This window comes from Pseudomonas sp. GM102 (genome assembly GCF_000282555.1).
In the GTDB taxonomy this organism is placed as follows: domain Bacteria; phylum Pseudomonadota; class Gammaproteobacteria; order Pseudomonadales; family Pseudomonadaceae; genus Aquipseudomonas.
The window spans coordinates 1-94,626 of record NZ_AKJB01000116.1 but is presented as its reverse complement, the minus strand read 5'-3'; the positions used below and the strand labels follow the sequence as shown (position 1 = coordinate 94,626).

At 58.7% G+C, this 94,626-nt stretch carries 90 protein-coding genes and 10 tRNA genes; 72 read left to right on the top strand and 28 right to left on the bottom strand.

Annotated elements, in window-relative coordinates; translation table 11 throughout:
- On the bottom strand, positions 1–925 hold a 925-nt coding region (locus PMI18_RS31135), incomplete at its 3' end, for a hypothetical protein (RefSeq protein WP_007906074.1).
- A gap of 303 nt (positions 926–1,228) precedes the next feature.
- On the opposite strand from PMI18_RS31135, the gene PMI18_RS31130 reads away from it, so the two are divergent.
- From PMI18_RS31130 to PMI18_RS04260, 4 genes are all read left to right on the top strand, one after another.
- Positions 1,229–1,366: a hypothetical protein gene (locus PMI18_RS31130; RefSeq protein ID WP_157221689.1), complete on the top strand. Its 138-nt coding sequence runs from the start codon at positions 1,229–1,231 to the stop codon at positions 1,364–1,366.
- A 179-nt stretch (positions 1,367–1,545) separates the two neighbouring features.
- Positions 1,546–2,046, top strand: a complete 501-nt coding sequence (locus PMI18_RS04250; RefSeq protein WP_007906063.1) for a type VI secretion system amidase effector protein Tae4 — start codon at positions 1,546–1,548, stop codon at positions 2,044–2,046.
- Positions 2,046–2,501, top strand: coding sequence for a type VI secretion system amidase immunity protein Tai4 (locus tag PMI18_RS04255; RefSeq protein WP_007906061.1), 456 nt, complete (start codon positions 2,046–2,048; stop codon positions 2,499–2,501). Before PMI18_RS04250 ends, PMI18_RS04255 begins: the two co-directional genes overlap by 1 nt.
- Positions 2,502–2,656: 155 nt before the next feature.
- The gene (locus PMI18_RS04260; RefSeq protein WP_007906058.1) at positions 2,657–2,854 is read left to right on the top strand and encodes a hypothetical protein; all 198 of its coding nucleotides are present in this window, start codon (positions 2,657–2,659) and stop codon (positions 2,852–2,854) included.
- A 132-nt stretch (positions 2,855–2,986) separates the two neighbouring features.
- On the opposite strand, the gene PMI18_RS04265 is transcribed toward PMI18_RS04260, so the two are convergent.
- The 7 genes from PMI18_RS04265 to PMI18_RS04290 all read right to left on the bottom strand — a co-directional run bounded on the left by PMI18_RS04265 (position 2,987) and on the right by PMI18_RS04290 (position 9,333).
- The gene (locus PMI18_RS04265; RefSeq protein WP_007906056.1) at positions 2,987–3,778 is read right to left on the bottom strand and encodes a transporter substrate-binding domain-containing protein; all 792 of its coding nucleotides are present in this window, start codon (positions 3,776–3,778) and stop codon (positions 2,987–2,989) included.
- 157 nt (positions 3,779–3,935) lie between these two features.
- Entirely contained in the window at positions 3,936–4,274 is a 339-nt protein-coding gene (locus PMI18_RS0129825; protein WP_033036851.1) for a hypothetical protein, read from the bottom strand.
- A 148-nt stretch (positions 4,275–4,422) separates the two neighbouring features.
- Positions 4,423–5,346, bottom strand: coding sequence for a copper homeostasis membrane protein CopD (gene copD, locus PMI18_RS04270; protein ID WP_007906055.1), 924 nt, complete (start codon positions 5,344–5,346; stop codon positions 4,423–4,425).
- A 3-nt stretch (positions 5,347–5,349) separates the two neighbouring features.
- Positions 5,350–5,733: a copper homeostasis periplasmic binding protein CopC gene (gene copC / locus PMI18_RS04275; RefSeq protein ID WP_007906054.1), complete on the bottom strand. Its 384-nt coding sequence runs from the start codon at positions 5,731–5,733 to the stop codon at positions 5,350–5,352.
- A 55-nt stretch (positions 5,734–5,788) separates the two neighbouring features.
- Entirely contained in the window at positions 5,789–6,679 is an 891-nt protein-coding gene (locus tag PMI18_RS04280) for a copper resistance protein B (RefSeq protein ID WP_007906053.1), read from the bottom strand.
- 10 nt (positions 6,680–6,689) lie between these two features.
- On the bottom strand, positions 6,690–8,483 hold the full coding sequence (locus tag PMI18_RS04285; protein WP_007906048.1) for a copper resistance system multicopper oxidase: 1,794 nt from the start codon (positions 8,481–8,483) through the stop codon (positions 6,690–6,692).
- 145 nt (positions 8,484–8,628) lie between these two features.
- A complete protein-coding gene (locus PMI18_RS04290) occupies positions 8,629–9,333 on the bottom strand; it encodes a murein L,D-transpeptidase catalytic domain family protein (RefSeq protein WP_007906046.1) in 705 nt (234 codons plus the stop codon).
- 81 nt (positions 9,334–9,414) lie between these two features.
- Here PMI18_RS04290 and PMI18_RS04295 point away from each other — a divergent pair, with 81 nt between their 5' ends.
- The gene (locus PMI18_RS04295) at positions 9,415–11,166 is read left to right on the top strand and encodes a L,D-transpeptidase family protein (protein ID WP_007906044.1); all 1,752 of its coding nucleotides are present in this window, start codon (positions 9,415–9,417) and stop codon (positions 11,164–11,166) included.
- On the opposite strand, the gene PMI18_RS04300 is transcribed toward PMI18_RS04295, so the two are convergent.
- Complete coding sequence (locus tag PMI18_RS04300; RefSeq protein ID WP_007906042.1) at positions 11,163–11,645, bottom strand: hypothetical protein; 483 nt, start codon at positions 11,643–11,645, stop codon at positions 11,163–11,165. The two genes, PMI18_RS04295 and PMI18_RS04300, sit on opposite strands and share 4 nt — an antisense overlap.
- A gap of 144 nt (positions 11,646–11,789) precedes the next feature.
- Between PMI18_RS04300 and PMI18_RS04305 the strand changes: the two genes are divergently transcribed.
- Positions 11,790–12,455 (top strand): ribonuclease T2, encoded by a 666-nt coding sequence (locus tag PMI18_RS04305; protein ID WP_007906040.1) that lies wholly within the window; start codon positions 11,790–11,792, stop codon positions 12,453–12,455.
- A gap of 125 nt (positions 12,456–12,580) precedes the next feature.
- Here PMI18_RS04305 and PMI18_RS04310 read toward each other — a convergent pair whose 3' ends face one another.
- The gene (locus tag PMI18_RS04310; RefSeq protein ID WP_007906038.1) at positions 12,581–13,225 is read right to left on the bottom strand and encodes an HAD family hydrolase; all 645 of its coding nucleotides are present in this window, start codon (positions 13,223–13,225) and stop codon (positions 12,581–12,583) included.
- 230 nt (positions 13,226–13,455) lie between these two features.
- Here PMI18_RS04310 and PMI18_RS04315 point away from each other — a divergent pair, with 230 nt between their 5' ends.
- Positions 13,456–15,027, top strand: coding sequence for a sensor domain-containing diguanylate cyclase (locus PMI18_RS04315; protein ID WP_007906036.1), 1,572 nt, complete (start codon positions 13,456–13,458; stop codon positions 15,025–15,027).
- A gap of 109 nt (positions 15,028–15,136) precedes the next feature.
- Here PMI18_RS04315 and PMI18_RS04320 read toward each other — a convergent pair whose 3' ends face one another.
- The gene (locus tag PMI18_RS04320; RefSeq protein WP_007906023.1) at positions 15,137–15,730 is read right to left on the bottom strand and encodes a GNAT family N-acetyltransferase; all 594 of its coding nucleotides are present in this window, start codon (positions 15,728–15,730) and stop codon (positions 15,137–15,139) included.
- Between the two features lie 235 nt (positions 15,731–15,965).
- Between PMI18_RS04320 and PMI18_RS04325 the strand changes: the two genes are divergently transcribed.
- The 3 genes from PMI18_RS04325 to PMI18_RS04335 all read left to right on the top strand — a co-directional run bounded on the left by PMI18_RS04325 (position 15,966) and on the right by PMI18_RS04335 (position 20,383).
- Entirely contained in the window at positions 15,966–18,536 is a 2,571-nt protein-coding gene (locus PMI18_RS04325) for a bifunctional diguanylate cyclase/phosphodiesterase (RefSeq protein WP_007906013.1), read from the top strand.
- A 99-nt stretch (positions 18,537–18,635) separates the two neighbouring features.
- Positions 18,636–19,430: an exodeoxyribonuclease III gene (gene xth / locus PMI18_RS04330; protein ID WP_007906011.1), complete on the top strand. Its 795-nt coding sequence runs from the start codon at positions 18,636–18,638 to the stop codon at positions 19,428–19,430.
- A 113-nt stretch (positions 19,431–19,543) separates the two neighbouring features.
- The gene (locus PMI18_RS04335; protein WP_007906010.1) at positions 19,544–20,383 is read left to right on the top strand and encodes an arylamine N-acetyltransferase family protein; all 840 of its coding nucleotides are present in this window, start codon (positions 19,544–19,546) and stop codon (positions 20,381–20,383) included.
- Between the two features lie 80 nt (positions 20,384–20,463).
- Here the strand turns inward: PMI18_RS04335 and PMI18_RS04340 are convergent, their stop codons facing one another.
- Both PMI18_RS04340 and PMI18_RS04345 read right to left on the bottom strand, forming a co-directional pair.
- Positions 20,464–20,808 carry a BrnA antitoxin family protein gene (locus PMI18_RS04340; protein WP_007906007.1) on the bottom strand — a complete coding sequence of 115 codons (345 nt, stop codon included), beginning with the start codon at positions 20,806–20,808 and terminating at the stop codon, positions 20,464–20,466.
- A gap of 3 nt (positions 20,809–20,811) precedes the next feature.
- A complete protein-coding gene (locus PMI18_RS04345; RefSeq protein ID WP_007906004.1) occupies positions 20,812–21,093 on the bottom strand; it encodes a BrnT family toxin in 282 nt (93 codons plus the stop codon).
- A gap of 254 nt (positions 21,094–21,347) precedes the next feature.
- On the opposite strand from PMI18_RS04345, the gene PMI18_RS04350 reads away from it, so the two are divergent.
- A complete protein-coding gene (locus tag PMI18_RS04350) occupies positions 21,348–22,865 on the top strand; it encodes a nucleobase:cation symporter-2 family protein (protein ID WP_007906002.1) in 1,518 nt (505 codons plus the stop codon).
- A gap of 152 nt (positions 22,866–23,017) precedes the next feature.
- Here the strand turns inward: PMI18_RS04350 and PMI18_RS04355 are convergent, their stop codons facing one another.
- Complete coding sequence (locus PMI18_RS04355) at positions 23,018–24,535, bottom strand: efflux transporter outer membrane subunit (RefSeq protein ID WP_007906000.1); 1,518 nt, start codon at positions 24,533–24,535, stop codon at positions 23,018–23,020.
- Positions 24,536–24,622: 87 nt separating this feature from the next.
- On the opposite strand from PMI18_RS04355, the gene PMI18_RS04360 reads away from it, so the two are divergent.
- The 3 genes from PMI18_RS04360 (at position 24,623) to PMI18_RS04370 (ending at position 29,627) form a co-directional block, all read left to right on the top strand.
- Positions 24,623–25,243, top strand: coding sequence for a TetR/AcrR family transcriptional regulator (locus PMI18_RS04360; RefSeq protein WP_007905997.1), 621 nt, complete (start codon positions 24,623–24,625; stop codon positions 25,241–25,243).
- Between the two features lie 179 nt (positions 25,244–25,422).
- Complete coding sequence (locus PMI18_RS04365; protein WP_007905995.1) at positions 25,423–26,544, top strand: efflux RND transporter periplasmic adaptor subunit; 1,122 nt, start codon at positions 25,423–25,425, stop codon at positions 26,542–26,544.
- A complete protein-coding gene (locus PMI18_RS04370; protein ID WP_007905994.1) occupies positions 26,541–29,627 on the top strand; it encodes an efflux RND transporter permease subunit in 3,087 nt (1,028 codons plus the stop codon). Before PMI18_RS04365 ends, PMI18_RS04370 begins: the two co-directional genes overlap by 4 nt.
- Before the next feature lie 100 nt (positions 29,628–29,727).
- Here PMI18_RS04370 and PMI18_RS04375 read toward each other — a convergent pair.
- Positions 29,728–29,803: transfer RNA gene (locus PMI18_RS04375), tRNA-Asn, on the bottom strand.
- Between the two features lie 225 nt (positions 29,804–30,028).
- Between PMI18_RS04375 and PMI18_RS04380 the strand changes: the two genes are divergently transcribed.
- Positions 30,029–30,259, top strand: coding sequence for a hypothetical protein (locus tag PMI18_RS04380; RefSeq protein WP_007905993.1), 231 nt, complete (start codon positions 30,029–30,031; stop codon positions 30,257–30,259).
- On the opposite strand, the gene PMI18_RS04385 is transcribed toward PMI18_RS04380, so the two are convergent.
- Positions 30,256–30,456 (bottom strand): hypothetical protein, encoded by a 201-nt coding sequence (locus PMI18_RS04385; protein WP_007905992.1) that lies wholly within the window; start codon positions 30,454–30,456, stop codon positions 30,256–30,258. The genes PMI18_RS04380 and PMI18_RS04385 overlap by 4 nt on opposite strands.
- A gap of 233 nt (positions 30,457–30,689) precedes the next feature.
- Positions 30,690–31,886 (bottom strand): amino acid aminotransferase, encoded by a 1,197-nt coding sequence (locus tag PMI18_RS04390; protein ID WP_007905990.1) that lies wholly within the window; start codon positions 31,884–31,886, stop codon positions 30,690–30,692.
- A gap of 336 nt (positions 31,887–32,222) precedes the next feature.
- On the opposite strand from PMI18_RS04390, the gene uvrB reads away from it, so the two are divergent.
- The 11 genes from uvrB to PMI18_RS04445 all read left to right on the top strand — a co-directional run bounded on the left by uvrB (position 32,223) and on the right by PMI18_RS04445 (position 40,440).
- A complete protein-coding gene (gene uvrB / locus PMI18_RS04395) occupies positions 32,223–34,238 on the top strand; it encodes an excinuclease ABC subunit UvrB (RefSeq protein WP_007905988.1) in 2,016 nt (671 codons plus the stop codon).
- 248 nt (positions 34,239–34,486) lie between these two features.
- Complete coding sequence (gene gltX / locus PMI18_RS04400) at positions 34,487–35,968, top strand: glutamate--tRNA ligase (RefSeq protein ID WP_007905986.1); 1,482 nt, start codon at positions 34,487–34,489, stop codon at positions 35,966–35,968.
- A gap of 190 nt (positions 35,969–36,158) precedes the next feature.
- A tRNA-Ala gene (locus PMI18_RS04405) sits at positions 36,159–36,234 on the top strand.
- 79 nt (positions 36,235–36,313) lie between these two features.
- Positions 36,314–36,389 (top strand) — tRNA-Glu (locus tag PMI18_RS04410).
- Positions 36,390–36,442: 53 nt separating this feature from the next.
- Positions 36,443–36,518: transfer RNA gene (locus tag PMI18_RS04415), tRNA-Ala, on the top strand.
- Positions 36,519–36,598: 80 nt separating this feature from the next.
- Positions 36,599–36,674 (top strand) — tRNA-Glu (locus PMI18_RS04420).
- Between the two features lie 182 nt (positions 36,675–36,856).
- Positions 36,857–37,396, top strand: coding sequence for a TetR/AcrR family transcriptional regulator (locus tag PMI18_RS04425; RefSeq protein ID WP_007905983.1), 540 nt, complete (start codon positions 36,857–36,859; stop codon positions 37,394–37,396).
- Positions 37,397–37,426: 30 nt separating this feature from the next.
- Complete coding sequence (locus tag PMI18_RS04430; RefSeq protein WP_007905981.1) at positions 37,427–38,260, top strand: alpha/beta fold hydrolase; 834 nt, start codon at positions 37,427–37,429, stop codon at positions 38,258–38,260.
- Between the two features lie 48 nt (positions 38,261–38,308).
- The gene (locus tag PMI18_RS04435) at positions 38,309–38,746 is read left to right on the top strand and encodes an acyl-CoA thioesterase (RefSeq protein WP_007905979.1); all 438 of its coding nucleotides are present in this window, start codon (positions 38,309–38,311) and stop codon (positions 38,744–38,746) included.
- A 167-nt stretch (positions 38,747–38,913) separates the two neighbouring features.
- Complete coding sequence (locus PMI18_RS04440; protein WP_007905976.1) at positions 38,914–39,873, top strand: tRNA dihydrouridine synthase; 960 nt, start codon at positions 38,914–38,916, stop codon at positions 39,871–39,873.
- A 120-nt stretch (positions 39,874–39,993) separates the two neighbouring features.
- Positions 39,994–40,440, top strand: a complete 447-nt coding sequence (locus PMI18_RS04445; protein ID WP_007905974.1) for an Hsp20 family protein — start codon at positions 39,994–39,996, stop codon at positions 40,438–40,440.
- Between the two features lie 60 nt (positions 40,441–40,500).
- On the opposite strand, the gene PMI18_RS04450 is transcribed toward PMI18_RS04445, so the two are convergent.
- Both PMI18_RS04450 and PMI18_RS04455 read right to left on the bottom strand, forming a co-directional pair.
- The gene (locus PMI18_RS04450) at positions 40,501–43,779 is read right to left on the bottom strand and encodes a PAS domain S-box protein (protein ID WP_007905972.1); all 3,279 of its coding nucleotides are present in this window, start codon (positions 43,777–43,779) and stop codon (positions 40,501–40,503) included.
- An 84-nt stretch (positions 43,780–43,863) separates the two neighbouring features.
- Positions 43,864–44,754, bottom strand: coding sequence for a LysR family transcriptional regulator (locus PMI18_RS04455; protein ID WP_007905966.1), 891 nt, complete (start codon positions 44,752–44,754; stop codon positions 43,864–43,866).
- 160 nt (positions 44,755–44,914) lie between these two features.
- Between PMI18_RS04455 and leuC the strand changes: the two genes are divergently transcribed.
- The 22 genes from leuC to PMI18_RS04565 all read left to right on the top strand — a co-directional run bounded on the left by leuC (position 44,915) and on the right by PMI18_RS04565 (position 68,616).
- Entirely contained in the window at positions 44,915–46,333 is a 1,419-nt protein-coding gene (leuC, locus tag PMI18_RS04460; RefSeq protein WP_007905963.1) for a 3-isopropylmalate dehydratase large subunit, read from the top strand.
- An 11-nt stretch (positions 46,334–46,344) separates the two neighbouring features.
- Positions 46,345–46,989: a 3-isopropylmalate dehydratase small subunit gene (gene leuD / locus PMI18_RS04465; RefSeq protein ID WP_007905962.1), complete on the top strand. Its 645-nt coding sequence runs from the start codon at positions 46,345–46,347 to the stop codon at positions 46,987–46,989.
- 139 nt (positions 46,990–47,128) lie between these two features.
- Positions 47,129–47,896: a class I SAM-dependent methyltransferase gene (locus PMI18_RS04470; RefSeq protein WP_033036850.1), complete on the top strand. Its 768-nt coding sequence runs from the start codon at positions 47,129–47,131 to the stop codon at positions 47,894–47,896.
- A 59-nt stretch (positions 47,897–47,955) separates the two neighbouring features.
- Positions 47,956–49,038, top strand: a complete 1,083-nt coding sequence (gene leuB / locus PMI18_RS04475) for a 3-isopropylmalate dehydrogenase (RefSeq protein WP_007905958.1) — start codon at positions 47,956–47,958, stop codon at positions 49,036–49,038.
- A gap of 67 nt (positions 49,039–49,105) precedes the next feature.
- Positions 49,106–50,218, top strand: coding sequence for an aspartate-semialdehyde dehydrogenase (asd, locus tag PMI18_RS04480; RefSeq protein WP_007905957.1), 1,113 nt, complete (start codon positions 49,106–49,108; stop codon positions 50,216–50,218).
- A gap of 165 nt (positions 50,219–50,383) precedes the next feature.
- On the top strand, positions 50,384–51,394 hold the full coding sequence (locus PMI18_RS04485; protein ID WP_007905956.1) for an aspartate-semialdehyde dehydrogenase: 1,011 nt from the start codon (positions 50,384–50,386) through the stop codon (positions 51,392–51,394).
- Between the two features lie 209 nt (positions 51,395–51,603).
- Entirely contained in the window at positions 51,604–54,261 is a 2,658-nt protein-coding gene (locus tag PMI18_RS04490; protein WP_007905954.1) for a FimV/HubP family polar landmark protein, read from the top strand.
- 620 nt (positions 54,262–54,881) lie between these two features.
- The gene (gene truA / locus PMI18_RS04495) at positions 54,882–55,706 is read left to right on the top strand and encodes a tRNA pseudouridine(38-40) synthase TruA (RefSeq protein WP_033036848.1); all 825 of its coding nucleotides are present in this window, start codon (positions 54,882–54,884) and stop codon (positions 55,704–55,706) included.
- A gap of 63 nt (positions 55,707–55,769) precedes the next feature.
- Entirely contained in the window at positions 55,770–56,390 is a 621-nt protein-coding gene (locus tag PMI18_RS04500) for a phosphoribosylanthranilate isomerase (RefSeq protein ID WP_007905947.1), read from the top strand.
- A gap of 183 nt (positions 56,391–56,573) precedes the next feature.
- The gene (gene accD / locus PMI18_RS04505) at positions 56,574–57,494 is read left to right on the top strand and encodes an acetyl-CoA carboxylase, carboxyltransferase subunit beta (protein ID WP_007905946.1); all 921 of its coding nucleotides are present in this window, start codon (positions 56,574–56,576) and stop codon (positions 57,492–57,494) included.
- The gene (gene folC, locus PMI18_RS04510) at positions 57,491–58,798 is read left to right on the top strand and encodes a bifunctional tetrahydrofolate synthase/dihydrofolate synthase (protein ID WP_007905944.1); all 1,308 of its coding nucleotides are present in this window, start codon (positions 57,491–57,493) and stop codon (positions 58,796–58,798) included. The genes accD and folC overlap by 4 nt, the downstream gene beginning before the upstream one ends.
- Entirely contained in the window at positions 58,782–59,456 is a 675-nt protein-coding gene (locus PMI18_RS04515) for an SPOR domain-containing protein (RefSeq protein WP_007905941.1), read from the top strand. Before folC ends, PMI18_RS04515 begins: the two co-directional genes overlap by 17 nt.
- 98 nt (positions 59,457–59,554) lie before the next feature.
- Positions 59,555–60,115: a CvpA family protein gene (locus tag PMI18_RS04520; protein WP_007905940.1), complete on the top strand. Its 561-nt coding sequence runs from the start codon at positions 59,555–59,557 to the stop codon at positions 60,113–60,115.
- 41 nt (positions 60,116–60,156) lie between these two features.
- A complete protein-coding gene (gene purF / locus PMI18_RS04525) occupies positions 60,157–61,662 on the top strand; it encodes an amidophosphoribosyltransferase (RefSeq protein ID WP_007905939.1) in 1,506 nt (501 codons plus the stop codon).
- 148 nt (positions 61,663–61,810) lie between these two features.
- Complete coding sequence (locus tag PMI18_RS04530) at positions 61,811–63,022, top strand: O-succinylhomoserine sulfhydrylase (RefSeq protein ID WP_007905937.1); 1,212 nt, start codon at positions 61,811–61,813, stop codon at positions 63,020–63,022.
- Complete coding sequence (locus tag PMI18_RS04535) at positions 63,019–63,795, top strand: SDR family oxidoreductase (protein WP_007905933.1); 777 nt, start codon at positions 63,019–63,021, stop codon at positions 63,793–63,795. The genes PMI18_RS04530 and PMI18_RS04535 overlap by 4 nt, the downstream gene beginning before the upstream one ends.
- A gap of 246 nt (positions 63,796–64,041) precedes the next feature.
- A tRNA-Val gene (locus PMI18_RS04540) sits at positions 64,042–64,117 on the top strand.
- 54 nt (positions 64,118–64,171) lie between these two features.
- Positions 64,172–64,248 (top strand) — tRNA-Asp (locus tag PMI18_RS04545).
- 93 nt (positions 64,249–64,341) lie between these two features.
- Positions 64,342–64,418 (top strand) — tRNA-Asp (locus tag PMI18_RS04550).
- Positions 64,419–64,677: 259 nt separating this feature from the next.
- On the top strand, positions 64,678–65,187 hold the full coding sequence (locus tag PMI18_RS04555; protein ID WP_007905929.1) for a sigma-70 family RNA polymerase sigma factor: 510 nt from the start codon (positions 64,678–64,680) through the stop codon (positions 65,185–65,187).
- Positions 65,184–66,125 (top strand): FecR domain-containing protein, encoded by a 942-nt coding sequence (locus PMI18_RS04560; protein ID WP_033036847.1) that lies wholly within the window; start codon positions 65,184–65,186, stop codon positions 66,123–66,125. The genes PMI18_RS04555 and PMI18_RS04560 overlap by 4 nt, the downstream gene beginning before the upstream one ends.
- Positions 66,126–66,192: 67 nt before the next feature.
- Positions 66,193–68,616 (top strand): TonB-dependent receptor, encoded by a 2,424-nt coding sequence (locus PMI18_RS04565; RefSeq protein WP_007905925.1) that lies wholly within the window; start codon positions 66,193–66,195, stop codon positions 68,614–68,616.
- Between the two features lie 119 nt (positions 68,617–68,735).
- Here PMI18_RS04565 and PMI18_RS04570 read toward each other — a convergent pair whose 3' ends face one another.
- A complete protein-coding gene (locus PMI18_RS04570; protein WP_007905924.1) occupies positions 68,736–70,019 on the bottom strand; it encodes an NAD(P)/FAD-dependent oxidoreductase in 1,284 nt (427 codons plus the stop codon).
- Positions 70,020–70,202: 183 nt separating this feature from the next.
- On the opposite strand from PMI18_RS04570, the gene PMI18_RS04575 reads away from it, so the two are divergent.
- The 3 genes from PMI18_RS04575 to PMI18_RS31645 all read left to right on the top strand — a co-directional run bounded on the left by PMI18_RS04575 (position 70,203) and on the right by PMI18_RS31645 (position 71,587).
- Positions 70,203–70,279: transfer RNA gene (locus tag PMI18_RS04575), tRNA-Val, on the top strand.
- A gap of 176 nt (positions 70,280–70,455) precedes the next feature.
- The gene (locus PMI18_RS04580; protein WP_007905922.1) at positions 70,456–70,923 is read left to right on the top strand and encodes an anti-virulence regulator CigR family protein; all 468 of its coding nucleotides are present in this window, start codon (positions 70,456–70,458) and stop codon (positions 70,921–70,923) included.
- A 175-nt stretch (positions 70,924–71,098) separates the two neighbouring features.
- Complete coding sequence (locus PMI18_RS31645; protein WP_081499893.1) at positions 71,099–71,587, top strand: hypothetical protein; 489 nt, start codon at positions 71,099–71,101, stop codon at positions 71,585–71,587.
- A gap of 55 nt (positions 71,588–71,642) precedes the next feature.
- On the opposite strand, the gene PMI18_RS04590 is transcribed toward PMI18_RS31645, so the two are convergent.
- Positions 71,643–72,857, bottom strand: coding sequence for an MFS transporter (locus PMI18_RS04590; RefSeq protein ID WP_007905916.1), 1,215 nt, complete (start codon positions 72,855–72,857; stop codon positions 71,643–71,645).
- Positions 72,858–72,970: 113 nt separating this feature from the next.
- Between PMI18_RS04590 and PMI18_RS04595 the strand changes: the two genes are divergently transcribed.
- The gene (locus PMI18_RS04595) at positions 72,971–73,426 is read left to right on the top strand and encodes a DUF2214 family protein (RefSeq protein ID WP_007905914.1); all 456 of its coding nucleotides are present in this window, start codon (positions 72,971–72,973) and stop codon (positions 73,424–73,426) included.
- A 194-nt stretch (positions 73,427–73,620) separates the two neighbouring features.
- On the opposite strand, the gene csrA is transcribed toward PMI18_RS04595, so the two are convergent.
- The gene (gene csrA, locus PMI18_RS04600) at positions 73,621–73,815 is read right to left on the bottom strand and encodes a carbon storage regulator CsrA (protein ID WP_007905913.1); all 195 of its coding nucleotides are present in this window, start codon (positions 73,813–73,815) and stop codon (positions 73,621–73,623) included.
- 249 nt (positions 73,816–74,064) lie between these two features.
- On the opposite strand from csrA, the gene PMI18_RS04605 reads away from it, so the two are divergent.
- Complete coding sequence (locus PMI18_RS04605; RefSeq protein ID WP_007905910.1) at positions 74,065–74,430, top strand: SPOR domain-containing protein; 366 nt, start codon at positions 74,065–74,067, stop codon at positions 74,428–74,430.
- A 70-nt stretch (positions 74,431–74,500) separates the two neighbouring features.
- On the opposite strand, the gene PMI18_RS04610 is transcribed toward PMI18_RS04605, so the two are convergent.
- From PMI18_RS04610 to PMI18_RS04620, 3 genes are all read right to left on the bottom strand, one after another.
- Positions 74,501–75,190 carry an endonuclease gene (locus tag PMI18_RS04610; RefSeq protein WP_007905908.1) on the bottom strand — a complete coding sequence of 230 codons (690 nt, stop codon included), beginning with the start codon at positions 75,188–75,190 and terminating at the stop codon, positions 74,501–74,503.
- A gap of 4 nt (positions 75,191–75,194) precedes the next feature.
- The gene (locus PMI18_RS04615; protein ID WP_123720992.1) at positions 75,195–75,464 is read right to left on the bottom strand and encodes a DUF1654 domain-containing protein; all 270 of its coding nucleotides are present in this window, start codon (positions 75,462–75,464) and stop codon (positions 75,195–75,197) included.
- A 182-nt stretch (positions 75,465–75,646) separates the two neighbouring features.
- Positions 75,647–76,735 carry an asparaginase gene (locus tag PMI18_RS04620; RefSeq protein ID WP_007905904.1) on the bottom strand — a complete coding sequence of 363 codons (1,089 nt, stop codon included), beginning with the start codon at positions 76,733–76,735 and terminating at the stop codon, positions 75,647–75,649.
- Between the two features lie 336 nt (positions 76,736–77,071).
- Between PMI18_RS04620 and PMI18_RS04625 the strand changes: the two genes are divergently transcribed.
- The 8 genes from PMI18_RS04625 (at position 77,072) to PMI18_RS04660 (ending at position 84,689) form a co-directional block, all read left to right on the top strand.
- Positions 77,072–77,524: a hypothetical protein gene (locus tag PMI18_RS04625; RefSeq protein ID WP_007905903.1), complete on the top strand. Its 453-nt coding sequence runs from the start codon at positions 77,072–77,074 to the stop codon at positions 77,522–77,524.
- A 181-nt stretch (positions 77,525–77,705) separates the two neighbouring features.
- The gene (locus PMI18_RS04630) at positions 77,706–78,662 is read left to right on the top strand and encodes a sugar ABC transporter substrate-binding protein (protein ID WP_007905901.1); all 957 of its coding nucleotides are present in this window, start codon (positions 77,706–77,708) and stop codon (positions 78,660–78,662) included.
- Positions 78,663–78,718: 56 nt separating this feature from the next.
- Positions 78,719–80,272, top strand: coding sequence for a sugar ABC transporter ATP-binding protein (locus PMI18_RS04635; RefSeq protein WP_007905900.1), 1,554 nt, complete (start codon positions 78,719–78,721; stop codon positions 80,270–80,272).
- Entirely contained in the window at positions 80,269–81,246 is a 978-nt protein-coding gene (locus PMI18_RS04640; RefSeq protein ID WP_007905898.1) for an ABC transporter permease, read from the top strand. Before PMI18_RS04635 ends, PMI18_RS04640 begins: the two co-directional genes overlap by 4 nt.
- Before the next feature lie 3 nt (positions 81,247–81,249).
- A complete protein-coding gene (locus PMI18_RS04645) occupies positions 81,250–82,269 on the top strand; it encodes a LacI family DNA-binding transcriptional regulator (RefSeq protein WP_007905896.1) in 1,020 nt (339 codons plus the stop codon).
- A gap of 39 nt (positions 82,270–82,308) precedes the next feature.
- On the top strand, positions 82,309–83,226 hold the full coding sequence (rbsK, locus tag PMI18_RS04650; RefSeq protein ID WP_007905893.1) for a ribokinase: 918 nt from the start codon (positions 82,309–82,311) through the stop codon (positions 83,224–83,226).
- Positions 83,223–83,627, top strand: coding sequence for a D-ribose pyranase (gene rbsD / locus PMI18_RS04655; RefSeq protein ID WP_007905891.1), 405 nt, complete (start codon positions 83,223–83,225; stop codon positions 83,625–83,627). The genes rbsK and rbsD overlap by 4 nt, the downstream gene beginning before the upstream one ends.
- 33 nt (positions 83,628–83,660) lie before the next feature.
- Positions 83,661–84,689, top strand: coding sequence for a nucleoside hydrolase (locus PMI18_RS04660; RefSeq protein ID WP_007905890.1), 1,029 nt, complete (start codon positions 83,661–83,663; stop codon positions 84,687–84,689).
- Positions 84,690–84,728: 39 nt separating this feature from the next.
- On the opposite strand, the gene PMI18_RS04665 is transcribed toward PMI18_RS04660, so the two are convergent.
- On the bottom strand, positions 84,729–84,935 hold the full coding sequence (locus PMI18_RS04665; protein WP_007905889.1) for a hypothetical protein: 207 nt from the start codon (positions 84,933–84,935) through the stop codon (positions 84,729–84,731).
- A gap of 131 nt (positions 84,936–85,066) precedes the next feature.
- On the opposite strand from PMI18_RS04665, the gene PMI18_RS04670 reads away from it, so the two are divergent.
- Positions 85,067–85,372, top strand: coding sequence for a hypothetical protein (locus PMI18_RS04670; RefSeq protein WP_007905888.1), 306 nt, complete (start codon positions 85,067–85,069; stop codon positions 85,370–85,372).
- 165 nt (positions 85,373–85,537) lie between these two features.
- Positions 85,538–85,855 carry an I78 family peptidase inhibitor gene (locus tag PMI18_RS04675; protein ID WP_007905884.1) on the top strand — a complete coding sequence of 106 codons (318 nt, stop codon included), beginning with the start codon at positions 85,538–85,540 and terminating at the stop codon, positions 85,853–85,855.
- Between the two features lie 72 nt (positions 85,856–85,927).
- Here PMI18_RS04675 and PMI18_RS04680 read toward each other — a convergent pair whose 3' ends face one another.
- Both PMI18_RS04680 and PMI18_RS04685 read right to left on the bottom strand, forming a co-directional pair.
- A complete protein-coding gene (locus PMI18_RS04680) occupies positions 85,928–86,140 on the bottom strand; it encodes a cold-shock protein (RefSeq protein WP_007905882.1) in 213 nt (70 codons plus the stop codon).
- 290 nt (positions 86,141–86,430) lie between these two features.
- Positions 86,431–86,733, bottom strand: coding sequence for a hypothetical protein (locus tag PMI18_RS04685; protein WP_007905881.1), 303 nt, complete (start codon positions 86,731–86,733; stop codon positions 86,431–86,433).
- A gap of 374 nt (positions 86,734–87,107) precedes the next feature.
- Here PMI18_RS04685 and thrS point away from each other — a divergent pair, with 374 nt between their 5' ends.
- The 9 genes from thrS to PMI18_RS04725 all read left to right on the top strand — a co-directional run bounded on the left by thrS (position 87,108) and on the right by PMI18_RS04725 (position 94,564).
- Complete coding sequence (gene thrS / locus PMI18_RS04690) at positions 87,108–89,030, top strand: threonine--tRNA ligase (RefSeq protein WP_007905880.1); 1,923 nt, start codon at positions 87,108–87,110, stop codon at positions 89,028–89,030.
- Positions 89,030–89,581 (top strand): translation initiation factor IF-3, encoded by a 552-nt coding sequence (gene infC / locus PMI18_RS0129815; RefSeq protein WP_169857083.1) that lies wholly within the window; start codon positions 89,030–89,032, stop codon positions 89,579–89,581. Before thrS ends, infC begins: the two co-directional genes overlap by 1 nt.
- A gap of 60 nt (positions 89,582–89,641) precedes the next feature.
- Positions 89,642–89,836 (top strand): 50S ribosomal protein L35, encoded by a 195-nt coding sequence (gene rpmI, locus PMI18_RS04695; protein ID WP_002553160.1) that lies wholly within the window; start codon positions 89,642–89,644, stop codon positions 89,834–89,836.
- 28 nt (positions 89,837–89,864) lie between these two features.
- On the top strand, positions 89,865–90,221 hold the full coding sequence (gene rplT, locus PMI18_RS04700; RefSeq protein ID WP_007905879.1) for a 50S ribosomal protein L20: 357 nt from the start codon (positions 89,865–89,867) through the stop codon (positions 90,219–90,221).
- Between the two features lie 109 nt (positions 90,222–90,330).
- Positions 90,331–91,347: a phenylalanine--tRNA ligase subunit alpha gene (gene pheS / locus PMI18_RS04705; protein WP_007905876.1), complete on the top strand. Its 1,017-nt coding sequence runs from the start codon at positions 90,331–90,333 to the stop codon at positions 91,345–91,347.
- A 26-nt stretch (positions 91,348–91,373) separates the two neighbouring features.
- Positions 91,374–93,755 carry a phenylalanine--tRNA ligase subunit beta gene (pheT, locus tag PMI18_RS04710; RefSeq protein WP_007905875.1) on the top strand — a complete coding sequence of 794 codons (2,382 nt, stop codon included), beginning with the start codon at positions 91,374–91,376 and terminating at the stop codon, positions 93,753–93,755.
- 3 nt (positions 93,756–93,758) lie between these two features.
- Positions 93,759–94,061, top strand: a complete 303-nt coding sequence (gene ihfA, locus PMI18_RS04715; RefSeq protein ID WP_002553164.1) for an integration host factor subunit alpha — start codon at positions 93,759–93,761, stop codon at positions 94,059–94,061.
- Positions 94,042–94,398, top strand: a complete 357-nt coding sequence (locus tag PMI18_RS04720) for a MerR family transcriptional regulator (protein ID WP_003179985.1) — start codon at positions 94,042–94,044, stop codon at positions 94,396–94,398. The genes ihfA and PMI18_RS04720 overlap by 20 nt, the downstream gene beginning before the upstream one ends.
- A gap of 89 nt (positions 94,399–94,487) precedes the next feature.
- A tRNA-Pro gene (locus tag PMI18_RS04725) sits at positions 94,488–94,564 on the top strand.
- Positions 94,565–94,626 lie beyond the last annotated feature (62 nt).

The window sequence follows — 94,626 nt, the reverse complement described above, 5'->3', positions numbered from 1 at the left end:
CAGCTGCGCCACCGCCAGCTGCGCCACCGCCAGCTGCGCCACCGCCAGCTGCGCCACCGCCAGCTGCGCCACCGCCAGCTGCGCCACCACCAGTCACACCGCGACCGCCGCTCTGGTATGCCGGTAGTGCGTACATCTTCACAAGTTCAGACCGGCGTTGAGAGAGCTTAACCAACTCGGCTCTGAGGCTGTCTTTTTGATCTGTACTAAGGCCAAGGTCGCTGCTGAGTATGGAGTTCTGTATTCGCTGAATCTCTGAATCGATAGAGCCTAGCATCTCATCCTTTGTAATCAGTCTGCTTGCGTCTTGTTCGGATGCTTTGTTTACAAGTGCAGAGAGTGCGACTGTAATTGAACATAGATTATGGTAATAAATAGCGTCGGAAACGGCCATGTGGTATGTGTAGGTAGTTTCACTTTCTTGGAATTTAGTTGAAATTCTTGCACGCAGGGTTTCCCGAGATATTTTGATTTCCTTGACAATGTTGGGCATCAAAATACCAGAGAATAGTTCGTCATTTATTGATTGAGCTGTTGCAGATGTAACAGCAGAGACGCCGGCCAAGTTCTGTCCTGCTCGCCCTGCTACAATTGCCGCAGCTGTAGCAGTAGCGGTTGACCAAAATCCCAAAGCAATATTGGTGTTGGCCCTTTTACTGTCAACAGCCTCAATAAATTTATTGCAGTTGATGTCTGATTTTGCCATCAGGCGTGATAGCACCTTATTTCTATTACTCAGTCCCAAGTCTGTTTGGTTGAACAAATCCTCTAGGCTTTCTGGCTTCAAACTCCCCTCGTCTATAATGTCGTTGGACCTGCCGGACTGGACAAGCTTCAGTTCGTCTATCGCTGTTGAAAATTGCTTTGGGTTAGGGATCGAGCATCCAGAGAGTATTAAGGCGATTGGTATTATTATTTTCTTCACAGCGATCTCCATATCTGCGTGTGTGCTGGGAGCGATGGCTATCAGTGGCTAGGCGCTTAGCCCTCAAGCCTGGATGATGGCACAGTGCCAAGGGTAGTCCAGTGCCATGTCGTCGTCCATCGGATCGCCGAAGATCTCTCGGGTGATAACCGGAGCACAAGAATCATGGCACTATGTTCTGTGCGAAATCCTTTGAAATCGCCGTCAGCGCACTTGAACACCGATATTCGGTAGAGTTCGCGCCCATCGAAGGCAGGAGACCACGATGGCTAAGCGGTATGAAATCCCCAACGGGCCCGGGAGTTGGTTGCTGAGACACCCTTTCTGTGGGGCGAAGGCATCAGTCGTGATGCATTGCTCCTGCAGGACTTCGCGCGGGTGTTGGCGATTCCGCTGCGCGATGGCTGCGATTTGCTGGATGTGATGGGGCGGCGCTTGTAAGCGCAGGTGTAGTCGCCGCAATGAAGATGGGCGACCTGAAGAGGTCGCCCATTTGCTTCATCTTCTGGAGTCTTCCGCGCAACACACCTTCATGACCCCGTCATTCAGGTCTATGTCACCTCAAGCATGAAGGATTAAACTGCTGCAGATTTTCTGCTTCCTAAACTCAAGGATGAAACATGATTCCACCCTCATTTTCCAGCGCGTGGGCGGCATCTCAACGGATTTACGACACCGTCAATCCATCTGAAAAAGTTGCGACAGTCATTGGCGGCAATGTTGCAATGAACATTAACAGCCGTGATCCGGCCCTAAGGTGGGTCAACACGTGCGCGGTACGTATGAGTTATATCCTCAATTACTCCGGCTCACTCATACCGCGAATAGTTGGCGAAACCGTGTCTGGCGCTGACAAGCGCTGGTACTTTTATCGCGTCAAAAGCCTGATTGCCTATCTGGAACAGCAATGGGGAAGTGCCGAGACGGTCAAATACCCAGCCGCAGATGGCGGCACCCTGGCAGGCCGGAAAGGGCTTATTTTGTTTGAAGTTTCTGGCTGGTCGGACGCTCAGGGGCATGCCACATTGTTTGACGGGAGAATGTGTTATGACCACTGCTATTTCAATGAGCCGGGTATGAACTATCAAACCGACCGCGCAAACTTCTGGAGTTTGTCTTGATGAAATATTTGACTGCGGTCTTGGTACTGGCTTGGGCTACCGCGCCTTCCAACAGTTGGTCCAAGGATGATCCGACCAACTCCCCACAGGCAGGCGGGCGCACCTACGCGCAAAATTACAAGGATATGGTGCTGGCAGACTGCATCGCTACAGCCTACAAGAGCGAACCTAAAGCCGCCCAGGACGCCGGAAGCAGTGCCAGTGCGCTTATGGACTGGACCTATTTCGATCTGGAGCAAGCACCTCAAGCCGGTAGACCTCTGGTTGACCAGTTTCTGGCTCGTGTTTATCACAATCCACTGGTCGAATCAGAGCGTCAAGGCGTTCGCTTTGAGCTGCTCAAATGCCTGGACCTGTATCACAGCAAAGAGTTGGACAGCCAGGTCAGGCAATTGGTCATCAACCCCCAGCATACCTATCGTCAGGACAACCCGCCGCGCCCCCAAAAGGAGTGACCCTGCACTGCGATTGACGATGAGCAGCCGTAACGATGATGGCAGCTGAACCAACGCTGTCACTCAGCAATGTTTCATCAAGTTTGACGGGCTTGCGGCATAGGATGATGACCTAAGGTCGTGTTGCCATGCTTCTAGCCCAAGGGAACTGAAAAATGATCCTGAACCTCTTCAAAGTCGTGCTGATCGCCGGTGCTTTGCTCTTGAGCGCCTGTTCGGGTGTGAGCACCAGCACGTGCTTCTCAGCAGATTGCCAACAGTTTGATGGCCATAGCGCCAACAAGGTGAACTTTGGTGGGAGCGCTATCGGTAACAGCTTTAATGAATACAGCTCAGGGTTGCTGCACGACTAAGGAGTGACGCAACGGCTGGGGTGTTTTCGCCGTTGCGTGATTTACCTGATGCTTCGTGAGTTCTGGTTTTGCGACTGCTGCGCAGCCGGACGCAGGCTTCGCCAGCTGCTACATGGAATGGATAGCAGCGGGCTATTTACCCTCTGGCACCGCTATCCACTGACCCAGAATTTTCTGGTAATTCCCCGTCACCTTGGCCAAATGCAGCCACTGATCGACATACAACTTCCAGCTAATGTCATCGCGCGGCAGCAGGTAAGCCTTCTCCCCATACTGCATAAATTGCGTCGGGTTAACCGCGCACAGACCTGGTTTGAGTTTCTGCTGGTACAGCGCTTCCGAAGCATCGGTAATCATCACATCAGCTTTCTTATCCAGCAGCTCCTGGAAGATGGTCACGTTGTCGTGAAGCTTCAATTGCGCTTTGGGCAGGAAGGCGTGGACGAAGGCTTCGTTGGTGCCGCCGGCCGGTTCGACCAGGCGAACCGAAGGTTGGTTGATTTGTTCGATGCTTTGGTATTTCGCCTGATCTTCGCAGCGCACCAGCGGGATTTTGCCGTCGACATCCAGGGTGGTGCTGAAGAAGGCTTTTTTCTGGCGTTCCAGGGTGACGGAGATGCCGCCGACGCCGATGTCGCATTTGCCCGCGAGCATGTCGGGCATCAGGGTTTTCCAGGTGGTCTGGACCCACTCAACCTTCACGCCCAGGCTGTCGGCCAACGAGCGGGCCATGGCGATGTCGATCCCCGAGTATTCGCCGTCTTCACCTTTGAAGGTATAGGGTTTGTAGTCGCCTGTGGTGCAAACGCGCAGTTGGCCTTGTTGCAGGACGGTGTCGAGATGGGAAGGGCTTTGCTCTGCCTGAACGCCGCAGGCTAACGCGAGCAGGCCACAGAGCATCATGGTGCTTTTTATGGTTTTCATTGTTATCGGGCTTTTGTGATGGAGTGGGGTTCAAGCGGGAGTCAGTGTAGTGAAAGCGCTTCTCGGCTGTCATCCACTGTCCCAATACCCCATTCACTCCAGCGCGTGATACGTGTCAGGCAAGGCCCGACACGTATCTCTCCACATTAGTTGATTGTTAAAGCGACAAAGACCTTGAAGTCTCAAGATACGCTTCAATGCAGTTGGTAGCAGAGTGGATTCTTACTCCCTTGAGTATATTGAGTGGCGGGTTTTCCCAAAGTTCTGATGCAGCGATGGGAAGGACGGGCTGTATAACAATCCCTTTGGGCGGATCAGCAACAAAATCAAAGTCTTGAATGCCGTCTGGCGGAAACTGAATATAGAACCGTGGCTCCAATCTCGGGTTTGTCCATCCAGCAGAACCCACCAGACCAATTGCCGATATATGTAGCTGCGGTGGGTTTGATTTAAGTAGTTTTAAGTCGACATCCACCACTTTCAGTACGTCAGCCATTTTCGATCTCCTTTCGATAATTGCGCCGCATTTTCACCTTGGCGCTTGGGTGTTGAACCCCATGGCTTGAAATCTGGTGGTTAGACGCTAGTAAAGGACTCTCACCCTGTCCACTGACTGCCTGGCCGGTCATCGGATGCTTCATTCCCTACAGAGCGTCCATCTGCGGACTCAACGTCCCCAACCAGGCCACCAACCCCACAATCACCACCGCAGCCGCTAACTCCACCACCACGCTACGCCGCAACGCATTAGTGGCGACGGCGTATTGCCCGTCCCGCAACGATCGCTCCAGTAACGGCCCAAGGTGAAACCGGTTCAACGCGGCAAGTACAAGCATCCCGGCAAACAGCACCACTTTGATAAACAGCAAAACCCCGTAAGTACTGAGAAACACCTCATCCAGCTTCGGCCCAACGATGAACAGATAATTCACAACCCCCGTCACCGTGATGAGCACCACGATGACCGCGCCAATCACCTCAAATCGATTAACAGCGCGAGCCAACAACTTGATGCGCGCTTCGGTTTGCAGCGCATTAATCTTCGCCATCAACGCAAACGCCATCAATGCGCCAAGCCAGGCCCCTGCCGTCAGCAGGTGCAGAATGTCCACCGTGAAATGCCAGAAACGACGACTGCCTTCATCCATCGCCCCGTGCCCGCTCCAGGCCAGGCTGGCGAGGGCGACACCGCCAGCAAAAGCCGCGACCAGCAAACTGAAACCAGGCGCACGGAGCATCACCGCTAAACCAGCAATCACCAGCGCAACGATGCGAACCACACACGCCAACCCTACGTCCGTTTCAAGCACCATCATCTCGATGTGCGGACGCAGCTCGGCGAACTCCGATTCCCCGCTCATGGCACTCGCCATCATCACCATGCTGGCGACGGACAGCAGCGCACCCAGCACTGCCGTCCCCGCCAACATCGACCGAAACGGCAATACCGCTCCCGACAGCCGTTCCCGTCCTTTAAGGCTGTACAGCCCAAAGAGCGCCACCCCAAACAACAGCATCAAATCCACATACAACGCAAAGCGCAGGGCAATGCTGACCGAGTCGCTCATCAATCACTTCACTTTGAACGTAACGTTGCCGGTGATCGGGTGAGTGTCCGAAGACACGGCGCGCCATTCGACTTTGTAGCTGCCGGTGGGCAATGGCGAGAGCGGGGTGATGACCATGGTTTTCGGGTCGCTGCCGCCGGAAACTTTGGCCTTCATGGGCATGGGCGAGTGGGCCATGCCGGGCATTTCGGTCATGACCAGTTTGGCGCCGGAGAACTGGGTCACGAGGTTTTCGGAGAAGTGCAGTTCGATGTTGCTCGGCGCTGCGCCGTCCGCGCCTTCGGCCGGGGTGGAAGAGAGCAGTTTTGGGTGGGCTTGAGCCAGTGCGCTCATGAGCAGCCCGGTTGAAAGTGCGATGGCAACAGCGGTGGTTTTGATGGTGCGCATGCAAGGCCTCTTACCGCTTTAAGCGGTTGGTTGTTAGGTTTTTGAGTTAAAGCGTTTAGAACCACAACCGAACGCCGAGCACGAGGCGGGCTTCGCTGCGGTCCTCGCCTTCGTCCTTGGCGTAATCGGCGGTTTTGCCGTAGGTGCGGTTCCAGGTCACGCCAATGTAGGGCGCGAATTCCCGGCGGATTTCATAGCGCAGGCGCAGGCCGGCTTCGGTGTTGGACAGCCCGGAGCCGATGCCCCGTTGCGGGTCGTTTTTGCCGTAGACGTTGAGCTCGGCGGTCGGCTGCAAAATCAGTCGGTTGGTGAGCAGAATGTCGTAGTCGCCTTCCAGTCGTGCGGCGGTTTGGCCACCTTCACCGATGAAGGCCGTGGCCTCGGCTTCGAAGTTGTACAGCGCCATGCCTTGCACGCCTAGGGCGGCCCAGGTTTGTGGGGCGCCGGGTTTGAAATCCTGGCGCACGCCGGTCACCACGTCCCACCAGGGGGAGATGGCGTGACCCCAGAGGGCCTGGACTTCCGCGTCTTCGGTTTTGCCATTGACGCGTTCGCCTTCGGAGCGCAGCCACAGGCGATCGATGTCGCCGCCGATCCAGCCGGACAGATCCCAGGCCAACGCGCTGCCGTCGTCGGCGTCTTGCCATTCGAGTTTGTCGGCGAGGAAGTAATAGTTGAGCGCGGTGTCATGCACATTGTGGCCGGCGGGGCTGGCGTACACGGCGGCGCGGTCGGCGTCGGTCAATACCGGGATCGGTGTGCGGCTTTGGGTTGGCGCGGCGGGCTGCATCTGGCCGTCGTCCATGCTCTGCATTTGGCTGTGATCCATGCCCTGCATCTGGCTATGATCCATGCCCTGCATGTCGTCGGTGGCGGCCATGGCCGAAGAAGCCGTGAGGCCAGCGAGTGCCAAAGCGAGGCGGGTAGAGCGATTCAGTCTGGTCATGGGTAGCGCCTCATTCTTCCACGCGAACTTCACGGAACATGCCCATTTCCATGTGGTACAGGAGATGGCAGTGATAGGCCCAGCGACCGAGCGCGTCGGCGGTGACCCGATAGCTGCGTTTTGATCCCGGCGGCATGTCGATGGTGTGTTTGCGCACCATGAACTGGCCGTTCTCGTCTTCGAGGTCGCTCCACATGCCGTGCAGGTGAATGGGGTGAGTCATCATCGTGTCGTTGACCAGCACCACCCGGATTCGCTCGCCGTACTTGAGGCGCAGCGGTTCGGCGTCGGAGAACTTCACGCCGTTGAACGACCAGGCGAATTTCTCCATGTGGCCGGTGAGGTGCAACTCGATGGTGCGACCGGGCTCGCGGCCATCCGGGTCTTCGAAGGTGCTGCGCAGGTCGGAGTAAGTCAGTACGCGACGGCCGTTGTCGCGCAGGCCCAGGCCCGGGTCGTCGAGTTTCGGTGAGGTGCTCATGGCTTGCATGTCCACCAACGGGTTGTCTTTTTCCGTGTCGGGATGGGATTGCATGCCGGCCATGGCGCCCATGGCCATGCTGCTGTGATCCATTCCGGCCATGCTGTCCATGCCCTGCATGTCACCGCCGTCCATGCCCGACATGCCAGGCATGGCGCTGTGATCCATACCCGCCATATCGCCGCCCATGCTGCCGTGATCCATCCCACCCATGCCCATGTCATCCATGGTCACCAGCGGTCGCGGATCCAGCGGAGGAACCGGCGCCGATAACCCGGCCTTCGCCGCAAGGGTGCCTCGCGCATAACCCGTTCGGTCCATCGACAGCGCGAACAGGGTGTAGGCGTCCTGGGTCGGCTCGACGATCACATCGAACGTCTCCGCCACTGCGATGCGGAACTCGTCGACGCTCACCGGTTTGACGTGCAGGCCATCTGCGGCGACCACGGTCATTTTCAAACCCGGAATGCGCACGTCGAAGTAGGTCATCGACGAGCCATTGATGAAGCGCAGTCGCAGCTTTTCGCCGGGGCGGAATACCCCCGTCCAATTCATGTTCGGCGCCTGGCCGTTCATCAAGTAGGTGTAAGTGGCACCGCTGACGTCGGCCAGATCGGTGGGGTTCATCTTCATCTCGGCCCACATCTTGCGATCGGCAACTGTCGAGCCCCAGCCTTTCTCGCTGACGTCGTGGATGAAATCGCCCACGGTGCGCTTGTGGTAGTTGTAGTAATCGGATTGTTTCTTGAGTTTTTTCATCAGACCGACGGCGTCTTCGTCGGTCCAGTCGGTGAGCATCACCACGTAATCACGGTCGTACTGGAAAGGCTCCGGTTCCTTGGCGTCGATCACCAATGGCCCGTAAACCCCGGACTGTTCCTGAAAGCCGGAATGGCTGTGATACCAGTAAGTGCCGTTTTGCCGGACCTTGAATTGGTAGACGTACATCCCGTCCGGCTCGATGCCGTGAAAGCTCAGCCCTGGCACCCCGTCCATGTTGGCGGGCAGCAAGATGCCGTGCCAGTGGATCGAGGTGCTGTCCTTGAGTTTGTTCTTCACTCGCAGCGTGACCGTGTCGCCTTCACGCCAGCGCAGCAAGGGGCCGGGAATGCCGCCGTTGATGGTCATCGCTGTTCGAGGGTTGCCGGTGATGTTGACCGGGGTTTCGCCGATGAACAGGTCGAAGTCGGTACCGACCAGTACGCTCGGTTCGCCGGGGCTGGTGACCGCCCAGACCGGCGTGCGCCACAGCCCGAGGCCAGCAAGAACCCCGCCTGCGGCAAGGCCCTTCACGAAGGTGCGTCTTGAGGTGTTGGAATGCATGCCGTTTTTCCCATCCGTCAGCCTGATGAAGCCCTCAAATCCATCCTGAGCGGAGGGAGGAGAACTTAATGAGGTGAAGGCTAACGGGCGGCGCCTTTCAGCAGACTGAGGCCAAGATTACATTTCTGACAGTTTCACTCTGTGTTTAATGACTTCTGTTCGGCTTGGACGAGTCCGCCACGGTGGCGTTACCGCAATTGATATACGAGGAAGACTTCAACCAGCGCTGATCCGGATAATAAGAAAACAACAGCTGCCCATCCTTCATCGAGTCGATCAACTGATGTGCAATCGCAGGCCTCACCGCTGGGCAACCCAGGCTTCTGCCAATCCGGCCATTCGCTCGCGCCAGATCCGGACTGACATAGGGCGCGCCATGAATAACGATCGCCCGCTCGAAAGCATTGTCGTTGAAACCCGGCTCCAAACCTTCCATGCGCAACGAATAGCCGTTCTGCCCGATATAGCTGGACTGGGTTCGGTACAAACCCAAGCTGGTGGCGAAGCTGGCATTGCGGTTGGAGAACTGGCGGGCCATGTTCTCGCCACTGTTGCGACCGTGGGCGACCAGTTCGTGGAACAACAACTTGCGTTGTTTAAGGTCGAACACCCAAAGACGCTGCGCGGTCGAGGGCAGGGAATAATCGATCACTGCTAGTCTTTGAGCCGGGGCCGCACTCCGGGCCCGGCTGCATTGGGAAGCGCGTACGGCCAAGGCAATTACCTTGGCGTTGGCATTGGGGGCCGCTTTGATCAGCGCGGCTTCAAGCGAATCGGCGTAGGCTGCCGGTAAGGTAAAAGCGGTCAGCAACAGGGCCGTCATTAAAAAGCCGAAGCGGTCTAGGGCCATATGCAAGTCTCATCTGATTGTTTCGAGTCTAGCAGCGCGCACGACGCTAGCCGGTTGAAAATGGGAGATTAAGGATTATCCATGGGGCAGTTAACAAGGTTATTCGTCATAAGCCGCATATTTTTTATGGGCTTTCTGATAAGCGGCATGGCAATTGCGGAAACTTCGCCGATTGAGCCGCCATCTCCCGTTAGTGTCGGCGTGGATGCCGCGCCAGGCGATTATGTCGGTCAGGCTATTCAGGCGGCGCTGGCGCCATTGAGTTCGGCGTTTCCCCCGTTGCTCACGTCACCAGGTCATCAACGGGTCGACGTCAATCGAGCGGTGATGGACTTTTATAGCCATCGTGGCTATCGCGCCGCCTGGACGGACGATGACGATGTCGTCCAGTTATTGAAAAGCCTGAGCGACACCGTGGTCGATGGCCTGGACCCCGAGGATTTTCGAATTGCCGAACTGGTCACGGCCAGAAACTCGATGCAGACCACTGCACCAACACCCGGGCAACGGGCGGCTTTTGATATCTCGGCGACCCAGACGTTTATCACAGCGCTGCTGCAGTTGCGGCGCGGCAAGGTCGACCCTTCGCGGCTGGACATCCATTGGAATTTCGACCCGGTCGGCATCGACCCTCGGGAGGACGTCAATCTTTTCTTCGCTGCCCTCGACAGCCATGACGTCGCGCGCGCGTTCGCCCAAGCGCCGCCACAAGAAGCGGTTTATGGCACGTTGCGACAGGGCTTGGCGCAATTGCGCAGGGTTCGCGACAGTGGTGGTTGGCCAAAGGTCCCGGGAGGGCAGACCCTCAGGCCTGGCATGGACGACGCCTCGGTTGCGCAGTTGCGAGCCCGTTTGGTGGCGGGTGGTTACCTAAGCGCGAAAATGAACGCGCGCTCCGACTACGACGACTCCGTCATGGCGGCGGTGAAGAAGTATCAGGCCGAGCAATACCTTGGGGCGGATGGTGTGGCGGGGCCGGCGACACTCGCGGCGCTGAACGTGCCGGTCGAGTCGCGAATCGACCAGGTCCGCGTGAACATGGAGCGGGCGCGGTGGCTGCTGTACAAACTTCAGGGCACCTTTGTCATCGTCGACATCGCCGGGTACAAGGTTTCGTTCTATCGCGATGGCAAGTTGATATGGCGCTCCCGGGTGCAGGTCGGTAAACCGTATCGCAGCACACCGATTTTTCAATCCGAGATCACTTACATCACGTTCAACCCGACCTGGACCGTGCCGCCGACCATTCTGGTCAAGGATATGCTGCCGAAGATTCGCAACAATCCTGGCTATCTTGATGCAAACCGGATTCGTGTGATCGATCGAGAAGGCAACGTGCTCGATCCACTGACCGTTGATTGGGACAACCCGCGCGGCCTTACGCTGCGTCAGGATGCAGGGGCGGATAACTCGCTGGGGCAGGTGGTGATTCGCTTTCCCAATGACTATGCGATTTACCTGCACGACACCCCGCATCGCGAGTTGTTTGCGCAATCCAATCGCGCGACCAGTTCTGGCTGTATTCGGGTAGAAAACCCGCTGCAATTGGTGGAGTTGTTGTTCAACGACCCGGTTCGCTGGAACAGTGCAGGGATTCAAAAGCAGTTAGCCAACGGCAAGACAGAGAACATCAGGCTCCCCGTGAAAGTGCCGGTGCTGTTGGCCTACTGGACGGTGGACCTGAGTCTTGACGGGCGAGTGACGTTCAAGCCCGATGTGTATGGGTACGATAAGCCGGTGTTGCGGGCACTGAATCTGCCTTCGGAACGGCCAACACTGGACGGGAGGCGAGCGGCGCCTCCCTCGATGGCGGTGGGGCAGAACAAGCTTTAAAGCCCCAGCCCCTCTTGCACCGCCAGGAGCAGGTTGTGTTCCGTCAGTGCGATCGCATCCGGTTGTTGTCCGGACTGTTCGATCGCCTGAAGCCACCAATGCGTCTCGCCGTGTTCGTCCACGGTTCGCAACAGGGCGAGTTCCTTGTCTGTCGAGTGGATTTCGACTCGCCCGGCACCGTCGGTGGTGAAGCGGGCGACAGGGTCGAAGGTGATGCTGTGGTGGTTACCGTCGATCAGCAGTTGGTCGATGGCGTAATCGTAGGTTGCCCCGTCTGGGGCACTCTCGAACACGTGCGTGGAGTTGCGTCGCAGTTTCAGACCCACCTCGATCAGTGGCTGCAGCCAGGCTTCAATCTGGTGATACAGCTCATAGACCTGGGCGGGCCAGCTGTCGATGGCCTGATCGGCGATGGTCGCGTCGGCACTGGTTTGCCGGGATTGTTTCAGCTTCTCGGCGAGCTCGTCTGCTTTACTCATTTCGATATCCTGTCGTGATGTCAGTTAATCGTAGCTCCTTCAAGGTCATGCGGTTTTGCCTTGCGTCATGCGATTGAAACACACGCGTGACAAAACCATTCTTCGGCCCTTTACGGCCAAATCAATCATCCCAAGGAGTGGGTAATGAAGAAATTTTACGCAATCGTCGCGTTGATCGCGCTGACCTTCGGCAACGTCGGCCTGAGCAGCGCCCGCGAAACCCAGAGCAGTAAAGTCCAGGCGGAATCGGTCGCGGGGGTGTTCGATTACTACCTGCTGACGCTCTCCTGGTCGCCGACCTTCTGCCTGACCCACAAAGACGATGCGCAATGCTCCGGTAAAGGCTACGGCTTCGTGCTTCACGGTCTCTGGCCGCAATACGCCAAGGGCGGCTGGCCGGAGTCCTGCCCGCCGAGGGTGACCTTGTCACCGGCGGAAAATGCCAAGGGCCTGACCTTGTTCCCGACCCAGAAGCTGCTCGATCACGAATGGGCCAAGCACGGCACGTGCAGCGGCCTCGGCGCCATGGGTTACCTGGACGCGTCCGACAAGGCGCTCGGTGCGGTCAAGATCCCGCAGAAGCTGCAACCGTTCAGCAGCTCGTATTACTTCGAAGCCCAGGAAATCGCGCAGATGTTTCGCCAAAGCAACCCCGGGATTCCGGCCAATGGCATTGCCGTGATTTGCAATGGCCCTGAGCTGTCGGAAGTGCGGGTGTGCATGGACAAGGACCTGGGGTTTGGCGCGTGCGGGTCGGGTGTAAAGACACAGTGCCGGGCAGGGGATATTCGGGTTCCGCCTTCGCGGTGATGGATCGGTTGTTGCAGACCAGTAGGAGCCAGGCTTGCCGGCGAAGGCGTCCTTAAGGGCGCCCTCGCCGGCAAGCCTGGCTCCTACGAAAATCGGTTTACGCAATGGAATGTAGCCGTTCAGTGTCATCTCGCTGACTGTACGGGCAACCCAAGCGCCACCAGTTCCTCGCGCAATTGTTCCGGGCTGAAGAACTGAACCGCATGAAATCCCTCCCGGCGTGCTCCTGCAATATTCGGCGCATGATCATCGATGAACACTGCGCGGCGGCTATCAACGTCAAACCGCGATAGCAGCAACTGAAAAATCTCCGGCGAAGGCTTGATTATCCCCTCGGCACCCGACACCAGGATGCCTTCGAATCGCTGCAAGAACTCAAAGCGCTCAAGGGCAATCGGAAAGGTTTCGGCAGACCAGTTGGTCAGCGCCAATAACCGCACGCCTTTGGCATGCAGTTCATCGAGGATGTTCACCGTTTCTTCTATGGCACCATCGAGCATTTCTTCCCAGCGTTCGCGGTAGGCGCGAATCAATGCCTCTTGGGACGGATGTCGGGCGATGGCTTCCTCAATCGCCTCCTGCCAAGTTCTGCCTTGGTCCTGTTGTTCGTTCCAGGCGGTGTGGCAGACCTCAGACAGGAATGTTTCCATGGCCTCCAGGTCTTCACCGAACAGCTTTCGGTAAAGATTTCTGGGGTTCCAGCGGATAAGGACATTGCCGAGATCGAACACAACGGTGTCAATGGTGGCAGGGTAGTACGCAGCGCTCATGTTTTTCCTCCTTGGGTAAACGGCCGGGGCATGGACGGCAGCCGATATCGAAGCGTTCGACAGGCTCCTGAGGTTTTTCATCCTAGCAGAGACGGTTTTCGTATTTCACTCGTCGGGAAGTCGATCTCTGTAGGTCAGGCGCATTTACCCTGCACAACCCCGTAGACTAAGCTCACAAAAAATAAGGGTTTTGGGCCTCTGCCCATGCCTTACCCTTTCAGGACTCGCTTTTGCCTATCCCCATTCCCGATCCGCACCACGCGCCCGATGGTGCCTTGAAGCGGCTGCCCCTGCTCAAAGCCGCGGTGCTGTTTATTGCGGCGGTGTGCCTGTGCCTTTGTGGGCTGCTTTACCTGCAACTGGAGCAGTCGCGTCGGCACGACCTGGCGTTGGCCGAGGTGTCTTCGTCGAACCTGACCCGGGCCATGGCGCAGCAGGCTGAAGACACGTTCATGAAAGCCGATCTGGTGCTGACCAGTCTGGTGGACTGGATTCAGGCAGAGGGTTTCGACGCTGCCCAGACGCCACGCTTGCAGAAAACCTTCGCGCGGCGGGTGCAAACGTTGCATCAATTGCATGGGATATTTTTGTTCGACAAGCAGGGGCAATGGGTTGTGACGTCGTTCGAAAACCTGCCCCGTGGCCCAGATGTGGCGGACCGCGAATACTTCAGGTTTCACCAGCAAAACGCGTCGTCCCTGGCACACATCGGCCCGGCGATTCGCAGTCGGGAAAATGGCGAATGGATCATTCCGGTGTCCAGACGGGTAAACGACCAGGACGGAAATTTCCAGGGTGTGTTGCTGGCCGGGATCAAAATGTCGTACTTCGATCAGTTCTTCAAAAGCTTCAGCCTCGATAACAACGGTGCGATGTTTTTGGCGTTGACCGATGGAACGCTGCTGGCGCGACGGCCGTTTGTGGAGTCGCAGATCGGCACGTCATTGGCTCAGGGCGAGATTTTTCAAACACTCTTGCCCAGTGCGACATCGGGCAACGCCATGATCGGCTCGGTGGTGGATGGCATCGTCCGGTTGTATGGCTATCGTCAGCTCGATGCCTATCCAGTGGTGGTCGCGGCGGCATCTTCCGAAGACGCGATCTTCAAGGACTGGTACGACACGGCGATTCAATCCAGTGTGATCGTCGCTCTGGTCGTCCTCGGCGTGGGGTTGTTCGGTTGGGTGTTCATTCATCAGGTGCGCGCGGGCGAGCGCATCGAGGCGGATTTGCGCGAGGCGCAGAAAACCCTGGAATTGATCGCCACCCACGATAGCCTGACCGGGTTGGCCAACCGTCGATTGTTCGAGCGGGCGCTGGAGATCGAGTTCGGGCGCGGCGCCCGGCGGTCGAGTCCGCTGAGCCTGATCATGCTCGATATCGATTATTTCAAGCGCTATAACGACACCTACGGTCATGTGGCGGGGGACCATTGCCTGGCCGAAGTGGCGCGGGCACTGAAGAGTTGCTGTCACCGCAACGCCGATCTGGCGGTGCGTTACGGCGGTGAAGAGTTCGCGGTGTTGCTGCCGGACACCGATATTCATGGTGCACTGACGATCGCCGAGCAGATCCGCCGAAGCGTCATGGACAAAAACATCATCCACAGCGGCTCACCCACGGGCTACGTGACGGTCAGCCTTGGCTGTTATTCGTTTGTGCCGACAGGGCACGACAGTACCGAAATGTTGATCAAGCGCGCGGATGCGGCGTTGTACCAGGCCAAGCATTCGGGGCGAAATCGTTCGGCGGTATTGTCCATGGAAGGCGGCGTCGAAGCGCTGATGCGCTCGGATCGCTGAAATTTTCCTCCGAATAAACCGCTTTTCGTAGGAGCCAGGCTTGCCGGCGAAGGCGTTCTCAAGGACGCCTTCGCCGGCAAGCCTGGCTCCTACAGGTCCGATATTGGTGTCATGGATTGCATCGAAGACCATAACCCGTCAGCTTCTGTTCGAGACTCTCTCGCACCTTCGGCCATTCGTCATCAATGATGCTGAACCGTACCGAGTTACGCTTGCGTCCATCTGGCATGATCCGTTCGTGGCGCACGATGCCTTCCTGTTGCGCACCCAGCCTGAGAATCGCGTTGCGTGACTTCTGGTTGTTTTCGTCGGTGGTGAATTGCACCCGCACGCAGTCCAGCACGTCGAAGGCGTAGCGCAGCATCAGGTATTTGGTTTCTGTATTGACGAAGGTTTTCTGCCAACTGGCCGAGATCCAGGTGCTGCCGATTTCGAGTTTGCGGTTGAGCCGGTCGACTTTCCAGAAACGTGTCGAGCCGATGACTTCGCCGGTATCCTTGAGCACGATGACAAAGGGCAGGACGGTACCGGCAAAGCGGCCGTCGAGGGCTTTTTTGAGGTAGCTGTCGACGGTGGTCGAGGAGGGCACTACGGTGACCGTCAGGTTCCATAACTCGCCATCCCGCGCAGCATTGACCAGCGTGGCGGCATCGCTGAATTGCAAAGGGCGCAGGCTGACTCTTTGACCTTCCAGTGTGTCCATGACAGGCATTCTCTGCATGAAAAGAGGCGCGGGTGAGGCGTGCTATTACAGGCCAGCGTCCATCGATTGGCAATAGCGATGTGTTCTGTTTTTCAAGTGCGGCAATGACTTGCGTTATTCAGGGGCGGTGACCGGGCAGGGCTGCTATGGTCAGTGGAGAGCCTGGCTGTCATGACGACAGACCAGACCCCGCCGGCCTCACCCGATAAGGCGATCGATTGACAGGAACAAGTGCATGGATTTGACTGCCGTTACCACCGCTGCACCTGCGCGTCATACACCGATTACCCGCAACCTGATGTTCGTCATCGGCCTGCTGTTTCTGGTTGGGGTGCTGATTGCACTGATTGCCTTGTTCAGTATTGCCGGACGGCTCGATGCTCAGGATCTGAGCAAAACCACGTTCTACACGCAACGCGCACTTGAGAACCGCATTACCGCCTCGAAAAACTACATTGCCAGTTACGCCAACTGGACGACCGCCTACGACCACCTGAACGGTGAGGTCGATGTGCAGTGGGCCTACGTCGATCAGAACGTGGGTAAAACGCTGTTCACGATCGATCACTACGATGGCGTTTTCGTGATCGATGGTCAGCGAACCAAATACGCCATAGTGCGTGGGCTTCAGGTGCAGGGCGAAGCCACGGCCTATCTGTCGACCTCGATGGCGAGTCTCACAGAGGAGGTTCAGAGCCAAGAGAGCCTCATCGAGCCTGTCAGCCGGTACACCTTGTTCGAGGGCAAACCGGCGCTGCTGACGGCCGCCGCGATCGTGCCCAATGACGAACGCCCGGCAGTCGATCCCAAAAGCACCTCAGTGCTGATATATGTCGATCAATTGAACCCTGAAAAACTCAATACCTTGAGTGCCGATTACGGGTTGAGTGATTTGAGCCTGACGGCCGACGACGGCATTGTTCCCGGTCAGCCAGCTGTCGCTCTGACCGGCACCGGTTACAGCCTGGTCTCCCGGCTTGAGCGGCCGGGTCACCAATTGCTCTGGTCGCTGCTGCCGCCATTGGGCGGGGCGCTGTTGATTCTGGCGTTGTTGACCGCTTATTTCTTTCGATATGTCCTGCGCACGTCCGGGCATGTGGATGCCAGTTACACCAGCCTCGATTTGTCGAATCAGGCGCTGGAGGCCAGTGAAGAACGTTTTCGTGCGGTGGCCGAAGCGGCGTCCGACTGGATCTGGGAAATCGACGACCAGCATTGCCTCACGTATCTGTCGGGACGCTTCGGCACCGTCACCGGATTCTCCGATCAGCAATGGCTGGGGCAGAACATCGGGCAACTGCTCAGCTGCGATACAACGCCCTTGTCACTGTGGCTGAACAAACTTGATGAAGAGCAAGCCGTCAGCCACTTGCGCTGTTCCTACCGTGATCAATCGGGGCAACAACGGGTGTGTCGGGTGTCGGCACGACCGATTCAGCGCAAGGGCGCGCTATTGGGTTTTCGCGGGACGGCCAGCGACATCACTGATGAAGTCGCCGCCCATGCGCAGATCCAGCATCTGTCGATGCACGACGCGCTGACTGGCTTGCCGAACCGCAACAAACTGGCGCGCTACCTCGAAGACGCGCTGGCACTCAAAGAGCAATCGGCGGCGTTGACGCTGTTGATGATCGATCTGGATAACTTCAAGCCGATCAACGATTCCCTCGGCCATCCGGCCGGCGATGCGGTATTGCTGGAAGTGGCGATCCGTTTGCGCGAGTGCACGCGGGACATCGATCTGGTTGCTCGATTGGGTGGCGACGAGTTCGTGCTGGTGCTCCACGGCATGGACAGCCACGGGGAAATCGACCGTTTTTGCGAGCGCTTGCTCGACAGCCTGCATCAGCCGATTCATTACGACCATCACACGCTGCACATCGGCGCGAGCATCGGTATCGCCTTGAGTCGGCGCCAGGGGCACGTTCCGGAGGAGCTGATTCGCTGTGCCGATATCGCGTTGTATCAGGCCAAGTCCAATGGCAAGAAGACCTGGTGCTACTTTGCGCCGCACATGAACGATCAGATCCAGCACCGCCGACAACTGGAAAGCGACCTGCGTCAGGCGATCAAGAACAACGAATTCGTGATGCATTACCAGCCGCGTTATCACGTCGATGGCAAGCAGATCGTCTCGGTCGAAGCGCTGCTGCGCTGGCAACATCCGGTGCAAGGCTTGTTGAACCCCGACGCGTTTATTCCATTGGCCGAGCAGACCGATCTGATCGTGCCATTAGGGCGCTGGGTGTTGCGCGAGGCGTGCGAGACGGCCTTGACCTGGCCCGGTGCGATGATGGTCTCGGTCAACCTGTCGCCGGTGCAATTTGCCCGTAGCGATGTGATCGAGGACGTCCGGGAGGCGTTGATCCAGAGCCGCTTGCCTGCCAGTCGACTGGAACTGGAGATCACGGAAAACGTGATGCTCATCGACGTCGATGGCGCTCTGGCGACCATGAATGCGCTCAAGGAGTTGGGCGTACGGCTGAACATGGACGACTTCGGCACCGGTTATTCTTCGCTGGGTTATCTGCGTATGTATCCGTTTGACGGGATCAAGATCGACAAGCGCTTCATTGCGTCCATGAGCAACGGCAGCAATGACCGCGCCGTGGTGCAGGCGATCATCAACCTGGGCAAGGCCATGGGCCTGACTGTCACCGCAGAGGGCGTCGAGACGCTGGAACAACTGGACTTCCTGATCTCGGACCAATGCCATGAAGTGCAGGGGTTCTACCTCAGTCGGCCGGTGGACAGGCATGCGCTGCTGCCGTTGCTCAAGGCATCATGGGATGATCACCCGCTGTAAGCTCGCGCCTTTAGTCGCCTGTTTCGCTCGCCGCGGCAACTGCCGTGGCGCACCCCGGTCACAACTGGATACCGCCCCATCCGTTGAGCGCGTCGGATCATGAAGAACCTGAAAATCGCCACCTTCAACGTCAACGGCATGCGCGCCCGCTTGCCGAATCTACTGGCTTGGCTTGCGCGAGAGCAGCCTGACATCGCCTGTTTGCAAGAACTCAAATCGGTGGACGGCGCGTTCCCCGTCGCCGAACTGGAGGCGGCCGGGTATGGCGCCGTCTGGCACGGCCAGGTGTCGTGGAACGGGGTGGCGATTCTGGCGCGCGATGCGCAGCCGTTGGAGAGCCGGCGCGGTTTGCCGGGTGATGACAGCGATACCCATAGCCGCTACATCGAGGCTGCTGTGCACGGGGTTCTGGTGGGTTGTCTGTACCTGCCCAATGGCAACCCTCAGCCGGGGCCGAAGTTCGATTACAAACTGGCGTGGTTCGAGCGGCTGATCTCACACGCCAAGGACCTCCAGAGCAGCGACCATCCGGTGGTGCTGGCCGGTGACTACAACGTGGTGCCCACCGATCTGGATATTTACAACCCGCGTTCCTGGCTCAAGGATGCGCTGCTGCAACCCGAGAGTCGCGCGTGTTATCAGCGGTTGCTGGATCAGGGCTGGACCGACTCCCTGCGTCATCTGTATCCAGAGGAGCGGATCTACACCTTCTGGGATTATTTCCGGCAGCACTGGCAGAAAAACTCGGGGTTGCGCATCGATCATCTGCTGCTCAACCCGGCACTGAGCCCTTACCTGCAAGAGGCGGGCGTCGATGCCTGGGTTCGCAACGAACCTCATGCCAGCGATCATGCACCGACATGGATTCGATTGGGTTCGCGCAAGCGGCGATAGACTTGGTGTGTGCGGCGATTGTCTAAATCAATTGTCAGTCCGACCGCGTTATCCCTTATACATGGCGCCCATCGGCGGAGCGATCCGCGGACCTCTGCATAAAGGATTGAGCGATGAGCGAGACACGACTGACGAATTTTGCGCTGTACCTGCAACGCCTGGGCTTCGATGCGCCCCCGGCGCCAACCCTGGAAACCCTGCGCCAACTGCAGCTGCGCCACACCGGTGCCTTCCCGTTTGAAAACCTCACCACTTTAATGGGTGAACCTGTGCTCATCGATCTGCCGTCCATCGAGCAGAAAGTCCTGCACGACGGTCGCGGTGGTTACTGCTACGAACTCAACAACCTGTTCCTGGCCTTGCTTCAGACATTGGGTTTCGACGCACGTGGGATCACCGGTCGCGTGGTCATGGGCCAGCCCGAAGGCGCATGGACCGCCCGCACTCACCGCTTGAGCCTGGTGACCCTCGACGGCGTACGCTACATCACTGACGTCGGCTTCGGCGGCGTGGTGCCCACCGCACCGCTGATGCTGGATACCGAAGTTGAGCAGCTCACCCCCCACGAACCCTATCGCATTGAACCGCATGCCGACGGCTACACCCTGCGCGCCAACGTCGGTGGTGAATGGCGGGCGATATACATCTTCGACCTGCAACGTCAGGAAGACATCGATTACACCCTCGGCAACTGGTACGTCTCGACCCATCCCGAATCATCCTTCGTCAAACAACTGATGGTGGCGCGGACGGGGGAGGGATGGCGACGCACATTGAACAACGGCAGCTTTGCCATTCATCGCATGGGCAGCGACAGCGAACGGCGGCAGGTGGCGGATGTGGATGAGTTGATCGGGTTACTGGAAAGTGAATTCGGGATTCGAGTGCCAGCGCAGGAAGTGTTGAAGCGGGTGCTGGAGCGGTTGATTGAGCCTGTGTCGCAGGCAAATTGAGCTCCACGCAAAGGGGCGGATTTGATCAATTCGCCCCTTTTTCCTTTGCTCGACCAGGCGTGGGTGTTTTGGTTTTGTGCCTAGGAACGAACTTCAAGCTCCATCACGTGATGGATTTCGCTAAGGGCTTCTGACAATTTTTTCTCCAGGCTTTTCAGTTCGGAGGCGGTGATGCCTTTTTTCAAATGCCCGACATTTGCACCGGCAGTGTTCTGATCGGGCTTCGCCGCTTTGCCTTTATCGCTTAGCAATGCCTGGCGCAAGGTGTTGTTGATCACCGTCTGATAGCCATACCCCTCGCTTTCTGCCAGCTCGCGCGCGGTCTCTATGACGACATCATCGAGCATGATGGTGATTCGGGTCTTGCCCTTGCTGGAGGCAATCGCTCCACGCTTGGCGTTGCTGAAGTCGTATTCATCTTTCATCGGTCAAGCCTCCGTATAGTGGCGCCGCTCGTTTTTGGTGGCGATGCGCGCGGAAATGATTCGCACGAAATTCGGGTCGCGGTAGGTGTATGCAACGACCAGCAGTCGACCTTTGGCATCCAGCCCCATGATGATCCAGCGTTGCTCATCGTGGTGGTTGTCCTGAAGCGTCAGGGCTCGTTCGTCATAAAACACGGGTTCTGTCTCTGCGAGGCTGATGCCTTGATGCTTCAGTTTGTTGGCCGCGTTCTTTGCCTTGTGATACTGAATTTCGAATGGCTTCATTATGCATACTTTATATGTATAAGCGAGAGGCGGCCCTGCCGGCGGTCGCTTGGAAAGCAAAAGATTAGCGGTGAGATGGGAAAGGGGAGGTGGGATGTATTGCAAGAGTTTTAGGTAGGAGGCGCCATGGGCAAAAAGGGCGGCATGGACACATGTCCATAATCTGACTGGTTAGTTGTATACAACTCTATGGACATTTGTCCTTACTATTGCATACAGTGTGCGCACAACAAAAACCAGGGAACCCCCCAACCATGAAAACGCCCCATGTTTCACAACAACGGCCTGAGGATGAGAATCTCGGGATCGGCGCGAATATGGCTTACGGCCTGCAACACGTTCTGACCATGTATGGCGGTATCGTCGCGGTGCCTTTGATCATCGGCCAGGCGGCCGGGCTTTCGCCGGCGGACATCGGTTTGTTGATTGCTGCTTCATTGTTTGCAGGGGGGCTGGCGACGTTGCTGCAAACCCTGGGTTTGCCGTTTTTCGGTTGTCAGTTGCCGCTGGTACAGGGCGTGTCGTTCTCCGGTGTTGCGACCATGGTGGCGATTGTCAGCAGTGGTGGGGAGGGTGGCTTTCAGTCGATTCTCGGGGCGGTGATTGCCGCGTCGCTGATCGGCTTGCTGATCACGCCGGTGTTCTCGCGAATCACCAAGTTCTTTCCGCCGCTGGTGACGGGCATTGTGATCACAACTATCGGCCTGACGCTGATGCCGGTGGCCGCACGCTGGGCCATGGGCGGCAACAGCCATGCCCCGGACTTCGGCAGCATGGCAAACATCGGTCTGGCGGCGGTGACACTGGTGCTGGTGCTGCTACTGAGCAAGATCGGCAGTGCAACTATCTCCCGTTTGTCGATCCTCTTGGCCATGGTCATCGGCACAGTCATCGCCGTGTTCCTCGGCATGGCGGATTTCTCGTCCGTCACCCAAGGCCCGATGTTCGGTTTCCCGGCACCGTTCCATTTCGGCATGCCGACCTTCCACTTCGCCGCGATTCTGTCGATGTGCATCGTGATCATGGTGACCCTGGTGGAAACCTCAGCCGACATTCTGGCCGTCGGTGAAATCATCGACACCAAAGTCGACTCCAAACGCCTGGGCAACGGCCTGCGCGCCGACATGCTGTCGAGCATGATCGCGCCTATCTTCGGCTCCTTCACCCAGAGTGCTTTCGCCCAGAACGTCGGGCTGGTGGCGGTCACCGGGATCAAGAGCCGTTTCGTGGTGGCCACCGGCGGTGTGTTCCTGGTGGTGCTCGGTTTGCTGCCCTTCATGGGCCGGGTTATCGCCGCCGTGCCAACCTCCGTACTCGGCGGCGCCGGCATCGTGCTGTTCGGCACTGTGGCGGCCAGCGGCATTCGGACACTGTCCAAGGTCGACTACCGCAACAACGTCAACCTGATCATCGTCGCCACCTCCATCGGTTTCGGCATGATCCCCATCGCCGCACCGAATTTCTACGACCACTTCCCCAGCTGGTTCGCGACGATCTTCCACTCGGGCATCAGCTCCTCGGCGATCATGGCCATCGTGCTGAACCTGACCTTCAACCACCTCACTGCCGGCAACTCGGATCAACAATCGGTGTTTGCGGCCGGTACTGAGCGCGTGTTGCGTTATCAAGATCTGGCGGCATTGCGGGAAGGGGATTACTTCAGTGAAGGTAAGCTGCGTGACTGCGACGGGAACGAGATTCCGGTGGTGGAGGCAGAGCATGGGCATGCCGAGCCGCGGGCGACGCATGCGAAAAGCAGTGAGCATGTTTGACGGCGGTACCCGGTAAAAAGGCAGGTAGATCAAAAGATCGCAGCCTGCGGCAGCTCCTAAGGGAATTCGTGTGAGATGCGATCTCCGTAGGAGCTGCCGCAGGCTGCGATCTTTTGACTTTATGGCGAGCACAAAAAAGCCCCTGAATCTTTTTATTGGAGTTCTTTCGATATCCCTGGATCAGGAAAAAACATTCGAGTTCCCGCTCTTTTTGAGATAACGCGAGCATCTGAGTCGTCCCGCTGCCAACCGCCGCCCAATGCTTTGAACGTGGCCACTGCAGCGCGAGCCGATTCAGTTTGTGCCTGAGCTCTGCCATCAGATGCCGCTAAAAGGTGTTCATCGGCATCCAGCACTTCGATCAGGCTGACCACGCCTTTTTCATAAGCGACAAACGACGTCGCTCGGGCTTTCGCATACGCCGACTCACCCTGGGCGAGTTGTGTCGATTGTTGCTCGCGGTTGATCAGCGCTGAAAAAGCGCTTTCCACATCTTCGCAGGCCCGCAGAACGGACTGGCGGTAAGCGGCTAAGGCTTCGGCTTCCTGGCCTTTCGCCAAATCAATTTGAGCGTTGATGCGGCCAAAATCGAACAGCCTCCAACGTAATCCCAGTGCCGCCGAAGCCTGACTGGCGCCGTTGCTGAACAGGTTTGTGCTGGATACCGAGGTAGCACTGCCGAGCAGCGCCCCCACAGACAGTTTGGGGTAGTACTCGGACATGGCTTCGCCGATGCGTGCGTTGGATGCCGCAAGTCGGCGCTCAGCGACGATCAAGTCTGGACGCCGACGCAGCAGGTCGGCCGGAGCCCCCATGTCCGAGAGGCCTGGCACATCAGGGATGGGCGCCGGCTTAGTCAACTGCGCGCTATAAGTGCCGGGCGCCTTGCCCAACATGACATCCAGCGCATTCATTGCCGCATCAATACCTGCTTGCAGTACCGGAACGGTGGCCTGCGCTTGATTCAGCGCGCCTTGGGTCTGGTTCAACTGCAGTTCAGCCGCCAGGCCTTTTGCGTAGAGATGTTCGATGGTGGTGAGCAGTTGTTGTCGTGTGTCTACTTGCTGGCGGGCTATTTCCAGGCGTGCTTGAAGGCCACGGAGGCTGATGTAAAGATCGGCTGTCTGCGCGACCACTGCCAGGCGTGTGGCAATCGCCCCGGCTTGTGAGGCCTGATAATCGGCGAAGGCGGCTTCTTTACCTCGGCGCAGCCCGCCAAACACATCCAGCTCCCAACCGGCATTCAAATTCGCCTCATAGGCACTGCCGTAGCGATTGTAGGAAGGGTCTGAATTCAGCACTTGACCCAACGGAGTCTCCAATGACTGACGGGCTCGGGCCGCTTGACCGTTGACGGTAGCCGACGGCAGGAGAGCTGCGTTAGCTGCGCCCAAACCGGCGCGAGCCTGCTCGATCCTTGCGCTTGCCTGGGCTAAATCGAGGTTCTGTTCAAGTGCTCGATTTATCAGCTGATTGAGTATCGGGTCATTAAATGCGTTCCACCAAGCGGAGAGATCGGCATTTGCGGCGCCCACTTGTCGTGCCTTGGACGTTTGCGCCGAGAAATGCTCGGGCAATTCCACACTAGGTTCTGAGTAGTCGGGGCCCACTGCGCAACCTGCAACCATACCCAAACACAGTAAGACGGCGAAACGAGGAGGAGGGTGCATGCGATACCTGCGAAAGGGTTGTTTTGTGACGATATTACAATTTGGTCACAAGTTGTCAACCACCTTTGGGATGAGTAAGCTGCTCGCATGAATCAGCCATCAGTTTCTTCGCCCAGCGCCCGTGGCCCAGTCGATCATGACATTCGAGACCAGATTGTCGCGGCGGCTAACGAGCATTTCAGTCAGTACGGTTATGGCAAAACAACGGTTTCTGACCTAGCCAAGGCCATCGGCTTTTCCAAGGCTTACATCTACAAATTCTTTGAATCCAAGCAGGCGATTGGTGAAGCAATCTGTACAAATTGCCTGACTGAGATCGTTGCGGCAGTTGAGCAGGCCATCAATGTAGACGGCATCTCGCCGACTGAACGTTTTCGGCGCCTGGTCAAAACCTTAATCGCTACAGGTGTGAGCCTGTTCTTTAATGACCGTAAACTCTATGACATCGCAGCGTTCGCCGCATCGGAGCGCTGGCCCAGCTCACAAGTCTATGACGCTCAGATCAAGAGCTTCGTGTCGCAAATCGTGCGTGAGGGGCGAGAGCTCGGCGAGTTTGAACGCAAGACACCGCTGGACGAGACGGTAGAGGCGATTCATCTTGCTCTGCGGCCCTTTATCAATCCTTTGCTATTGCAGTACAACCTCGATTTTGTTGAAGAAGCCCCTTCTCTTATCTCCAATCTTGTTCTGCGCAGCCTGATGCCTTAAACCGTCCGCTGACGGATGCGCTGCGCATCCGTATCAGCGTGTGCGCCTGAAAAAACCAGATATCAAGCCTCTCTGCCTTGCTCTGATCAAGTTGGGGAATGTTCATTCGTCTCGGTGGTGACTATTGACAGAATTGGTCACATGAATAAGCATGGTGCATCCGCTACCGAGAGGTCTTTATGATCCAGCGCCATCGCATGTCACTCATTTTCATTGCCTTGTTGCCGTTTGCCCTGGCGGCCTGCAACGAGGCCACGCCTGCCGATCCTCGCCTTCAAGTGCCCTTGGTGCGCATCGGCGTGGTTCAACCCTCCGCGCCTGCGGCACGGGTATTCACCGGTATCGTCGCGGCTCGAGTTCAGAGCGATCTCGGTTTTCGGGTGCCTGGGAAAGTCTTGGAGCGCTTGGTGGACGCTGGGCAGAGTGTCAAACGTGGGCAGCCACTTATGCGCATCGATGCCAACGACCTGACGCTGACCGCCAGGGCGCAGCAGGAAGCGGTGCTGGCCGCTATGGCCCGAGCCCGGCAGGCCTCCGATGATGAACTTCGCTACCGTGATTTGGTGTCCGTCGGTGCGGTATCTGCCTCAGCTTACGCAGGGATCAAAGCGGCTGCCGACTCGGCGAAGGCTCAGCTAAACGCTGCCCGGGCTCAGGCTGATGTGGCGAAAAACGCGACCGGTTATTCGACGTTGCTGGCGGATGCTGATGGGGTTGTAGTGGATACCTTGGCGGAGCCGGGTCAGGTGGTTGGCGCAGGACAGATGGTGGTGCGCGTTGCCCATTCAGGGCAGCGCGAGGCCGTGATCCAGTTACCCGAGACGCTACGTCCTGCGCTGGGCTCGGCGGCGACGGTTGAGCTCTACGGGCAGAACCAGCGTGCAGGCAGCGCCCGTTTACGTCAGCTGTCCGACTCTGCAGACCGACAGACCCGAACGTTTGAAGCGCGTTATGTGCTGGAAGGGGCGCTCTCCAACGCCACCCTGGGTTCGACGATCTCAGTGGTTATCGCCGACACGGATGTTGCTGATGCCAAGGAATTCCAGGTGCCCATGGGGGCCCTCTACGACGGGGGTAAAGGCCCGGGTGTCTGGGTGGTTGGGGGAGAGCCGGAGCATGTGGTATGGCGCCCGATCAAGGTTCGCAGCCTGAATAACGAGGCCAGCGTGCGCGTGACGGGGGATCTGCAGGTGGGTGATCGTGTTGTCGCATTGGGTGCTCACTTGCTGAGCGAGGGAGAGAAGGTCAGGACTGAACTCGCCGATGCTCCGCAAAATTCAGTGGTTGAGGTAAGTCGATGAGCGGCTTCAATCTTTCGGCGCTGGCCGTACGCGAGCGCTCAATCACCCTGTTTTTGATCCTGCTGATTTCTGTGGGTGGGTTGTACGCCTTCTTCAAACTGGGGCGTGCGGAAGACCCCGCATTCACCATTAAACAAATGACGGTGGTCACCGCCTGGCCTGGGGCGACGGCCCAGGAGATGCAAGACCAGGTGGTAGAAAAGCTGGAAAAACGCATGCAGGAACTGCGTTGGTACGACCGGACCGAGACCTTTACCCGGCCCGGCTTGGCATTCACCACGGTTTATCTGCTTGATAGCACGCCGCCCTCAGCCGTCCAGGAGGAGTTTTACCAGGCGCGCAAGAAAATCCTGGATGAGCAGAAGGGGTTGCCGTCAGGGGTGATCGGCCCGATGGTCAATGATGAGTATTCCGATGTCACCTTCGCGCTCTATGCGCTCAAGGCCAAGGGCGAGCCGCAACGTCTGTTGGTGCGCGAAGCCGAGAGCTTGCGCCAGCGTCTGCTGCATGTGGCGGGTGTGAAGAAGGTCAACATCATCGGTGAACAGGCCGAGCGCATTTTTGTCGAGCTGTCCTACGAGCGTCTGGCGACATTGGGCATTTCCGCACGAGACATCTTCAGTGCGTTGAACACGCAGAACATGATAACGCCGGCCGGCTCGGTTGAAGCTAAGGGCCCACAGGTTTTCATCCGCCTGGATGGCGCGTTTGATGACCTGCAGAAGATTCGTAATACCCCACTGACGGTGCAGGGCAGAACCCTCAAGTTGTCCGATGTGGCTGAGGTCAAGCGCGGCTATGAGGACCCTGCGACGTTCCTGGTACGCAACAATGGCGAGCCCGCATTGTTGCTCGGCGTGGTTATGCGCGATGGCTGGAACGGTCTGGATCTGGGGAAGTCGCTGGAGGCCGAGGCAACAGCGATCAACGAGCAGATGCCTTTGGGCATGAGCCTGACCAAGGTCACGGATCAGGCGGTGAATATTGGCGCATCCGTCAACGAGTTCATGGTGAAGTTTTTTGCTGCCCTGGGCGTGGTGCTGCTGGTGTGTTTCCTCAGCATGGGCTGGCGTGTCGGCGTTGTGGTTGCCGCGGCGGTGCCGCTGACCCTGGCGGCCGTGTTCATTGTCATGGCGGCCACGGGCAAAGACTTCGATCGAATTACCCTGGGTTCGTTGATTCTGGCATTGGGGCTGCTGGTGGACGATGCAATCATTGCCATTGAAATGATGGTGGTGAAGATGGAGGAGGGCTACGACCGAATCAAGGCCTCCGCTTATGCCTGGAGCCACACGGCCGCGCCGATGTTGTCGGGGACATTGGTGACGGCGATCGGCTTTATGCCCAACGGTTTTGCCAAGTCGACCGCAGGTGAATACACCGCGAACATGTTCTGGATCGTTGGCATTGCGCTGATCACTTCCTGGGTGGTGGCCGTGGTGTTTACCCCTTACCTGGGCGTCAAACTGCTGCCGCAGATCAAGGTGCCTGAAGGCGGGCATACGGCGATTTACGGTACACCGAACTACCAGCGTTTCAGGCGCCTGCTGGGCAGTGTGATCCGCCGCAAAGGCCTGGTGGCTGCATCCGTCGTTGGCTTGTTTGTTGTTGCGATTCTGGGCATGGGCGTGGTCAAGAAGCAGTTCTTTCCAACGTCCGACCGACCTGAGGTGCTGGTTGAGGTGCAGATGCCTTACGGCACCTCTATAGAGCAGACTGATGTGGCCGCGGCCAAGGTCGAGGCGTGGTTGGCTCTGCAGTCGGAAGCCAGGATCGTCACCGCTTACATTGGCCAGGGCGCACCGCGCTTCTATTTGGCGATGGCCCCTGAGCTACCCGATCCATCCTTCGCAAAAATCGTCGTCCTGACCACGAGTCAGCAAGAGCGCGAGGCGCTCAAGCTCCGCCTCAGGCAAGCCGTAGCCGATGGCTTGGCGCCTGAAGCCCGGGTGCGGGTGACGCAGTTGGTATTTGGTCCTTATTCACCGTATCCGGTGGCCTTTCGGGTGATGGGCGCCGACCCCGCAGTGTTGCGGGATATCGCCGCGCAGGTGCGTGAGGTCATGACCGCCAGCCCCATGATGAGGACCGTCAACACCGATTTGGGCGAGCGCGCGCCGGCACTTCATCTCACGCAGGATCAGGATCGCCTGCAAGCATTCGGCTTGACCTCGACCGATGTCGCGCAACAGCTGCAATTTCTGCTCACGGGGGTGCCTGTCACCGAGGTGCGTGAGGACATTCGTTCGGTTCAGGTGGTCGCTCGCTCCGCTGGGGAGACGCGTCTGGATCCATCGAAAATTGCCGCCTTCACGCTGACCGGCGCCCAAGGCCAGCGCGTGTCGCTGTCCCAGGTAGGGGCGGTGGATGTGCGCATGGAGGAACCCATTCTGCGACGTCGTGATCGTACGCCGACGATAACTGTGCGTGGTGACGTGGCTGAAGGTCTTCAGCCTCCCGATGTCTCCAACGCCTTGATAACGCAGTTGCAGCCCATCATCGAAAAACTGCCGGCGGGCTACCGGATTGAGTTTGCCGGCTCGATCGAGGAGTCGGGTAAAGCGAACAAGGCATTGCTACCGTTGTTCCCGATCATGATCGCGCTGATGTTGCTGACCATTATTATTCAGGTGCGCTCGATGTCGGCAATGATGATGGTGTTCGCTACTGCGCCTTTGGGCCTGATTGGTGTGGTGCCAATTCTGCTGCTGTTCCAGCAACCCTTCGGGATCAACGCCTTGGTGGGACTGATTGCCTTGTCAGGGATTCTGATGCGCAACACGCTGATCCTCATCGGGCAGATTCACTCCAATGAGCAAGCCGGCCTGTCGCCTTACAACGCCGTGGTCGAAGCCACTGTGCAGCGCGCGAGGCCCGTGATTCTCACGGCGTTGGCGGCAATGCTGGCGTTCATTCCGCTGACCCATTCGGTGTTCTGGGGAACGCTGGCCTACACCCTGATTGGCGGTACGTTTGCCGGCACCGTGCTGACCCTGGTGTTCCTGCCAGCGATGTACGCCCTCTGGTTCAAGATCAAGCCCGAGCCCGCGTATGAGCTTGCAGCGAACACTCATGTTGCTTGATACCTGCGTGCTGACAAAACGCCAAAACGAAAAAAACCCGCCATAAGGCGGGTTTTTCGGGGGTTTCAGAGATTTTGGAAGCTTTCTCTGGAACCTTGTCTGGCTCCACGACCTGGACTCGAACCAGGGACCCAGTGATTAACAGTCACTTGCTCTACCAACTGAGCTATCGCGGAATGGCGCCTATGTTACTGATTCAAAAAGAGAAGTCAAGTCTCTGTTGGCAGTTTGATGTTTTCATCGGATCGGAGGGGGATATCGGCCATTGGCGGTTACCAGAATCGCGGTAGAGGTCTACCATGGTTGCCCGGAAGTGGTGACACGCGCTGCCGGCCCTCAGCCGAAAAGGTACGCGCCATGAATCATCCAGCCCTCACACTTCAAAACAGCGGGGTGTTCGCATGAGCATCGCTCAGATCAGCCTGCCCAAAGGCGTTGGTCCGCACGCCGAGAAACTGTTCGACGCAATCACTCAGGCCAGCACCGCTGACGAATTGAGCCGCGCGGGCGGCAAGGCCGAAGGTTTTGTTTTGGGCCTGGAAAGCACCAAGGCGATCAAAAGCCAGGTGGCCGAGTCACTTTATGTGGCCTATGACGACGCGGCCAGCCAGCGCGCGGGCGAACTGGCCTAACCGCCGAAGGTAATGGTGCCGAGCATCAGCTTGGCGTAAAGCATCGTGGCGGTCAGTTGTACCAGCCACAACGCCAGACCGCCAAGGAACACGCCCGCAGCCACTTGCAGCACCAGGTTATTACCGCGTTTGGCCGAAGAGCGGGGCACGAAGTGGTCCAGCTCGTCGCGGTCGGCGCGTAGGTCATCGTTTTTCATGTGGGTTCTCAAGAATTCTCGGGTGTACATAAAACCTGTGGGAGCGAGCCTGCTCGCGATGGCGGCGGCACAGCTTGTATCTATGTGACAGAAAGACCGCTATCGCGAGCAGGCTCGCTCCCACATTGGATTTGTGTGGAGTTTAAAGGGCGGAGCCGCTGCTTTGAGATTTATCAAAGACAAATAAAAAACGGGAAGCCCTGCGGCTTCCCGTTTTCGTATCACGTGAGGACTCAGATCACCTGAACGATGGCCTTGGTCACGGCGTCGATGTTGCTCTGGTTCAGCGCGGCAACGCAGATGCGGCCGGTGTCCAGGGCGTAGATGCCAAACTCGCTACGCAGACGGGTTACCTGCTCAACCGTCAGGCCGGAGTAGGAGAACATGCCGCGCTGGCGACCAACGAAGCTGAAATCGCGCTGTGGAGCGTTTTTCGCCAGCAGATCGACCATCTGGGTGCGCATGCCGCGAATCCGCAGGCGCATTTCTGCCAGTTCTTCTTCCCACTGGGCACGCAGTACCGGGCTGTTCAGCACAGCGGCGACGATGCTTGCACCGTGGGTCGGCGGATTGGAGTAGTTGGTGCGGATCACGCGTTTGACTTGCGACAGCACGCGCGCGCTTTCTTCTTTCGATTCGCTGACGATCGACAGGGCGCCAACGCGCTCGCCGTACAGCGAGAAGGATTTGGAGAACGAGCTCGAGACGAAGAAGGTCAGGTCCGATTCGGCGAACAGGCGCACGGCCGCGGCGTCTTCATCGATGCCGTCGCCGAAGCCCTGGTAGGCCATGTCGAGGAACGGTACGTGACCTTTGGCCTTGACCACTTCCAGTACGTTTTTCCAGTCTGCCGGGCTCAGGTCCACGCCGGTCGGGTTGTGGCAGCAAGCGTGCAGCACAACGATGGAGCCGGACGGCAAGGCGTTCAGGTCTTCGAGCAGGCCTGTACGGTTAACGTCGTGGGTGGCGGCATCGTAGTAGCGATAGTTCTGCACCGGGAAACCAGCGGTTTCGAACAGGGCGCGGTGGTTTTCCCAGCTCGGGTCGCTGATGGCCACGACGGCGTTCGGCAGCAGTTGCTTGAGGAAATCAGCACCGATTTTCAGCGCGCCAGTACCGCCGACGGCTTGGGTGGTGATAACCCGGCCAGCGGCGATCAGCGGCGAATCATTGCCGAACAGCAGTTTCTGCACGGCCTGGTCGTAGGCGGCGATGCCGTCGATCGGCAAGTAACCACGGGAAACGTGTTGAGCGGCGCGAATCGTCTCGGCTTCGACAACGGCGCGCAGGAGTGGAATTCGCCCCTCCTCGTCGCAGTAAACACCGACCCCCAGGTTGACCTTGTTGGTACGGGTATCGGCATTGAATGCTTCGTTGAGGCCCAGGATTGGATCGCGTGGTGCCATTTCGACAGCGGAGAACAGGCTCATTATTGCGGCGGCTCTGAATGGAGTGTGGAGGGACGTGTCGCGCTCCAGCCGAATGCACTAGAGCGGTGCACAAACGGGGAGCTAGTATAGAGGCCATCAGCGATTGATGGCGACAGGCGATTCGGCTTTTACCGTAAGTTTTTCGAATTATTTTTCGATCGTGGGTCGAGTGGTGTCGTCAAAGGTTCTACCCGATGTAGGACGTTTGCCTTGAAAGCGATGGCAATCGGCTCCACATTGAGCACAATCCAGTTTTTTCCTTGGGCGACATCGGTCGTTTGCGGTCTTTTTCGTTCGTGCCCGGTCAGCCGTGCAGATGCGAACCCAGAGGTAGTTATGTCTGAATTCCAGCTAGTCACCCGCTTCGAGCCCGCCGGCGATCAGCCGGAAGCCATCCGCCTGATGGTCGAGGGCATTGAGGCCGGGCTGGCGCACCAGACATTGCTCGGTGTGACCGGCTCAGGCAAGACCTTCAGCATCGCCAACGTGATCGCCCAGATACAGCGCCCGACGCTGGTGCTGGCGCCCAACAAGACCCTGGCCGCGCAGTTGTATGGTGAATTCAAGGCGTTCTTCCCCAACAACGCCGTTGAATACTTCGTGTCCTATTACGACTACTACCAGCCCGAAGCTTATGTGCCGTCGTCCGACACCTTCATCGAGAAGGATGCCTCGATCAATGACCACATCGAACAGATGCGCCTGTCCGCCACCAAAGCACTGCTGGAGCGCAAGGACGCGATCATCGTTACCACGGTGTCGTGCATCTACGGTCTGGGCAGTCCGGAAACCTATTTGAAGATGGTGTTGCACGTGGATCGCGGCGACAAGCTCGACCAGCGCGCGCTGCTACGTCGCCTGGCCGACCTGCAATACACCCGCAACGATATGGATTTCGCCCGGGCGACCTTTCGGGTACGCGGCGATGTGATTGATATCCATCCGGCGGAATCCGATTTCGAAGCGATCCGCATCGAGCTGTTCGATGACGAAGTGGAGAGCCTGTCCGCCTTCGATCCGCTGACCGGTGAGGTCATCCGCAAACTGCCGCGTTTCACCTTCTATCCGAAGAGCCACTACGTGACACCGCGCGAAACCCTGCTTGAAGCCACCGAAGGGATCAAGGTCGAATTGCAGGAGCGCCTGGAATACCTGCGCTCCAATAACAAACTGGTGGAAGCCCAGCGACTGGAGCAGCGCACTCGTTTCGACCTGGAGATGATCCTCGAGCTGGGCTACTGCAACGGCATCGAAAACTATTCGCGCTACCTATCGGGCCGTGAGTCCGGCCAGGCACCGCCTACTTTGTTCGACTACCTACCGGCGGATGCCTTGCTGGTGATCGACGAATCCCACGTCAGCGTGCCGCAAGTCGGCGCCATGTATAAAGGTGACCGTTCCCGGAAAGAGACGCTGGTGGAGTACGGTTTCCGTCTGCCGTCCGCGCTGGACAATCGGCCGATGCGTTTCGACGAGTTCGAAAGCATCAGCCCCCAAACGATTTTTGTCTCGGCCACGCCGGGCAATTATGAGGCGGAACATGCTGGCCGAGTGGTCGAGCAATTGGTACGACCGACCGGTCTGGTGGACCCGCAAATCGAAATTCGCCCGGCGTTGACTCAGGTTGACGACTTGCTCTCGGAAATCACCAAGCGTGTGGCCCTGGAAGAGCGGGTGCTGGTCACCACGCTGACCAAGCGCATGTCCGAAGATTTGACCGATTACCTGGCCGACCACGGCGTGCGCGTGCGTTATCTGCACTCGGACATCGACACCGTGGAGCGGGTCGAAATTATCCGTGACTTGCGCCTCGGCGTCTTCGATGTGCTGGTGGGGATCAACCTGCTGCGTGAAGGCCTGGACATGCCGGAAGTCTCGCTGGTGGCGATTCTCGACGCCGACAAGGAAGGTTTCCTGCGTTCCGAGCGCTCACTGATTCAGACCATCGGCCGGGCGGCGCGCAACCTCAATGGGCGGGCGATTCTGTATGCGGATCGCATCACCGGCTCCATGGAACGGGCGATCGGCGAGACCGAGCGTCGACGCGACAAGCAGATCGCCTTCAACCTGGCCAATGGCATCACGCCGAAGGGGGTGTTCAAGGACGTCGCCGACATCATGGAAGGCGCGGTCGTGCCGGGTTCGCGCAGCAAGAAGCGCAAAGGCATGGCCAAGGCTGCCGAGGAAAGTGCCAAGTACGAGGCCGAACTGCGCTCGCCGAGCGAGATCAGCAAACGCATTCGTCAGCTGGAAGAAAAGATGTACCAACTCGCCCGCGACCTGGAATTCGAAGCCGCGGCGCAACTGCGCGACGAAATCGGCAAGTTGCGGGAGCGGTTGTTGGTCGTTTGATTTTTGTGTTGTCTGTGAGGGCCTCTTCGCGGGCAAGCCTCGCTCCTACGGGATCGTGTCGTTCACCCATTTTGCGACCAGCACGTACCTGTAGGAGCGAGGCTTGCCCGCGAAAGGCGCGCCACCGTCCAAAGCGTTTCCCCGACATCAATCTTCTTAAATACCCCACTCACTGGAGCCGGGCGGCTATCGCCTGTTACCATTCGCCTCTTGTTTGATCTTCGCTTTTATTCTTTTCGAGACATGCCATGACCACCGTCCGCACTCGCATCGCGCCATCGCCTACCGGGGACCCCCACGTAGGTACCGCTTACATCGCTTTGTTCAACTACTGCTTTGCCAAGCAGCATGGCGGTGAGTTCATCCTGCGGATCGAAGACACCGACCAGTTGCGTTCGACCCGCGAGTCCGAGCAGCAGATTTTCGACGCCCTGCGCTGGTTGGGTATCGACTGGAGCGAAGGCCCGGACGTCGGCGGCCCGCACGGTCCTTACCGTCAAAGCGAGCGCGGCGATATCTATCAGAAGTACTGCCAGCAATTGGTCGACTTGGGTCATGCCTTCCCGTGCTTCTGCACGGCTGAAGAACTGGACCAGATGCGCGCCGAGCAAATGGCCCGCGGCGAAACCCCGCGTTACGACGGCCGTGCGCTGTTGCTCTCCAAGGAAGAAGTCGCGCGCCGCCTGGCTGCCGGCGAGCCACACGTGATCCGCATGAAAGTGCCGACCGAAGGCGTGTGCGTGGTGCCTGACATGCTGCGTGGCGACGTCGAGATCCCGTGGGATCGCATGGACATGCAAGTGCTGATGAAGACCGACGGCTTGCCGACGTACTTCCTGGCCAACGTTGTCGATGACCACTTGATGGGCATCACTCACGTTTTGCGCGGTGAAGAATGGCTGCCTTCGGCGCCGAAACTGATCCTTTTGTACGAATACTTCGGCTGGGAACAACCGCAGCTGTGCTACATGCCGCTGCTGCGTAACCCGGACAAGAGCAAACTGTCCAAGCGCAAGAACCCGACCTCGGTGACCTTCTACGAGCGCATGGGCTTCATGCCGGAAGCAATGCTCAACTACCTGGGCCGCATGGGCTGGTCGATGCCGGACGAGCGCGAGAAGTTCTCCCTGCAGGAAATGGTCGATAACTTCGACCTGAGCCGCGTCTCCCTCGGCGGGCCGATTTTCGACATCGAGAAGCTGTCGTGGCTCAACGGCCAATGGTTGCGTGACCTGCCGGTGGAAGAGTTCGCCGCTCGTCTGCAAAAGTGGGCACTGAACCCTGAATACATGATGAAGATCGCGCCGCACGTGCAGGGCCGGGTTGAAACCTTCAGCCAGGTCGCACCGCTGGCCGGCTTCTTCTTCGCCGGTGGCGTGAACCCGGACGCCAAGCTGTTTGAATCCAAGAAACTCTCGGGCGATCAGGTTCGTCAGTTGATGCAGTTGATTCTGTGGAAGCTGGAAAGTCTGCGTCAGTGGGAGAAGGACAGCATCACCGCAACGATCCAGGCGGTGGTCGAATCCCTGGAGTTGAAGCTGCGTGACGCCATGCCGCTGATGTTCGCCGCGATCACGGGGCAGGCCAGCTCGGTGTCGGTGCTCGACGCGATGGAAATCCTCGGTCCGGACCTGACCCGTTTCCGTCTGCGCCAGGCTATCGACCTGCTGGGCGGCGTGTCGAAGAAGGAAAACAAGGAGTGGGAAAAACTCCTGGGCGCTATCGCTTAAGGCTGTTTAACCTTGTGTAGGAGCTGCCGAAGGCTGCGATCTTTTGATCTTGCGCTTCGGCGCCACCCCCGTTTTTCGGGGGAAGGGCGGTAAGTGATTGTTATGTCGGCAAAAAATTTTGAAATATTTTAAAAATAAGTTTGACAGCCTTCCGATGCGCCATTAAGATTCGCCCCGTCCTCAGCGATGAGGGGCTATAGCTCAGCTGGGAGAGCGCTTGCATGGCATGCAAGAGGTCGACGGTTCGATCCCGTCTAGCTCCACCAATTTACACTTCAAGGTCTGGCCACACCGGCCTTGAAGCGATCAACACTCAGCGTTGATCTGTTGTATAGAAGGGTTTGCGTCCCCTTCGTCTAGTGGCCTAGGACACCGCCCTTTCACGGCGGTAACAGGGGTTCGAGTCCCCTAGGGGACGCCAGTTTTACAGAAGCGATGTCGCAAGATGTCGCTCCGCCGCGAGGCGAAAAATCCGGGGCTATAGCTCAGCTGGGAGAGCGCTTGCATGGCATGCAAGAGGTCGACGGTTCGATCCCGTCTAGCTCCACCAATTTTACAGTTCAAGGTCTGGCCACACCGGCCTTGAATCGATCAGCTCTCAGCACTGATCAGTTGTATAGAAGGGTTTGTGTCCCCTTCGTCTAGTGGCCTAGGACACCGCCCTTTCACGGCGGTAACAGGGGTTCGAGTCCCCTAGGGGACGCCACGATTACCCGCTCTGCGGGATTTTTAAGGGTCATTCAATTATTGAATGGCCCTTTTGTTTGTCTGGCGTTTGGCCAACTCTCCTTTTTCCTCAAAACTGTTCTTCAGACCAGCGGTCACATTCACGACTTGCGGAAAATTATTATGAGAATAATATTCTAGTCGTAATATTCGGAGGCAACGATGAACGATAAAAAAGCTCAAACCCGCGAACGCATCCTCAAGGCTGCCAGTGCCGCGCTGATCCAGCGCGGCCCGGCCGAGCCGAGCGTGGGCGAAGTGATGGGCGCGGCCGGCCTGACGGTCGGCGGGTTCTACGCGCACTTCGAAAGCAAGGACGCATTGATGCTGGAGGCGTTCAAGCTGCTGCTCAGCCATCGTCGTGGCTTGATTGCTGACATGGACGCCCAGTTGACCGGCGAAGAGCGTCGCGCGTTGGTCGCGGCGTTCTACCTGTCGCGCAAACACCGTGATTCCACTGAGCAGGCATGTCCGATTCCGGCGTCGGTCGGCGAGCTGGGCCGTCTGCCGGACGAGTTTCGTGTGGCGTTGAATGAACATGTTGAGTTGATGGTCGCGCAGTTGGCGGCCAGCCCGGAAGAGGCCGACAAAGCCTTGGCCGACATGGCCTTGATGGTCGGTGGTTTGGCTCTGGCTCGGGCGTTGGGGCCAGGAGAGTTGTCCGATCGATTGCTGCGCGCCGCCAAGTCGGCGGTGCTATGACCTAAAGGCGTCAGTCTGAGGAGATGGGCGATGAACACGTTGAGCTGGGTTCGTGGCGTTAATGGCACCTTGGGCTGGTTCGCGCCGAAGCTGGTGGCGAGCAAGATGCGTCTGGCATTCATGACCCCGCGGGAATTGCCTCCGCGTGATTGGGAGTTGCCGCTACTGGCGAAATCCGAACGAATCACTTTGCGCTTCGGCCTCTCGGCGCTGCGCTGGGGCCAGGGGCCGGCAGTGTTGTTGATGCACGGCTGGGAAGGCCGGCCAACGCAGTTTGCTGCGCTGATCACGGCGCTGGTCGATGCCGGTTACACCGTGGTTGCCCTGGACGGCCCGGCTCACGGTCGCTCGCCTGGTCGCGAAGCAAATGTGGTGCTGTTCGCTCGGGCCATGCTCGAGGCGGCCGCTGAGTTGCCGCCGCTGCAAGCGGTGATCGGTCACTCCATGGGCGGCGCCAGTGCCATGCTCGCAGTTCAGTTGGGCTTGCGTACCGAAACCCTGGTCTCGATCGCCGCCCCGGCGCGAATTCTCGGGGTACTGCGTGGGTTCGCACGCTATGTGCGCCTGCCGCCCAAAGCGCGTTCGGCGTTTATTCGCCAGGTCGAGAAAGACGTCGGTATGCGCGCCGCTGCACTGGATGTTGCGCGCTATCAGCTCGACATGCCGGGGCTGATCGTCCATGCCGAGGACGACAACTTTGTCCCGGTCAAGGAATCCCAGTTGATCCACGAAGCCTGGTTCGACAGCCGTCTGTTGCGCCTGGAAGAGGGCGGGCATCAGCGGGTGCTGGCGGATCCGCGGGTGATCGACGGCGTTCTCTCACTGCTGGCCGGTCGCAGCCTGCAATCGCGCCAATCAGCCTGAGCATCCGTTACACTGCCTCGGTCGAAATAATCTGACCGGGAGTGGGGCATGGGCTGGGATCGGGCAACGCCGTTTATCATTGATCTGGAAGTGGACGCCGAGGACATCGACGGGTTGGGCCATGCGAACAACGCCGTGTACGTGACCTGGCTCGAGCGTTGCGCCTGGCGCCACTCGCAACGGCTGGGCCTGGATCTGGTCGAGTACCGGCGGCTGGATCGGGCGATGGCGGTGGTACGGCACGAGATCGATTACCTGGCTGCGGCCTATGAGGGTGATGAGTTGCAGTTGGCGACCTGGATCGTCGATTGGGACCAGCGCCTGAAAATGACCCGACACTTCCAGTTGAAGCGCCCCAGCGACAACACGACGTTGCTGCGGGCGCAAACCACTTTCGTGTGCATCGAACTGTCGACCGGCAAGCCCAAGCGCATGCCGGCGGAGTTTATCGAGGGCTATGGCCCGGCGTTGCAAGTCGCGATCTAATTGAAGCTTTCGCGGGCAAGCCTCGCTCCTACGGATCGCCGAAATCTGTAGGAGCGAGGCTTGCCCGCGAAGGCGTCCGCACATTTGCCATCGCCCGGTCTGACGAAATACCTTCTGCACGCCGAAACCAGTAAACTGCCGCACGTTTTTCGTTGAGTGTGTTTTTCATGCAAATTGCTTTGGCGCCCATGGAGGGGTTGGTCGACAACATCCTGCGGGACGTGCTGACCCGTGTGGGCGGTATTGATTGGTGCGTGACCGAATTTATTCGGATCAACGATCAGCTACTAACGCCTGCTTATTACCATAAGTTCGGTCCGGAACTGCTGACCAACGCCCGAACCGCCTCCGGCGTGCCGCTGCGGGTGCAACTGCTCGGCTCCGATCCGGTGTGCCTGGCGGAAAACGCCGCCCTGGCCTGCGAGTTGGGTTCCGAGGTCATCGACCTGAACTTCGGCTGCCCGGCCAAGACCGTCAACAAATCCCGTGGCGGCGCGGTACTGCTCAAAGAGCCTGAACTGCTCAACCAAATCGTCGAACACGTCCGTCGTGCGGTGCCAGCGCACATTCCAGTGACCGCCAAGATGCGCCTCGGTTTCGACAGCCCGGACGGTGCGCTGGTTTGCGCCACGGCCCTGGCTGAAGGCGGGGCGGCGCACATCGTGGTCCACGCGCGGACCAAGACCGATGGCTACAAGCCGCCAGCCCACTGGGAATGGATCCCTCGGGTGCAGGACGTGGTCAAGGTCCCGGTGTTTGCCAATGGCGACATCTGGAGCGTCGAGGACTGGCGTCGTTGCCGCGAAATCAGCGGCGTCGAAGACATCATGCTCGGTCGTGGACTGGTATCGCGCCCGGATCTGGCCCGGCAAATCGCTGCCGCCCGTGCCGGTGAAGAGGTCGTCGAGATGACCTGGAACGAGCTGATGCCGCTGATTCAGGACTTCTGGCTGCAAGCCAAGGCGCAGATGACGCCACGCCAATCGCCGGGTCGCTTGAAGCAGTGGCTGGCGATGCTGACCCGCAATTATCCCGAAGCCGTAGAGCTGTTCACCGTCCTGCGTCGTGAGACCGAGCTGGATAATGTCTCGCGTTTACTGGGTTTGCAGGTGTCTGAAGCGGCCTGAAAAAATCTTCAAATAATCTCTTGAAAAGCAATCAGCGGTCCTTATCTAAGGATTACGCGATGCCGAATTCGGGTCGCGGAGACAAAAAAACTTGCTGATTATGTTCAGGAGATTTGAATCATGAGTACTGCATTTTCCCTGGCCCCACTGTTCCGTTCCTCGGTAGGTTTCGACCGTTTCAACGACCTGTTCGAAACCGCCCTGCGCAATGAGCCAGGCAGCACCTATCCACCCTACAACGTTGAAAAATACGGTGATGATCAATACCGCATTGTCGTAGCGGCCGCCGGTTTCCAGGAAGAAGACCTGGACCTGCAAGTGGAGAAAGGTGTGCTGACCATCAGTGGCGGCAAACGTGACGCGGACGAAAGCGTCACTTACCTGTACCAAGGCATCGCTCAGCGCGCCTTCAAACTGTCGTTCCGTCTGGCGGACCATATCGAAATCAAGGCCGCCGAACTGCGCAACGGTTTGTTGAGCATCGACCTGTTGCGCGTGATTCCGGAAGAAGCGAAAGCCAAACGCATCCCGATCAACGGGACGCAGAAGCCGGCTCTGCAACACTGAGTCAGAGCAACAAAAAAAGGGCGCCATCCACTGGCGCCCTTTTTTGTGCCTGTGTCCGACTCATTTGAGGAGTTTCTGAAACTCCTCAACCGGCAGCGGCCGACTGTGCAAATACCCTTGATACAAATGGCAGCCCAGCCCCTGCAAAAACTCCAGCTGCTCCAGGGTTTCCACCCCTTCGGCGATGACTTCCAGCTCCAGGCTGCGGGCCATGGCGACGATGGCGCGAATGATTTCGGCATCGTTGGGGTCGGTGGTGGCGTCGCGGATGAACGATTGATCGATTTTCAGGGTGTCCACCGGCAGGCGTTTGAGGTAGGTCAGTGAGGAATAACCGGTACCGAAATCGTCCATGGCAAAGCTCACGCCGAGTTTTTTCAGGCGCCGCATTTTGCTGATGGTGTCGTCCAGGTTCTGGATGACGATGCCTTCGGTGATTTCCAGTTTCAGCAACGAGCAGGGCAGGCCGTAGCTGCCGAGACTGTGTTCGATGCGTTCGACGAAATCGGTCTGGCGGAATTGCCGTGGGCTGATGTTCACGCACAGGCTGAAATCGAGCGGGTCGATCAGGCCTTTGGCAATCAGATGTTTGAAGGCCGCGCAGGCTTCATCGAGGATCCACGTACCGACTTCCAGAATCAGCCCGCTGTCTTCCAGCACCTTGATGAACTCGGTGGGCGATTGCGCACCCAGCTGCGGATGGTGCCAGCGCACCAAGGCTTCAGCGCCGGTAATGCGGTTATTGCGAGCGTCCACCTGCGGTTGGTATTGCACGCTGAACTCACCCCGGGAAAGGGCCAGGCGCAGATCGGTTTCCATGCGCAGGCGTTCGCTGGCGGCCTTTTGCATGGTGTTGTGATACATCTGCGTGGTGTTGCGGCCCGAGTCCTTGGCGCGGTAAAGGGCGATATCGGCGCGTTTGAGCAGGTCGGTCGGGGTTGAACCGTGGTCGGGGATCAGCGCGATGCCGATGCTCGGCGTCACTTGCAGGCGCTGTCCGTCGAGGAACATCGGTTCGGACAGCAGTTCGCGCAAGGTATCCGCCAACTCCCGGACCTGAGCGCTGACCTCGCTGCGCGAGCCTTCCAGACCGCTGAGCAATACCACGAATTCGTCACCGCCCAGGCGCGCGACGGTGTCCTCCATGCGCACGCTGGCTTCAAGGCGCGCGGTGATGATCTTCAGCACCGTATCGCCCACCGGGTGACCGAGGGAGTCGTTGATGTGCTTGAAGTGATCGAGGTCGAGGAACATCAGCGCGCCGCGAAGGTTGTGGCGTTTGAGCAGGGCGATCTGCTGGCTCAGGCGATCCATCAACAGGGCGCGGTTGGGCAGGTTGGTCAGCGGGTCGTGGTAGGCCAGGTGGCGGATCTGCGCTTCAGCGTTTTTCAGCAAGCTGACGTCCCGGGCGGTCAGCAGCAGGCACGCCGTTTCGTTGAGGGTGATCGGCTCCACCGAGACTTCGACGGTCAGCAACTCGCCGCGTTTGTTGCGCCCGAGCATTTCCTGATGGTGAACCCGGCCCTTGATCTGTAGTTCCGCCAGCAACGCCGAGCGTTGTTTTTCTTCGGCCCAGATGCCCACCTGATACACCGTGCGGCCGACCACTTCATCGGCGCGGTAGCCAGTCAGGCGACAGAAGCCATCGTTAACTTCCAGGTAGCGTCCGGTGTCGCGCTCGGTAATGGTGATGGCGTCGGGGCTTGAGTGGAAGGCCTTGGCAAACTTCTCCTCGCTGGCCTTGAGCGCCGCTTCCGAGCGTTGCTGCTGGGTGATGTCGCGCAGGGTGGTGACGATGCACGGTTGGTCGCCGACGCTGATCTGCCGGCTCGATATCACGCAGGTCAGGGACTGTCCGTCCTTGTGCTGGACGATGATCGCTACATTGTTCAGGCCCTGTTCGCGGATGACCCGCTCGATCCTTTGCAGGCTTTTCGCCGAAGCGTCCCACAGGCCGATTTCGTCGGCGTTGCGGCCAATCACGTCGACGGTGCTCCAGCCGAACGTTTGAGTGAAGCTGGAGTTGATCTCGATGAAGTGACCGGTGTCTTGGCGCGTGACGCAGATCGGGTCCGGGCTGACCTGGAACAAGGTGGCGAATTTCTCTTCCGACGCCACCAGTTGTTGTTCGCGCTCTACCTGATCAGTGATGTCCAGCAGTGTGCCGGCCATGCGCAACGGGTTGCCATGGTCGTCGCGATAGAGTCTGGCGCGGCTTTCCAGGTAGCGCGAGCTGCCATCCGTTAGCTGCACGCGGTAAGTCAGCTGGTAGTTGCCGGCCGGGCCTTCGCGCAGGCTGCGGTAGGCGTCGCGCATGGTGCCGCGTTCTTCGTCGGGCACGCCTTCGAAAAACGCGTCGAAGGATTCATGGAAGGGTTTGGGCTCTAGCCCATGCAACTGGGCGGCCCGTGCCGAGCCATAAAGCATGCCGCTGGGAATGTGCCAGTCCCAGGTGCCGAGTTGCGCCGAGTCCAGGGCCAGGTCGAGGCGTTCCTGGCTGTCTTTGAGGGCGTGCTCGGCGATTTTGCGTTCGGTGGTGTCGAGGAACGTGCTCAGCAGATAAGGCTGGCCTTCGAGTTCGACCTTTTGCGCGCTGAGGATGCCGTCGTGAACCTGCCCGTTGCTGGCGCGAAATTGCACCTCCATGTTGATCAGCTCGCCTTTGGCCTTGGTGGCCTTGACCAGCTGCACCCGTTGCTCCGGGTTGACCCAAAGGCCCAGTTCCAGCGTGGTTCGGCCGATGGCGTCTTGCACCGGCCAGCCGAACAGGCTTTCGAAATACTGGTTGGCTTCGCTGATCAGGCCGTCTTCCTGGCGGGTCAGCAGGACCATGTTCGGGCACAGGTGAAACAGTGTGGCGAAGCGCTTTTCCGAACTGCTCAGCGCCTGTTCGCGCTGGCGCTGATGGGTGATTTCACGAATGACCCCTATCATTCGTGGCCGGCCGTTTTTGTCCGGCAGCAGGCTGCCGTTGATCTCCAGCCAATGCAGGCTGCCGTCGGGCCAGCGGATGCGGTGGTGCATCGCCTGTTCCAACGGGGCGCCGGCGATCACGGCATTGAAGGCGCGGATGGCTTTCGCCCGATCCTCCTGAGGCAGCAGGTCGAGGTACTCCAGGTCCTCGGGCAACGGTTGCCGAGGATCGAAGCCGAACAACGCCTGAGTACCCCGTGACCAACTGATTTGACCCCGCTCGATGTCCCAATACCAGGCGCCGAGCCGAGCGCCGTTGAGGGCCGCCAGCAACTGCGGGGCGCTTTCCCAGCTCTGCTCGGACCGTTTGGGGTCAAGTGCCTGAATTCGCGGCATCGGCGGCATACGTTCAACAGATTTGGGCATGGATAACAGGCCTTGGGCTGAATTGGGCGTTAGGCACAGGGTTTTGGGGCTCTATAGGCGTAGCACAAAAAGCAGAAGCACAGCTTAGCCGCGAGTCCCTGGCTGATCGATTTGTGCATCCAGCAGAGCCATGAAGGCCCGTGCCGCGTTCGACAGCGTCCGTTCGGTGTGCAGGATATAGCCTAGCTGGCGAGTGAGCTGTATGCCCGGCAAAGGTATGCGCGCCACTTGATCGTCCAGCATGGTGCGCGGCAAAACGCTCCAGGCGAGGCCGATCGAGACCATCATTTTTATGGTTTCCAGATAATTCGTGCTCATGGCGATGTTCGGCGTCAGGCCCTGGGCCTCGAACAGGCGCTGCACGATGTGGTGGGTAAAGGTGTTGCCACCGGGGAAAACCGCGGGGTGCAGGGCAATATCCGCCAGGCTGACCGGACCGTTAGCGATCAGCGAATGCTCTGGGGCGACCACGAAATCCAGCGGGTCGTCCCACACCGGCGTGGCCTTGACCAGTGCATGGGGCTCCGGAGCAAGAGTGATTACCGCCAGTTCGGCGCGGCCATGGAGGATTTCTTCGTAAGCCACTTCCGAATCGAGGAACTGAATATCCAGCGCCACTTGTGGGTAACGTCGGGTGAACTCCCTTAATAAGGGCGGTAAACGGTGCAGGCCGATGTGATGACTGGTGGCCAATGTCAGACGACCGGAGACTTCGCCGGTCAGGTTGGTCAGGGCGCGGCGGGTGTCATCCAGTACATTGAGGATCTGATAGGCCCGTGGCAGCAGGGCGCGACCGGCTTCGGTCAGGCTGACTTCCCGGCCCAGACGATCGAACAGCCGTACCTTCAATTGCTGCTCCAGCCCGGCGATGCGCTTGCTGATGGCGGGTTGCGTCAGGTGTAGCCGTTCGCCAGCGCCGGAGAAGCTTCCGGTCTCGGCAATCGCGATAAAAGCATTGAGGTTGGCGAGGTCCATGATGATGTCTCGGTGGCATTCCAGTTGGTTATGCAAAGCATAAAAAATATGAATTTGAGTTATTTAATGTAACCCCCTAGGATCGACCTCACAAGCCAAAGGGTTATTGAGATTGCTCAAGATCCAGGGCATAGAAACAAGCTGATGAGGAAACCGTCTGATGGCCGGCAAAACGCTCTACGACAAGCTCTGGGATTCGCATTTGGTCAAGCAGCGCGACGATGGCTCGGCGCTGATCTACATCGATCGTCACATCATCCACGAAGTGACCTCGCCGCAAGCCTTCGAAGGCCTGCGTCTGGCCGGGCGCAAGCCTTGGCGCATCGATGCCAACATCGCGACCCCGGACCACAACGTTCCGACTACTGCGGAGCGCAAGGGCGGCATCGATGCGATTGTCGACCAGGTCTCGCGTTTGCAGGTTCAGACCCTCGACGATAACTGCGACGAATACGGCATCGTCGAATTCAAGATGAATGATGTCCGCCAAGGCATCGTCCACGTCATTGGCCCGGAGCAGGGCGCAACCTTGCCGGGTATGACCGTGGTTTGCGGCGACTCCCATACCTCGACCCACGGAGCGTTCGGTGCCTTGGCTCACGGTATCGGCACTTCCGAGGTCGAGCACGTGCTCGCCACGCAGTGCCTGGTCGCGAAAAAGATGAAGAACATGCTGGTCTCGGTCGAAGGCCAATTGCCGTTCGGCGTGACCGCCAAGGACATCGTCCTCGCCGTGATCGGCAAAATCGGCACCGCCGGCGGTAACGGCCATGCCATCGAGTTCGCCGGTAGCGCAATTCGCGATCTGTCGGTCGAAGGCCGCATGACTATCTGCAACATGTCCATCGAGGCCGGCGCTCGCGTAGGGCTGGTGGCCGCCGACGAAAAAACCGTGGCTTACGTGAAGGGCCGTCCATTTGCTCCGAAAGGCGCGGAATGGGACTTGGCTGTCGAAGCCTGGAAAGACCTGGTCTCTGACGCGGATGCCAAGTTCGACACCATCGTCGAGCTCGATGCCACTCAGATCAAACCGCAAGTCAGCTGGGGTACCTCGCCTGAGATGGTCTTGGCCGTCGATCAGAACGTTCCCGATCCTGCGAAGGAAATGGACCTGGTCAAGCGTGGCTCCATCGAACGCGCCTTGAAGTACATGGGTTTGACCGCCAATCAGGCGATCACCGACATTCAGCTGGACCGCGTATTCATTGGCTCCTGCACCAACTCGCGGATCGAAGACCTGCGCGCCGCTGCCGTGATCGCCAAGGGCCGCAAAGTGGCGTCGACCATCAAGCAGGCCATCGTGGTGCCGGGTTCGGGGCTGGTGAAGGCTCAGGCCGAATCCGAAGGCCTGGACAAGATTTTCCTCGAAGCCGGTTTTGAATGGCGCGAGCCGGGGTGCTCGATGTGCCTGGCGATGAACCCGGATCGTTTGGAGTCGGGCGAGCATTGCGCGTCGACCTCCAACCGTAACTTCGAAGGCCGTCAGGGCGCCGGTGGCCGTACGCACCTCGTCAGCCCGGCCATGGCCGCCGCCGCCGCTGTGAACGGTCGTTTCGTCGACGTCCGTGAATTGATCTAAAGGAGCGCAGCATGAAAGCTTTTACCCAGCACACTGGTCTTGTCGCGCCTCTGGATCGAGCCAACGTCGACACCGACCAGATCATTCCGAAGCAGTTTTTGAAGTCGATCAAGCGCACCGGTTTCGGCCCGAACCTGTTCGATGAGTGGCGTTACCTGGATGTCGGGCAGCCGTATCAGGACAACTCCAAGCGCCCATTGAACAAGGACTTCGTCCTCAACGCCGAACGTTATCAAGGCGCGAGCGTGTTGCTGGCCCGTGAGAACTTCGGTTGCGGCTCCAGCCGCGAACACGCGCCGTGGGCGCTGGAAGAGTACGGTTTCCGCAGCATCATCGCGCCGAGCTATGCCGACATCTTCTTCAACAACAGCTTCAAGAACGGCTTGCTGCCGATCATCCTGAGCGACGCTGAGGTTGATGAGCTGTTCCAGCAGGTTGAGGCGACTCCGGGCTATCAGTTGCAGGTTGATCTGCAAGCCCAGACCGTGACCCGTCCGGATGGCAAGGTGTTGAGCTTTGAGATTGATGCGTTCCGCAAGCACTGCTTGCTCAATGGCCTGGACGATATCGGCCTGACCTTGCAGGACCACGAGGCGATTGCCACGTTTGAAGCCAAACACCGCGCGAGCCAGCCGTGGTTGTTTCGCGACGCGTGATTTTGCGTAAGGCTTGATGACGCCTTCGCGGGCAAGCCTCGCTCCTACGGTTGAAATGCATTCCCCTGTAGGGGCGAGGCTTGCCCGCGAAGAGGTCCGCATGGACACCCCCAAGACTCATTCCCAAAAGGAAGTCCCCATGACCAGCACCGCCCCACACAGTCAGGTAGTACAAAAGCAATTCGGTGAACAGGCCTCGGCCTATCTGAGCAGCGCCGTACACGCTCAAGGCACTGAATTCGCGCTGCTACAGGCTGAACTGGCGGGGCAGAGCGATGCTCGTGTGCTCGACCTCGGTTGCGGGGCCGGTCATGTGAGTTTTCACGTGGCTTCGCTGGTCAAGGAAGTGGTGGCTTACGATTTGTCTCAGCAGATGCTCGACGTGGTGGCCGCGGCTGCCGTCGATCGCGGCTTGGGCAATGTGTCCACCGTGCTCGGTGCCGCTGAGCGCCTGCCGTTCGCCGATGGCGAGTTCGACTTCGTTTTCAGCCGCTATTCAGCGCACCATTGGAGCGACCTCGGGCTGGCCCTGCGCGAAGTTCGTCGGGTGCTGAAGCCGGGCGGGGTGGCGGCGTTCGTCGATGTGTTGTCGCCCGGCAGCCCGTTGTTCGACACTTACCTGCAAAGCGTCGAAGTGCTGCGCGACACCAGCCACGTACGCGATTATTCTGCTGGCGAGTGGCTGCGTCAGGTCAGCGAAGCGGGGTTGCATACCCGCAGCACCACGCGCCAACGGCTGCGCCTTGAATACGCCTCCTGGGTCGAGCGCATGCGCACGCCGCAGGTGATGCGCGCGGCAATCCGCGAGTTGCAGCAATCGATGGGCAATGAAGTTCGCGAATATTTTGAGATTGAGGCCGATGGCTCGTTCAGTACAGATGTGCTGGTGCTGATGGCTGAACGATAAACGCCAAGACTTTTTCCGGGTACGCCTGCGGGCGTGCCGACTGATGACATGAGGAAAGCATGAGCAAGCAGATTCTGATTCTCCCGGGTGACGGTATTGGCCCGGAAATCATGGCCGAAGCGGTCAAGGTGCTGGAGCTGGCGAACGACAAGTACAGCCTGGGCTTCGAGCTGAGTCATGACGTGATCGGTGGCGCCGCCATCGACAAGCACGGCGTGCCGCTGGCCGACGAAACCCTGGCCCGTGCCCGTGCCGCCGATGCGGTATTGTTGGGCGCCGTGGGCGGTCCGAAATGGGACACCATTGAACGTGATATCCGCCCTGAGCGCGGTCTGCTGAAAATCCGTGCGCAACTGGGCCTGTTCGGTAACCTGCGTCCGGCGATCCTGTACCCGCAATTGGCCGAGGCTTCCAGCCTGAAGGCGGAAATCGTGGCGGGCCTGGACATCCTGATCGTCCGCGAGCTGACCGGCGGCATCTACTTCGGCGCGCCACGCGGTGTGCGTGAACTGGAAAACGGCGAGCGTCAGGCCTACGACACCCTGCCATACAGCGAAACTGAAATCCGCCGTATTGCCCGTGTCGGTTTCGACATGGCCCGCGTACGCGGCAAGAAGCTGTGCTCGGTGGACAAGGCCAACGTGCTGGCGTCCAGCCAACTGTGGCGTGAAGTCGTCGAGCAAGTGGCCAAGGACTACCCGGACGTCGAACTGAGCCACATGTACGTCGATAACGCCGCCATGCAACTGGTGCGTGCACCGAAGCAATTCGACGTGATCGTCACCGACAACCTGTTCGGCGACATTCTTTCCGACGAAGCGTCGATGCTCACCGGCTCCATCGGTATGCTGCCGTCGGCGTCGCTGGATGCCAACAACAAAGGCATGTACGAGCCGTGCCATGGTTCGGCGCCAGACATCGCTGGCAAAGGCATTGCCAACCCGCTGGCGACCATTTTGTCGGTGTCGATGATGCTGCGTTACAGCTTCAATCTGCAGGATGCGGCCGATGCCATCGAGCAGGCCGTGAGCCTGGTATTGGATCAGGGCCTGCGCACGGGCGACATCTGGTCGGCCGGTTGCACCAAGGTCGGTACGCAGGAAATGGGCGATGCAGTAGTCGCCGCGCTGCGGAATCTGTAATCTCTTTGGCCCGCTGCAACTTTCAACCATGAAAGCAGCGGCCCACTTTTAAGAAGGTGTAGTTGCGATGAAACGTGTAGGTCTGATCGGTTGGCGCGGTATGGTCGGTTCCGTGCTCATGCAGCGGATGCTGGAAGAGCAGGATTTCGATCTTATTGAGCCGGTGTTTTTCACCACTTCCAATGTCGGTGGCCAAGGCCCGTCCGTGGGCAAGGACATTGCTCCGCTCAAGGACGCTTACAGCATTGAAGAGCTGAAAACCCTCGACGTGATTTTGACCTGCCAGGGTGGCGACTACACCAGCGAAGTCTTCCCGAAACTGCGCGAAGCCGGCTGGCAGGGTTACTGGATCGACGCCGCTTCCAGCCTGCGCATGCAGGATGACGCGGTGATCGTGCTGGACCCGGTGAACCGCAAGGTCATCGACCAGCAGCTCGACGCGGGCACCAAGAACTACATCGGCGGCAACTGCACCGTCAGCCTGATGCTGATGGGCCTGGGCGGCTTGTTTGAAGCCGGTCTGGTGGAGTGGATGAGCGCCATGACCTATCAGGCGGCCTCCGGTGGCGGCGCGCAGCACATGCGTGAACTGATCAAGCAAATGGGTGTGACCCACACCGCTGTCGCCGATCAACTGGCCGACCCGGCCAGCGCCATCCTCGACATCGACCGCCGTGTCGCCGAAGCCATGCGCAGCGACGCGTACCCGACCGAAAACTTCGGTGTACCGCTGGCCGGCAGCCTGATCCCGTGGATCGACAAGGAACTGCCGAACGGTCAGAGCCGCGAAGAGTGGAAGGCCCAGGCCGAGACCAACAAGATCCTCGGTCGCTTCAAGAGCCCGATCCCGGTGGACGGCATCTGCGTGCGCATCGGCGCCATGCGTTGCCACAGCCAGGCGCTGACCATCAAGCTGAACAAAGACGTGCCGATCGCCGACATCGAAGGGCTGATCAGCCAGCACAACCCTTGGGTCAAACTGGTGCCGAACAACCGTGAAATCAGCATGCAGGAGCTGAGCCCTACAAAGGTCACCGGCACCCTGAATGTACCGGTCGGCCGTCTGCGCAAGCTGAACATGGGTTCGCAGTTCGTCGGTGCCTTCACCGTCGGCGACCAACTGCTATGGGGCGCGGCCGAACCGCTGCGTCGCATGCTGCGGATTCTGCTTGAGCGTTGATCTGTTGAAGTAATGAAGAGCCCGCGCCTTGAAAGAGGTGCGGGTTTTTTGTTCCCGCCGATCGTTCCCACGCAGAGCGTGGGAACGATCAGGGTGGGCGTGAATTGCCTGCACGCCAACCACCCGGTAAAGTGCCGCTCCCCCCGTTTCGCCAGAGGTAGAACCATGAGCCAATCCTTCGATATTGCCGTGATCGGCGCCACCGGTGCTGTCGGCGAAACACTCGTCCAGATTCTCGAAGAGCGGGACTTTCCGGTCGGTAACCTGCACCTGCTGGCGAGCAGTGAATCGGCCGGTCATTCGGTGCCGTTTCGCGGCAAGAACGTGCGGGTGCGGGAAGTCGATGAGTTCGATTTCAGCAAAGTCCAGTTGGTGTTCTTTGCCGCCGGTCCGGCGGTGACCCTCAGTTTCGCTCCACGTGCCACGGCCGCCGGTTGCTCGCTGATCGACCTGTCCGGCGCCTTGCCGGCCGATCAGGCGCCGCAAGTGGTGCCTGAGGCCAACGCTGAAATTCTGGCCAGCCTGAAAAAGCCCTTCCAGGTCAGCAGCCCAAGCCCTTCGGCCGCGACACTGGCGGTGGTGCTGGCGCCGTTGCTCGGTTTGCTCGACCTGCAACGCATCAGCTTGACGGCATGTCTGGCGGTCTCTGCCCAAGGCCGCGAAGCAGTCACCGAGCTGGCCCGGCAAACCGCCGAGCTGCTCAATGTGCGCCCGCTGGAGCCAGCGTTTTTCGATCGGCAGATGGCTTTCAACCTGCTGGCCCAAGTCGGTACGCCTGATGCTCAAGGTCATACGCTGCTGGAAAAACGTCTGGTGCGCGAGCTACGTCAGGTCATGGCGCTACCTTCATTAAAGATTTCCGTCACTTGCATTCAAGCTCCGGTGTTTTTTGGCGATAGCTTTAGCGTGACCTTGCAGTCGTCGAGCGCTGTCGACCTGGCGAAAGTCAACGCAGCTCTGGAAGCGGCGCCCGGTATCGAACTGGTCGAGGCGGGTGATTACCCGACCCCGGTAGGCGATGCGGTAGGGCAGGACGTGGTTTACGTTGGTCGGGTTCGTAGCGGGATCGACGACCCGGCGGAACTTAATGTGTGGCTGACGTCAGATAACGTACGCAAAGGCGCCGCGCTCAATGCTGTGCAGGTGGCTGAATTGTTGATAAAAGACCTGCTGTAAAAGATACTTGGCAACAATTTATCGAATGATTCCCGTCGAGCGTCATGCTTGGCCGGAATGCTTTAAGGTGAGCCACCCCGCAGGGCTTCCCATGGCATGAATGAAATGATCGCGCGCGACGACCCTTCGCCGCCGCGCGCAATGCCTTACGGCAGCGGCAATCAACACCTTCTCGCTGGCCGAGGAATGTTCAAACAAAGGAAGAGGTTATGGTTCAAGTTCGCAAACTGGTGTTAGCAATAGCGGCCGCCTCGGCGCTGTCCTCCGGTATGGCGCATGCCCTCGGGCTCGGGGAATTGACCCTGAAATCGACGCTGAACCAGCCTCTGGTAGCAGAAATCGAGTTGCTCGACGTCAAGGACCTTACGGCTGCCGAAGTGGTGCCGAGCCTGGCCTCGCCCGAAGATTTCGCCAAGGCCGGTGTCGATCGTCAGGCGTTTCTCAATGACCTGACTTTCACCCCCGTGCTTAACGCCAGCGGCAAAAGCATCCTGCGCGTCACGTCCAGCAAACCGCTGTCCGAACCGATGGTGAAATTCCTGGTTCAGGTGATGTGGCCCAACGGTCGTCTGCTGCGCGATTACAGCGTGCTGCTCGATCCGTCCAAATTCTCGCCGCAAACCGCCGATGCGGCCGCGCAACCGGCGCCATCCCAAACAGTGACCGCGCCAGTCACCGGCGCCACCAAGCCGTCGCAACACACCACCACGCCGCGCGATACCCTGTGGGAAATAGCCGCGAAGGCGCGTAATGGCGGTTCGATTCAGCAGACCATGCTGGCCATCCAGGCGATGAATCCGGATGCGTTCATCGACGGCAACATTAACCGACTGAAAACCGGTCAGGTGCTGCGCCTGCCTGATCAGGTGCAGAGCACCAACCTGCCACAACCCAAGGCCATCGCTGAAGTCGCCGCGCAGAACACCGCTTGGCGTCAGGGTCGTCGCTACGTGGCGAAACCGGGAACCGGTCAGCAGCAACTCGACGCCACCAAACGTGCTCGCGGTGAAGGTGCTTCGTCGCAAGTCGCCACAGACAAACTGAGCCTGGTCTCTGCCGACACCGGCAAGGGTGGCAAAGGTGCCGCTGGTGATGCGAAAGCGTTGAGCGACAAGCTGGCCGTCACCCAGGAAAGCCTCGACGCGGCTCGTCGTGACAATGCTGAGCAGAAAAGCCGCATGAGCGATCTGCAAAGTCAGCTGGACAAGCTGCAACGCCTGATCGAACTGAAGAACAACCAATTGGCCAAGTTGCAGGCCGAAGGCGGCGCGGACGCACCGACGGCGGCTACGACCGCTCCGGTGATGTCGGCTGAGCTGGCGGCCAACCCTGCGGCAGCGCCTGCAGATGCGGTTCCGGCGCCTGCACCTGCACCAGAGGCTGCTGCACCGGAAGCCGTTCCGGCGCCAGCCGTCGAGCCAACACCTGCGACATCCGATGATCAGAAATTCAACGAGCTGCTGACCAACCCGATCCTGTTGGGTCTGGTGGGTGGTGGTGCGGTGGTTCTGTTGCTCTTGCTGCTGTTGCTGGCCCGTCGCCGCAAAGCCCAGCAAGAGGCCGAGAAGCATCTGCGGATGGCTCGTGCCTTGGCGGAGGAGCAAGAGTTTTCCGCCGACCAGGACCTGCCGGAAAGCAGCTTCGAAGGTCTGGAAGTTCCGCCGCCGAGCGTGAAGCTTGCAACCGCACCAACACCTGCGCCCGCGCCGGCCCCGGTGATTACCCCAGTTGTGGTAACGCCGCCGATCGCTGCGCCACTGGTATCGCGTGCCGCCGAGCGTTCCGAGCGTTCCGACGACGTACTGACTCAGGTGCAGTCGCACATTGCGGGCGGTCGTCTGAATCAGGCCGCTGCATTGCTGGAAGACGCCATCAAGCAAGAGCCGCAACGCAGTGACCTGCGCTTGAAGTTGATGGAAGTCTACGGTCAGCAGGGCGACCGCGATGCGTTCGTCGCTCAGGAGCGTCAACTGGTGGCCAACGGCGATAACTTCGCCCGGGTTGAAGAATTGAAAAGCCGCTTCCCGGCCATGGCTGTTGTGGCGGCTAGCGGTTTGGCCGCCGCCGCCATCGCCGCTGAGCTGGATGCGCAGTACGTCAAGGACCTGTTGCTGGACGAACCGCAAGCCCCGGAACCGGCATTGTCCGACTTCGACAGCGCCTTCGATCTGAGCCTGGACGATCTGGAGGCGGCTACTCCAATCTCGCCTGCCGTTGCGGCGGTGCCAGAGCCGGCACCAGAGCCAACACCAGAGCCAGAAGCTTTGGCTGAGCTGGACGAATTCCCGCTGGACGACGATCTGAGCTTTGAGTCGGTGTTGCAGCAACAGACTGAAATCAAGGAAAACCTCGACGATCTGTCGGACTTCGACCTGGACATGGATCTGGGCGGCGACGCCTCGCCGGCAACCCTGGTCGAAGACGACTTCCTGCTGAGTCTGGATGAAGACCTCAAGGACTTGCCTGCCGCCCAAGCACCAACCGTGACAGAGGTACCGCTTGACGATCTGGAGCTGCCGGCGGACTTCGATCTGTCGCTGGCCGATGAAATGGACGCCGCTACCCCGGATCAGCCTGATGCCTTCGAAAGTGAACTCAACGACGTCAACGCTGAGCTGGATCGTCTGTCCCAGAGTTTAGGTGAACCTAGCTTCACCGCCGAAGACGCTTTGGCCTCCGCGGCTGATGAGCCGGACTTCGATTTCCTCTCCGGCACCGACGAAGTCGCCACCAAACTCGACCTGGCCCAGGCCTACATCGACATGGGCGACAACGACGGCGCTCGGGACATCCTCAATGAGGTGGTGACCGAGGGTGATGCCGGTCAGAAGAGCGAAGCCAAGGAAATGCTGTCGCGTCTGGCGTGAGTCATCGGTAAGGCATAAACAAAACGGCAGCCCATCGAGGCTGCCGTTTTTGTTTGGGCGGGGATGCGATGGCGCCTGTTGGATCGCCTTCGCGGGCAAGCCTCGCTCCTACATTGATCGGGGTTGTTCGCATCATTTGCGCCTGGCACCCATTCCCCCTGTAGGAGCGAGGCTTGCCCGCGAAGAGGCCAACACATTCAACCTGACTATCGGCGCTTATACCGCCATCGCGAGCAGGCTCGCTCCCACATTTGATCGGGGATGTCTGCATCATTTGCGCCTGCCACCCATTCCCCCTGTAGGAGCGAGGCTTGCCCGCGAAGAGGCCAGCACATTCAACCCAGCTGTCGGCAGTTATACCGCCATCGCGAGCAGGCTCGCTCCCACATTTGATCGGGGATGTCTGCATCATTTGCGCCTGCCACCCATTCCCCTGTGGGAGCGAGCCTGCTCGCGATGAGGACATCCCGTTCAACATCAAAGCCGACATTGCACCGGTCGGGCAGGGCGCGAAGATCACGCGGCTCTGGCATCCCCGCCCGGCGGCCTTATAATGCCTGCCTTTGCGCAGATCAGCAGGCTGTCACCCCTTGGCAAACATAGATAATCCGGCCGCCGAAATGGCAGCCGACGGCTTTTTCCGGATCGCGTTGGGCGTTGAATACAAAGGTTCGCGTTATCGCGGCTGGCAGCGTCAGGCCTCCGGTGTGCTCACGGTGCAGGAAACCCTCGAAAAGGCCTTGTCCAAAGTCGCCGACTCACCCGTGTCGCTGCTCTGCGCCGGGCGCACTGATGCCGGTGTGCATGCCTGCGGTCAGGTGGTGCATTTCGATACCCAGGTCGAGCGTTCGATGAAGGCCTGGGTCATGGGCGCCAATATCAACTTGCCCCACGACGTCAGCGTCAGTTGGGCGAAGGTCATGCCGGCGCATTTCCATGCGCGGTTCAAGGCGATCGCCAGGCGCTATCGCTATGTGATCTACAACGATCAGATCCGTCCGGCGCACCTGAATGATGAAATTACCTGGAACCACCGCCCGCTGGACGTCGAGCGCATGTCCGAGGCTGCCCGGTATCTGGTTGGTACCCACGACTTCAGCGCATTCCGCGCCGGTCAGTGTCAGGCCAAGTCGCCGATCAAGGAGCTGCATCATTTGCGTGTGACGCGCCACGGCAAAATGATCGTGCTGGATATTCGCGCCAGTGCGTTCCTGCATCACATGGTGCGCAACATCGCCGGGGTTCTGATGACCATCGGCGCCGGCGAGCGTCCCGTGGAGTGGATGAAGGAAGTGCTGGAAAGTCGTATCCGTCGTTCCGGTGGGGTGACGGCCCATCCGTTTGGTCTGTATTTGGTACAGGTCGAGTACCGCGACGAGTTCGAACTGCCCGAGCGTTACATCGGCCCACACTTCCTCACCGGTTTCTCGGAACTTGACGGCTGACGCCCTCGAACGCTTTTGTTACCATCCGGGACTTTCCCGGATTTGTCCTGAGGTTCTATCGACATGTCAGCCGTTCGCAGCAAAATTTGTGGGATTACCCGCATAGAAGATGCGTTGGCAGCGGTCGAGGCCGGGGCCGATGCCATCGGATTTGTGTTCTACGCCAAAAGCCCGCGGGCCGTGACGTTTCAGCAGGCGAGGGCGATCATCAAGGCCTTGCCGCCGTTCGTGACCACCGTGGGTTTATTCGTCAATGCCAGCCGCTGCGAGTTGGGGGAAATCCTCGACGCCGTGCCGCTGGACCTGTTGCAGTTCCATGGCGACGAAACCGCGGCCGACTGCGAAGGCTGGCATCGGCCATACATCAAGGCGTTGCGGGTCAAGGCCGGTGATGACATCGCAGCAGCTTGCGATGCCTACGCCAGTGCCAGCGGGATCTTGCTCGACACTTACGTCGAAGGCGTTCCCGGCGGAACCGGTGAAGCGTTCGACTGGTCTCTGATACCGCACGGCCTGAGCAAGCCGATCATTCTGGCTGGCGGTTTGACACCGGACAACGTCGCCGAGGCGATTGCCCGGGTTCGGCCTTACGCGGTGGACGTCAGCGGTGGAGTAGAGGCGAGCAAGGGCATCAAGGATCACGCAAAGATTCAGGCATTCATCAAAGCGGTTGTTGGGGCTTGATGTGACGGCTGGCACACTGCCGCCGTCCACAGGCATGGCTGAGGATATTTGGGGTTGTACGCAGGTCGCATCTCGCTGACCCGGCACGCCATCGATCATCGCCACACATATGAATTTAGCTCAAGGGCATACGCGGGGCTGCGAACCAGAGCGTTCGGGCCGCCGGTACTGGAGAAAGAAAGCATGAGCAACTGGTTAGTAGACAAACTGATCCCTTCGATCATGCGTTCCGAGGTCAAGAAGAGCTCGGTGCCTGAAGGTCTGTGGCACAAATGCCCGTCTTGCGAGGCGGTGTTGTATCGTCCGGAGCTGGAAAAGACCCTGGATGTTTGCCCCAAGTGCAACCACCACATGCGTATCGGCGCGCGCGCGCGCATCGACATCTTCCTCGACGCTGACGGCCGTGCCGAACTGGGTGCAGACCTGGAGCCGGTTGACCGTCTGAAATTCCGCGACGGCAAGAAGTACAAGGATCGCCTCACCGCTGCACAAAAGCAGACCGGCGAAAAAGACGCACTGATCTCCATGAGCGGCACCTTGCTGGGCATGCCGGTCGTGGTATCGGCCTTCGAATTCTCCTTCATGGGTGGTTCGATGGGCGCCATCGTCGGTGAGCGCTTCGTGCGCGCCGCCAATTACGCCCTGGAAAACCGTTGCCCGATGATCTGCTTCGCCGCCTCCGGTGGTGCGCGGATGCAGGAAGCGCTGATCTCCCTGATGCAAATGGCCAAGACCTCTGCGGTGCTGGCGCGTCTGCGTGAAGAAGGCATTCCGTTCATCTCGGTACTGACCGACCCGGTCTACGGCGGTGTTTCCGCCAGTCTGGCGATGCTCGGCGACGTTATCGTCGGTGAGCCGAAAGCCCTGATCGGGTTCGCCGGTCCGCGCGTTATCGAACAAACCGTTCGCGAAAAACTGCCGGAAGGCTTCCAGCGCAGTGAGTTCCTGCTGGAACACGGCGCGATCGACATGATCATTCACCGTCAGGAACTGCGTCCGCGTCTGGGCAACCTGCTGGCACAAATGATGGGCCTGCCGACGCCAAAATTCGTCGCCGCGCCGATCGAGCCGATCGTGGTTCCGCCGGTGCCTGCCAACATATGACCCAACGCACCCTTGGCGAGTGGCTCGCCTACCTTGAACAGTTGCATCCCTCGGCCATCGACATGGGGCTGGAGCGTTCGCAGCAGGTAGCGTCCCGCATGGGACTGGGCAAGCCGGCGCCTCGGGTGATCACGGTTACTGGCACCAACGGCAAGGGTTCTACCTGCGCGTTCGTGGCTTCGTTGCTGCGGGCGCAGGGCCTGAACGTGGGTGTCTACAATTCTCCGCACCTGCTGCGTTACAACGAGCGGGTGCAGGTCAATGGCGTCGAAGCCACTGACGCCCAGCTGTGCGAAGCCTTCGCTGCGGTCGAGGCCGGTCGTGGCGACACTTCCCTGACGTACTTCGAGATGGGCACCCTGGCGGCGTTCTGGCTGTTTCAACAGGCAGGGCTTGATGCGGTGGTGCTGGAAGTGGGGCTGGGCGGGCGCCTGGATACGGTCAACGTAGTCGACGCAGACATGGCGCTGGTCACCAGTATCGGTGTCGATCATGCGGACTATCTGGGTGATACCCGTGAGTCCGTGGCTTACGAGAAAGCCGGCATTTTCCGCCAGGGCGCGCCTGCGCTCTGTGGCGATCTGAATCCCCCTCAGCCTTTGCTGGATAAAGCGCGCGAGCTCAATTGCCCGTTTTTCCTGCGTGGACGCGATTTCGACCTGGGTATCACCGATCACAACTGGCAATGGCGCGGCCTTGATGCTCAAGGGCGTGCAGTCGAGTTGCATGATCTGCCATTGCTCGATCTGCCGATGGAGAACGCCGCCCTGGCGTTGCAGGCTTACCTGCTGCTCGGTTTGCCTTGGGTGGATGCGCAGATTATCGAAGCCCTGAAAGCGACACGCGTGGTCGGTCGTCTCGATCGCCGTCAGTTCGACTGGCAGGGCAAGCGTCTTAATGTGTTGCTGGACGTGGGGCACAACCCCCATGCGGCAGAATACCTGGCCCGTCGTCTGGCCAGTCGACCACCGGCCGGCAAGCGTCTGGCGGTGTTCGGGTTGTTGGCGGACAAGGATCTGGATGGTGTTGTCGGTGAATTGAATGCTAGTGTCCAGCATTGGGCTGTCGCCCCGCTGGACTCGCCGAGGGCGCGGCCTGTCGAGCAGTTGCACGCGGCGTTGCAGAATCTTGGTGCCTCGGTAACGTCTTATGACAGCGTGGCCGCCGCCCTGGAAGGGCAGTGCGCGCAGGCGACGAGCGACGACGAAATTCTGTTGTTCGGATCATTTTATTGTGTCGCCGAGGCCCTTGAATGGCTGGCCCGGCACTCCACGGAGGAAGCGGCAAATGGCTTTGCTGGATAAGGCGTACAAGCAGCGCATGGTCGGCGCCCTGGTGCTGGTGGCGCTGGCGGTGATTTTCCTGCCAATGCTGTTTTCCCGTCAGGACGAACAGCGCCAGGTGAGTGTTGACGCACCGGCTGCACCGCAAGCGCCGGCTGTGCCGCAAGTGCAGGTTGAGCCGGTGGTGGTGCCTGAGCCGCAGGCGTTGCCGCAGGAGCCTGTGCCAAGCGATGAGGAAATGGCCGCGCAGCAAGCGCCTTCGACACCGATTGCGCCGAGTGCGCCGAGTGCTCCTGTAGCAGCACCACCAGCGCCATCAGCTGTCAAACCGGTCACGCCTCCGGCGCCAGTCGCCAAGCCTGTACCAGCACCTGCCCAGCCAATCGCTGCTGCACCGACCAAGCCGGCTGCCACCCCAAGCCGCGTCGATGCAAATGGCCTGTCGGTCAGCTGGTCGGTGCAACTGGCCAGCCTGTCGAGCCGTGAGAGCGCTGAAAGCCTGCAGAAAACCCTGCGCAGCCAAGGCTATAACGCCTATATCCGCTCTGCCGATGGCAAGAATCGGGTGTTCGTCGGGCCGCTGATCGAGCGCGCGGAAGCCGATCGTCTGCGTGACTTGTTGAGCCGCCAGCAGAACCTCAAGGGTTTTGTGGTGCGTTTTCAGCCTGAGCGTGGTTAAAACTATCGCCCTGATTTGAAAAGCACTGATAATCTCAGCTTACCGACAGCCATGGGCTCTGCTAAAATGCGCCGCCTTATCTGTCTGTAGGCTGCACTGTGCCATTTACCTGGGTTGACTGGGCGATCGTTGCAATCGTCGCCATCTCCGCTTTGATCAGTCTTAGCCGCGGCTTCGTCAAAGAAGCACTCTCGCTGCTGACCTGGATCATCGCAGGAGCCGTTGCCTGGATGTTCGGTGGTTCATTGTCCGAGTACCTCGGCGGATACATCGAAACGCCATCGGCTCGTGTGATCACGGGCTGTGCCATCATGTTTGTCGCCACTTTAATCGTAGGCGCAATGATCAATTATCTTATCGTCGAATTGGTTCGCGTCACCGGGCTATCCGGGACCGATCGATTCCTCGGCATGGCCTTCGGCGCCGCGCGTGGCGTGTTGCTGGTGGTCGTGGCGGTCGGGCTGTTGAGCCTGGGGCCGGTACAGCAGGACGGGTGGTGGCAACAATCACAGCTCGTGCCAAAATTTCTATTGGTCGCAGACTGGTCCAAAAACCTGATTCTTGGGTGGAGCAGTCAGTGGCTTGCCAGCGGAATCAGCGTACCCGCTGATATACCGTTCAAGGAGCACCTCTTGCCGACGGCCAAAACGCCTCAGTGAGTTGTGTTCAGTTCAGATCCATTAAGTAGGGGTTGCGTCGCATGTGTGGCATCGTCGGTATCGTCGGTAAGTCGAACGTCAATCAGGCGCTGTATGACGCGCTAACCGTCCTCCAGCACCGCGGCCAGGACGCTGCCGGTATCGTGACCAGCCATGATGGCCGGTTATTCCTGCGCAAGGACAATGGGCTGGTGCGTGACGTGTTCCATCAGCGTCACATGCAGCGCCTGGTCGGCCACATGGGCATTGGCCATGTGCGTTACCCGACCGCGGGCAGCTCGACTTCGGCCGAAGCTCAACCGTTTTACGTCAACTCGCCGTACGGCATCACTCTGGCGCATAACGGTAACCTGACCAACGTTGAACAGCTGGCCAAGGAGATTTACGAATCTGACCTGCGCCACGTCAACACCAACTCCGATTCGGAAGTGCTGCTCAACGTGTTCGCACACGAGCTGGCCCAGCGCGGCAAGTTGCAGCCGACCGAAGAAGACGTGTTCGCTGCTGTCACCGACGTGCACAACCGTTGCGTCGGTGGTTATGCGGTCGTGGCGATGGTGACCGGTTACGGCATCGTCGGTTTCCGCGATCCGCACGGCATCCGCCCGATCGTTTTCGGTCAGCGTCACACCGACGAAGGCGTCGAGTACATGATCGCCTCCGAAAGCGTTTCGCTGGACGTACTCGGTTTCACCCTGATTCGCGACCTGGCACCGGGCGAAGCGGTTTACATCACTGAAGACGGCAAGCTGCACACCCGTCAGTGCGCGACCAATCCGTCGCTGACTCCGTGCATTTTCGAACACGTCTACCTGGCGCGTCCGGACTCGATCATCGACGGCGTCTCGGTCTACAAGGCCCGCCTGCGCATGGGCGAGAAGCTTGCCGAGAAGATCCTGCGCGAGCGTCCGGATCACGACATCGACGTGGTTATCCCGATTCCGGACACCAGCCGCACCGCGGCCCTGGAGCTGGCGAACCACTTGGGCGTCAAGTTCCGCGAAGGCTTCGTGAAGAACCGCTACATCGGCCGGACCTTCATCATGCCGGGCCAGGCTGCACGGAAAAAATCCGTACGCCAGAAGCTCAACGCCATCGAGCTGGAGTTCCGCGGCAAGAACGTGATGCTGGTGGACGACTCCATCGTTCGCGGCACAACCTGCAAGCAGATCATCCAGATGGCTCGCGAAGCCGGCGCCAAAAACGTCTATTTCTGCTCCGCGGCACCGGCTGTGCGTTACCCGAACGTCTACGGCATCGACATGCCGAGCGCTCACGAGTTGATCGCGCACAACCGTTCGACCCAGGACGTTGCCGACCTGATCGGCGCTGACTGGTTGATCTATCAGGACCTGCCTGACTTGATCGAAGCGGTCGGTGGCGGCAAGATCAAGATCGAGAAGTTCGATTGCGCGGTGTTCGACGGCCAGTACGTCACCGGCGACGTCGACGAGGCTTACCTGAACAAGATCGAGCAGGCGCGCAACGATGCCTCCAAGGTCAAGACCCAGGCAGTCAGTGCGATCATCGATCTGTACAACAACTGAGTAAGAACCGGCCTGTAGGAGCGAGGCTTGCCCGCGAAGCTTTTGGCGTTCCCAAGGGCCTCTTCGCGGGCAAGCCTCGCTCCTACAATGGTGTCCTGCCTCAAGGCCGGTTTTGTATCTACTACCGAACAAGGCAAGGAGTGACAGCATGAGTCAGGATTGGGATGCCGGTCGGCTGGACAGCGACCTCGAAGGCGTAGCGTTCGATACCCTGGCCGTACGCGCCGGTCAGCACCGCACGCCGGAAGGCGAACACGGTGATCCGATGTTCTTCACTTCCAGCTACGTATTCCGTACCGCCGCCGACGCGGCCGCGCGCTTTGCTGGCGAAGTGCCGGGCAATGTTTACTCGCGCTACACCAACCCGACCGTGCGCGCATTCGAAGAGCGTATTGCCGCGCTGGAAGGTGCCGAGCAAGCCGTGGCTACTGCCACCGGCATGGCTGCGATCATGGCGGTGGTAATGAGCCTGTGCAGCGCCGGCGATCATGTGCTGGTCTCGCGCAGCGTGTTCGGTTCGACCATCAGCCTGTTCGAGAAGTACTTCAAGCGCTTCGGCATCGAAGTCGATTACGTGCCCCTGGCGGACTTGTCCGGCTGGGATGCGGCGATCAAGGCCAACACCAAGTTACTGTTCGTCGAGTCGCCCTCCAACCCACTGGCCGAACTGGCGGATATCAAGGCTCTGTCGGAAATCGCGCACGCCAAGGGCACGATGCTGGTAGTCGACAACTGCTTCTGCACACCGGCGTTGCAGCAGCCGTTGAAGCTGGGCGCGGACATCGTTGTGCACTCGGCGACCAAGTTCATCGACGGCCAGGGTCGTTGCATGGGCGGCGTTGTGGCCGGTCGTAGCGAGCAAATGAAAGAAGTCGTCGGTTTCCTGCGTACTGCCGGGCCGACCCTGAGCCCGTTCAACGCCTGGATCTTCCTCAAAGGTCTGGAAACGCTGAGCCTGCGCATGAAGGCGCACTGCGCCAATGCCCAGCAACTGGCCGAATGGCTGGAGCAGCAGGACGGTATCGAGAAAGTCCATTACGCCGGTCTCAAGAGCCATCCGCAGCATGAGCTGGCCCAGCGTCAGCAGAAGGGTTTCGGTGCGGTCGTGAGTTTCGAGGTCAAGGGTGGCAAAGAGGGCGCCTGGCGCTTTATCGATGCGACGCGCCTGATCTCCATCACCGCCAACCTGGGCGACAGCAAAACCACTATCACACACCCGAGCACCACCTCTCACGGCCGTCTCGCGCCGCAAGAGCGTGAAGCGGCGGGGATCCGTGACAGTCTGATCCGCATTGCGGTTGGCCTGGAAGATGTGGCAGACCTGCAGGCCGATCTGGCGCGCGGGTTGGCTGCCTTGTGATCGAGTTGTCGACGCCGACCACGGGTACCCATGGCCGCGTCGCGCTGGTCACCGGTGCTGCGCGCGGCATCGGTCTGGGGATTGCGGCCTGGCTGATCAGTGAAGGCTGGCAGGTGGTGCTGACCGATCTGGATCGGGAGCGCGGTTCGAAAGTGGCGAAGGTGCTTGGCGAAAACGCCTGGTTCATCGCCATGGACGTCGCGAACGAAGCTCAGGTGGCTCTAGGCGTGGCCGAGGTGCTGGGACAGTTCGGGCGCCTGGATGCGCTGGTGTGCAATGCCGCGGTGGCCGACCCGCACAACATCACCCTGGAAAGCCTTGATCTGGCCTACTGGAACCGGGTATTGGCGGTGAACCTCAGCGGGCCGATGCTGTTGGCCAAACATTGTGCGCCGTACCTGCGCGCTCACAGCGGCGCCATCGTCAATCTGGCCTCGACCCGTGCCGGTCAGTCAGAACCCGACACAGAGGCTTATGCGGCGAGCAAGGGCGGTCTGTTGGCCCTGACTCACGCCTTGGCCATCAGCTTGGGGCCGGAGATTCGCGTCAATGCGGTCAGTCCGGGCTGGATCGACGCGCGAGACCCGGCAGCGCGGCGTGCCGAACCACTGACCGACGCCGATCATGCGCAGCATCCGGCGGGCAGGGTGGGGACGGTCGAGGATGTGGCGGCGATGGTGGCGTGGTTGCTGTCCAAGAACGCCGGATTCGTCACGGGCCAGGAATTCGTGGTTGATGGTGGCATGACCAAGAAGATGATTTACAGCGAGTAACACCGATAGATGTAGTCTGCATTGATGTTGAATGTGCCGCCGTCTTCGCGAGCAAGCCCGCTCCCACACTGAATTTATGTCGATCACAAACCTGTGGTCCACCGCAGATCCCGTGTGGGAGCGGGCTTGCTCGCGAAAGCGGTCTGACTGTGTAAGACACAATTTTGTCTTTTTCAGAAAAACTTCAAGCGGGGTATTGACTTAGCTTCGATACCTGCGTAAATTTCGCGGCCTCAGAGAAGCAAAGGGTGATTAGCTCAGCTGGGAGAGCGTCTGCCTTACAAGCAGAATGTCGGCGGTTCGATCCCGTCATCACCCACCACTTCTTGAGACTCTTGCGCAAGCAAGAGGGAAGCTGAAAAGCCTCCACCGACGCGCAGCGGTAGTTCAGTCGGTTAGAATACCGGCCTGTCACGCCGGGGGTCGCGGGTTCGAGTCCCGTCCGCTGCGCCATATTTTCCGAGTCAGGTTTACCTGCCTCGAGATTGAAAAGCCTCGAAGCTTTCCAGTCAGACGAGTTACTTGGACGAAAGTCCAAAGCGATACGCAGCGGTAGTTCAGTCGGTTAGAATACCGGCCTGTCACGCCGGGGGTCGCGGGTTCGAGTCCCGTCCGCTGCGCCATATCTGCCTCAAGGCCCACTGAACGCCTTGGAGCTACGAAACAAGCTGCTGGTAAAACCGGTATCTGTTTCGAGTCGATAGCAAAGACCCTGGTCGAAAGACCGGGGTTTTTTGTGTCTGCGATTTGGCTTTTCCTCTCTCATGTCCTTCCCGGCCAACCTTTCTGCGCCCCAATCGCATAAAGGACTTGGTTCACAGCTCCGACATTAATTAGAATCACTCTCATTTACGACAACTCCTTGGCACAGGGCTTCTTGAGATGAGTGATGCGGCGATGCCGAAGGAGCAAACCTTCCACGACCTGTACCGCGATCACCGTGGCTGGCTGGAAGGCTGGTTGAGAAGACGCATGGGCAATGGCTGTGATGCGGCGGACCTGAGCCAGGATACGTTCCTGCGTTTGCTCGCCAGCTCTCAACGAATTGCCGATCTGCAAGAGCCCCGTGCCTATCTGCTGACCGTGGGCAAACGCCTGCTGAGTAATTTCTATAAACGACGAAGCCTTGAGCAGGCTTATCTGACGGCACTGGCGGCATTGCCGGAAGACTGTGTGCCATCGCCCGAACAGCGTTGGTTGTTGCTCGAAACCCTGCAAGCCCTGGATGAACTGCTCGATGGACTGCCAGCGGCGGTGCGTAGGGCGTTTCTCTGGAGTCAGCTGGAAGGTTTGAACTATCAGCAAATCGCCGAGCGCCTGCGGGTATCGGAGCGCACGATCAAACGCTACATGGCGCAAGCCTATGAGCATTGCCTGTTGGTGGAGCTGTGAACCCGGTGCCCGATGCCCGTCAGGCGGTGCGAGCTGCCGCGCAGTGGCTCGCCTTGCTGGAATCTGGAAGTGCCAACGAGCAGGATCGTGCGAATCTGCAGCGTTGGCGTGACAGTTGCGTCAGTCACGAGCAGGCTTGGCAGAAGGCTCAAGCCTTGCGTCAGCGGTTTGCCAGTTTGCCTTCAGCGTTAGCGCTCAAAAGTCTGGATCGCCCCGAGCCGGGTCGGCGTGTAGTGCTCAAGCGTGCATTGGGTGCGGTGGCGTTGGTGCCGGCCGCTTGGCTGATCAGCCGACAATTGCCCCTGGATGTCTGGCGAGCTGATCTGCATACGGCCACCGGAGAGCGCCAAAAGGTGCAGCTCGCTGATGGCGGTTCCTTGCAGCTCAACACGGCCAGTGCCGTCGATGTGGATTTGCAGGGCCGTCGCTTGAAGCTGATTGAGGGCGAACTGTCGCTGAAGGTCCCGAGTGCGTCGCCGCTGACGATCCAAACGAAGTTTGGACAGATCATCGTCAGCCAAAGCGAAGTCTGTGTTCGTCAGGAAGCGCGCGGTTGCCGCGTGTCGGTGTACAACGGCGCCGTGCAATTGCAGCCCTTGCAGGGGTCGGTGTCGGCTTTGCGCAGTGGTCAACAAGTCAGTCTTCAAGCCGTCGGCGTCGGGCCGATCAGCCCATTCGATGTGCTTGCGCCGGGTTGGCGAGAGGGCGTGCTGATGGCGAAAAACCAGCCGCTGGGAGATTTCCTGCGCGAACTCGGCACGTATCGACCGGGTGTGCTGCGTTGGGAGCCGGAGCTTGAAGCGTTGCGGGTCACCGGCAGTTTCCGCCTGGACGACACCGATCGCGTCCTCGCGTTGCTCGCGGCCAGTCTGCCGCTGGAGGTGCATTCACGTACCCGTTATTGGGTGACGTTGCTGCCGCGCAAAAATAGTGTGTGAAGCCTGTCCCCTTTTTTCGACTCGCTTGTCATTCAAGGCATGTGAACGAATCAAGAGAGCTATTTCAATGCCCGCAGTAATACCTTGCTGTCCGCGTCCGGCTTCTTCGCGCCTGCGTCCGTTGTTGCACCTGAGCCTGTTGTTGGGCCTGAGTGCCAGTCCGTTGTTCATCACTGCCAGTTGGGCCGAAGACAGTGCCCGGCGCAATTATCAGGTGCCTGCCGGTAGCCTGAGCGATGCGCTGACCCGGTTTGCGGGTCTGTCTGGCGTCAATCTCTCGGTCGATCCGGCGCTGGTGGGCGGTCGCACCAGCCCGGGTCTTTCCGGCGAATTCGCGGTCGAGGAGGGCTTTGCCCGGCTATTGCAGGGTTCTGGTCTGCAGCTGCAGCCGGTGGGCGAACAGGCCTACATCCTGACCCCGGCGCCAGAAGGCAGCAGCTTGCAACTGGCCCCCACCTCGATTCTCGGTGCCACGGGCGGGGCGGACGGCGAGGTGTATGCCGGCGGCCAGGTCGCGCGCCGCGGTTCGCAAGGTTTGCTGGGCTCGAAAGACTTTATGGAAACGCCGTTCAGCATGACCACCTATACCGGCGAGGCGGTCAAAAACCTGCAGGCTCGTACCTTGGGCGACCTGATCGCCAGTGATCCTTCGGTTCGCGCCACCAACCCGGCGGGTGGGCGTTATGAGCAGTTCACCATTCGCGGGCTCAGCCTGTTCAACAGTGATGTCGCCTACAACGGTCTCTACGGCGTCCTGCCGACCTATACGATCGACATGGAGATGGCCGACCGCGTCGACATCATCAAAGGCCCGAGCCAGCTCATCAACGGCATATCGCCGCGGGGCAGTGTGGGGGGCGGGATCAACGTGGTGCCCAAGCGCGCGACCGACAAGCCCATCACTTCGTTTACCGGTAGCTACGCTTCCGACAACCAGGTCGGCGGTGCTGTGGATGTTGGTCGGCGCTTCGGTGAGGACAACAAATTCGGTATTCGTTTCAACGGCGTGAAGCAGTCCGGCGACACCGAATGGGATCACCAGAGTGTCGATCGCGAGATGGCCGTGCTGGGCCTGGATTTTCGCGGTGAACGCCTGCGACTCTCGACGGACATCGGGCGCACCGAGCGTGATACCGACGCCCCGCAGGAGCGCGTGCAGGTCGGCGCCAATGCCAAGGTGCCGAATGCGAACGATGTGCGCGACAACTATGCGCAACCCTGGAGCAAGGCGAGTACCAACGACACTTTCGGGGCGGTGAACGGCGAATTCGATGTCAGCGATTCCGTCATGCTGTACGGCGGTGTGGGCGCGCGTAAAAGCAACCATGACTTTCTCCGGCATGCCGTTGCCGTCACCAACGACGCCGGCGATTTCAGCGTTCAGCCGCGAGACTTCACCCGTGACGAAAATGTCCGGACGGCCACGGCAGGGGTGCGCAACTGGTTTCATACTGGCCCGGTGAGCCATGAGGTCAACCTGGCCGCGAGCTATTTCTACATGGATTTCGAAAATGGCGGCGCCCGTTATGCCGCGGCCCGCAGCAACCTCTACGACCCGGTGGAAACACCAACTCCTGGCAGGCCCACTCGGCTCGATTCGAAGGTCTACACCGAGAACCGCTTCAGCGGCGTGGCGTTGTCCGACACTCTGGGTTTCTTCGATGACCGGCTGCTGCTGACCCTCGGCGCCCGCTGGCAGCGCGTAAAGGTTGACGACTGGGCGGATAACGTCAAAGGCGCCACGGCTTACGATGAGGAAAAGGTTTCTCCGTCAGGCGGCATCCTGTTCAAGGCAACCGATAAGCTGTCGCTGTATGCCAACTACATGGAGGGCCTGAGCCAGGGCAAGATCGCGCCGTCGACCTCGGTGAACGAGGACGAGATATTCCCGCCGTTCATCAGCCGCCAGGTCGAGGTTGGCGCCAAGTATGACGCGGGTGCGTTCGCCGTGACCGCCGCGGTGTTCCGGATCAAGCAGCCGGCCTATGAGACCAACGCCACGACGAGGGTTTTTGGCCCGAACGGCAAGCGTGAGAACACGGGTGTGGAGCTGAGTGTGTTCGGTGAACCGCTCAAAGGCTTTCGCCTGCTCGGCGGTGTCATGTACATCGACAGCGAGTTGACCAATACCACCAATGGCACCTATGACGGCAACCGGGCGCCAGCCACGCCGAAATACAACGTCAATCTGGGCGCCGAGTGGGATGTGCCGACCGTACAGGGCCTGACCCTGACCAGTCGCGGCCTCTATTCCAGCTCGCAGTATCTGGACCAGTCCAACAACAAGGAAATCGACGCCTGGGAGCGTTTCGACGTGGGTGCACGCTACGCGTTCAAGATCGATGAAAAGAACATCACCCTGCGTGCCAATGTCGAGAACGTGGCGGACAAACGCTACTGGAGTTCGGCCGGGGCCTCGGATGACAGCGAGCCTGGCTTGACGCTCGCGACACCGCGCACCTACCTGCTTTCAGCGACAGTCGACTTCTGAATCAGCGAAGGGGCGCATTCAGCGTAATGCCAGTGAATGAACCGCTTTCGCAGGAGTCAGGCTTGCCGGCGAAGGCGTACGTGATGACGCCTTCGCTGGCACCTTTCCACCTCTATCGATCAGTATCCGAACTTGTCCCGCAATCCGTAATACCAGGCGCCCAACGCAGCGAACGGTGTACGCAGCAATTGCCCGCCAGGGAATGGGTAGTGGGGCAAGTCGGCAAAGGCATCAAAACGCTCAGCCTGACCGCGCAATGCTTCGGCCAGTACCTTGCCCGCCAGGTGCGTATACGTTACGCCGTGGCCGCTGCAACCCTGGGAATAGTAGATGTTGTCGCCTAGTCGTCCGACCTGAGGAAGTCGCGACAGGGTCAGCAGGAAATTGCCGGTCCAGGCGTAATCGATTTTCACGTCCTTGAGCTGCGGGAAGGCCTTGAGCATTTTCGGTCGAATGATCGCCTCGATGTTCGCCGGATCGCGCGCGCCATAGACCACGCCGCCGCCGAAAATCAAGCGTTTGTCAGCGCTCAGGCGGTAGTAGTCGAGCAGATAGTTACAGTCTTCGACGCAGTAGTCCTGGGGTAACAGGCGCTTGGCCAATTCATCGCCCAAGGGTTCAGTGGCGATCACTTGAGTCCCGCAGGGCATCGACTTGGCCGCCAGCTCCGGCACCAGATTACCGATATAAGCATTGCCGGCGACGATGATGAATTTGGCCCTGACCTTGCCCTGAGGCGTATGCACCACCGGATTGGCGCCGCGCTCGATGCGCACCGCTGGCGACTGCTCGTAAATGGTGCCGCCCAGCGACTCCACGGCTGCTGCCTCGCCCAAGACAAGGTTGAGCGGATGAATATGCCCGCCGCTCATGTCGAGCATGCCGCCGACGTATTGATCGCAAGCCACCACTTCACGGATGCGTCGCTGATCCAATAGCTCAAGTTGCGTATGACCGAAACGCTCCCACAGGCGCTTCTGGGATTCCAGGTGGCCCATCTGCTTGGCGGTAATGGCGGCGAACACACCGCCGTCCTTCAGGTCGCACTGGATGTTGTATTTGGCCACCCGCTCACGAATGATCCGTCCACCCTCGAACGCCATTTGCCCCAGCAGCTGAGCTTGCTTGGGACCGACACTGCGCTCGATCACATCGATATCACGGCTGTAGCTATTAACGATCTGGCCACCGTTGCGCCCCGATGCGCCAAAACCCACTTTGGCGGCTTCCAGGACTGTTACCCGAAAACCGTTCTCCAGCAGAAACAGGGCAGAGGACAGGCCGGTATAACCGGCGCCGATGACACAGACATCAGTCTCTACATCATCCTGCAAGGCCGGGCGCGGCGGCGCTGCATTAGCCGACGCGGCGTAATAGGACTCTGGGTAGGGAGTGTTCGCCATCCTGCAGCCTCTGTTTAATATATTTTACGAGTGCATCGATCCTACCCGAGTTAAAAAATGACCGCCAGCCACCGGAAAATCTTCTTTGCCACAGCAAAATTAAATATTTTGCATATTCATAGGGTTAGGTGAAAAAAAGGTGTTGACACCCCTCCGGAATTCCGTAGAATGCCGCCTCACAGCAGGCACGTAGCTCAGTTGGTTAGAGCACCACCTTGACATGGTGGGGGTCGTTGGTTCGAGTCCAATCGCGCCTACCAAACAAAATCCGCTCTGCTGGGCGGTCTAGAAGGGCTCACCGAAAGGTGGGCCCTTTTTTGTTCTTTGCGATTTAACTTGAGCCGATGGCCCACCTCCAGCGAGCAGAGTTTCTGAACTAACGCAGCCATAACCGTCTATACATTGCAGGGGCCATCCCCTTTCTGAGAGAACGGATATGTTTAGATCTCGCTCGTTGATTACCGCTATGACGTGTCTTGCCTTGGCGTCCGGTTCAATGACTGCATTGGCCGACCCGGGAAACGGGAAGGGCCAGGGAAGCGGCAAGGGAAATCCACAAAACATCCAGGACCATGGCAACGCCAGCCACGGAAACAAAGGCAAAGGTTCAGGGGGGGACGATTGGAGTCACGGCCCGAGCATCAACCACGGTAGTGTCCTTGGCATCGTGGGTGGTTATCGCGACTACTGGAGCCCCGGGCCCGCCTTGCCACCCGGCATTCAAAAAAACCTCGCCCGTGGAAAACCGCTACCGCCGGGAATCGCCAAAAAACTCGATGGCCGATTGCTCGGCAGGCTTCCGCATTACGATGGCTACGAGTGGCGCCAGGCTGGCACTGACTTGATATTGGTGGCGATCGCTACCGGGATCATCTACGAGGTTCTCAATGGCGCATTCGATTGATGAAACCGACCAATTCAATCGCGTCCTCGCAGCATAACGACCTGTAAATCACGGGAAGCAATGTGCATTTTTTCGATAATTGCACATTGCCTGCCCGCTGGTCGTCGGCTTTTGAACTGTGTGCCACCGAAACAGTCAATTACTCCGTGCAATATCAACCACACGGAACCTCCCCATGTTATTAAAAAACAAGAGTTTTGCAGCCGTCATGTCATGCGTGATGATGCTTGCGGCCGCCCCATTATTGCCCGCTGACCTGTCCATCATGAGTTCCGCCTACGCGAAAGATGGTGGTGGTGGTGGTGGTGGTGGTGGTGGTAACGGCGGCGGCAATGGTGGTGGTAACGGCGGTGGCAATGGTGGTGGTAACGGTGGTGGCCACGGTGGTTCCGGCCATTCCGGCGGCGTCAGCAATGGCCACGGCAATGGCTTGAGCAGTGATCACGCAGGCAAAGCTGTACGCGACCGTGGTCTCAGTGGCAACCACTACGGTAACGATCGTAATGGTGATAGCGGCCATGGTTCGGTGACTTCGGGCATTGCGAATTCCCGGGATACGCGAGGAGTAACGAAGGCTTCTGCCATTTCGGCCTCTACGCCCGGTGATCACAATGCGAAAGGATTAAGCAACGCTCGCACTTCGACTTCAAAAAGAACAGATTAAGTCCAAAATTCTCAAAAGCCGGGTATCCATCAGGATCCCGGCTTTTTTGCGCCCGCTATTTGCCAATTGAATCGGGCACCGGGACAGCAGTTGCATTGCTCGCCCTGGCAAAAAACGCCACGCCCACCCCGATCAAGCCAGTGATCACCGCCAGCAGCAGAATGACTTTCTGTGCTCCCAGAGGGGCGGCCAACAAGGCGATCAGCAATCCGGCCAATGGTTGAGAAAGATTGTTCAGCAAGGTAATGACGCCCACGGTCTTGCCGAAGTCCTTGGGTGGAATCACCTGCTGGCGGATGCTGCGTATGTATAAGTTGAACATCTTGTCGAAACCGACGATCAGCAGGAAGCCGATGGCATACCCCCAAGCGTTCGGACTGAAGGCAGTGGTCAGAGCGCCGGCGGCAATCATCGTATAAGAAACGACTCCCAGTACTCTCATCGGTAAGGTCACCCGCGCCAGGAAGAACAGAATGACAATGGTGGTCACCGCCCCAGCGGCTTGCAGCCCTGCATAAAAGTCTTTGCTGGCGCTGTATTGGCCGATCACCATGGCTGCTGATGTGGCCAGGGTTATACCGATGATCAGGTTCACGCCCACCGCCAGGCTGATCACCTTCCGCAGTTCCGCCAGGTCGCGAATATGCCCGAATGCAATGCGCAGCGGTTGCAGCCAGATGTCCTGATGTTGTTCGAACGACTCCAGAGTAATCGAGCTGGTGCGTTGCCAGATCAGCATCGCCAGATCAGCCAGCAGAAACAGCCCGGCAATCCCCAGCACCACCCAGTGCCACGCCCAGACTTCCAGCATCAGCGCCGCGACCAGTGGGCCAAGCACCAGCCCGGTCTGATCGGCGATCTGCGAATAGGAGAGGGTCTTGGTGTAGGTGTATTGCTTGAAAATGTAGGGCATGACCACTTCGCGGGCCATGATGCCCTGGGTGGTCAACACGCCACACAGCACGGACAGAATCACGATCCAGTAGATGCCATCAAACACGCCATACAGTGCCACGGCTGCGACGCAGGCCGCTGCACGGTAGACCTGGCTGATGTGTAGGATGCGAATGGGCGAAAACTTGTCGCACAGTGCACCGCATACGGGAAATGCCAGAAAGCGCGGCAACGACTCGGCAAAAAAAGCTAGGCCGGCCAAAGAGACACTGTTGGTGGTCTGAAAGACAATCAGCGGGACGATGAACAGCAGGATCTGGTCAGCCAGCCGGGACAGGAACAGCGAGATAAAGAAAGCCAGGTAATCCTTACGCATAGTGACCTCATGTCGATGGCGGTGTATCAGCGGAGCCACGTGCTTTGGGCAAATATCCTCCGATGAACTACTACTGTAGGGCTGTTTCAACTTCGTCTGTAAGGAGTATGTCGATGCTGGCTCACTGGTTTCTGGCGGCGATTCACCTCTTGGCCTTTGCACTGGGCTTCTGGGCGGTACTGACCCGCGGTACGGCTTTACGTCGTCTGATTGCCGGGGTGGGGGAGGCGCGCAGCGTTTTGGTTGCGGATAATCTGTGGGGGATCTCTGCAGTCATTCTCTTGGTCACGGGTGGGATGCGAGCTTTTGGCGGGTATGAAAAAGGCACTGATTACTATCTTCACCAACCGCTGTTTCATCTCAAAATGACGCTCTTCGTCCTTATCCTGTTGCTTGAAATTGCGCCGATGGTGGCGCTGATCAAATGGCGGATTGCGCTGGGGCGTGGGGTGGCGATCAATACCGGGCGCGCAACACTGTTTGCCCGTATCAGTCATATCGAAGCGCTGCTGCTGATACTGATGGTCGTGGCCGCCACGGGCATGGCGCGTGGGGTAACGTTTGGTTAGCCACGAAGGAGGAGGCTCTTTCTCGCAGTAAATCCGAAACGTCTGACAGTCATGGCATGAGATGGGCGGTAGTATCGGCTCCACGTTGCGACGGTATCGCAAAGAGGCTGGGCAGAAGGCGATGATGCGGTGCTTGAATCTTTAGCCAGCCGTTATTCGAGGCAGAATGGGCTGGCTACTGACCACAGCAGGATTCAGGGGGTTTGCGGTTTGTCTGGGGCGGTCAGGCCGGCCTGAATGCGTTGATAGATTTCTTCGCGATGCACCGCAACGTCTTTCGGGGCGTTGATGCCAATCCGGACTTGCTGGCCGCTAACGCCCAGAATGGTGATCGTAATGTTGTCACCGATGTTTATGCTTTCACCGACTTTGCGGGTGAGTATCAGCATGGTTTTCTCCTTGATTGCTTTGTAGGGCACCTGATTCGGACAGTGCAGAGGTCGGTATAGGTATAGATTAGTGCGAAGTCTCGCAGTTTGGGTGCCTCTTTCTGACGCGCAGATGCTGCATTAATTCCCAAGGCGTAACTATACAGAGGCCGCAACCATCATTCTCGTTGTTTTGCGCCCATTTTGCGGCGCTCGAGCAGGATCCATAAGTGTTAAAATCGCCGCTTTCAGCATCCAGAGGGAAGCGTTGTGCGCAAAATGGCCTTGGTAATCGCAGTATTGACGTTGGCCGGGTGCGATGAGGGTAAGGGGGTTAACGCGCAAAAGCCGCAACCGACAGTCGCTTCCGTACCCGCGGCGACAACCGGTCCGCAATGGGACGTCGAGGTGCGTGGCGAAACCCCCCAGGCGGTCAGCGACCTGAGCGGCTGGTTGATTGAGCATAGCTTCGTTTCCAGCGTCATCAGGGAGAACGGAAAAGTTCGTATCCTGATAGGGCCGTTCAATTCGAAAACCGAGGCACAAGCCAAGCAAGCTGAGGTGACGGCAGCGCTCACCCGGGCAAAGAAAAGGAATATCGAGGCGCTGGTGGTCGAACATCCGACGGCTCAATAAACAAAAACGGCTAGAAACGAACAAAGGCCTGAGGTGTGATGCCCCAGGCCTTTGTGTTTTCAGCGGTCGGTCAGCCGCAGGTTTTCATGTCTACCGGGCCGACAAACTCGTTGCCACGCCCCATCACGCACGCCACGCTCTGGTTGCGCTGACGTTCCCAGGCCTGTACCGGATAGGTCTTGTTCCAGGCTTCATACAATTGCCGATCCTGTTTTGACAGGCGCAAGCCGTACTGCTTGCTCATGTAGAAGTAAGTCCGGGCGATCATGCCGCGAATGGAAGGGCGGGGCATGACCTTCTTCGCCTTGAAGTCGACCTGTGTCAGGCACGAACCGTATTGACCCGATTGCACGGGCAACCAGCCGAAGCTGAAGTTGCTGCGATCGCCATTCACCTCGCCGATGCTTGGCACCAGATTGTGCAGATCGGCCTCGGCTTTCTGATAGGTCGGGTCGTACCGCGTGCAGTTCTTGCGACCGCCTTGTTGCCAGCATTCGCGTTGATGGCCGATCTGCCAGGCCGGGACAATGTGTTCCCACTCGATGCGCGAGGCGCGCTTGGCGTTTTTACGCGGCACATAGCCGCAGGCGGCGAGGTCCACGCGGTTGCCGGTGTATTTGCAGCCGCAATAAAACTCGGTGGATTGCGGAGCGTACAACTTCCACGCGACTTTCTTGGCTTCGTTGAAGGTGCGTGGGGCGCCAGCCTGGGCGCCGAGGGTGATGAACAGAAGCAGCAAAGCAAACCAGCGGGCACTCATTGACTCAATCTTCCTTCGGCACAACCCAGAAAATCTGCACACCGCCATCGTCGCGATGGGCGAGGGTGACGTTGTCGTTCTCGTCGATTTCTTCGAGCAAGCGTTCCCACTCATCCACGGGTTCGTCTGGAAGACGGAAGATCAGAGCAGCTTTGGCTTTCTGGGCGGTGGGGGAATTGATGATTTTCTGAACGCGCATACCCAGGCGTTCATAGGCGTCAGGAGAGACAGAGGGAGTGGCCACGGAATTATCCTTATTAAGCTGTACGTGCATACAGTATTTAACTGTAAGCATTTTCGCAACTGCTTAAAATTCAAGAAAATCCTCTGACAGTAGTTTTTTCCGTTTGGTGTAGGACGATGGGGATTTTTTTATCGGAAAGGTCGTGAACCACTCACCAAGACTGGCGAGTGGTGGCAGCGATGCCCGACCAGAACAGGTCGGGCGAGGGCGAATCAGTACTCCCAGAACATCCGTTGCAGCTCTTTGCTGTCGTTGGTCTTGGTCAGTGCGACCATGGCCAGGATGCGGGCTTTTTGCGGGTTCAGGTCGTTAGCCACAACCCAGTCGTACTTGTCGTCAGGCTGTTCGGCGTTACGCAGTACGAAACCACCGGCGTTGACGTGGGAAGAACGAATGATTTGTACGCCGTCCTTGCGCAGGGCTTGCAGGGCGGGAACCACGCGAGCCGAAACCGAGCCATTGCCGGTACCGGCGTGGATGATGGCTTTGGCGCCCGATTGAGCCAGGGCTTTGTAGGCGGTGTCGCTGACGTTGCCATAGGAATAGGCAACTTCGACGTCAGGCAAGCTCTTGATGGTTTTGATGTCGAATTCCGAGTCCATGGTATGACGCTTGGCTGGCAGTCGGAACCAGTAGGATTTGCCTTCGACCACCATGCCCAGTGGGCCCCAGGCACTTTTGAATGCCTCGGTCTTGATGTTGATCATTTTGCTGACATCGCGACCCGACTGGATTTCATCGTTCATGGTCACCAGTACGCCTTTGCCGCGCGCGTCTTTGCTGCTGGCCACGGCGACGGCGTTGTACAGGTTCAGCATGCCGTCGGCCGACATGGCGGTGCCAGGGCGCATGGAGCCTACAACGATGATCGGCTTGTCGGTTTTTTCCACCAGGTTGAGGAAGTAAGCGGTTTCTTCCAGTGTGTCGGTGCCGTGGGTGATGACAATACCATCGACGTCTTTGCTGTCGGCCAGCTCAGCCACGCGACGGCCCAGTTGCAGCAGGTTGTCGTTGGTGATGCTTTCGGACGCGATCTGCATGACCTGTTCGCCGCGAACGTTGGCCAATTGGCTCAGTTCCGGAACCCCTGCGATCAATTGTTCGATACCGACTTTCGCCGCTTGGTAGGTGGCGCTATTCGCGGCACTGGCTCCCGCGCCAGCAATCGTGCCGCCGGTGGCCAGGATCACCACGTTTGCCAGTTTCTGTTGGGTTTCGACTTCTTTTGCCTGAAGGGCGGTGGGCAGAAGCAATAGCAGGGCCAAAGCGCCCGGAATAAAAGTGTTGAAGGCAGATTTCATTATTGTTTTCTCTCGTAGTGAAACGTTGCGGATGCAGGTTCATCTAGACACGCCCCCAAGCAGATCTGAACGCCGGGGGTGTAGGAGAAGAGCAGGATCTGTACCAGCCTGATATTCAACAATAAGATCTTTTAACCTTATGATTCTTATATGAATTATTGAAACGTCTGGAAAAGTATCCGCACTCGGTTGTCCGGGTTTCCGAACATATGTAGCTTTTACGTTCGGCTCTCCGACCTTCATTGAGACAGTCGACTTGCAAAATCGGAAATCAGTGCTAAAGAAACCCCCGCGCAGGTCGATGCTCCTTTAAAGGGATCTTTTCCAGGAGTTCATATGTCGTTTACTGTCGGTTTTCCAAATGCAGGCGCAATCACTATCGCGGGCAAGTCCCCGGCGACCATCAATGCCTTGAGTGAAGCGACCTCCGACGCCTCGGCCCAAGCGCTGGGTGAACAGGAGGGGAGCGACAACCAAGTCAGAGCCGGTGGGGCTGCGCAGACTCAGGGCGAAGCCAAATCCGAAAAAAGCAGCAATCAAAGTATTGCGGTGCAGGTACTGCTCAAGCGCATGCAGGAACTGCAGCAGCAGCTGCGCGAACAGCAGCAGCAACTGGCGGCCGCTCAGGCAGCGAATTATCCGACTCCGGATGCCAAAGCCACCGCGGTCATGTCGATTCAGGGGCAAATCGCCGATACCAGCGGTGCGCTCGCGCAAGTGACAGGCAATCTGGTCAAAGAGCTGGCCAAGGGTTCCAGCAGTGGCAATCTGGTCAGCACCACGGCGTGATGTAAAAGGGCCGACCGAGACACAGAACGGGTCGTTGACAAATCCCGACAGGGTTCGCATAGTTCGGTCTACGCAAACGTTTGCGCGGTCGCCTTCGATGGCTGGATCCAGCGAGGGTCAGAGTCCAGGGCTCCTTCAGCGCAAGCGTTGCTCAGAATAATCATAAGATCGGAGTGAACCCATGAAGCTGCCATTCGCTGGACGTCTTCTCGCTGTCGCAATGCTGGCTGCCGCATCCGCCGCTTTGCCTGTTTCTTCGGCTTTCGCCGAAACCCCGGAAAAACCTAAAGTCGCACTGGTCATGAAATCCCTGGCCAACGAATTCTTCCTGACCATGGAAGACGGCGCCAAGTCCTACCAGAAAGACCACTCCGGTGACTTCGAACTGATCTCCAACGGCATCAAGGACGAAACGGACACGGCCGGCCAGACGCGTATCGTCGAGCAAATGATTTTGTCCAAGGTCAACGCATTGGTCATCGCCCCGGCAGACTCCAAGGCCATGGTCCCGGTCATCAAGAAAGCAGTCGATGCCGGCATTACCGTAATCAATATCGATAACCAGCTGGACCCGGCCGTGGTCAAAAGTAAAAACATCACCGTTCCGTTCGTAGGTCCGGACAACCGCAAAGGCGCGCGTCTGGTGGGTGAGTACCTGGCCAAACAGCTGAAGGCTGGTGACGAAGTCGGCATCATCGAAGGCGTCTCCACCACCACCAACGCCCAGCAGCGTACGGCGGGCTTCAAGGATGCGATGGAGGCGGCGCAGATCAAAGTCGTGTCCCTGCAGTCCGGCGATTGGGAAATCGACAAGGGCGGCAAGGTTGCCTCGTCGATGCTCAGCGAATACCCGAACATCAAGGCCCTGTTGGCCGGCAACGACAGCATGGCCGTCGGCGCAGTATCTGCCGTGCGCGCGGCGGGCAAGGCCGGCAAGGTGCAAGTGGTCGGTTACGACAACATCAACGCCATCAAGCCAATGCTCAAGGATGGCCGCGTCCTGGCCACCGCCGACCAGTTTGCTGCCCGGCAAGCAGTGTTCGGCATTGAGACTGCGCTGAAAATCATCAAGGGCGAGACAGTCGATAGCGGCGTCAATGGCGTCATCGAAACTCCGGTAGAGCTGGTTACCAAGTAGTCCTTCTGGCGACACAACGGTGCTCGCCTCTTGGGGCGAGCACATGGAGAGTTTTTATGTCCGTTTGCGCCCCGAACGCTGTCCTCTCGGTCAGCGGTATCGGTAAAACCTATGCCCAACCCGTCCTCACCGGTATCGACCTGACGCTGATGCGCGGTGAAGTGCTGGCGCTGACCGGCGAGAATGGTGCCGGCAAAAGCACGCTGTCGAAAATCATTGGCGGACTGGTCACGCCGACCATCGGCCAGATGCAATTCCAGGGGCAGGATTACCGTCCTGGGAGCCGGAGCCAGGCCGAAGAGCTGGGCATCCGCATGGTCATGCAAGAACTCAATCTGTTGCCGACGTTGTCGGTGGCGGAAAACCTGTTTCTCGACAACCTGCCCAGCCACGGTGGCTGGATAAGCCGCAAGCAACTGCGCAAGGCTGCGATCGAGGCCATGGCCCAGGTCGGCCTGGACGCCATCGATCCAGATACGTTGGTTGGCGAACTGGGTATCGGCCATCAACAGATGGTGGAGATCGCCCGCAATCTGATCGGCGATTGCCACGTGCTGATTCTCGACGAGCCGACAGCCATGCTCACGGCCCGTGAAGTCGAAATGCTGTTCGAGCAGATCACTCGACTGCAGGCTCGTGGCGTGTCGATCATCTACATTTCCCACCGCCTCGAAGAGCTGGCTCGGGTGGCCCAGCGCATCGCGGTATTGCGCGACGGCAACCTGGTCTGTGTCGAGCCAATGGCCAATTACAACAGCGAGCAACTGGTCACCCTGATGGTCGGCCGTGAGTTGGGCGAGCACATCGACATGGGGCCGCGCAAGATCGGCGCGCCGGCCTTGACGGTCAAAGGGCTGACCCGTTCCGACAAAGTCCGCGATGTGTCCTTCGAAGTGCGCGCCGGCGAAATTTTCGGAATTTCCGGTTTGATCGGGGCAGGGCGCACTGAGTTACTGCGCCTGATCTTCGGCGCCGATACAGCCGACAGCGGCACCGTCGCGCTGGGGGCGTCGGCTCAGGTGGTGAGTATTCGTTCGCCAGCCGACGCGGTCGGTCACGGCATCGCCCTGATCACCGAAGACCGCAAAGGCGAAGGCCTGCTGCTGACGCAATCGATCAGCGCCAACATCGCCTTGGGCAATATGCCGGTGATTTCCAGCGGTGGCTTCGTCAATAACGGTGACGAGATGTCTCTGGCCCAGCGTCAGATCAACGCGATGCGCATTCGCAGTTCCAGCCCGACGCAATTGGTCTCGGAACTGTCCGGCGGCAATCAGCAGAAAGTCGTGATCGGCCGCTGGCTGGAGCGCGACTGCACGGTGATGCTGTTCGACGAGCCGACCCGTGGCATCGACGTCGGCGCCAAGTTCGATATCTACGCATTACTCGGTGAGTTGACCCGTCAGGGCAAAGCGCTGGTAGTGGTGTCCAGCGACTTGCGCGAACTGATGCTGATCTGCGATCGCATCGGTGTGCTGTCGGCAGGGCGTCTGATCGACACCTTCGAACGTGACAGCTGGACCCAGGATGATTTGCTTGCCGCCGCTTTCGCCGGCTACCAAAAACGTGATGCGTTGCTCAACGAAGCAGCGCCTAGGGATCTTCCATGAATACTGCATCTTTGGCCGGCAAACGTAGTGGCAATTTTTACGGACTCGGCACATATCTGGGCCTGGCCGGTGCCTTGCTGGCGATGGTCGCGCTGTTCTCGGTCCTGAGCAGCCATTTCCTGTCCTACGACACCTTCAGCACCCTGGCCAACCAGATTCCCGATTTGATGGTGCTGGCGGTCGGCATGACCTTCGTATTGATCATCGGCGGTATCGACTTGTCGGTGGGGTCGGTACTGGCGCTCGCGGCCTCGGCGGTCAGCGTGGCGATTCTCGGTTGGGGCTGGAGCGTCTTGCCTGCGGCCTTGCTCGGCATGGCGGTAGCGGCATTGGCCGGGACCATCACCGGCTCGATCACCGTGGCCTGGCGGATTCCGTCGTTCATCGTGTCCCTCGGCGTGCTGGAAATGGCGCGGGGCCTGGCGTATCAAATGACCGGTTCGCGCACTGCCTACATCGGTGATGCCTTCGCCTGGCTGTCCAACCCGATCGCGTTCGGCATCTCCCCGTCATTCATCATTGCCTTGCTGATTATCTTCATCGCCCAGGCCGTGCTGACGCGTACGGTGTTCGGTCGTTACCTGATCGGCATCGGCACCAACGAAGAGGCAGTGCGTCTGGCGGGGATCAATCCGAAGCCCTACAAGATCCTGGTCTTCAGTCTGATGGGGCTGTTGGCCGGTATCGCTGCGTTGTTTCAGATTTCACGCCTGGAAGCGGCGGACCCGAATGCCGGCTCCGGTCTGGAGCTGCAGGTGATCGCCGCGGTCGTGATCGGCGGCACCAGCCTGATGGGCGGACGCGGTTCGGTCATCAGTACATTCTTTGGCGTCCTTATCATCTCGGTACTGGCGGCCGGTCTGGCGCAGATCGGCGCGACCGAACCCACCAAACGCATCATCACCGGTGCGGTGATCGTGGTGGCAGTGGTGCTTGATACTTATCGCAGTCAGCGCGCAAGCCGGCGGACCTGAGTCATGGCAACAATCAAGGATGTAGCGGCACTTGCAGGCATTTCCTACACCACGGTTTCCCATGTGGTGAACAAGACGCGGCCGGTCAGTGAGGAAGTACGGATCAAGGTCGAAGCGGCGATCAAAAGCCTCGACTACGTGCCCAGTGCCGTGGCCCGGTCGTTGAAAGCGAAAACCACCGCGACCATCGGCCTGCTGGTGCCCAACAGCCTCAACCCGTACTTCGCCGAGTTGGCCCGAGGCATCGAGGATTACTGCGAGCGCAACGGCTATTGCGTCATCCTCTGCAACTCCGACGACAACCCGGACAAGCAACGCAGCTACCTTCGCGTGCTGCTGGAAAAACGCATTGACGGCCTGATCGTTGCCTCAGCCGGGGGGGATGGCGGACTGGCCGAAGGTTTGGCGGGTGTGCGTACGCCGATGGTGATCGTCGACCGTGGGCTCGAAGGTCTCGATGCCGATCTGGTGCGCATCGATCACGAATACGGTGCCTATCTGGCGACCCGGCACCTATTGGATCTGGGGCACCGCGACATCGCCACGATTGGTGGGCCGGCAAGTACCAGCGTGGCGCAAATGCGTCTGGCCGGTTATTGCCGCGCCTTGAAAGAGGCGGGTGTCGAAGTGCCGCGCGAGCGCATGCTGGAGAGCGACTTCACCAGCACGGGCGGTTACAACGCCGCCGCGATCCTTTTGGAAAAGAACCCACCCAGCGCGATCTTTGCCGGTAACGACATGATTGGCATCGGTGTGTTGCGCGCCGCTGCCGAGCGCAATATTCGTGTGCCCACCGAGCTGTCGGTGATTGGCTTCGACGATATCCAGATGAGCCGTTACGTCTATCCAGCGCTGACCACCGTGGGCCAGTCGATCCTGCAGCTTGGCGAGATGGCGGCCGAAGTGCTGTTGCGCAGGATTACCACACCGGGTCTGGCGACCGATCAGCGCATCGTGACGCCCAGTATTGTCCTGCGAGAATCGACTGCGCCGCTGGCCGGTGTGTTCGCCCAATACCGCTGAAACCAAAAGCACCGCAGAAACAGAATTGACGAGTGATGTATGCCAGCAAAAGTAGTGGTAATAGGCAGTCTGAACATGGACTTGGTAACCCGGGCGCCACGGCTGCCCCGTGGTGGTGAAACGCTGATCGGCCAATCGTTTGCCACGGTTTCCGGCGGCAAGGGCGCGAACCAGGCCGTGGCCGCGGCGCGGCTGGGGGCGCAGGTGTCGATGGTCGGTTGTGTCGGCAGCGACGCCTATGGCGAAGCGCTGCGCGGGGCGTTGTTGGCCGAGCAGATCGACTGCCAGGCGGTCAGTACGGTTGAAGATTCCAGCGGTGTGGCATTGATCGTGGTCGATGACAACAGTCAGAACGCGATCGTGATTGTTGCCGGTGCCAATGGCGCGCTGACGCCCGAAGTGATCGACCGTTTCGACGCGGTGTTACAAGCGGCGGATGTCATTATCTGTCAGCTGGAAGTGCCGGATGCGACGGTCGGCCATGCTCTGAAGCGCGGTCGTGAGCTGGGTAAAACCGTGATTCTCAATCCGGCGCCGGCCAGTCGCCCGCTGCCGGCGGATTGGTATGCGGCCATCGATTACCTGATACCCAACGAAAGCGAAGCCTCGGCCTTGAGCGGTTTGCCGGTGGACTCCTTGAGCAGCGCCGAAACTGCTGCCACCCGTTTGATTGCCATGGGCGCCGGCAAAGTGATCATCACTCTCGGCGCTCAGGGATCGCTATTGGCCAATGGCACACGCTTCGAGCATTTCCCGGCAGCGAAAGTGAAGGCGGTCGATACCACCGCAGCCGGCGACACGTTCGTCGGTGGTTTCGCAGCAGCCTTGGCGGCCGGCCAAAGCGAGGCCGATGCGATCCGTTTCGGCCAGGTCGCCGCAGCGCTGTCGGTCACCCGGGCTGGCGCGCAACCTTCGATTCCCACCTTGTCCGACGTACAGGCCTTTAAAGCACCATGAAAAAGACTTCTTTGCTCAACGTCGCGCTGTCGCGGCTGATCGCCTCCCTGGGCCATGGCGACACAGTCGTAATCGGCGATGCCGGTCTGCCGGTTCCACCCGGCGTCGAATTGATCGACCTGGCCTTGACTCACGGCATTCCGGATTTCATCAGTACCTTGAAGGTTGTGCTCAGCGAAATGCAGGTCGAAAGCCATGTGCTGGCCCATGAGATTCTGGACAAGAAACCGTCGGCCTTGAGCGCGCTGGATGAACTGAATGCCGAAGGTGCGCTGGGCCGGCGCGAACTGCTCAGTCATGACCAATTCAAAGCACTCAGCCGACAAGCACGGGCGATTGTTCGTACAGGCGAATGTCAGCCGTACTGCAACATCGTTTTGGTGGCTGGAGTAACGTTTTAACGTTCCGTTCTTCCCACGCACAAGGAGTGCGCTATGCACCGCTATGCTCAGAAACTGCATCATCTGCTTCGGAGTCTGCTGCTTTTGTCCCTGATTACCGCAACAAGCGCCCAAGCGGCGGAAAAGATCGACTTGATCATCGACACCGATCCGGGTGCCGATGACGTGGTCGCCTTGCTGTTTGCCCTGGCATCGCCTGAAGAGCTGAATATTCGTGCGCTGACCACCGTTGCTGGCAACGTGCGTCTGGACAAGACCTCGCGTAATGCGCGTCTGGCCCGTGAGTGGGCAGGGCGCGAAGAGGTGCCTGTTTACGCGGGCGCACCGAAACCAATGATGCGCACGCCGATCTATGCCGAGAACATTCACGGCAAGGAAGGCTTGTCGGGTGTCACGGTGCACGAGCCGAAGAAAGGCCTGGCCGAAGGCAATGCGGTCAACTATCTGATCGATACCCTGAAGACCGCCAAACCCCACAGCATCACCATCGCCATGCTCGGTCCACAGACCAACCTGGCCCTGGCGCTGATCCAGGAACCTGAAATCGTTCAGGGCATCAAGGAAGTGGTGATCATGGGCGGTGCGCACTTCAACGGCGGCAACATCACCCCGGTGGCCGAATTCAACCTGTTCGCCGACCCTCAGGCTGCGGAAGTGGTGCTCAAAAGTGGCGTCAAGCTGACCTACCTGCCGCTGGACGTGACCCACAAGATTCTGACCAGTGAAGCGCGTCTGAAGCAGATCGCCGCCCTGAACAACAATGCCAGCAAGCTGGTGGGCGATATTCTCAACGAGTACGTCAAAGGCGACATGGAGCACTACGGCATTCCGGGTGGCCCGGTGCATGACGCTACAGTCATCGCTTACCTGCTCAAGCCGGAGCTGTTCACCGGGCGTTCGGTCAACGTAGTGGTTGATAGTCGCGAAGGGCCGACCTTCGGCCAGACCATCGTCGACTGGTATGACGGCCTGAAGGCACCGAAAAATGCCTTCTGGGTTGAAAGCGGCGACGCTCAGGGCTTCTTCGACTTGCTGACCCAGCGTCTGGCGCGTCTGAAGTAAGCCCTGCGCCCGCAGGTGCCAGCCTGCGGGTTTTTACATTCACTCGCTATCTGTCAGGCCCATGTAATCGGCGGGGTATTTCTCGAGTATCTGGGCGATGAATGTCTGGGCGGCTTGTGTCCCCAGTTCCTTGACCAGTAAATCGATACCAATGATTGCCAACTCTTCCGGGCTGCCCGGGCTGTAAGAGCTGTGGCCCTGTGGCCACTTGATTGTGATGTTGGCGTCGATGCTTACGGTGGTCATGATGGCGCTCGTGAAATCGGGATGTCTGAATGTCGAGTTAACCATTTTGCGCGGCGTTTGGCACTCCGACTTAGGCATGAGGGGAGGGCTATGCGACACTTGGTCTTTGATGGATTTTCAAGGACCGTGCTGTGCAGATCGATTTGAACACTCCTGACGGCTTGACCCTCGAAGCGGTACGTCAGCTGCTGGCCTCTGCCAGCGACGATGAACACACCCAGCTGCGGGTCACCAAGGGCGGCATCGCCTACATTTCGTCGGGTGTTGTGGGCGGCACCGACATCGACGGGTTGCTGTTTCGCCTGGAGACCTGGGCCAAGGGCTCCGGTTATGTCGGATTGGTCGCGGCCAGCGACGAGGTCTGGGTCATGCAGATCTTCAATGCGCTCAAGGAGAACTGGCCGAAGCCGCCTTTCGACTACATCGACGTTTATTGATCGCCGTTCATATTCAGTCACGATTGAGTGATGAACGGCATGCCGATGCTCAGGCACACTCGCCGCTGCCCGGATCGAGGGCAGGGCGATAGCGCCCGCTCTGAAACCAAACGCCAAAATGGCGGTCGCACGATCTCAGCTTAACTATTGAAAAAAGGAGGCTTCATGCCTTGGAAGCTCGCGTCATTGGGTACTTTGTTGGCCGCCACCCTGCTGGCCGGTTGCAGCAGTACGTCTACCGAGTCGGCAAAGGGCCCTGTGGCGACCGACACCGGCCACAGCCGTTGTGAAGCAAAGGCTGCCGAATTCACCATTGGCAAAAAGGCTTCGCCCGAACTGCTGGAACAGGCACGTACCCGCGCAGGCGCGCAGAACGCCCGGTTCCTCAAGCCTGATGACATGGTGACCCTGGAGTACCGCTCCGATCGCTTGAACCTGAACACCGATAACAATCTGGTGGTCACCCGCGTTAATTGCGGCTGATTGCTTCAGGCTTTTGTTTCGCCCATAAAAAACCCCGTCACATGGACGGGGTTTTTTTAGTGCGGCTGAAAATTACTCAGCGCGGACTTGTGCAGCTTGCATACCCTTTTGGCCTTTCTCAGCCACGAAGGAAACGGTCTGGCCTTCTTTCAGGCTTTTGAAACCGTCGCTTTCGATAGCTTTGAAGTGTACGAACAGGTCGTCACCGCCACCTTGAGGAGTGATGAAGCCGAAGCCTTTTTCATCGTTGAACCATTTAACGGTGCCGGTTTGGCGATTAGACATGGTGTATCTCCAAGAAACATATATTTTCAGTAGTACTGTGCTGCTCAGGCCAACTGGGCACACCGGAGTATCATAGTCGAAATGTTCGCTTTGGGAGCCCCCCGGGTGTGCTGTTTGCCCTTCAGTAGCGTTTGCTTTGTTGCTTCGTGTGGCTGAAAGCCCCGGTTTAAAAGGCTTTCAGCCGAAAGTAAAGACAATAAAAAAAGCTGTAAAACCTGCATAAATCGTACGAAAAAGGTGAAATCCGGCCCTTTTTTTCAGCGATGAGCCGGATCACAAGGGCTTTTTTCTCACTTTTTCGCCGGTGCATTGGCCTTGCATTTGGCGATCTGGCCCAGTGCCTTCTGTTGCAGTTCCGGGCTGGCCTTGTTGTCCATCAACGACTGAATGTCGCTGGCCGGGTACGATTTGATCGCGTCGGCACCACATGCGCAGTGTGACTTGGCTGCCGCAGCGCCGATCTGCGGAGTGGCCGCTTGAGTGCACTGAGCCATGTATTTCTCGCGCTCGCCCTTTGGCCAATCGGCATGGGCAGCCAGCGGCAGCAACAGGACGACGGGTGCGACGATGGCGAATAAACGATTCAGACGCATGCTGGGATGCTCCTTTTGGGTCAATGTCTTGTTATCTGAGGGGTAAAGCAGGGTTCAAGTTCAGCACTCTGGCATAAAAATGCCTGATTTGCCCCAGCAGAAAACCTTGCCACCGCGATGACCGTTCATCTGTGCTAGCATGCTTCGCTCGGGCGTTTGCAGGCTCCGGATGACCTTCCGTCCCGGTAGCGGCAGCGGCTCGAATAACCCTGATTTGAATCCCAGTCACTCTGGTTCGGTTTTCCGGTTGGCCGCAAGGCTCCTGCCGCTGTAAGGCAGGCGTTCGTTATTGAATGGCCTGGATCGGATCTTGTACTGGCTCATCCCAACCCACGTGACCTTTGGTAGGGGTCACCACTAGGAGAGGAGGCGCCATGCCAACTATTACTCTTCCCGACGGCAGTCAACGTTCATTCGATCACCCGGTTTCCGTAGCCGAGGTCGCCGCATCCATCGGTGCCGGTCTGGCCAAGGCCACCGTGGCCGGCAAAGTCAATGGCAAGCTGGTCGACGCCAGCGACATCATCGACAGCAATTCCTCGCTGCAAATCATTACGCCAAAGGATGAAGAGGGGCTGGAGATCATTCGCCACTCTTGCGCCCACCTGGTTGGCCACGCGGTCAAGCAGCTGTACCCGACGGCCAAAATGGTCATCGGTCCGGTCATCGACGAAGGCTTCTATTACGACATCGCTTTCGAGCGTCCTTTCACGCCGGACGACCTGGCCGCCATCGAACAGCGCATGCAGCAGCTGATCGAGAAAGATTACGACGTGATCAAGAAAGTCACTCCGCGCGCCGAAGTGATTGAAGTGTTCAAGGCTCGCGGCGAAGACTACAAGCTGCGTCTGGTCGAAGACATGCCGAACGAGCAGGCCATGGGCCTGTACTATCACGAAGAATACGTCGACATGTGCCGCGGTCCGCACGTGCCGAACACGCGCTTCCTGAAATCCTTCAAACTGACCAAGCTGTCCGGCGCCTACTGGCGTGGCGATGCCAAGAACGAGCAATTGCAGCGCGTTTACGGCACCGCATGGGCGGACAAGAAGCAACTGGCGGCTTACATCCAGCGCATCGAAGAAGCCGAGAAGCGCGATCACCGCAAGATCGGCAAGCGCCTGGGCCTGTTCCACACCCAGGAAGAGTCGCCGGGCATGGTGTTCTGGCACCCGAACGGCTGGACTCTGTACCAGGTGCTCGAGCAGTACATGCGCAAGGTTCAGCGCGACAACGGCTACCTGGAGATCAAAACTCCACAAGTCGTTGACCGCAGCCTGTGGGAGAAATCCGGGCACTGGGCCAACTACGCCGACAACATGTTCACCACTCAGTCGGAAAACCGCGACTACGCCATCAAGCCGATGAACTGCCCGTGCCACGTGCAGGTGTTCAATCAGGGCCTGAAAAGCTACCGCGAGCTGCCGATGCGTCTGGCCGAGTTCGGTGCCTGCCACCGTAACGAGCCGTCGGGTGCACTGCACGGCATCATGCGCGTTCGCGCCTTCACTCAGGACGATGCTCACATCTTCTGTACTGAAGAGCAGATGCAGGCTGAATCCGCTGCGTTCATCAAGCTGACCATGGACGTTTATGCCGACTTCGGCTTCAAAGACGTCGAGATGAAGCTGTCCACTCGTCCGGAAAAACGCGTCGGCTCCGATGAGCTGTGGGATCGCGCTGAAGCGGCACTGGCTGCAGCCCTTGATAGCGCTGGCTTGCCGTACGATCTGCAGCCAGGCGAAGGGGCGTTCTACGGTCCGAAGATCGAGTTCTCGCTGAAAGATTGCCTTGGCCGTGTCTGGCAGTGTGGTACCCTTCAGCTCGATTTTAACCTGCCTGTCCGTCTGGGAGCCGAATACGTCTCCGAAGACAACAGTCGCAAGCACCCGGTTATGTTGCACCGGGCGATCCTGGGTTCGTTCGAACGTTTCGTCGGAATCCTGATCGAGCACTACGAGGGTGCATTCCCCGCGTGGCTGGCTCCGACCCAGGCAGTGATCATGAATATCACTGATAAACAGGCTGATTTTGCCGCCGAGGTTGAAAAAACCCTCAATGAAAGCGGATTTCGTGCCAAGTCTGACTTGAGAAATGAAAAGATCGGCTTTAAAATCCGCGAGCATACTTTGCTCAAGGTTCCCTATCTCTTGGTTATCGGAGATCGGGAAGTCGAGATGCAGACTGTCGCTGTGCGTACTCGTGAAGGTGCTGACCTGGGCTCGATGCCCGTCGCCCAGTTCGCTGAGTTTCTCGCGCAAGCGGTTTCCCGGCGTGGTCGCCCAGATTCGGAGTAATTACTATTAAGCGTGAAATGAGACAAGATAAACGAGCTGCACCGAAAGCCCCGATCAACGAGAATATCTCGGCACGCGAGGTTCGGTTAATTGGGGCTGAAGGTGAACAGCTTGGGATTGTGTCAATTGAAGACGCGCTTCTTAAGGCTGAAGAGGCCAAGCTGGATTTGGTGGAAATTTCCGCCGATGCAGTACCCCCTGTTTGCAAACTGATGGACTACGGCAAATCGATCTTCGAGAAGAAGAAGCAGATTGCCGCGGCCAAGAAAAACCAGAAGCAGATTCAGGTTAAAGAAATCAAGTTTCGTCCAGGGACGGAGGAAGGGGATTACCAGGTAAAACTGCGCAACCTGGTACGTTTCCTGAGTGATGGGGACAGGGCCAAGGTATCCTTGCGATTCCGCGGCCGTGAGATGGCCCACCAGGAGCTGGGGATGGAACTCCTCAAGCGAGTTGAAGGTGACTTGCTCGAGTACGGTTCGGTCGAACAGCATCCTAAGATGGAAGGACGCCAGCTGATCATGGTCATCGCCCCGAAAAAGAAGAAGTAATCAATAGGGCACGGCAGGCCTTCTGATTATGTTTATCAACTGAATGCGGAGTATCCGAACATGCCAAAAATGAAAACTAAAAGTGGTGCTGCTAAGCGGTTTTTGAAAACTGCTAACGGTATCAAGCACAAGCACGCTTTCAAGAGCCACATCCTGACTAAAATGTCGACCAAGCGTAAGCGTCAACTGCGCGGTAGCAGCTTGCTGCATCCGTCTGACGTGGCAAAAGTCGAGCGCATGCTGCGCCTTCGTTAATTTTAGTCAAGAATAGAGGAAGTAACTCATGGCTCGTGTAAAGCGTGGCGTCATTGCCCGTAAACGTCACAAAAAAATTCTGAAACTTGCTAAAGGCTACTACGGCGCTCGCTCGCGCGTATTCCGTGTTGCCAAGCAAGCGGTAATCAAGGCAGGCCAATACGCCTACCGTGACCGTCGTCAGAAAAAACGTCAGTTCCGCGCTCTGTGGATCGCTCGTATCAACGCTGGTGCACGTATCAACGGTCTGTCCTACAGCCGTTTCATCGCCGGCCTGAAAAAAGCGTCCATCGAGATCGACCGTAAGGTTCTGGCTGATCTGGCAGTGAACGAAAAAGCGGCGTTTGCTGCGATTGTCGAGAAAGCTAAAGCCACCTTGGCTTAAGTACCCCCGACAGTCACCCGGCCTCACCTCTGTGGGGCCAGGTGTTAAACGTCATAAATAGGGGAAGAGCCTTCAAGCTCTTCCCCTATTTTGTATCTGGAGTCTGTACATGGAAAACCTGGATGCGCTCGTCTCTCAAGCACTAGAGGCTGTGCAAAGCGCTGAAGATATCAATGCCCTGGAGCAAATCCGGGTTCACTACCTTGGCAAAAAGGGCGAATTGACTCAGGTGATGAAGACCCTGGGGAATTTGCCGGCAGAAGAGCGCCCGCAAGTCGGCGCGCTGATCAACGTTGCCAAGGAGCGTGTCACAGAGGTTCTCAATGCGCGCAAGGCACTGTTTGAAGAGGCCGACCTGGCCGCCAAACTGTCCGCCGAGTCCATTGACGTGACCCTGCCTGGCCGCGGTCAGACCTCCGGTGGTCTGCATCCGGTTACTCGCACTCTGGAACGTATCGAACAGTTCTTCACCCACATCGGCTACGGCATTGCCGAAGGCCCTGAGGTCGAAGACGATTACCACAACTTTGAAGCGCTCAACATCCCAGGCCATCACCCGGCCCGGTCGATGCATGACACCTTCTATTTCAATGCCAACATGTTGCTGCGCACCCATACCTCGCCGGTACAGGTCCGCACCATGGAATCGAAACAGCCGCCGATCCGCATCGTCTGCCCAGGCCGTGTGTACCGTAGCGACTCCGATATCACTCACTCCCCGATGTTCCACCAGGTCGAAGGCCTGCTGGTCGACCGCGATATCAATTTCGCCGACTTGAAAGGCACCATCGAAGAGTTTCTGCGCGTGTTCTTCGAAAAAGAACTGGCCGTGCGTTTCCGTCCTTCGTACTTCCCGTTCACCGAGCCATCCGCTGAAGTCGACATGGAATGCGTGATGTGCAGCGGTAAAGGCTGCCGCGTCTGCAAGCAGACTGGCTGGCTGGAAGTGATGGGCTGCGGCATGGTTCACCCGAATGTGCTGCGCATGTCCGGGATCGACCCGGAAGAGTTTTCGGGCTTTGCCTTCGGCATGGGCGTTGAGCGTCTGGCCATGCTGCGTTACGGCGTGAACGACTTGCGTCTGTTCTTCGACAACGACTTGCGGTTCCTCGCGCAATTTCGCTAGTCGTAACGAATTCTTAGGAGAGCAGGATGAAATTCAGTGAACAATGGCTGCGTGGCTGGGTAAGCCCGCAGGTAAGTCGCGACGAGCTGGTTGCTCGTCTGTCGATGGCCGGTCTTGAGGTCGATAGCGTTACGCCGGCCGCCGGTGAATTCAGTGGCGTGGTGGTTGGCGAGGTGCTGAGCACCGAGCAACACCCGGACGCCGACAAGTTGCGTGTTTGCCAGGTCAGCAATGGCTCGGAGACTTTCCAGGTCGTGTGCGGTGCGCCAAACGTGCGCCCGGGCCTGAAGATCCCGTTCGCCATGATCGGTGCCGAACTGCCAGGCGACTTCAAAATCAAGAAAGCCAAGCTGCGTGGCGTTGAATCCAACGGCATGCTGTGCTCCCAGGCCGAGCTGCAAATCGGCGAAGGCAACGATGGCCTGATGGAATTGCCGGCCGATGCGCCGGTCGGTCAGGACATTCGTGAGTACCTGAGCCTGGATGACGCCAGCATCGAGGTCGATCTGACCCCGAACCGCGGTGACTGCCTGTCGCTGGCCGGTCTGGCCCGTGAAGTCGGCGCTCTTTATGCTGCCCAAGTCGTGCGCCCGATGATTGCCAGCGTTCCGGCCGTGCACGATGAAGTGCGTTCGATTGAAGTACTGGCACCGGCCGCGTGCCCGCGTTACTTGGGTCGTGTGATCCGTAACGTTGACCTGTCCAAGCCTACGCCGCTGTGGATGGTCGAGCGTCTGCGTCGTGCCGACGTGCGCAGCATCGACGCTGCCGTCGACATCACTAACTATGTGATGCTGGAACTGGGTCAGCCGCTGCACGCGTTCGATCTCGCCGAAATCAATGGCGGCATCCGCGTACGCATGGCCGAAGAAGGCGAGAAGCTGGTGCTGCTCGACGGTCAGGAAGTCAGCCTGCGTAGCGATACGCTGGTGATTGCAGACCACACCCGTGCCTTGGCTATCGCCGGCGTCATGGGTGGCGAGCACAGCGGCGTCAACACCGCGACCACTCGCGATATTTTCCTGGAAAGCGCGTTCTTCGACCAGATTGCTGTCGCTGGCAAGGCTCGTTCCTACGGCTTGCACACCGACGCCTCGCACCGCTACGAGCGTGGTGTGGACTGGAAGCTGGCCCGCGAAGCCATGGAGCGTGCTACTGGCCTGCTGCTGGAAATCACCGGTGGCGAAGCCGGCCCGATCATCGAAACCGTCAGCGAACAGCACCTGCCGTCGATCGCGCCGATCACCCTGCGTGCCCAGCGCATCACCCAGATGCTGGGCATGGAAATGGATTCGGCCGAAGTCGAGCGTCTGCTCAGCGCTTTGGGCCTGACCATTACCGCCGATGAGGCAGGGCAGTGGCGCGTAGAAGTGCCAAGCTTCCGCTTCGATATCAGCCTGGAAGTCGACCTGATCGAAGAGCTGGCCCGTCTGTACGGTTACAACCGTCTGCCGGTTCGCTACCCGCAAGCCCGTCTGGCGCCGCAAGCCAAGGCCGAAGCGCGCAGCGATCTGCCTGAGCTACGTCGTCTGCTGGTGGCTCGTGGTTATCAGGAAGCGATCACCTACAGTTTCATCGATCCGAAACAGTTCGAGTTGTTTAATCCGGGTGTTGAGCCGCTGCTGCTGGCCAACCCGATTTCCAACGACATGGCTGCCATGCGTTCGTCCCTGTGGCCTGGTCTGGTCAAGGCGCTTCAGCACAACCTGAACCGTCAGCAGGATCGCGTGCGTCTGTTCGAAAGCGGCCTGCGCTTCGTCGGTCAGCTGGAAGGCTTGAAGCAAGAGCCGATGCTGGCGGGTGTGGTGTGCGGTAGCCGTCTGCCAGAAGGCTGGGCACAAGGTCGCGATGTCGTGGACTTCTTCGACGTCAAAGCTGATGTGGAAGCGGTACTGGGCTTCGCCGGTGCACTGGATTCGTTCACTTTCGTGCCGGGCAAACACCCAGCATTGCACCCGGGTCAAACCGCGCGCATCGAACGTGAAGGCCGTTTGGTAGGTTTCGTTGGCGCGATCCACCCTGAATTGTCGAAAACCCTCGGTCTCGACCGTCCGGTCTTCGTATTCGAGCTGGTTCTGGCCGAAGTGGCGTTGGGCAAAATGCCTAAATTCCAGGAGTTATCGCGCTTTCCTGAAGTGCGTCGTGACCTTGCACTGCTGGCGGACAAAGACGTTGCGGCCACTGCCGTACTCGACGTAATCCGTGAAAATGCAGGTGAATGGCTGACAGACCTCAGGCTATTTGACGTGTATCAGGGTAAAGGCATTGATCCGCATAGAAAAAGCCTTGCAGTTGGCTTGACCTGGCAGCATCCATCGCGCACTCTTAATGACGATGAGGTGAATACCACGACGCAAAACATCCTCACCTCGCTCGAACAAAGGTTGAACGCCACGTTAAGGAAGTGACGTATGGGGGCTTTGACGAAAGCTGAGATGGCGGAACGTCTGTATGAAGAGCTGGGCCTGAACAAGCGGGAGGCCAAGGAATTGGTCGAACTGTTTTTTGAAGAAATCAGGCACGCTCTTGAAGACAACGAACAAGTCAAATTGTCCGGTTTCGGCAATTTCGACCTTCGGGACAAACGCCAGCGGCCTGGCCGCAATCCGAAAACGGGAGAAGAGATCCCGATCACGGCTCGCCGTGTGGTCACCTTTCGTCCAGGGCAGAAGTTGAAGGCCCGAGTTGAGGCTTATGCTGGAACCAAGTCATAACGACGAACTACCCGTCATCCCGGGCAAACGCTACTTCACCATTGGTGAAGTCAGCGAGCTATGTGCCGTAAAACCGCACGTGCTGCGCTACTGGGAGCAGGAGTTTCCTCAACTCAACCCCGTCAAACGCCGCGGAAACCGCCGGTATTATCAGCGCCAGGACGTGCTGATGATCCGGCAGATCCGCGCGCTTCTTTACGATCAGGGGTTTACCATCGGCGGCGCACGCTTGCGTTTGTCCGGCGATGAAGCCAAAGACGACACCACCCAATACAAACAAATGATCCGCCAGATGATCGCCGAGCTTGAAGATGTTCTGGTGGTGCTCAAGAAATAAATTCCTGCTTTTAAATACTTCCAGTTTTCAAAAGCTTGCGATATATTCTTGAGCGTTCCTCGAGATGAGGAACAGATTCAACGCCTAGTCGGGGCGTAGCGCAGTCCGGTAGCGCACTAGCATGGGGTGCTAGGGGTCGAGTGTTCGAATCACTCCGTCCCGACCATATTTCCTGAGTAAAATCAGACAATTAAGCCGATCAGATACAGACCGTGTGAAAACGCAGTC

Excerpts from the sequence above, each read along its gene's own strand:
- PMI18_RS04250 (WP_007906063.1), top strand. The coding sequence starts at position 1,546 with ATGATTCCACCCTCATTTTCCAGCGCGTGGGCGGCATCTCAACGGATT.
- PMI18_RS04255 (WP_007906061.1), top strand. The coding sequence starts at position 2,046 with ATGAAATATTTGACTGCGGTCTTGGTACTGGCTTGGGCTACCGCGCCT.
- PMI18_RS04260 (WP_007906058.1), top strand. The coding sequence starts at position 2,657 with ATGATCCTGAACCTCTTCAAAGTCGTGCTGATCGCCGGTGCTTTGCTC.
- PMI18_RS04265 (WP_007906056.1), bottom strand. The coding sequence starts at position 3,778 with ATGAAAACCATAAAAAGCACCATGATGCTCTGTGGCCTGCTCGCGTTA.
- PMI18_RS0129825 (WP_033036851.1), bottom strand. The coding sequence starts at position 4,274 with ATGGCTGACGTACTGAAAGTGGTGGATGTCGACTTAAAACTACTTAAA.
- copD (WP_007906055.1), bottom strand. The coding sequence starts at position 5,346 with ATGAGCGACTCGGTCAGCATTGCCCTGCGCTTTGCGTTGTATGTGGAT.
- copC (WP_007906054.1), bottom strand. The coding sequence starts at position 5,733 with ATGCGCACCATCAAAACCACCGCTGTTGCCATCGCACTTTCAACCGGG.
- PMI18_RS04280 (WP_007906053.1), bottom strand. The coding sequence starts at position 6,679 with ATGACCAGACTGAATCGCTCTACCCGCCTCGCTTTGGCACTCGCTGGC.
- PMI18_RS04285 (WP_007906048.1), bottom strand. The coding sequence starts at position 8,483 with ATGCATTCCAACACCTCAAGACGCACCTTCGTGAAGGGCCTTGCCGCA.
- PMI18_RS04290 (WP_007906046.1), bottom strand. The coding sequence starts at position 9,333 with ATGGCCCTAGACCGCTTCGGCTTTTTAATGACGGCCCTGTTGCTGACC.
- PMI18_RS04295 (WP_007906044.1), top strand. The coding sequence starts at position 9,415 with ATGGGGCAGTTAACAAGGTTATTCGTCATAAGCCGCATATTTTTTATG.
- PMI18_RS04300 (WP_007906042.1), bottom strand. The coding sequence starts at position 11,645 with ATGAGTAAAGCAGACGAGCTCGCCGAGAAGCTGAAACAATCCCGGCAA.
- PMI18_RS04305 (WP_007906040.1), top strand. The coding sequence starts at position 11,790 with ATGAAGAAATTTTACGCAATCGTCGCGTTGATCGCGCTGACCTTCGGC.
- PMI18_RS04310 (WP_007906038.1), bottom strand. The coding sequence starts at position 13,225 with ATGAGCGCTGCGTACTACCCTGCCACCATTGACACCGTTGTGTTCGAT.
- PMI18_RS04320 (WP_007906023.1), bottom strand. The coding sequence starts at position 15,730 with ATGGACACACTGGAAGGTCAAAGAGTCAGCCTGCGCCCTTTGCAATTC.
- PMI18_RS04325 (WP_007906013.1), top strand. The coding sequence starts at position 15,966 with ATGGATTTGACTGCCGTTACCACCGCTGCACCTGCGCGTCATACACCG.
- xth (WP_007906011.1), top strand. The coding sequence starts at position 18,636 with ATGAAGAACCTGAAAATCGCCACCTTCAACGTCAACGGCATGCGCGCC.
- PMI18_RS04335 (WP_007906010.1), top strand. The coding sequence starts at position 19,544 with ATGAGCGAGACACGACTGACGAATTTTGCGCTGTACCTGCAACGCCTG.
- PMI18_RS04340 (WP_007906007.1), bottom strand. The coding sequence starts at position 20,808 with ATGAAAGATGAATACGACTTCAGCAACGCCAAGCGTGGAGCGATTGCC.
- PMI18_RS04345 (WP_007906004.1), bottom strand. The coding sequence starts at position 21,093 with ATGAAGCCATTCGAAATTCAGTATCACAAGGCAAAGAACGCGGCCAAC.
- PMI18_RS04350 (WP_007906002.1), top strand. The coding sequence starts at position 21,348 with ATGAAAACGCCCCATGTTTCACAACAACGGCCTGAGGATGAGAATCTC.
- PMI18_RS04355 (WP_007906000.1), bottom strand. The coding sequence starts at position 24,535 with ATGCACCCTCCTCCTCGTTTCGCCGTCTTACTGTGTTTGGGTATGGTT.
- PMI18_RS04360 (WP_007905997.1), top strand. The coding sequence starts at position 24,623 with ATGAATCAGCCATCAGTTTCTTCGCCCAGCGCCCGTGGCCCAGTCGAT.
- PMI18_RS04365 (WP_007905995.1), top strand. The coding sequence starts at position 25,423 with ATGATCCAGCGCCATCGCATGTCACTCATTTTCATTGCCTTGTTGCCG.
- PMI18_RS04370 (WP_007905994.1), top strand. The coding sequence starts at position 26,541 with ATGAGCGGCTTCAATCTTTCGGCGCTGGCCGTACGCGAGCGCTCAATC.
- PMI18_RS04380 (WP_007905993.1), top strand. The coding sequence starts at position 30,029 with ATGAGCATCGCTCAGATCAGCCTGCCCAAAGGCGTTGGTCCGCACGCC.
- PMI18_RS04385 (WP_007905992.1), bottom strand. The coding sequence starts at position 30,456 with ATGAAAAACGATGACCTACGCGCCGACCGCGACGAGCTGGACCACTTC.
- PMI18_RS04390 (WP_007905990.1), bottom strand. The coding sequence starts at position 31,886 with ATGAGCCTGTTCTCCGCTGTCGAAATGGCACCACGCGATCCAATCCTG.
- uvrB (WP_007905988.1), top strand. The coding sequence starts at position 32,223 with ATGTCTGAATTCCAGCTAGTCACCCGCTTCGAGCCCGCCGGCGATCAG.
- gltX (WP_007905986.1), top strand. The coding sequence starts at position 34,487 with ATGACCACCGTCCGCACTCGCATCGCGCCATCGCCTACCGGGGACCCC.
- PMI18_RS04425 (WP_007905983.1), top strand. The coding sequence starts at position 36,857 with ATGAACGATAAAAAAGCTCAAACCCGCGAACGCATCCTCAAGGCTGCC.
- PMI18_RS04430 (WP_007905981.1), top strand. The coding sequence starts at position 37,427 with ATGAACACGTTGAGCTGGGTTCGTGGCGTTAATGGCACCTTGGGCTGG.
- PMI18_RS04435 (WP_007905979.1), top strand. The coding sequence starts at position 38,309 with ATGGGCTGGGATCGGGCAACGCCGTTTATCATTGATCTGGAAGTGGAC.
- PMI18_RS04440 (WP_007905976.1), top strand. The coding sequence starts at position 38,914 with ATGCAAATTGCTTTGGCGCCCATGGAGGGGTTGGTCGACAACATCCTG.
- PMI18_RS04445 (WP_007905974.1), top strand. The coding sequence starts at position 39,994 with ATGAGTACTGCATTTTCCCTGGCCCCACTGTTCCGTTCCTCGGTAGGT.
- PMI18_RS04450 (WP_007905972.1), bottom strand. The coding sequence starts at position 43,779 with ATGCCCAAATCTGTTGAACGTATGCCGCCGATGCCGCGAATTCAGGCA.
- PMI18_RS04455 (WP_007905966.1), bottom strand. The coding sequence starts at position 44,754 with ATGGACCTCGCCAACCTCAATGCTTTTATCGCGATTGCCGAGACCGGA.
- leuC (WP_007905963.1), top strand. The coding sequence starts at position 44,915 with ATGGCCGGCAAAACGCTCTACGACAAGCTCTGGGATTCGCATTTGGTC.
- leuD (WP_007905962.1), top strand. The coding sequence starts at position 46,345 with ATGAAAGCTTTTACCCAGCACACTGGTCTTGTCGCGCCTCTGGATCGA.
- PMI18_RS04470 (WP_033036850.1), top strand. The coding sequence starts at position 47,129 with ATGACCAGCACCGCCCCACACAGTCAGGTAGTACAAAAGCAATTCGGT.
- leuB (WP_007905958.1), top strand. The coding sequence starts at position 47,956 with ATGAGCAAGCAGATTCTGATTCTCCCGGGTGACGGTATTGGCCCGGAA.
- asd (WP_007905957.1), top strand. The coding sequence starts at position 49,106 with ATGAAACGTGTAGGTCTGATCGGTTGGCGCGGTATGGTCGGTTCCGTG.
- PMI18_RS04485 (WP_007905956.1), top strand. The coding sequence starts at position 50,384 with ATGAGCCAATCCTTCGATATTGCCGTGATCGGCGCCACCGGTGCTGTC.
- PMI18_RS04490 (WP_007905954.1), top strand. The coding sequence starts at position 51,604 with ATGGTTCAAGTTCGCAAACTGGTGTTAGCAATAGCGGCCGCCTCGGCG.
- truA (WP_033036848.1), top strand. The coding sequence starts at position 54,882 with ATGGCAGCCGACGGCTTTTTCCGGATCGCGTTGGGCGTTGAATACAAA.
- PMI18_RS04500 (WP_007905947.1), top strand. The coding sequence starts at position 55,770 with ATGTCAGCCGTTCGCAGCAAAATTTGTGGGATTACCCGCATAGAAGAT.
- accD (WP_007905946.1), top strand. The coding sequence starts at position 56,574 with ATGAGCAACTGGTTAGTAGACAAACTGATCCCTTCGATCATGCGTTCC.
- folC (WP_007905944.1), top strand. The coding sequence starts at position 57,491 with ATGACCCAACGCACCCTTGGCGAGTGGCTCGCCTACCTTGAACAGTTG.
- PMI18_RS04515 (WP_007905941.1), top strand. The coding sequence starts at position 58,782 with ATGGCTTTGCTGGATAAGGCGTACAAGCAGCGCATGGTCGGCGCCCTG.
- purF (WP_007905939.1), top strand. The coding sequence starts at position 60,157 with ATGTGTGGCATCGTCGGTATCGTCGGTAAGTCGAACGTCAATCAGGCG.
- PMI18_RS04530 (WP_007905937.1), top strand. The coding sequence starts at position 61,811 with ATGAGTCAGGATTGGGATGCCGGTCGGCTGGACAGCGACCTCGAAGGC.
- PMI18_RS04555 (WP_007905929.1), top strand. The coding sequence starts at position 64,678 with ATGAGTGATGCGGCGATGCCGAAGGAGCAAACCTTCCACGACCTGTAC.
- PMI18_RS04565 (WP_007905925.1), top strand. The coding sequence starts at position 66,193 with ATGCCCGCAGTAATACCTTGCTGTCCGCGTCCGGCTTCTTCGCGCCTG.
- PMI18_RS04570 (WP_007905924.1), bottom strand. The coding sequence starts at position 70,019 with ATGGCGAACACTCCCTACCCAGAGTCCTATTACGCCGCGTCGGCTAAT.
- PMI18_RS04580 (WP_007905922.1), top strand. The coding sequence starts at position 70,456 with ATGTTTAGATCTCGCTCGTTGATTACCGCTATGACGTGTCTTGCCTTG.
- PMI18_RS31645 (WP_081499893.1), top strand. The coding sequence starts at position 71,099 with ATGTTATTAAAAAACAAGAGTTTTGCAGCCGTCATGTCATGCGTGATG.
- PMI18_RS04590 (WP_007905916.1), bottom strand. The coding sequence starts at position 72,857 with ATGCGTAAGGATTACCTGGCTTTCTTTATCTCGCTGTTCCTGTCCCGG.
- PMI18_RS04595 (WP_007905914.1), top strand. The coding sequence starts at position 72,971 with ATGCTGGCTCACTGGTTTCTGGCGGCGATTCACCTCTTGGCCTTTGCA.
- csrA (WP_007905913.1), bottom strand. The coding sequence starts at position 73,815 with ATGCTGATACTCACCCGCAAAGTCGGTGAAAGCATAAACATCGGTGAC.
- PMI18_RS04610 (WP_007905908.1), bottom strand. The coding sequence starts at position 75,190 with ATGAGTGCCCGCTGGTTTGCTTTGCTGCTTCTGTTCATCACCCTCGGC.
- PMI18_RS04615 (WP_123720992.1), bottom strand. The coding sequence starts at position 75,464 with ATGCACGTACAGCTTAATAAGGATAATTCCGTGGCCACTCCCTCTGTC.
- PMI18_RS04620 (WP_007905904.1), bottom strand. The coding sequence starts at position 76,735 with ATGAAATCTGCCTTCAACACTTTTATTCCGGGCGCTTTGGCCCTGCTA.
- PMI18_RS04625 (WP_007905903.1), top strand. The coding sequence starts at position 77,072 with ATGTCGTTTACTGTCGGTTTTCCAAATGCAGGCGCAATCACTATCGCG.
- PMI18_RS04630 (WP_007905901.1), top strand. The coding sequence starts at position 77,706 with ATGAAGCTGCCATTCGCTGGACGTCTTCTCGCTGTCGCAATGCTGGCT.
- PMI18_RS04635 (WP_007905900.1), top strand. The coding sequence starts at position 78,719 with ATGTCCGTTTGCGCCCCGAACGCTGTCCTCTCGGTCAGCGGTATCGGT.
- PMI18_RS04640 (WP_007905898.1), top strand. The coding sequence starts at position 80,269 with ATGAATACTGCATCTTTGGCCGGCAAACGTAGTGGCAATTTTTACGGA.
- PMI18_RS04645 (WP_007905896.1), top strand. The coding sequence starts at position 81,250 with ATGGCAACAATCAAGGATGTAGCGGCACTTGCAGGCATTTCCTACACC.
- rbsK (WP_007905893.1), top strand. The coding sequence starts at position 82,309 with ATGCCAGCAAAAGTAGTGGTAATAGGCAGTCTGAACATGGACTTGGTA.
- rbsD (WP_007905891.1), top strand. The coding sequence starts at position 83,223 with ATGAAAAAGACTTCTTTGCTCAACGTCGCGCTGTCGCGGCTGATCGCC.
- PMI18_RS04660 (WP_007905890.1), top strand. The coding sequence starts at position 83,661 with ATGCACCGCTATGCTCAGAAACTGCATCATCTGCTTCGGAGTCTGCTG.
- PMI18_RS04665 (WP_007905889.1), bottom strand. The coding sequence starts at position 84,935 with ATGACCACCGTAAGCATCGACGCCAACATCACAATCAAGTGGCCACAG.
- PMI18_RS04675 (WP_007905884.1), top strand. The coding sequence starts at position 85,538 with ATGCCTTGGAAGCTCGCGTCATTGGGTACTTTGTTGGCCGCCACCCTG.
- PMI18_RS04680 (WP_007905882.1), bottom strand. The coding sequence starts at position 86,140 with ATGTCTAATCGCCAAACCGGCACCGTTAAATGGTTCAACGATGAAAAA.
- PMI18_RS04685 (WP_007905881.1), bottom strand. The coding sequence starts at position 86,733 with ATGCGTCTGAATCGTTTATTCGCCATCGTCGCACCCGTCGTCCTGTTG.
- thrS (WP_007905880.1), top strand. The coding sequence starts at position 87,108 with ATGCCAACTATTACTCTTCCCGACGGCAGTCAACGTTCATTCGATCAC.
- rpmI (WP_002553160.1), top strand. The coding sequence starts at position 89,642 with ATGCCAAAAATGAAAACTAAAAGTGGTGCTGCTAAGCGGTTTTTGAAA.
- rplT (WP_007905879.1), top strand. The coding sequence starts at position 89,865 with ATGGCTCGTGTAAAGCGTGGCGTCATTGCCCGTAAACGTCACAAAAAA.
- pheS (WP_007905876.1), top strand. The coding sequence starts at position 90,331 with ATGGAAAACCTGGATGCGCTCGTCTCTCAAGCACTAGAGGCTGTGCAA.
- pheT (WP_007905875.1), top strand. The coding sequence starts at position 91,374 with ATGAAATTCAGTGAACAATGGCTGCGTGGCTGGGTAAGCCCGCAGGTA.
- ihfA (WP_002553164.1), top strand. The coding sequence starts at position 93,759 with ATGGGGGCTTTGACGAAAGCTGAGATGGCGGAACGTCTGTATGAAGAG.
- PMI18_RS04720 (WP_003179985.1), top strand. The coding sequence starts at position 94,042 with ATGCTGGAACCAAGTCATAACGACGAACTACCCGTCATCCCGGGCAAA.